This window comes from Pseudothermotoga sp., from assembly GCF_031962025.1.
Taxonomy (GTDB): domain Bacteria; phylum Thermotogota; class Thermotogae; order Thermotogales; family DSM-5069; genus Pseudothermotoga_B.
Genome location: NZ_JAVRKW010000005.1, coordinates 57,672 through 162,125, shown reverse-complemented (window position 1 = coordinate 162,125; position 104,454 = coordinate 57,672). Strand labels below are relative to the sequence as shown.

102 protein-coding genes and 1 tRNA gene (1 of these 103 cut by a window edge) are annotated in these 104,454 nt (G+C 41.0%); 69 read left to right on the top strand and 34 right to left on the bottom strand.

Annotated elements, in window-relative coordinates; translation table 11 throughout:
- From AC4E92_RS05980 to AC4E92_RS05970, 3 genes are all read right to left on the bottom strand, one after another.
- Positions 1-236 (bottom strand): hypothetical protein (locus AC4E92_RS05980; RefSeq protein ID WP_490239683.1); only part of this gene is annotated, 236 nt, incomplete at its 3' end.
- Positions 237-369: 133 nt separating this feature from the next.
- The gene (locus AC4E92_RS05975; RefSeq protein WP_490239682.1) at positions 370-1,359 is read right to left on the bottom strand and encodes a BMP family ABC transporter substrate-binding protein; all 990 of its coding nucleotides are present in this window, start codon (positions 1,357-1,359) and stop codon (positions 370-372) included.
- Between the two features lie 48 nt (positions 1,360-1,407).
- The gene (locus AC4E92_RS05970; RefSeq protein ID WP_490239681.1) at positions 1,408-2,142 is read right to left on the bottom strand and encodes an energy-coupling factor transporter transmembrane component T family protein; all 735 of its coding nucleotides are present in this window, start codon (positions 2,140-2,142) and stop codon (positions 1,408-1,410) included.
- A gap of 64 nt (positions 2,143-2,206) precedes the next feature.
- On the opposite strand from AC4E92_RS05970, the gene AC4E92_RS05965 reads away from it, so the two are divergent.
- The 20 genes from AC4E92_RS05965 (at position 2,207) to AC4E92_RS05870 (ending at position 19,238) form a co-directional block, all read left to right on the top strand.
- Positions 2,207-2,473 (top strand): flagellar biosynthesis anti-sigma factor FlgM, encoded by a 267-nt coding sequence (locus tag AC4E92_RS05965; RefSeq protein ID WP_490239680.1) that lies wholly within the window; start codon positions 2,207-2,209, stop codon positions 2,471-2,473.
- Between the two features lie 2 nt (positions 2,474-2,475).
- A complete protein-coding gene (flgN, locus tag AC4E92_RS05960; protein ID WP_490239679.1) occupies positions 2,476-2,937 on the top strand; it encodes a flagellar export chaperone FlgN in 462 nt (153 codons plus the stop codon).
- An 81-nt stretch (positions 2,938-3,018) separates the two neighbouring features.
- Positions 3,019-5,598 carry a flagellar hook-associated protein FlgK gene (gene flgK, locus AC4E92_RS05955; RefSeq protein ID WP_490239678.1) on the top strand — a complete coding sequence of 860 codons (2,580 nt, stop codon included), beginning with the start codon at positions 3,019-3,021 and terminating at the stop codon, positions 5,596-5,598.
- A 5-nt stretch (positions 5,599-5,603) separates the two neighbouring features.
- Positions 5,604-6,494 carry a flagellar hook-associated protein FlgL gene (gene flgL, locus AC4E92_RS05950; RefSeq protein WP_490239677.1) on the top strand — a complete coding sequence of 297 codons (891 nt, stop codon included), beginning with the start codon at positions 5,604-5,606 and terminating at the stop codon, positions 6,492-6,494.
- A gap of 15 nt (positions 6,495-6,509) precedes the next feature.
- On the top strand, positions 6,510-6,983 hold the full coding sequence (gene fliW / locus AC4E92_RS05945; RefSeq protein ID WP_490239676.1) for a flagellar assembly protein FliW: 474 nt from the start codon (positions 6,510-6,512) through the stop codon (positions 6,981-6,983).
- A 2-nt stretch (positions 6,984-6,985) separates the two neighbouring features.
- Positions 6,986-7,237 carry a carbon storage regulator CsrA gene (csrA, locus tag AC4E92_RS05940; RefSeq protein ID WP_490239675.1) on the top strand — a complete coding sequence of 84 codons (252 nt, stop codon included), beginning with the start codon at positions 6,986-6,988 and terminating at the stop codon, positions 7,235-7,237.
- Positions 7,200-7,490: an Asp-tRNA(Asn)/Glu-tRNA(Gln) amidotransferase subunit GatC gene (gene gatC / locus AC4E92_RS05935; protein WP_490239674.1), complete on the top strand. Its 291-nt coding sequence runs from the start codon at positions 7,200-7,202 to the stop codon at positions 7,488-7,490. Before csrA ends, gatC begins: the two co-directional genes overlap by 38 nt.
- Positions 7,487-7,810: a YraN family protein gene (locus AC4E92_RS05930; RefSeq protein WP_490239673.1), complete on the top strand. Its 324-nt coding sequence runs from the start codon at positions 7,487-7,489 to the stop codon at positions 7,808-7,810. Before gatC ends, AC4E92_RS05930 begins: the two co-directional genes overlap by 4 nt.
- Before the next feature lie 9 nt (positions 7,811-7,819).
- Positions 7,820-8,272, top strand: coding sequence for an SsrA-binding protein SmpB (gene smpB, locus AC4E92_RS05925; protein ID WP_490239688.1), 453 nt, complete (start codon positions 7,820-7,822; stop codon positions 8,270-8,272).
- Between the two features lie 4 nt (positions 8,273-8,276).
- Positions 8,277-9,149 carry an RluA family pseudouridine synthase gene (locus tag AC4E92_RS05920; RefSeq protein WP_490239672.1) on the top strand — a complete coding sequence of 291 codons (873 nt, stop codon included), beginning with the start codon at positions 8,277-8,279 and terminating at the stop codon, positions 9,147-9,149.
- Entirely contained in the window at positions 9,146-10,399 is a 1,254-nt protein-coding gene (locus AC4E92_RS05915; RefSeq protein WP_490239671.1) for a hypothetical protein, read from the top strand. Before AC4E92_RS05920 ends, AC4E92_RS05915 begins: the two co-directional genes overlap by 4 nt.
- Positions 10,368-11,654 (top strand): DUF5693 family protein, encoded by a 1,287-nt coding sequence (locus tag AC4E92_RS05910; protein WP_490239670.1) that lies wholly within the window; start codon positions 10,368-10,370, stop codon positions 11,652-11,654. Before AC4E92_RS05915 ends, AC4E92_RS05910 begins: the two co-directional genes overlap by 32 nt.
- A complete protein-coding gene (locus AC4E92_RS05905) occupies positions 11,651-12,604 on the top strand; it encodes a hypothetical protein (RefSeq protein WP_490239669.1) in 954 nt (317 codons plus the stop codon). Before AC4E92_RS05910 ends, AC4E92_RS05905 begins: the two co-directional genes overlap by 4 nt.
- Positions 12,601-13,590 carry a tRNA preQ1(34) S-adenosylmethionine ribosyltransferase-isomerase QueA gene (queA, locus tag AC4E92_RS05900; RefSeq protein WP_490239668.1) on the top strand — a complete coding sequence of 330 codons (990 nt, stop codon included), beginning with the start codon at positions 12,601-12,603 and terminating at the stop codon, positions 13,588-13,590. The genes AC4E92_RS05905 and queA overlap by 4 nt, the downstream gene beginning before the upstream one ends.
- A 9-nt stretch (positions 13,591-13,599) precedes the next feature.
- On the top strand, positions 13,600-14,547 hold the full coding sequence (locus tag AC4E92_RS05895) for an RNA polymerase factor sigma-54 (protein WP_490239667.1): 948 nt from the start codon (positions 13,600-13,602) through the stop codon (positions 14,545-14,547).
- Positions 14,540-15,181, top strand: a complete 642-nt coding sequence (locus tag AC4E92_RS05890; RefSeq protein ID WP_490239666.1) for a thiamine diphosphokinase — start codon at positions 14,540-14,542, stop codon at positions 15,179-15,181. The genes AC4E92_RS05895 and AC4E92_RS05890 overlap by 8 nt, the downstream gene beginning before the upstream one ends.
- Positions 15,160-16,239, top strand: a complete 1,080-nt coding sequence (locus AC4E92_RS05885) for a 1-deoxy-D-xylulose-5-phosphate reductoisomerase (protein WP_490239665.1) — start codon at positions 15,160-15,162, stop codon at positions 16,237-16,239. Before AC4E92_RS05890 ends, AC4E92_RS05885 begins: the two co-directional genes overlap by 22 nt.
- On the top strand, positions 16,230-17,717 hold the full coding sequence (locus tag AC4E92_RS05880; protein ID WP_490239664.1) for a M50 family metallopeptidase: 1,488 nt from the start codon (positions 16,230-16,232) through the stop codon (positions 17,715-17,717). The genes AC4E92_RS05885 and AC4E92_RS05880 overlap by 10 nt, the downstream gene beginning before the upstream one ends.
- Entirely contained in the window at positions 17,714-18,742 is a 1,029-nt protein-coding gene (gene ispG, locus AC4E92_RS05875) for a flavodoxin-dependent (E)-4-hydroxy-3-methylbut-2-enyl-diphosphate synthase (protein WP_490239663.1), read from the top strand. Before AC4E92_RS05880 ends, ispG begins: the two co-directional genes overlap by 4 nt.
- A gap of 58 nt (positions 18,743-18,800) precedes the next feature.
- The gene (locus AC4E92_RS05870; RefSeq protein ID WP_490239662.1) at positions 18,801-19,238 is read left to right on the top strand and encodes an OsmC family protein; all 438 of its coding nucleotides are present in this window, start codon (positions 18,801-18,803) and stop codon (positions 19,236-19,238) included.
- Between the two features lie 45 nt (positions 19,239-19,283).
- Here the strand turns inward: AC4E92_RS05870 and AC4E92_RS05865 are convergent, their stop codons facing one another.
- Positions 19,284-20,330, bottom strand: a complete 1,047-nt coding sequence (locus tag AC4E92_RS05865) for a hypothetical protein (RefSeq protein WP_490239661.1) — start codon at positions 20,328-20,330, stop codon at positions 19,284-19,286.
- A gap of 150 nt (positions 20,331-20,480) precedes the next feature.
- On the opposite strand from AC4E92_RS05865, the gene AC4E92_RS05860 reads away from it, so the two are divergent.
- The 5 genes from AC4E92_RS05860 (at position 20,481) to AC4E92_RS05840 (ending at position 25,974) form a co-directional block, all read left to right on the top strand.
- The gene (locus tag AC4E92_RS05860; RefSeq protein ID WP_490239660.1) at positions 20,481-22,055 is read left to right on the top strand and encodes an ABC transporter substrate-binding protein; all 1,575 of its coding nucleotides are present in this window, start codon (positions 20,481-20,483) and stop codon (positions 22,053-22,055) included.
- A gap of 74 nt (positions 22,056-22,129) precedes the next feature.
- Positions 22,130-23,140 carry an ABC transporter permease gene (locus AC4E92_RS05855; RefSeq protein WP_490239659.1) on the top strand — a complete coding sequence of 337 codons (1,011 nt, stop codon included), beginning with the start codon at positions 22,130-22,132 and terminating at the stop codon, positions 23,138-23,140.
- Between the two features lie 11 nt (positions 23,141-23,151).
- Complete coding sequence (gene nikC, locus AC4E92_RS05850) at positions 23,152-24,036, top strand: nickel transporter permease (RefSeq protein ID WP_490239658.1); 885 nt, start codon at positions 23,152-23,154, stop codon at positions 24,034-24,036.
- Between the two features lie 3 nt (positions 24,037-24,039).
- Entirely contained in the window at positions 24,040-25,002 is a 963-nt protein-coding gene (locus AC4E92_RS05845; RefSeq protein WP_490239657.1) for an ABC transporter ATP-binding protein, read from the top strand.
- A gap of 12 nt (positions 25,003-25,014) precedes the next feature.
- A complete protein-coding gene (locus tag AC4E92_RS05840; RefSeq protein WP_490239656.1) occupies positions 25,015-25,974 on the top strand; it encodes an ABC transporter ATP-binding protein in 960 nt (319 codons plus the stop codon).
- 4 nt (positions 25,975-25,978) lie between these two features.
- Here the strand turns inward: AC4E92_RS05840 and AC4E92_RS05835 are convergent, their stop codons facing one another.
- From AC4E92_RS05835 to AC4E92_RS05825, 3 genes are all read right to left on the bottom strand, one after another.
- Entirely contained in the window at positions 25,979-27,475 is a 1,497-nt protein-coding gene (locus AC4E92_RS05835) for a methyl-accepting chemotaxis protein (protein WP_490239655.1), read from the bottom strand.
- 70 nt (positions 27,476-27,545) lie between these two features.
- Positions 27,546-28,034 (bottom strand): FumA C-terminus/TtdB family hydratase beta subunit, encoded by a 489-nt coding sequence (locus AC4E92_RS05830; protein ID WP_490239654.1) that lies wholly within the window; start codon positions 28,032-28,034, stop codon positions 27,546-27,548.
- A complete protein-coding gene (locus AC4E92_RS05825; protein ID WP_490239653.1) occupies positions 28,003-28,845 on the bottom strand; it encodes a fumarate hydratase in 843 nt (280 codons plus the stop codon). Before AC4E92_RS05825 ends, AC4E92_RS05830 begins: the two co-directional genes overlap by 32 nt.
- Before the next feature lie 77 nt (positions 28,846-28,922).
- Between AC4E92_RS05825 and hutU the strand changes: the two genes are divergently transcribed.
- From hutU to AC4E92_RS05800, 5 genes are read left to right on the top strand one after another with little or no spacing between them, the layout of a single operon-like run.
- Positions 28,923-30,569, top strand: coding sequence for a urocanate hydratase (gene hutU, locus AC4E92_RS05820; RefSeq protein ID WP_490239652.1), 1,647 nt, complete (start codon positions 28,923-28,925; stop codon positions 30,567-30,569).
- Between the two features lie 15 nt (positions 30,570-30,584).
- A complete protein-coding gene (locus tag AC4E92_RS05815; protein ID WP_490239651.1) occupies positions 30,585-31,703 on the top strand; it encodes a sodium ion-translocating decarboxylase subunit beta in 1,119 nt (372 codons plus the stop codon).
- Positions 31,704-31,716: 13 nt separating this feature from the next.
- On the top strand, positions 31,717-31,944 hold the full coding sequence (locus AC4E92_RS05810; protein WP_490239650.1) for a 4Fe-4S dicluster domain-containing protein: 228 nt from the start codon (positions 31,717-31,719) through the stop codon (positions 31,942-31,944).
- Complete coding sequence (locus AC4E92_RS05805) at positions 31,937-33,097, top strand: 2-oxoacid:acceptor oxidoreductase subunit alpha (RefSeq protein WP_490239649.1); 1,161 nt, start codon at positions 31,937-31,939, stop codon at positions 33,095-33,097. Before AC4E92_RS05810 ends, AC4E92_RS05805 begins: the two co-directional genes overlap by 8 nt.
- A 17-nt stretch (positions 33,098-33,114) precedes the next feature.
- Positions 33,115-33,576 carry a ferritin-like domain-containing protein gene (locus AC4E92_RS05800; protein WP_490239648.1) on the top strand — a complete coding sequence of 154 codons (462 nt, stop codon included), beginning with the start codon at positions 33,115-33,117 and terminating at the stop codon, positions 33,574-33,576.
- Here AC4E92_RS05800 and AC4E92_RS05795 read toward each other — a convergent pair.
- The 4 genes from AC4E92_RS05795 to AC4E92_RS05780 all read right to left on the bottom strand — a co-directional run bounded on the left by AC4E92_RS05795 (position 33,554) and on the right by AC4E92_RS05780 (position 36,849).
- On the bottom strand, positions 33,554-33,961 hold the full coding sequence (locus AC4E92_RS05795; protein WP_490239647.1) for a SoxR reducing system RseC family protein: 408 nt from the start codon (positions 33,959-33,961) through the stop codon (positions 33,554-33,556). The two genes, AC4E92_RS05800 and AC4E92_RS05795, sit on opposite strands and share 23 nt — an antisense overlap.
- On the bottom strand, positions 33,937-35,304 hold the full coding sequence (locus AC4E92_RS05790; protein ID WP_490239646.1) for an MFS transporter: 1,368 nt from the start codon (positions 35,302-35,304) through the stop codon (positions 33,937-33,939). Before AC4E92_RS05790 ends, AC4E92_RS05795 begins: the two co-directional genes overlap by 25 nt.
- The gene (locus AC4E92_RS05785) at positions 35,301-36,695 is read right to left on the bottom strand and encodes an RtcB family protein (RefSeq protein ID WP_490239645.1); all 1,395 of its coding nucleotides are present in this window, start codon (positions 36,693-36,695) and stop codon (positions 35,301-35,303) included. The genes AC4E92_RS05790 and AC4E92_RS05785 overlap by 4 nt, the downstream gene beginning before the upstream one ends.
- Positions 36,696-36,773: 78 nt before the next feature.
- A tRNA-Cys gene (locus AC4E92_RS05780) sits at positions 36,774-36,849 on the bottom strand.
- 90 nt (positions 36,850-36,939) lie between these two features.
- On the opposite strand from AC4E92_RS05780, the gene asnS reads away from it, so the two are divergent.
- The 12 genes from asnS to mnmL are packed head-to-tail and all read left to right on the top strand — an operon-like array spanning position 36,940 to position 52,053.
- On the top strand, positions 36,940-38,238 hold the full coding sequence (asnS, locus tag AC4E92_RS05775; RefSeq protein WP_490239644.1) for an asparagine--tRNA ligase: 1,299 nt from the start codon (positions 36,940-36,942) through the stop codon (positions 38,236-38,238).
- Positions 38,222-39,277, top strand: coding sequence for a Holliday junction branch migration DNA helicase RuvB (ruvB, locus tag AC4E92_RS05770; protein ID WP_490239687.1), 1,056 nt, complete (start codon positions 38,222-38,224; stop codon positions 39,275-39,277). Before asnS ends, ruvB begins: the two co-directional genes overlap by 17 nt.
- Complete coding sequence (locus AC4E92_RS05765; RefSeq protein WP_490239643.1) at positions 39,234-39,905, top strand: YggS family pyridoxal phosphate-dependent enzyme; 672 nt, start codon at positions 39,234-39,236, stop codon at positions 39,903-39,905. The genes ruvB and AC4E92_RS05765 overlap by 44 nt, the downstream gene beginning before the upstream one ends.
- Before the next feature lie 5 nt (positions 39,906-39,910).
- Entirely contained in the window at positions 39,911-40,207 is a 297-nt protein-coding gene (locus AC4E92_RS05760) for a YggT family protein (protein WP_490239642.1), read from the top strand.
- Positions 40,204-40,998: an NAD(+) kinase gene (locus AC4E92_RS05755; protein WP_490239641.1), complete on the top strand. Its 795-nt coding sequence runs from the start codon at positions 40,204-40,206 to the stop codon at positions 40,996-40,998. Before AC4E92_RS05760 ends, AC4E92_RS05755 begins: the two co-directional genes overlap by 4 nt.
- Entirely contained in the window at positions 40,979-41,686 is a 708-nt protein-coding gene (gene phoU / locus AC4E92_RS05750) for a phosphate signaling complex protein PhoU (protein WP_490239640.1), read from the top strand. Before AC4E92_RS05755 ends, phoU begins: the two co-directional genes overlap by 20 nt.
- Positions 41,670-44,972: a YjgP/YjgQ family permease gene (locus tag AC4E92_RS05745; RefSeq protein WP_490239639.1), complete on the top strand. Its 3,303-nt coding sequence runs from the start codon at positions 41,670-41,672 to the stop codon at positions 44,970-44,972. Before phoU ends, AC4E92_RS05745 begins: the two co-directional genes overlap by 17 nt.
- A gap of 27 nt (positions 44,973-44,999) precedes the next feature.
- A complete protein-coding gene (locus AC4E92_RS05740; RefSeq protein ID WP_490239638.1) occupies positions 45,000-46,886 on the top strand; it encodes an ATP-dependent helicase in 1,887 nt (628 codons plus the stop codon).
- A gap of 11 nt (positions 46,887-46,897) precedes the next feature.
- Positions 46,898-48,448: an AAA family ATPase gene (locus AC4E92_RS05735; RefSeq protein ID WP_490239637.1), complete on the top strand. Its 1,551-nt coding sequence runs from the start codon at positions 46,898-46,900 to the stop codon at positions 48,446-48,448.
- Between the two features lie 5 nt (positions 48,449-48,453).
- The gene (locus AC4E92_RS05730; RefSeq protein WP_490239636.1) at positions 48,454-49,905 is read left to right on the top strand and encodes a phospho-sugar mutase; all 1,452 of its coding nucleotides are present in this window, start codon (positions 48,454-48,456) and stop codon (positions 49,903-49,905) included.
- Positions 49,889-51,139: an amidohydrolase gene (locus AC4E92_RS05725; protein WP_490239635.1), complete on the top strand. Its 1,251-nt coding sequence runs from the start codon at positions 49,889-49,891 to the stop codon at positions 51,137-51,139. Before AC4E92_RS05730 ends, AC4E92_RS05725 begins: the two co-directional genes overlap by 17 nt.
- Positions 51,140-51,171: 32 nt before the next feature.
- On the top strand, positions 51,172-52,053 hold the full coding sequence (mnmL, locus tag AC4E92_RS05720; RefSeq protein WP_490239634.1) for a tRNA modification radical SAM protein MnmL/YtqA: 882 nt from the start codon (positions 51,172-51,174) through the stop codon (positions 52,051-52,053).
- On the opposite strand, the gene AC4E92_RS05715 is transcribed toward mnmL, so the two are convergent.
- Positions 52,050-53,765 carry a hypothetical protein gene (locus AC4E92_RS05715; protein WP_490239633.1) on the bottom strand — a complete coding sequence of 572 codons (1,716 nt, stop codon included), beginning with the start codon at positions 53,763-53,765 and terminating at the stop codon, positions 52,050-52,052. The two genes, mnmL and AC4E92_RS05715, sit on opposite strands and share 4 nt — an antisense overlap.
- Before the next feature lie 206 nt (positions 53,766-53,971).
- On the opposite strand from AC4E92_RS05715, the gene panD reads away from it, so the two are divergent.
- The 7 genes from panD to AC4E92_RS05680 all read left to right on the top strand — a co-directional run bounded on the left by panD (position 53,972) and on the right by AC4E92_RS05680 (position 61,092).
- Positions 53,972-54,340 carry an aspartate 1-decarboxylase gene (panD, locus tag AC4E92_RS05710; RefSeq protein WP_490239632.1) on the top strand — a complete coding sequence of 123 codons (369 nt, stop codon included), beginning with the start codon at positions 53,972-53,974 and terminating at the stop codon, positions 54,338-54,340.
- A 283-nt stretch (positions 54,341-54,623) separates the two neighbouring features.
- On the top strand, positions 54,624-55,751 hold the full coding sequence (locus AC4E92_RS05705; RefSeq protein ID WP_490239631.1) for an ROK family transcriptional regulator: 1,128 nt from the start codon (positions 54,624-54,626) through the stop codon (positions 55,749-55,751).
- A gap of 12 nt (positions 55,752-55,763) precedes the next feature.
- Positions 55,764-57,008 carry a sugar ABC transporter substrate-binding protein gene (locus tag AC4E92_RS05700; protein WP_490239630.1) on the top strand — a complete coding sequence of 415 codons (1,245 nt, stop codon included), beginning with the start codon at positions 55,764-55,766 and terminating at the stop codon, positions 57,006-57,008.
- A gap of 42 nt (positions 57,009-57,050) precedes the next feature.
- A complete protein-coding gene (locus AC4E92_RS05695) occupies positions 57,051-57,938 on the top strand; it encodes a carbohydrate ABC transporter permease (RefSeq protein ID WP_490239629.1) in 888 nt (295 codons plus the stop codon).
- A gap of 9 nt (positions 57,939-57,947) precedes the next feature.
- Entirely contained in the window at positions 57,948-58,769 is an 822-nt protein-coding gene (locus tag AC4E92_RS05690; protein WP_490239628.1) for a carbohydrate ABC transporter permease, read from the top strand.
- 5 nt (positions 58,770-58,774) lie between these two features.
- Positions 58,775-59,653 carry an amidohydrolase family protein gene (locus AC4E92_RS05685; protein WP_490239627.1) on the top strand — a complete coding sequence of 293 codons (879 nt, stop codon included), beginning with the start codon at positions 58,775-58,777 and terminating at the stop codon, positions 59,651-59,653.
- Complete coding sequence (locus tag AC4E92_RS05680; RefSeq protein WP_490239626.1) at positions 59,650-61,092, top strand: argininosuccinate lyase; 1,443 nt, start codon at positions 59,650-59,652, stop codon at positions 61,090-61,092. The genes AC4E92_RS05685 and AC4E92_RS05680 overlap by 4 nt, the downstream gene beginning before the upstream one ends.
- Positions 61,093-61,170: 78 nt before the next feature.
- Here the strand turns inward: AC4E92_RS05680 and AC4E92_RS05675 are convergent, their stop codons facing one another.
- The 3 genes from AC4E92_RS05675 to AC4E92_RS05665 all read right to left on the bottom strand — a co-directional run bounded on the left by AC4E92_RS05675 (position 61,171) and on the right by AC4E92_RS05665 (position 63,537).
- A complete protein-coding gene (locus AC4E92_RS05675) occupies positions 61,171-61,575 on the bottom strand; it encodes a type II secretion system protein (RefSeq protein WP_490239625.1) in 405 nt (134 codons plus the stop codon).
- A 79-nt stretch (positions 61,576-61,654) separates the two neighbouring features.
- Entirely contained in the window at positions 61,655-62,509 is an 855-nt protein-coding gene (locus AC4E92_RS05670) for a glucosaminidase domain-containing protein (RefSeq protein ID WP_490239624.1), read from the bottom strand.
- A 23-nt stretch (positions 62,510-62,532) separates the two neighbouring features.
- Positions 62,533-63,537 carry a polysaccharide deacetylase family protein gene (locus tag AC4E92_RS05665; protein ID WP_490239623.1) on the bottom strand — a complete coding sequence of 335 codons (1,005 nt, stop codon included), beginning with the start codon at positions 63,535-63,537 and terminating at the stop codon, positions 62,533-62,535.
- A gap of 58 nt (positions 63,538-63,595) precedes the next feature.
- Here AC4E92_RS05665 and AC4E92_RS05660 point away from each other — a divergent pair, with 58 nt between their 5' ends.
- From AC4E92_RS05660 to lacZ, 9 genes are all read left to right on the top strand, one after another.
- On the top strand, positions 63,596-64,510 hold the full coding sequence (locus AC4E92_RS05660; protein ID WP_490239622.1) for a hypothetical protein: 915 nt from the start codon (positions 63,596-63,598) through the stop codon (positions 64,508-64,510).
- A 33-nt stretch (positions 64,511-64,543) separates the two neighbouring features.
- Positions 64,544-65,776, top strand: coding sequence for a PhoPQ-activated protein PqaA family protein (locus AC4E92_RS05655; RefSeq protein WP_490239621.1), 1,233 nt, complete (start codon positions 64,544-64,546; stop codon positions 65,774-65,776).
- 13 nt (positions 65,777-65,789) lie between these two features.
- Positions 65,790-66,464 carry a cysteate racemase gene (gene cuyB, locus AC4E92_RS05650; protein ID WP_490239620.1) on the top strand — a complete coding sequence of 225 codons (675 nt, stop codon included), beginning with the start codon at positions 65,790-65,792 and terminating at the stop codon, positions 66,462-66,464.
- 21 nt (positions 66,465-66,485) lie between these two features.
- Entirely contained in the window at positions 66,486-69,497 is a 3,012-nt protein-coding gene (locus AC4E92_RS05645; RefSeq protein ID WP_490239619.1) for an efflux RND transporter permease subunit, read from the top strand.
- 82 nt (positions 69,498-69,579) lie between these two features.
- Positions 69,580-70,755 (top strand): maltose/maltodextrin ABC transporter substrate-binding protein MalE, encoded by a 1,176-nt coding sequence (gene malE / locus AC4E92_RS05640; RefSeq protein ID WP_490239618.1) that lies wholly within the window; start codon positions 69,580-69,582, stop codon positions 70,753-70,755.
- 50 nt (positions 70,756-70,805) lie between these two features.
- Complete coding sequence (locus tag AC4E92_RS05635) at positions 70,806-72,539, top strand: DUF4896 domain-containing protein (RefSeq protein ID WP_490239617.1); 1,734 nt, start codon at positions 70,806-70,808, stop codon at positions 72,537-72,539.
- Positions 72,536-74,998: a sugar ABC transporter permease gene (locus tag AC4E92_RS05630; protein WP_490239616.1), complete on the top strand. Its 2,463-nt coding sequence runs from the start codon at positions 72,536-72,538 to the stop codon at positions 74,996-74,998. The genes AC4E92_RS05635 and AC4E92_RS05630 overlap by 4 nt, the downstream gene beginning before the upstream one ends.
- A 55-nt stretch (positions 74,999-75,053) precedes the next feature.
- Positions 75,054-75,317, top strand: a complete 264-nt coding sequence (locus AC4E92_RS05625) for a glycosyl hydrolase 53 family protein (RefSeq protein WP_490239615.1) — start codon at positions 75,054-75,056, stop codon at positions 75,315-75,317.
- Between the two features lie 32 nt (positions 75,318-75,349).
- A complete protein-coding gene (gene lacZ / locus AC4E92_RS05620; protein ID WP_490239614.1) occupies positions 75,350-78,622 on the top strand; it encodes a beta-galactosidase, LacZ type in 3,273 nt (1,090 codons plus the stop codon).
- A 3-nt stretch (positions 78,623-78,625) separates the two neighbouring features.
- Here the strand turns inward: lacZ and AC4E92_RS05615 are convergent, their stop codons facing one another.
- The 11 genes from AC4E92_RS05615 to minC all read right to left on the bottom strand — a co-directional run bounded on the left by AC4E92_RS05615 (position 78,626) and on the right by minC (position 87,464).
- Complete coding sequence (locus tag AC4E92_RS05615; RefSeq protein ID WP_490239613.1) at positions 78,626-79,327, bottom strand: hypothetical protein; 702 nt, start codon at positions 79,325-79,327, stop codon at positions 78,626-78,628.
- Positions 79,328-79,398: 71 nt separating this feature from the next.
- Positions 79,399-80,799, bottom strand: a complete 1,401-nt coding sequence (gene gltX / locus AC4E92_RS05610) for a glutamate--tRNA ligase (protein ID WP_490239612.1) — start codon at positions 80,797-80,799, stop codon at positions 79,399-79,401.
- Positions 80,796-81,320, bottom strand: coding sequence for a TIGR00725 family protein (locus tag AC4E92_RS05605; RefSeq protein ID WP_490239611.1), 525 nt, complete (start codon positions 81,318-81,320; stop codon positions 80,796-80,798). Before AC4E92_RS05605 ends, gltX begins: the two co-directional genes overlap by 4 nt.
- Positions 81,317-82,027, bottom strand: a complete 711-nt coding sequence (gene lptB / locus AC4E92_RS05600) for an LPS export ABC transporter ATP-binding protein (protein ID WP_490239610.1) — start codon at positions 82,025-82,027, stop codon at positions 81,317-81,319. Before lptB ends, AC4E92_RS05605 begins: the two co-directional genes overlap by 4 nt.
- A complete protein-coding gene (locus AC4E92_RS05595) occupies positions 82,024-82,500 on the bottom strand; it encodes an OmpH/Skp family outer membrane protein (protein ID WP_490239609.1) in 477 nt (158 codons plus the stop codon). Before AC4E92_RS05595 ends, lptB begins: the two co-directional genes overlap by 4 nt.
- 12 nt (positions 82,501-82,512) lie before the next feature.
- Complete coding sequence (locus AC4E92_RS05590; protein ID WP_490239608.1) at positions 82,513-83,058, bottom strand: ComEA family DNA-binding protein; 546 nt, start codon at positions 83,056-83,058, stop codon at positions 82,513-82,515.
- Positions 83,055-83,762 (bottom strand): SPOR domain-containing protein, encoded by a 708-nt coding sequence (locus AC4E92_RS05585; protein ID WP_490239607.1) that lies wholly within the window; start codon positions 83,760-83,762, stop codon positions 83,055-83,057. Before AC4E92_RS05585 ends, AC4E92_RS05590 begins: the two co-directional genes overlap by 4 nt.
- 2 nt (positions 83,763-83,764) lie before the next feature.
- Positions 83,765-84,769 carry a M42 family metallopeptidase gene (locus tag AC4E92_RS05580; protein WP_490239606.1) on the bottom strand — a complete coding sequence of 335 codons (1,005 nt, stop codon included), beginning with the start codon at positions 84,767-84,769 and terminating at the stop codon, positions 83,765-83,767.
- Positions 84,766-85,785 (bottom strand): M42 family metallopeptidase, encoded by a 1,020-nt coding sequence (locus AC4E92_RS05575; protein ID WP_490239605.1) that lies wholly within the window; start codon positions 85,783-85,785, stop codon positions 84,766-84,768. The genes AC4E92_RS05580 and AC4E92_RS05575 overlap by 4 nt, the downstream gene beginning before the upstream one ends.
- 13 nt (positions 85,786-85,798) lie before the next feature.
- Complete coding sequence (locus AC4E92_RS05570; protein WP_490239686.1) at positions 85,799-86,797, bottom strand: zinc-binding metallopeptidase family protein; 999 nt, start codon at positions 86,795-86,797, stop codon at positions 85,799-85,801.
- A gap of 19 nt (positions 86,798-86,816) precedes the next feature.
- A complete protein-coding gene (gene minC, locus AC4E92_RS05565; protein ID WP_490239604.1) occupies positions 86,817-87,464 on the bottom strand; it encodes a septum site-determining protein MinC in 648 nt (215 codons plus the stop codon).
- A gap of 109 nt (positions 87,465-87,573) precedes the next feature.
- Here minC and fliJ point away from each other — a divergent pair, with 109 nt between their 5' ends.
- From fliJ to AC4E92_RS05545, 4 genes are all read left to right on the top strand, one after another.
- The gene (fliJ, locus tag AC4E92_RS05560) at positions 87,574-88,023 is read left to right on the top strand and encodes a flagellar export protein FliJ (protein WP_490239603.1); all 450 of its coding nucleotides are present in this window, start codon (positions 87,574-87,576) and stop codon (positions 88,021-88,023) included.
- Positions 88,013-88,429: a Mini-ribonuclease 3 gene (locus AC4E92_RS05555; protein WP_490239685.1), complete on the top strand. Its 417-nt coding sequence runs from the start codon at positions 88,013-88,015 to the stop codon at positions 88,427-88,429. Before fliJ ends, AC4E92_RS05555 begins: the two co-directional genes overlap by 11 nt.
- A 263-nt stretch (positions 88,430-88,692) precedes the next feature.
- Positions 88,693-89,400 carry a 23S rRNA (guanosine(2251)-2'-O)-methyltransferase RlmB gene (gene rlmB / locus AC4E92_RS05550; protein WP_490239602.1) on the top strand — a complete coding sequence of 236 codons (708 nt, stop codon included), beginning with the start codon at positions 88,693-88,695 and terminating at the stop codon, positions 89,398-89,400.
- Positions 89,401-89,405: 5 nt separating this feature from the next.
- Positions 89,406-90,401 carry an alpha/beta hydrolase gene (locus AC4E92_RS05545; protein WP_490239601.1) on the top strand — a complete coding sequence of 332 codons (996 nt, stop codon included), beginning with the start codon at positions 89,406-89,408 and terminating at the stop codon, positions 90,399-90,401.
- A gap of 1 nt (position 90,402) precedes the next feature.
- Here AC4E92_RS05545 and AC4E92_RS05540 read toward each other — a convergent pair whose 3' ends face one another.
- The 7 genes from AC4E92_RS05540 to AC4E92_RS05510 are packed head-to-tail and all read right to left on the bottom strand — an operon-like array spanning position 90,403 to position 97,171.
- Positions 90,403-90,948 carry a hypothetical protein gene (locus AC4E92_RS05540; protein ID WP_490239600.1) on the bottom strand — a complete coding sequence of 182 codons (546 nt, stop codon included), beginning with the start codon at positions 90,946-90,948 and terminating at the stop codon, positions 90,403-90,405.
- A complete protein-coding gene (locus AC4E92_RS05535; RefSeq protein WP_490239599.1) occupies positions 90,938-92,812 on the bottom strand; it encodes an ATP-binding protein in 1,875 nt (624 codons plus the stop codon). Before AC4E92_RS05535 ends, AC4E92_RS05540 begins: the two co-directional genes overlap by 11 nt.
- Positions 92,809-93,552, bottom strand: coding sequence for a hypothetical protein (locus tag AC4E92_RS05530; protein WP_490239598.1), 744 nt, complete (start codon positions 93,550-93,552; stop codon positions 92,809-92,811). Before AC4E92_RS05530 ends, AC4E92_RS05535 begins: the two co-directional genes overlap by 4 nt.
- A gap of 2 nt (positions 93,553-93,554) precedes the next feature.
- Entirely contained in the window at positions 93,555-94,481 is a 927-nt protein-coding gene (gene truB, locus AC4E92_RS05525; RefSeq protein WP_490239597.1) for a tRNA pseudouridine(55) synthase TruB, read from the bottom strand.
- Positions 94,478-94,837 (bottom strand): 30S ribosome-binding factor RbfA, encoded by a 360-nt coding sequence (gene rbfA / locus AC4E92_RS05520; RefSeq protein ID WP_490239596.1) that lies wholly within the window; start codon positions 94,835-94,837, stop codon positions 94,478-94,480. The genes truB and rbfA overlap by 4 nt, the downstream gene beginning before the upstream one ends.
- A complete protein-coding gene (locus AC4E92_RS05515) occupies positions 94,838-95,701 on the bottom strand; it encodes an HDOD domain-containing protein (RefSeq protein WP_490239595.1) in 864 nt (287 codons plus the stop codon). It lies immediately after the preceding gene.
- Between the two features lie 3 nt (positions 95,702-95,704).
- Entirely contained in the window at positions 95,705-97,171 is a 1,467-nt protein-coding gene (locus tag AC4E92_RS05510) for a sensor histidine kinase (RefSeq protein ID WP_490239594.1), read from the bottom strand.
- Positions 97,172-97,280: 109 nt separating this feature from the next.
- Between AC4E92_RS05510 and AC4E92_RS05505 the strand changes: the two genes are divergently transcribed.
- The 7 genes from AC4E92_RS05505 to AC4E92_RS05475 are packed head-to-tail and all read left to right on the top strand — an operon-like array spanning position 97,281 to position 103,944.
- Positions 97,281-98,060 carry a mechanosensitive ion channel family protein gene (locus AC4E92_RS05505; RefSeq protein ID WP_490239593.1) on the top strand — a complete coding sequence of 260 codons (780 nt, stop codon included), beginning with the start codon at positions 97,281-97,283 and terminating at the stop codon, positions 98,058-98,060.
- Positions 98,061-98,062: 2 nt separating this feature from the next.
- Positions 98,063-98,629 carry a 3'-5' exonuclease gene (locus AC4E92_RS05500; protein ID WP_490239592.1) on the top strand — a complete coding sequence of 189 codons (567 nt, stop codon included), beginning with the start codon at positions 98,063-98,065 and terminating at the stop codon, positions 98,627-98,629.
- Entirely contained in the window at positions 98,623-99,861 is a 1,239-nt protein-coding gene (locus AC4E92_RS05495) for a PhoH family protein (RefSeq protein WP_490239591.1), read from the top strand. The genes AC4E92_RS05500 and AC4E92_RS05495 overlap by 7 nt, the downstream gene beginning before the upstream one ends.
- A gap of 10 nt (positions 99,862-99,871) precedes the next feature.
- Entirely contained in the window at positions 99,872-100,639 is a 768-nt protein-coding gene (locus tag AC4E92_RS05490; RefSeq protein WP_490239590.1) for an ABC transporter ATP-binding protein, read from the top strand.
- 3 nt (positions 100,640-100,642) lie between these two features.
- Positions 100,643-102,169, top strand: a complete 1,527-nt coding sequence (locus AC4E92_RS05485) for a hypothetical protein (protein WP_490239589.1) — start codon at positions 100,643-100,645, stop codon at positions 102,167-102,169.
- A 51-nt stretch (positions 102,170-102,220) separates the two neighbouring features.
- Entirely contained in the window at positions 102,221-103,207 is a 987-nt protein-coding gene (locus tag AC4E92_RS05480) for a M42 family metallopeptidase (RefSeq protein WP_490239588.1), read from the top strand.
- 8 nt (positions 103,208-103,215) lie between these two features.
- Positions 103,216-103,944, top strand: a complete 729-nt coding sequence (locus AC4E92_RS05475; protein WP_490239587.1) for a sulfite exporter TauE/SafE family protein — start codon at positions 103,216-103,218, stop codon at positions 103,942-103,944.
- Here AC4E92_RS05475 and AC4E92_RS05470 read toward each other — a convergent pair.
- Positions 103,928-104,454 carry the end of an MFS transporter gene (locus tag AC4E92_RS05470; protein ID WP_490239586.1) on the bottom strand. 703 nt of this gene lie beyond the right edge of the window, so 527 of the gene's 1,230 nt are visible here — the last part of the coding sequence; the start codon falls outside the window, past its right edge; it ends in the stop codon at positions 103,928-103,930. The two genes, AC4E92_RS05475 and AC4E92_RS05470, sit on opposite strands and share 17 nt — an antisense overlap.

Below are 104,454 nucleotides of genomic sequence, written 5' to 3'. Positions count from 1 at the left end.
TTCAACATGGTGTGACTTACCAGGATATAGGGATTGCCCCTAAATATCTTGGCAGTGGTTTCCCACTCCACGGGCTTTAATTCGGACCGGTCCAGCCCTACTGCTTTTAACATATTAATCGCAGAGTTTAAGTCTCTGTTGAGATTAATTTTTAGTTGATACACCACAGGTATTTGATTCTTTCTTTTTTCTTTAGTTTGCTGTAGTGTTTGTTTAATCTTTTCAGCTTTTGTCACCGTTTCAACTCCCGTATGAGACTTCTTGCTACTTTTATTATATACATTCATCACCAGACTAACTTAAGCCATTCATCACAATCCCATAAATGGGATGTGCTTTCTGGCTTGTTTTTTTGTAAACCTCCAAAGATCAGGGCATGTACGGCTTGACAGTTATTGTACCATTGGCTATCATTTCTTGCAATTTCAATATTTTTTCTACTGTTTCTGCAGGAAGAATCTTTCTGGTGTATTCATCAATAGCCAAGCCCACAGCACCTTCCTTGACACCAAAACTGTAGACCTTGCCCTTTTCAAAAGTTCCATCTAAGATCATCTTGAAGATTTTGTAGATTGATTTACCTACCTCTTTCAGATCACTTGTTATGACATGGCCGGGAACGAGTGGATTTTGATTTGAATCAACTCCAATGGCGTATTTACCAACTTCCTGCGCCGCCTGCAAAACACCAAAACCGGTTAAAGCTGCGATCTGGAAAACCACATCAGCACCCTGAGCGTACAGTTGCAATGCTGCCTGTTTACCCTTGGCTGGGTCATCCCAGGTTCCCACATATATGACCTTAACCTGAACTTCTGGGTCTATGTATTTTGCACCCTGCTCATAGCCATAGACGAATGATCTTATAACTATATCATCATCTCCACCAACGGCTCCTATGATCTTTTGCGGATTTATACCGGGCAGCTGCGTCATGACTGTCACCATTGCGGCTACAGCACCTGCAAGAAACGCACCTTCCTCTTCTCTGTAATCTACACTCGATATAATACCTTTTTCATCCTGAACGACTGTGTCGATATTGACCCATATCTTGTTTGGGAATTTCATAGCGATTTCTTTCAACTCTTCCTCAAAACCGTACGAGATGACAAATATCACATCTGCCCACTGAGCTGCCGTTGTCAGGCTTGGATAATACAGGGAAGGGTCAAAGTTACACTCAATTACCCTTGTCTGAACACCGAAATCCTCTTGTAGCTGTTTAATGCCAGCGTATCCAGAATCGTAAAAGGATTGATCACCGAGCGATCCATTGATGACATATGCCACTTTTTTTGGTGCCGCTAGGAGTGAGATTCCCACAACGATTAACAACACAAAAAGCAATTTTCGCATGATAACACCTCCCAGTATATTCTCTCACAACAAGAACAAACAGGTCAATCAAAGTAAAAAAGCAAGATACAGCAAAAGTATCGACAGGGCAATGATTGGCGCATCAGAAGGTCTGAATTTGATATCATAATAACTGCTCGTTTTTTGAAACAAACCATATCTTTTGGTTTCCATAGCTGTTGCAAGCTGTTCTGCTCGATTAATGGTTGAAATAACGGCTGGAATGATTATTGTTACCACTCCTGACAGTCTCTTTATGACTCCGCCTCTGGATAGATTTATTCCTCTTAATGTCTGTGAGATTCGAATTCTGTCGATTTCTTCAATCATCAGAGGGAAAAATCTCAGCACTAAGGTTATCGTGGTCGAAAAGTCTCGTGCCGTTGTGGCGCTCATTCCAAAGAATCTGAAAAGTTTTTCAAAAGAGCGAGCGATTTCAGTCGGTTTTGTCGATCTCATGAATATGGACGCGGTGAAAACAACCACAAGAATTCTGAGAATGCTCACAAAAGCGGAATTAACCTGATTGTTTATAATCTGTAATAAGAAAGCGAGTAGCATCAGAAACCAGATACTCGAGATATCTTTGAGATAGTCAACAAGAGACACTTTTGAAAAAAATGCCAGACACAACAGCGTGGTTAAAAGTATGGTAAAATAAAAGTAGTTGTTGGTGATGAATGTACCCAAAATTATGCAAATGGTTAATACGAACTTTGAGATGAAATTGGCTTTGTGAAGCAGAGAATCACGCATAACGTATTTACCGATATTTTTGTGCAACGAGACGATACCTCCATTAAAGTTTTTTCTTACATTGACGATTATACAAAAGGAGGGTTTGACGATGCAGGAGATAGGAAAGATTGGTGGACCAGTTCCCTTCCAGCAACCCGGTAGTGTTGAAAAAACAGAGAAAAAAACCAGATCTGAACCACCGGTTTCAGCTGAAAGATCGAGCACATATATAAACATCGCAGAATTGATAAAGAATGCCAAAGAAACACCTGAAGTGAGAGAAAAACTGGTTGAAGAGATCAAAAAGGCTATCGAGCAAAATATTTACAACGTAGATCCAGAACGCGTCTCAAAACATATACTCAGAGAGTTGTGAATATGGACGAGTTAATAGATCTCCTCTCCCAAGAGGAGAGTTTGCTTGTGCAAATAAACAACCTATTGAAAAAACAGGAACAAGCCATAGTGTCAAAGGACATTTCACAGCTGTCTTTGACGATAAATGAACTGGAAGAAATGCTGCATGCGTTTGAAAGTCTTGATGAAAAAAGAAAAAGTTGTTTTCAAAATTTGAAAACCATCATGAGCCTGCCTGAAAACTTATCTTTTTATGATTTTGCAAGAACCTGCGGTGGATTACTTCTTGAAAGACTTTTCAAGGTAATAGAGCAGCTCAACATCATGGCACTTGAAATCGAAAAACTCCAACAACTATCGGATTTTCAACTTCGTTATATCGACGTGCTCATCAGACTATTGAACCCCAAAGAGTCTTCTACCTATGATCAAAAAGCCTCTTTAAAAAAGGGTATCTTCCATCGATTTGAGATGGAAAGTTAATCCCATCTTTATTCCTGACGATAATTATTTAGGACAACATGGTTTTTCAATAGAAAAATCATATCAGAAGGAGGAATACGGTTGGCACACCTCAGTCTTTTTGGTTCTCTGAACACAGCCCTTTTAGGTGTTTACACGCATAAGCTGGCGATGAATGTCGTGGGACACAATATAGCAAACTCCAGCACAGAAGGATACTCAAGACAGAGACCTGTCGTTGTCACAACTCACCCTTTGACTGTTTATTTCTCCAATCCCCTGACTCTCGGTACGGGCTCTCAGGTCAAGGATATACAGAGAATGAGAGATCTTTTTCTGGATTTGCAGTACAGACAGGTCAGTAACAGATACAGCTATTTCGATGCTATATACTCAAACCTTCACTACATTGAACAACTGATCAGTGGAACGAGCGATTCTTCAATCAACGCCCTTTACGACAATTTCCTTTCCTCAGTTGAAGAGGTCATCACTGATCCGACAAATGTAGCTGCAAAAAGAGAGCTTGTCACTTCAGCCGATCGGCTTGTCACCAATATAAAAGATCTTTATTCAAGGCTTCAGCAGCTCAGAGAGGACATAAATGTTCAGATAGGACAGATGGTACAGGATATAAATTCAAAAGTTGCAAATCTTGCAAAAATAAATGAACAGATCAGAATAGCAGTTGCTTTGAAATCGACGCCGAATGATCTGATGGACGAGCGTGATCGCATAATCGACGAACTTTCAAAGTACGGTAATATTTCATACTATGAAACACAGGACGGTCAAACAGTCCTCATGTTTGGTGATCAGGTTATCCTTTCTGGTTCAGTCCAGACCCAAATCAGAGCACTTGAAAGACCGTATGCAAAAGGATTTTACGAACTATTCGCTGGTAATTCGAAAATAACCGTCGCCGATGGAAAAATGAAAGCATTATTTGATCTCAGAGATGCCGTGGTAGTTAAATACATGAGTTATCTGGATGAATTTGCACTCAATCTGACAGACAAGTTGAACCTGATCCATCGAGAAGGATTCGACTCATCCGGAAAAATAACCGGGTTGAATTTTTTTAATACTATAACAGCCGCGTATTCAAAAAATGACGTAGCGATTTACAGAGTGCTTGGTTCAAGAAAGATCATAAACGGACCAGTTCATTATGCAACTGGTCTGACTGGTTATTCAGATCAATCTAAACTTGAAAATATCACATTTACATCAAAAGGAGAGCTTGTGTTATTTGATGGTTCAAACAGCACTTCTATTTCTATTGACAGTGGAAGCACAGTGAATGATCTGATTTCTCAATTATCAGCTACCTGGCTTTCTTTGAATACAGGTCAGCACAGTCCGGATGGTACTAACACCAGCTACAGGCTGTACTTTTCCAGTTCGCATAATCTGAATGACACGCTGGTTTTTGATGCGGGAAATGTTCTTTCAAGAATGGGTTTTAGCACAAAGCAACTTGAATTACTGACAATTTCAGATCTTTCAAAGGTTGAGTCTGGAAATTACACACTCTCTTTCAAAGAGACATTACTTGATGGTACTCAGACCACAGAAACTCTTAATCTGTCGATAGATTCGTCCACAACACTGAACGATTTAGCAGTACAGATAAACTCTCAAATGAGCAATGTTCGCGCATCGATAGTCAACAATTCCTTGGTCTTGATTCCAAACAGCGCTCTTGGTTTTGATACCACAAGAGTTGACATCACCGACCAGGGGGGTTTTCTGGTTCAGGCTGGCGCTATCAGCAATACATACACCGTTTTGAATCCATCAAACACACTGGAAAATGTGTTTGCGTCAGCGACAAATTTTGATCAAAAAACAGGTTTTGATATAACCATCAATAACACTAAAATTCACATAGATCCAACAGTCGATACCATTCAGAACTTGGTAGACAAGATAAACAAAGCCAGCACAGGTGTGATTGCCGATCTCACACCTCATGGTAGTTTTGTTTTAAGAGCAGGCAGAAGCTATGAATTTGACTTGAAATCATTCAACATAGCTGGACCTCAGGGATTATTTGAGGGGCTTGGACTTATCGACACAAACAATGATCCAAATAATTTCGACGCCGACTGGGCTGTTACCTACACACTGTTTTCCAAAGGCGAAGACTTTGAAACAGTGAGAAATAGACTTTCTTTGAGTGAACTGCTCACAGTCGATAAGCGTGAAAGTTATGAGCCTTATTTCTTTGTTAATCAATGGAATGTTTCAAGTGCACTTTTGACAAATGCAGAATCACTCGCAGTTGATGTTGGCATAGCTTTGCCTAATACCACCTGGAATGCTTTGAAATTCCTGCCGACGGGAAGAAGCAATATCCAGATAATGGATTTGATATCTCAGTCCAGATACAGCTATCTTCTGGCTGATGGTAAAGAAAATTTCTATGAATTCATGACAGGCATCATCGCAGAACTTGGTGTCGAGGCTCAGGATTCTTCAAATATGAAAACCAACGCAGAACTTCTCAGAAATGAAATAGACCAAGCCAGAGAAAGTGTCAAGGGTGTGTCATTGGATGAAGAAATGACGAATATGATAAAGTATCAGCACGCATTCAATGCTGCTGCAAGGGTGATAACTGCAATAGATGAGATGATCGGCAGAGTGATCGACAATCTCGGTGTGGTGGGAAGGTGATCTGAATGAGAGTTACAGACAGGATGATAAGTGAAAGGGTTTTGAGCAATATTCAGAGCAACATCAATAAGATAGCAAAGCTCCATGATCAACTGTCATCAGGAACGCTTGTGAGGTATCCGAGTGATGACGCAATAGTCGCAACAAGAGCCGCTAAAACAGATACTCGTCTCAGAGAGCTTGAACAATACAAAAGGAATATAAACCATGCTCAGAGCATTCTCCAGTCTTACGACACCTCTCTTCAGGAAGTCAGCACTGTCTATCAAAGACTGAGAGAACTTTTAGTTCAAAGTGCCAATGGCGTATTGACCGCCGATCAAAGGCAGGCTATTTCAAGGGAAATACAACAGATCAAACAGCATCTTGTTCAAATTGCCAATACTCAGATTGGAACAGATTATGTTTTTGGCGGATATGTAAGTGATAAGCCACCAGTCGATGAACAGGGGAACATAGTACTCGATCCTGCCGCGTCAAAACCGAGGTTTGTCAATGCGCTTGGATATGAAATAAATTACGGTCTGACTGTCAACGACGTGTTCATGACCAAAGGCGGTGTGAGTGTTTTCAAGTTGATCGATACGGCAATAGATGCACTTGAAAAGAACGATCAGAGTGCGCTCAGCAAGGTTTCTCTTATGAGTTTGGACTATCTTGAAGACTCGGTGGCAAAGAGCCTTGCAAAAGTCGGAGCAAACCAAAGGATGGTTGAAATGGTATCTTCCAGGATTGAGGATTTGAACATTTTCATGACCGAGCAAATTTCCAAGGAGAAAGACACCGATCTGGCAAAGGTTATAACAGATTTATCGACAAAACAGGCTGCTCTAACGGCTGCTCTGAAATCGGCGGCAAATGTTTTGACCGCAACTTTGGTTGATTTTATCAAATGAAGAGGTGTATTTGCGATGATCTACAGTACAAAACTGGGTGAAGTAGATATCACAGATGAACAGATCTTAAACTTTCAAAATGGCATACCTGGTTTTCCAAATCTCAGAAAATTTGCCCTTATAGCGCAGGATAACGATCAGCCAATTCACTGGCTTGTATCTCTCGAAGATAGATTTGTGGCACTTCCAGTTGTAAATCCATGGCTGGTGTGTGTTGATTATTCTCTGAACCTGTCCCAAACAGATGTGCAGGAACTGGGCATCGAAAATCAGGCTGATTTGAGTATCTGGGCTGTTCTAACCATTCCAAAAGACAATCCGGGCGAGACGACGATAAATTTGCTCGCACCGATCGTGATAAACTTGAAAAACAGGAAGGCAAAACAGATCATACAGGAAGAGAGCAACTACTCGGTGAAGCATTCTCTAAGAGAAGAAATAGAAAGGAGCAAGAAAATTCTAGCAAACAGCAAAACAGGGAGTGGTTGATCTTGTTAGTCATTTCAAGAAAAGTCGGAGAGAGTTTCATGGTTGGAGACGAGATAGAGATAAAGATCTTGAAGATAGAAGGCGGCGAAGTCAAGGTTGGTATTTCTGCACCTTTACGTGTTAAAATATACAGGACGGAAATATATCAAAAGATAGTTGAAGCAAATCTATTGGCTGCTCAATCCAGTATCGAAAATATCAAAGAGGTGATAGAAGTTGATCAAAATAAACTCCGATCTGATAAGACATCTTGAGAATTTATCAGCTCTGGAATTGACACAGGAGCAAAGAGAATCGATAGAAAAAGATATGCATGAAATCCTCGGATATATGGAACTTTTGAACGAGGTAGATGTGAATTCAGTGGAACCAATGTACACGCCGATAGAAAATCCAGTTGATTTGCGCGAAGATACTGTTAGAGAATCAGACTGCGCCGATCTAATCAGATCTAATTTTCCCAAAGAGCGTTCGGGACACATAGTTGTTCCGGGGATACACGCTTGAACTGGAAGCAAGCAGAAAAAAAGGCAGCAGCGTACCTGCGTCGCAAAGGATTCAAGATACTGGAGCGCAATTACAGAACGAAATTCGGTGAAATAGATATAATAGCGAGGTATGGGAAATACCTCGTTTTTATTGAGGTTAAAAGCGGTTTGAGCGACTTTTTGCCAAGAACAAGGGTGGATCTCAAAAAAATGCAACACATTCAACTTGCTGCGAATGACTACATCATGAGAAATCCTCAGGAATGTTCAGGGTATAGAATAGATGTAATAGAGGTAACTGAAAAGGGCATAGAACACTTTGAAGGTGTACAACCATAAGGAGGAATTATTCTGCAAATAGTGGCTGTGAATAAAAAAGCGAAAGATTACGAGATACTTGAAAAATACGAAGCCGGCATAGAACTAAAAGGTACAGAAGTGAAATCTCTGCGTGAGAAGAACGTGTCCTTCAAGGACTCTTTTTGTCGTGCCAAAAACGGCGAGATCTACCTTCTCAATTTGCATATCAGTCCTTACAGATTCGCAAACAGGTTCAACCACGATCCAGAAAGACCAAGAAGGCTTTTGTTGCACAAAAAGGAAATCAGAAAACTGACCGGTAAACTAAGTACAGCCGGCTTGACACTGATACCTACCAAGATCTACTTTAACGATAGAGGCATCGCCAAAGTTGAGATAGCACTGGTAAGAGGAAAAAAACAATATGATAAGCGCGAGGAAATCAAAAAGAAGGAAATAGACAAAAAGATCAAAATTCTCATGAAACATGGAGGAAGATAGAAAATTGGAATTTGTCGTGAAAGAAAACAACCAGTACAGAAGAATAGACAAGTTTCTCAGAAATCAATTGAAAATCGTACCACTTTCCGAGATATACAAATTAATACGCACCGGGAAAGTTCTGGTCAACGACAAGACCGTCAAAAAACCACATTACGAGATTGAAACAGGCGACAGAATAGATGTGCTTGTGGATATATCTGTTTACAACAGAAAGAAAGACGCGGTCACTCCTGTCCCATTGAAGCTCGATATCCTTTATGAAGATGAAAACATACTGGTTTTGAACAAAAAAGCAGGTATAGCTCTACATCCTGCCCAGAGGACTAAAGGTTCAACACTGATCCAGGGTTTGATCTTTTATGGAAACAAAGCTGGCTTTCAACCACATCTTGTCCACAGACTCGATAGGGATACATCTGGTGCACTCATAGTGGCAAAAAACTTACCAACAGCCAGGGTTTTGAGTCGAATGTTTAAGGAGAGACTTGTCCAGAAAGAGTACATATCTTTAGTCTATGGAAAACCAAAGAGTTCTGGAGTGATAGATATCGCTCTGGATGATTCAGAAGCAATTACCGAGTACAGGACTCTTAAAAACTTTCAGGACTCAACACTTGTGAGTGTGATTTTGCACACAGGTCGTACTCACCAGATAAGAAGACATTTTGCTTTAATTGGCAATCCTGTTATTGGAGATACGCTTTATGGAGACAGAGCGGTGAACAATATGTACAAAGAAAGATACGGTCTTAGAAGACAGTTTCTGCACTGTATCCGTTTGACTCTGGCACATCCATCTGAGCCGGGAAAATTGCAGATCAAAGCCCCACTCACCCAGGATCTGAAAGAGGTCCTAAGGAGGCTCAACAGTTGAAAATCTTTCCGTTTTTGCTCATCGCATCTCTGTACTTTTCTCAGCAGTTGCTCTTGAATACCTACGATAAGACCGGTTATCTTTTTTACGATGACAGAGTACAAGCAATATTCAATTTTCAAGTCAGCAACCAAATCAGTTTCACAGATTACATCATAGAACACTACATACCCCCAAAGGTCTCTGTTGAATACATCCCGCTTCCAAAAAGAGAGTTTCTCATCCTAAACTGCGGTAAGACCATCGGCACCATGATGACCGATATAGTGATACCACAGTCGATATATGAAAAACTCGTTGAGTTGTTCAATTCAAATGTTCCGGTGCTGGTGACGATTGATAGGTATCCAATAGAGATCTACCCTGATCATATCCTTGTCCTTGAATTTGACAGCGAAAAAATAAAGGAATTTTTGCCGCATTTTGTCAACTATGACCTGTCAAAGATCACCAGACCCGGAAAGTATCCGCTAAAGGCACCTGATCTGGGTGTAGACTGGATTGTTACGAGTTATCCTGGTTTTGGAGGTGCGATCATCCCAATTTTCAAAAATGGAACTGATAAGATTGAATGGACTGTTGATGGAATAAACCACAGTGGCATCTGTGCCGTTTTTTCAACCGGTGAACATTCGATCAATGCGCAAATTGCTGGTAAACTCTATAATTTTAACGTATCTGTTTTAGATCAAAGAGATTTCAGTATTGAGAAAAATTTTGAAATAGGAGATCGTTTGGATGAAAATTTTATCTCTTTGAGCGGGTTTGACTGTTCGACTCTGACAGCTGTGGGTAAGTTTGTTTTCTTGCAGATGCAGGCAGGTCAGTTAAAACTCATCAAAGCGACTGTCACAGACAGCACCAGTCCATTACTTGAACTTCACATCTCTCCAAAGGCACCGGGTATTTTTGAACTGTCCACTTTTGTTCAGGATATGACAGCCTATACTGTTAATGTCTTTCTTGATGGTCAAAAGCTTGAAATTACAAAAGGTATACTGACTCTTACAAAAGCAAATCATACGATCGTTGCCATAGCAGAAGATAGCTTTTCAAACAAATCATACGTCATTAAACAGATCAGCAATACAGATCTGGCTAAGGATGGAATACTCGTAGAACGGGAAGAAGTCCACTTTGATGTTTTGGGATTCAACTTCATTTCACCGTACATAAAGTGGTGGCTGGCAAAGGACGTATCTGCCGAGGTGGTTAAAGATGGACAAAGGTATGAGATTGAGATACATTAGTGGCTGGCTGTTTTTATTTGTTTGCGCTGGCTATCTTGCGTTTTTCATACCTGCAAGAATCGAGTCTGACAGAAAAGCCCTGAGTTACTGTGTGGGTTTCACTCTGGATGACAAGAGGATTGTTTTAAAAAACGGTGAAATAGTCTGGGTTATTGAACCTGGCGAGAAATTGCAACCCCAGATGAAGTACGTCATCTTTAAGGGTGATTTCAGCAATGTCGATCCAGTGAATTACATCCAAGATGCTGATAGATACCAGATCCATGTTGGTATACTTGAGTTCAACGAAAGTCTTCCCTTTGCAAAAAAAATAGCAAGTCAGAGATCCTCAAAAGAGCTCATCTTCCGTGTCCATACGATCAGACAGGAAGAGGTCGAGAAACTGGGCTTGGACGAAACGATGATATATTACAGACTGCGAAGGGCAATCTTGGAGAGAAGTATTGATCTGCTCTGGATACAACCTCTGAATGGAATAGATATGCAAAAAATACTGGAAAAACTTGAAAAGCAGTTGGGGAAACCTTCTTCTTTTCCGGCACCTCAAAAAGACTTTTTAGCATTGCGCGTTATCCCGTTTATCGCAATCCTATTTGCACTGGCATCTTACAAAATACTGGCTGTACTGCTTCCCATACTGGCATTGCCGTTTGGTTTTCCCATCTCTGTTTCGGTGGCTTCAATAACAGCGACGATAACTTTGTATTTCTCCGTTCGCAGAAAAGAACTGCTTGCTCTGGTTTATCTACTTTTGGGCTTATTGACATACTCGGCATTATCGGATTTCAGTCACATGAACGATTTGGATCAGTTTAGAGGGGTCAAACTGTCTCTTTTAGCTTTACCAGTTGTTTTGGTGATAATAGCCCTTGTCAAGCAATGGAATTGGCTCAAAAAGTATCTGCCATACTTTGCGATATTGGCAGGTTTGTTTGGATTTTATTACATTTCCAGATCAGGAAACATTGCCTTTGTTCCGGATGCAGAAAGAAAACTGAGAGATTTTATCGAAGGAGTTTTCTGGATCAGGCCAAGGTTCAAAGAAGTGGTTCTCTATCCGGTGTATTTCATTTCTCTTGAAGTGAAAAACTTCAAATGGAACTTTTTACTGGAAATACTTGGCTCCATAGCGCTTGTATCAACTTTTAACACATTTTGTCACATAAAGACGCCTCTTGTTGTTTCACTTTATAGATCGATTTTCTCGATTTTGTTGGGATATCTCACTTACTATGTTGTGAGGCGCTTAAAATGACTTTAAACATCTATGATCCAGATTACCTGCTCAGAGTACACAGGTTGCAGATGAAGAGAAATAATATAATCCGTTTAATTGCAAAGCTTGGAAGCTGGTCAAATGACGATGTAAAATCTTTTGCAGATAATTTAATAGGGCCAGTCAAAAATGTAGTGATGGAAAAGAGAGCGGATTTTTTGCAAAAGTGTCTTTCTGGGTTGTTTGACAAAGGTATCCCGTTGGTCAAAAGACTGTATAATCTGTCTGAAGAACTTTCCGTACCAGCTTTGCATTGTCTTGAATTTTTGTTCTGGCTCAGACCTTCTTCATACCCGCCACCCACCAATGAGATGTCTTCTTTGATAGGTTCAGATGATCTGATTTCTTTTGTTGCCAATGCTCGAAAGGTTCTAAGAAAATCCATGCTCAAAGATTTCATCGAACTTCAAGCCGCATTGATGAAATCAGATGAAAGTGATATCGACTGGTTTGTCAATCAGATCAACAGTATAACCCTGCAGGATTGTTCAAAGATAGAACCTTACAGGCAGCTCTATTTTGACCTCAACACCTTTGAGCGCGCTGAAGTAAGGTCAAAATTGAGATGTCATGCTTATATTCAGGCGGCACTGACGCGCAAAGCCGAAAGAGGTATGGTTCTGGATGGGAACAACATATTCATGCTCAGAAAAAAACTGTCGGACCTGGAATTTGTGCTGGAGAAAATAGCACAAAGTGATGGTTTTTACTACCCATTCTGGATAGTCTTTGACAAAAATATCGTTCATCTTGTAGACAAGAAAGACGAAAATTGGCTTGAAAGCCCATCGGTTTTTTTATACTCACCGGCTGATGAACTCATTTTGCAGCTTGCTATGGAGAAAAACGCCGTTGTTGTGAGCAGTGACAGGTTCAGGCAATGGGATACAATGGTACAGAGAATCGATCCGAGGAGGTTTTTCGAGTGAAGTTGTCAGATTTCGATTATGAACTGCCCGAACAGTTGATAGCACAGACGCCCGTTGAACCAAGAGATACTTCAAGGTTGATGGTCCTGCACAGAAAGACAGGAACGATAGAACACAGAATTTTTCGCCAGATTGTGGACTATTTACAGCCAGAGGATCTTTTGGTGATCAACAATACACGTGTTATACCAGCCAGATTGTTTGCCAAGAAAAATCAGTCCAATGTAGAAATTTTCCTGCTCAACAGAATTGACGATTCTGTGTGGAACTGCATGGTAAAACCTGGTAAGAAAGTCAAACCCGGTGATGTACTGTCTTTCGGTGATTTTACGGCGGTCTGTCTTCAAAGAACTCAAGATGGCACGAGAATTCTCAAATTTGATACCACCGATGAAAAGATCCTCAGTGCAGGAAATGTTCCATTGCCACCTTATATCCACAGTACAGTTTCCCCTGACAGATATCAGACAGTTTACGCAAAGGTGGACGGTGCCGTTGCGGCACCAACAGCAGGTCTTCATTTCACCGAAGAGCTCATGGTGAAAATAAAAAACCTTGGGGTGAACATAGCCGAGATCACCCTGCACGTTGGAGCGGGAACATTCAGACCGGTTAAAGAGCAGGACATAACTCAGCACAGGATGCATCCAGAGATCTATCACATACCATCTGAAACTCTGGATTTGATAAAATATACTAAGTCGATGGGTAAAAGAGTTATAGCAGTTGGGACTACCGTAGTCCGAACACTTGAACAATATGCAATAGATGGTAAAACCGAAGGGGAAACATCTTTGTACATATATCCTCCTTTTGAGTTTAAATTAGTCGACGCGTTGATAACCAATTTTCATCTTCCCAAATCAACCCTGTTGATGCTTGTGAGTGCGTTTGCTGGCTATGATTTCACGATGAAGGCTTATCAGCAGGCGATCAAGGAAAGGTACCGCTTTTATTCTTTTGGTGATGCGATGTTGATACTGTAAGGTGATTCAATGAGACAGGAACTGGTTCTGAGAACATCTGTTTTGAAGTATCGCACGACATTTTTTCGTATCGTCGAGCTTCCTTTTTCAGCTCTAAGGGATTACTTAAAAGAGAGCCCGCTTGGTTTGAGCTTGGATGTACAATTGCCTGATGAAAATGAGACGATGATTGAATTGATCGCAGACAATGATAAAAGCCTGAGCGAGGAGATAGTTGAAAATCTTGCCTTTGCCAGACTTGACGATGAAACTGAAAAAATAGCCGAGTACATAGCTTACAATTTGGATCAACGCGGACGCATGAATATCACGGTGCAGGAGATCTGCGAAAAGTACAAAGTCGATGCATCCGTTGTGTATAGGGCAATGGAGGCTATTAAAGAAGTAGCACCAGAGGGTGTTTTTGAAGGTAAAGTGAGAGGTTATGGTGAAAAATCGTTTTATGTTGAACCGGACATGATAATTAACAACGATCTGAGCGTGTCACTCAAAGAAATTCACTTAAGAGCGCCGAGAAATGCAAGCAAGCTCGAGATGAAAATATTCCTTTTTTTGACGGAAGCGATCAACTGTAGAAAACAACTACTTTTGTCTCTTGGACAAATCCTGGTGAGAGAAAACACCTTGTTTTTTGCCAGAAAGATCAACTATCCGCAGAAGATCAGGATGACAGATGCAGCAAAATCTCTGGATGTGAGCATCTCTACAATTTCCCGTGCCATCTCAGGTAAATACGTGAAAACTCCTATCGGGATATTTCCACTCAGGATCTTTTTCGGAAGAAATGTTGAAAAAGAATATCTGATGGCAGAGATTGCAAAAATTCTGAGTGAATTTGAAAAAATCACCGACGCAGAAATTGCACAAAAGCTCAAAATGAATGGTATTTTCATCAGCCGACGAACGGTGAACAAATACAGACAGCTTGTCGAAAAATTTTTGAAGGGGAATGGTTGAGTTGAGAGCAATTATCTTTCTCAATGGCGATTATTCAAAACAGAGCCTTAGCCAGTTTCAGAGTGATGATATGATATTCGCCGTGGATGGCGGAACAAAGTACCTGCTCAGTAACAAAACAGTGCCTGACATATTCGTTGGAGACGCTGATTCCGTAGATGAAAACACACTGAAAAACCTTACAGCTTTGGGATGTAGAATCTATCTTTACCCTGAGGACAAAGACAAAATCGATGCACAGCTTGCAATTGAAAAAGCCATAGAATTTGGAGCTCGTGAGATAGTAATAAAAGGATGGCAGGGAGAACGTATAGACATGGTGCTTGCACTTATATACCTGATGTGCAAGTATTCAGATATCAGTGTGATCGCCAAAGATGATAACCTTGAAATGGGTGTGGTACGATCTGAAATAGAACTCGATTCAGTTACCGGCGAGAAGTGGTCGATCCTGCCGATCTGTGGTGATGCCACCGGGGTGACCTTGGAAGGTTTCAAATACACATTGAAAGAAAAAGATATGCCATGTACTGAGCCATTTGGTGTCAGTAACATAGCCACATCAGAGAAAGTAAAAATAACAGTTAAAGAAGGGATGGTGGTTTATTTCAGATGGATAAAACAACCATTGTAATACTTGGAATCACTGGATCTATTGGTGTTCAGGCGCTTGAAGTGATCCAAAAGATGAATAATTTTCAGATACTGGCTGGAACATACCATTCCAACCAAAAACTGGCTGAAGAACTCTCTATGAAGTTTAAGATAGGCAAGTTGATAAGAACGGCTGATGGATACGATGAGATTTTGGCTGAACTTGACCGAACCAGACCGGATTTCACAATTGTTGCTGTACCGGGTTTTGTGAGTCTTTTACTCACATTGAAGACAATTGAGACCTCTAAAAGAGTTCTTCTTGCCAGCAAAGAAGCACTCGTCTGCGGTGGCTGGATGGTGAAAAATGCATTGAGAAACACATCAACTCAGCTGTTACCGGTGGACAGCGAACACAGTGCTCTGATGCAACTCTACGAGAACGGGGTAGAAAAAGTTCTTTTAACATCCTCTGGTGGGGCATTGAGGGACTGGGATATACAGAAGTTAGACAAAGCCAAGCCGAGCGATGTTTTGAACCACCCAGTCTGGCACATGGGCAAAAGAATCACTGTTGATTCTGCCACAATGGTTAATAAAGGTTTTGAAGTCCTTGAAGCTCATGAGCTTTTTGATATAGATATTTCAAAGATCGAAGTGCTGTTGCACAAAGAAGGTATTGTCCATGCAGGCGTATTTCTCAAAGATGGAACTGTGAAATTGCACATGGGTTTCCCGGACATGAAGATACCGATAGCCTATGCCCTTACCTACCCAGAAAGGAATTATCAGAAAAAAGAATGGCCAGATCTTCTGAAAAATAATTTGTCCTTCTATCCAGTTGATGCACGAAGATATCCCGCATTTTACCTTGCATATGATATCGCAAATGATTATGCCAAAAGGACGGCTTATAATGCTTCAGATGAGGTGGCTGTGGAATTCTTTCTGTCTGAAAAGATCAAATTTACTGATATAAGCAAGGTTATCGAAAAAGTGGTGCAAAAAGTCGAAGGCAATGTGAGAGATCTGAACGACCTTGTCGAGGTAGATAAATTATCCAGGCGTTTGACGATAGAGGTGATCGAATGTCTGTAATTTACTTCATAATCATACTCATCGGGATAATCAGTGTTCACGAGTTTGGTCATTTCATTTTCGCCAGAATTTTTGGTGTTGATGTTCTTGAATTCGCAATTGGTTTTGGACCAAAATTGTATGAAAAAAGAGGAAGAAAAACATCTTTTAGAGTCAATGCGATCCCAATAGGTGGATACGTGAAACTCGCCGGAGAGGATCCAACTGAAGAACAGAAAGAAGGAATAGTTGGTTTGTACAGTAAACCGGCATGGCAGAGACTTTTAATCTTCTTTGCCGGACCACTTTTTTCTGTACTCGCAGGTTATTTGCTCTTCACACTGATAGTCGTTTTTTGGGGTGTACCTTCAGTTTCTATCGCACTCGTTGAGAAAAACTCTCCTGCTTTCGAGGCTGGCTTGAGATCAGATGACGTTATACTCTCGATCAACAATAAACGTGTTTACGATACTTACACGGTGAGTCAGATCATCAGACAGGGAAAGCCTTTGAAGCTTTTAATTTCAAGAGAAGGAAAAAGACTGAATATTCTTGCCAAGCCACAGCTTTTCGAAGGAAGTCATTTTTTTGTGCTGCGCGATGTATCGGGTGAGGTTGGTCAGAAGGTAGAATCGATTTCTGGTAAACAGCTCGAAGCCAATACCGTCAACTCGATGTTGAATCAGTATGTTTCTATCCAGTTCGATTCCGCAACTTTGAAAGGTCTTCTCAAGCAGTATCAGTATGATCAACCGCGATATGCTCTGGGATTTTATTTTGCGACTGTGTCAAATGTTTTCAGAAAAAATGTCGGACCATTTTTGAAAAAAGATCGGTTGATCCAAGTTGGAGATCTTCATATTCAGAGCAACGTAGATCTTTCGAGGGTATACCAACTGATAATTGCCGGTGACAGCGGAATCTATATCGAAGTATCCGGTGATCGAGTGATCTGGTATCATTCAGGTTTTCCAGAGCAGATACAGGTGGTAGTGGAAAGAGATGGTCAGGAATTTTCCATGAATGTGCAGAGTGTCTTACTAAAACAGATCATGGAAAGCGCAGGTGTGTTTGAACCCAGGGCAAAGAATATCAAGTTCAACAGTATATGGGAAACCATTTATGTTGCATTCGACAGATGCAATAACTTACTTTTCATGATGTACAGATCTCTGTTTGGTATTTTCAGATCGTCTGAACCAACTGGCGTGGTTGGACCAGTGGGATTGGTTGGACTGGTTGGTGAAGCGGCACAGGCTGGTCTTGAGCAAGTTTTAACGCTTGTTGCTTTTATCACGATGAGTATCGGTCTGTTCAATTTACTGCCATTACCTGCGCTCGACGGTGGAAGAATCGTTTTTTCACTTTTGGAAATTGTCCTTAGAAAGAGGATTGATCCAAAGATAGAAGGTCTAATACATCTGATAGGCTTTGTAATACTGATTATCTTCATGATTTTTGTGACTTTTTCAGATGTTGGAAGGTTGATAGGTAGATGAGCAAAGCTGTAAAAATCGGGAATATTTTCATAGGTGGTGGCAATCCGATAACCATTCAATCCATGACAAATACGAAAACCGTTGAAATCGAACAAACAGTCGCACAGATCAGGATGCTGCAACAAGCCGGTTGTGACATAGTAAGGGTTGCGGTTCCAGATCTTGACAGTGCAAAAGCAATCAGAGAAATAAAAAAGCAAATCAGTATACCACTCGTAGCCGATGTTCATTTTGATCACCGTTTGGCAATTGAAGCAATTAAAAATGGAGCCGATAAAGTCAGAATAAATCCTGGAAATATACAGCAGGACTGGAAGATAAGAGAGCTCGCACATATAGCTAAACAATTTCAGATACCAATCAGAGTTGGTTCCAATATTGGTTCATTGAAAAAAGAGTTTGAGTCCAGATATGACCGTGCGACCGCATTGGCTGAATCGGCACTGTACGAAGTCTATTTACTCGAAAAATTCGAATTCCACGACATTGTTGTTTCGGTAAAAAGCAGTGATGTACTTGAGACGATCAAGGCAAATGAATATATCGCACAAAGAGTCGATTATCCTATTCATGTTGGTATTACCGAAGCAGGTACATATGAAACATCCATCGTTAAATCTTCTGCGGGTATAGGTTATCTTTTATTGCGGCATATTGGTGACACCATCAGGATATCCATTGCAGGAGATCCAGTTAAAGAAGTCTACATCGCTCATAAATTACTCGTGTCTTTGCACCTCAGAAAGGGTGGACAGGTTATAGCGTGTCCAACTTGCGCAAGAAGTGAGTTTGATGTGGAACAGGTGGCAAAATCGATAGAACCACTCGTTGAAAAGACAGATTTGATTGTGGCTGTTATGGGATGTGTTGTGAATGGTATTGGTGAAGGAAAACATGCGGATATCGGAGTGGCTGGTACGAAAGAAGGTGCTGTTATCTTCAAAAAAGGGCAAATAGTAAAAACAGTGAAAAGAGAAGATATACACGATGAACTGCTGAAATTGATAAAAAAATCACATCTGTAAAATTAGATTAATTGTATCGGAATAAACAGATGCTATCATCTTGTTGAGGTGATGAAAGATGGATGTCAAATTCTCTGTGAGTGCCAAAGCCGAAACTGAAACAAGAGTAGTGGTGAAAGCCAGGAATTTCACGATGTATGTGGACGAGCCACCACAACTCGGTGGAGAGGATAAAGGTGCAAATCCTGTAGAGTATGTTCTTGCAGCTCTGGCAGGATGCTTGAATGTTGTGGGACATCTTGTGGCAAAGGAAATGGGAATAAAACTGCACGAACTATCCATAGAGATTGAAGGTACGTTGAACCCGGCAAAATTTCAGGGACGATCCAATCAAGAAAGAGCAGGGTATAAACAAATCAACGTATTTTTGAATGTCAAAACAGATGCAGATGAAAAAACTCTTGATAAATGGTTGAAAGCAGTCGAGGATAGATGCCCTGTTTCGGACAACCTTGCAAACCCAACTCCTTTGAAGATCAACCTCAAAAAGATATGAAATAAAATGCCCCGAAAGGGGCATTTTTTATACCTCTAACGGCAATCAAAAGAATATAAGACCAGTTATACCGTCATTCTCATTGTAGAAGAAAAGACCAGTTTTGTCGTATCTGTTTACAAATATCAGACTCGGTGTGTAGTGTTTCAGATCGAAAGACTGCTTTGGCGCTCTGTACTCATCTTTTGCCCAGCCGTTGACTTCCCACTGCCAGCAGGTGTTGTCGAAACCAAAGTGTGTAATCTCAACTGGATCAGAGGACACAGCTTCTACGATGAAATTATTTCTGCTTACAGTCAGTGTGCAGAGCTCATCGACGACATGGGTTTTTTCTGGCTGCCCGTACAATACAATGGTGCCCAATCTCCCGTCGTTTTCATTTCCTATTATCAGTGCTATCTTATCGTAGCGTCCAACCATCATCATGAACATTCCGTAATGTGGTATGTCGTATTGTTTTGTCTTTTGTAGATAAGCGGCACTTGCCCATCCACCAACTTCATCGTGCATGTAATTACCCTTTGCCCACAGCCCAACTTCAACAGGCTGACCGAGAGACGTCACCACAAACTTCGATTTTTCTCTTGTAACACGCACAACAGATGGTATCTCAACCGGTGTGAAAGATCCTCCCTGTAAAACCTTGTAAGAGATCTGCCTGTCATTTTCTCTTATGATGACAAGGTATATTTTCTCATAGCGTGCGAGCATCAGGATGCACGTTCTGTAGTGTGGCAACGGCAAATATTTTGGGTTTTGCTGAAATTCGATCGATCCCCATCCACCAACTTCTGTTTGAAAGAAAGAGGTTTCATCCCATCCTTCGATAAAATTACCACCTCTGATGTGAATACCTGAGGATGGTTTTAAAGGTACACCAGATCCATCGAGTATCAGATAGCAAACTTCTACGGGTTTGCTGCGATCGAGTGCTTGAATTTCAAGGACATAATCTGTTGACCACCACAGATTGTGTGAAAAGTTCTCTATGACGCTTAATTTTACAAAATCCACATCATCAATCAGTACTGTGTCTGCAAGCATACATAGTGCTGCAAACAATATCATGAAGGATATAATCAGAATTCTCACAAAAATCCCTCCCCCGGATATCTGTTGTTCTGTATTGTGTGTTTTTTGTATTAGAAAATTATTAAAACCAAAAGCCATTCTTTTTAACTCTTGCAAAGGTTCAGTTTTTGTGGTATAATTACATTAAACTTCAAGCAGGGGGGAAGATATATGTGGAAAAAAGTTCTGGTGGCTTTGTTAGTGTTAGTTGCTCTTGCGGGTTTTGCAAAAACTCCAAAGGATACACTCGTTATAGCAGCCAACACAGAAATATTCATTACGCTTGATCCAGCCGTGTGTTATGAGACCTTCGCAGCTGCTGTGGTTACTTCCGCCTATGCAGGACTCACAAAGATCGAACCAGTTAATGGTGTGCTTACACCAGTTCCCGATCTTGCAGAAAGCTGGGAAGTTCAGCAGGAAGGAGAGTATACCGTCTGGACTTTTCATTTGAGAAAAGGACTTGTTTTTGCCAACGGGGATCCACTCACTGCAGAGGATGTGGTTTTCTCCTTTAAGAGAGTACTAATGATCAACAAATCGCCGACATGGCTGTTCAATGAACTGGGGCTCACCAAAGATAACATGGAAGAAACAATTGTTGCAAAGGACCCGTTGACGGTTGTCCTTAAAACCAAACCTCTGGCTAGAAACATCGTGCTCTCGATCATTGCTCCACCATGGGGTGGCGTCGTCAACAAGAAAGTAGTCCTGGCGAACCAAGTTAACGACGATCTTGGACAGGCTTATCTCACAGACAAATCAGCAGGCGCTGGTCCATTCATAATAGTTGAATGGAAACGCAAAGAGCAAGTAATCCTCCAGTCCAATCCCAAATACTGGGCTGGTGAACCACCTTTGAAGAAAATCATAATCAAAGATGTACCTGAGGAAACAACCCAATTCCTGCTTGTCCAAAAAGGAGATGTCGATGTGGCATGGAATATAACTACAGAACAGGCAGCGCAGTTGAGAGAAGCAAAAGGTGGAAACATTCGCCTTGTTACTACTCCAGAACAGTCGAATGAATACGTCGCAATGAACGTCGGTTGGGGTCCATTCAAAGATGAGAGAGTCAGGCTGGCAGTCAAGTATGCCATTGACTATGATGCAATCATCAATTCTGTCATGAGAGGTTTTGCAATACTCAATCAGAATTTCATGCCCATAGGGTATTTTGGCTACATAGAACTGAATCCATTTAAGAGAGATGTCCAGAAAGCAAAAGAGCTTTTGGCACAGGCAGGTTATCCAAATGGCTTTGAAGTAGAAATAATAACAAGTACGACGGATATAAGAAGAAATGAAGCTATAATCGTGCAATCAAATCTTGCCGATATAGGTATCAAAGCAAACATAGTACAGATGCCATCCTCAGAAATGTATGCAAAGTATCGTCAGCAGGGTCATCAAATGATCATAGCTGGTTGGGGTATAGACTATCCCGATCCAGATGCGCTTGCAAAGCCTTTTGCCAACTACAGAGTCAAACAGCTCGCCTGGAGAAACATGTGGTATGATGATTACGCTGCAGATTTAGCTGAGAAAGCCGGCGTTGAACTGAATGATGAAAAACGTGCCCAGATGTATAAAGAACTTCAGGAATACTGGATAGGGAAGAGTCCTTTTGCAATGTTGTATCAACCAGTTGGCTTCTGGGCGGTTAGTAATGATGTGATTGGTTTTGAAAGGGCTGTTGAAGGCTATACATTGACCTTCGATTTTACAAAAATATCCAAAAAGTGAAATTTCTGCGTGGGTGGTTGGTTTTTCCAACCACCCTTTTAATAATCTGTGTTCAAGGGAGGATGTTATACTAAATGAAGCTTGGTTCTTTCATAATACGTAGACTTCTTTTGATGTTGCTTGTTCTGTTCGGTGTATCGGTACTGGTTTTTGTGATAGCGAAAGTCATACCAGCAGATCCAGTTGGGGCGATACTCGGAGGGAATGCTCCGATTGACCTTGTAGAAGATATGAAAAGGCGTCTTGGACTTGACAAACCGTTGATGAATCAATTTATCGATTACATGCTTGGATTGCTGAAAGGTGATCTGGGTATTTCACTCAAGAGTAATAGACCTGTTGTAAAAGATATTGCCAATTTCTTTCCCGCCACATTAGAGCTTGCCATCTGTGCAACCATTTTGTCTGTGGCTCTGGGAATTTTCCTTGGAATTCTATCGGCAGTTCATAGAAATAAATTCATAGATCATTTTGCAAGAGTTTTTTCAATACTTGGTGTGTCAATGCCTGTTTTCTGGACCGGTTTGCTTTTGTTATTGCTTTTCTATTTTCGCTTAGGTTGGTTACCAGGAACCGGAAGACTCGGGCTTTTCATCACTCCGCCGACAAAGTATACAGGTTTATATCTAATAGATTCACTCCTATCATTCAATTTTGAGGCTTTCAAAGATGCCTTAGCGCATTTAGTCTTACCTTCGATAGTTCTGGGTTATTCAGCAGCCGCGTCAATAGCAAGGATCACGCGCTCGAGTATGTTAGATGTTCTAAGGCAGGATTTCATAAGAACTGCAAAAGCAAAAGGCATTGGCAGGCGGCTGGTGATATACCGTCATGCACTCAGAAATGCACTCATACCTGTGGTGACAATAATAGGTTTGACATTTGGAGGTTTGCTCGAGGGTGCAGTTCTAACAGAGACAATTTTTGGTTGGCCTGGTCTTGGCAGATATATCGTCAATTCTCTATTGCTACTGGACTACCCTGCAATCATGGGTGGTACTCTGTTCATCGCTGTGGTTTATTCCCTTGTCAATCTGATTGTTGACATCATTTATGCGGCACTTGACCCAAGAATGCGCATTTAGGGGTGAGTTTCTTGGCAGAGAAGACTCAGAGTGCAATCTCTCGCTGGAAGCCAATTGTAGAGGACTGGAAGCACACTTTTTATTTGTGGAAAAGAACAAAACTCGCAATGGTAGGTACGTTCATTGTCATTGGCTTTATCCTGATGGCTATCTTTGCGCCACTTCTGGCACCATACGACCCGGTAAAAACCAATCTGCCAGAAAGATTGAAAGCACCGAGCAGGCAACATCTGTTTGGTACAGATCAATTTGGCAGAGACATTTTCAGCAGAGTAATCTACGGTGCAAGAATAGAAGTTTGGATAATATTTCTTGTAACAGTTATCAGTGGTACCATAGGTGTCGCAGTTGGAATAACTGCTGGATATTTTGGTGGTGTAGTTGACGAGATTCTAATGCGTATTACTGATATTTTTCTCGCATTTCCCAGATTAATTCTCGCAATGGCTCTATCGGCGATGCTTGGAAGAGGTTTAACCAACGCTATTTTGGCTATTTCTCTGGTTGAATGGACGGTCATAGCGAGATTAGCACGTGCAGAGGCTATGAAAGTAAAATCACAGCCGTATATAGAAGCCATAAAAGCAGTTGGTGCTGGTAACTTTAGAATACTGCTTTTCCACGTACTTCCAATGTGCTTATCGCCGGTACTTGTTCAATTGACGCTCAGAATGGGAACGATCATTTTGACTGCTGCCGGGCTTGGTTTTCTGGGACTTGGAGCACAACCACCAACACCGGAATGGGGTGCAATTGTCAGTGATGGGAGAAGTTATTTAGTTCAGCAATGGTGGATTTCAACCTTTCCAGGTTTGTTTATAGCGGTGGTTGTTCTTGGTTTTAATTTACTTGGGGATGGCATTCGAGACATACTCGATCCCAGACTCAGGAGGTAAATTATGAACCGTGGGTCTCTTCTAAACATCAGCAAGCTTCGCGTGATTTTTCACACTTATAGAGGAACTATAAAAGCTCTGAACGGTGTAGAGCTCTGGCTGAACGAAGAAGAACGTTTGGGAATAGTAGGTGAAACAGGCTGCGGGAAGTCTGTTACCGCCCTGTCTATCATGAGACTCATCGAACAGCCAGGGGAAATAATCGATGGGTCGATTTTGTTCGGCGATAAAGACCTTTTAAAGCTCAGTGAGGATGAGATGGACAAAATCAGAGGCAAGCAGATTTCCATGATTTTTCAAGAACCAGTGGCAGCTTTGAATCCTGTATTCAAAGTTGGTTTTCAGATAGCCGAAACAATCGCACATAGTCAGGGAATAGCGGTAAAAGATGCACACGCGCAGGTCAGGGAAGCACTTGAAATGGTAGGGTTGGACTGGCAGAGAACAGAAGATCTGTATGCACACGAATTGAGCGGTGGAATGGCTCAGAGAGTCATGATAGCCATGGCGCTCGCCGTAAAACCAAAGTTGTTGATAGCTGATGAGCCAACTTCTGCTCTTGATGTGACTATTCAGGCTCAGATACTTGAATTACTCGATAAACTGGTGACGGTGGGAAAAAATGCCGTGATTCTCATTACCCACGATCTTGGGATCGCTTCGGAATTCTGTGATAGAGTTGCAGTGATGTATGCCGGTAATGTCATAGAAGTTGCATCCAGTGGTGAAATATTCGATAAACCTCTACACCCTTATACGAAAGGGTTAATTGAATCTATTCCAATCATAGGTAAGAGCAAAGAACTTGTCGGAATACCAGGAGTTGTTCCAGATTTAGTTGATCCACCATCTGGTTGTCGTTTCCATCCAAGATGTAAACACGCCTTCGATAAATGTTACGCTGAACTTCCAGGGCTTTTTGAGGTGAAAGCAAATCATTATGTGGCTTGTCATCTATATCATTAGGAGGCTTTCGCTATGGAAGTGCTTATAGATGTAAAAAATCTCAAAAAATATTTTGAAATAAGAAAATCGATGTTCTCCAGACCTGTTTATGTCAAAGCCGTTGATGATGTCACCTTTCAAATTCCAAAAGGTTCTATCTATGCCGTGGTAGGAGAATCTGGATCCGGTAAAAGTACACTTGGTCGAACTCTTCTCAAATTGATCGAACCAACCTCTGGTAGTTTATTCTACGACGGCAAAGACATAACCAGATTGTCCGGCAAGGAAATGCTTCAATATCGTAGACAGATGCAGATAGTTCAGCAAGATCCATACAACTCACTTCATCCAAGAAAACTTGTGAAAGATATAATAGGTGAGGGCTTGAAAATACACTTGAAACTGAGATCAGATGAAATATATCTGAGAATAAAAGAAATCTTAGAAATGGTCGGGCTCAGAGAAGAACATATGTTCAGATACCCCCACGAGTTTTCTGGTGGTCAGAGGCAGAGAATTGCCATAGCACGTGCACTTGTTTTGAGACCAAAGTTCGTGGTTCTGGATGAACCAACCTCGGCTCTGGATGTTTCTGTCCAGGCGAGAGTACTGGCGTTACTCAAAGAGTTGAGAGAAAAATTTTCGCTCACCTATTTGTTTATCACACACAATTTAGCTGTAGTTGACTATATGGCTACGCACGTTGCAGTGATGTACCTTGGCAAAATCATGGAACTTGGTACAAAGGATGATATCTTTCAAAAAGCATCTCACCCTTACACGATGGCTTTGCTCGATTGCGTGCCGAGTGTTGGAACAGGACGAAAGATTCGCTCTGTGCCACGCGGTGAAATACCCAATCCTGCCAAACCACCGAGTGGATGTGTTTTTCATACAAGATGTCCAAAGGCACAGAAGATCTGTCAGCAAAAAGAACCGGATCTGATTGAGATTTCACCAGGACATTATTGCAAATGCCACTTCTGCAGTTGAACTGTCAGATTTTCTCGTGCTCTATCTGCCGTTCAAGCCGATTCAAAATTAGATTGGCACCGGCTACGCCCTTGAAAACCTCTCCATCTCTTATTGCAAAGGCTACAGTCAACACCATGTTGCCGGTTGCTCTAGATTGGATAGGGTCAGAAATCGTCCAGTCGACTCTGTTCTGTTTTATATATTTGAAATACGCTCTATCAGATATGGTGCCCTTTGTGCCTGTGGTGGTTATGAAATTTCCCTCAGAATCTGCTATAAACAGTGCTTCATAGACATCGCCCTTTGTTTTTAGAAATTCTTTTGCGTATGGTTCAAATCCCTGCCAGTCCAGCCTTTGACATTCGGGAAGTGATATCAATCTGGCTAAATCATTGAGCTGTTCAGTCAGCCATTTTCTTGCACCGGTTAGACTGCTCAGCTTCAGTGATTTTATTAGCAAAATCTGCCCACTTTTCAGAAGATCCTGAGAGATGCTGTTGAGCGATCGAATGGTTTTATCTGTCTCTTCTGCAAAATTGAGAATATCACTAGCTGTATTTGCATTGGCATTTACGGCTGACTCTATCTCCTGCGTTGAATGTATCTGAGAGTTTATAGAAGAAATGATATCGTCGATCACTTTTTTGAAATGACCTACTGTATCTTTCAGTGAAACAAGATTGTTTGCAAAATCCTCGTTTGATTTGATGGTTTTCTGAACAGATTCCGCTACTGCTGCACTCTTTTCTATGGAATCTCTGATAGCGGACTCAATGGTTGAGATCTGAACAGAAATTTGCTGTGCTGAGATCTGTGACTGCTCGGCAAGCTTTCTCACCTCATCTGCAACTACGGCAAAACCTCTTCCGTGTTCGCCAGCACGCGCCGCTTCTATTGCGGCATTCAAAGCTAAGAGATTTGTTTGTTCGGATATCTGCTGGATGGTCTGAATCATCTGTCTAATACCACTTGATACCTCTGACAAGTTGTTCATAGTCTGCACTAAATCGGATAACCTGTTTTTCGCAAAGAGATTTTCATTCGACAGGGCATTCATTCGTTCTCTCAATTCCGATACGTCCTTTTCTATTTGTTCGAACTTTTCCCGCATTTTCTCGGAATTCTGCCCTATAACTCTGGCAAAATTCGCTATCTCACTTGTACTGGAAGAAGTCTCTTCAAGAGCCGCGGTTAAGGACTGGATCAACTCGGAAATTTTCTTGACTCTATTTGTGGTTAATTCAGACATTTCATTCATCTGTTTGGATATATTCGTCAGATTTTCTGCATCATCGCGAAGACCACGAGAAGATACAAAAAGTTCCCTGAAAAAGTTGACAGTATCTTTATCCTCGCTGGTACTCTGAACTGTTGATGTATTTTTGGCAGAAAATATCTTCAATGTGAGTACCATTAGCATGAAAATCATCGACAAGGGAGTAACGATGTGCCAATAAGGTAATTTCCCAAACCAGAAAACAAGAGCACAGATTCCTGTGAAAATTCCTGCGTAGGTCATTACCACATCCTCCTTGTAAAAAAATGAATAGAGTTGTTCACTACAAAAATATATTCCTACAAGATAAATTTCACGTGAACAGACTATTACCGTGTGAATCTATTGCCACTATCAATGGAAAATCTACAACTTCTAATCTGTAAACTGCTTCAGGACCGAGATCTTCAAAAGCCAGTAGCTCTATTTTACTTATATGTTCAGATAGTGCAGCTGCCGCACCACTTGGAGCAACAAAGTACACCCTCTGGTATTGTTGACAGAGATTTTTTGCAAGCTCACTCCTTTTACCCTTGCCAACAGTTGCAAGCACTCCCAGTTCAAAGAGCATCTTTAAATAGCGATCCATTCTCTCACTGGTTGTTGGACCAATCGCGACTTTTTCATTCAGTGGTTTTGTTGGACCTGCATAGAAAACTATTTGATTTGATAACTCAAAAGGCAGGGGTTTTTTCTGTTCAACCAGATTCTGAATTCTTTTTTGTGCGGCGTCTCTCATGATCAAAAACGTACCTGAGTAATTGATTCTTTCAGATATCCTCAATTCTTTTAGGTTCAACATCTATAACTCCTCTCCTGCACAGATAGCAATCAAAGGAAACCGCAACGGGTAGATTTGCTATATGCGTTGGAGCATGCTCTATGTGTACTGAGTAAGCTGTAATTCCTTGGGACAATCCCTGAAAGCCTATCTTCAGTTGGTTGAGTTTCTCAAGAATTGTTCTTTCAAGCTCTGCATAACGTGGATCATGGTTTTGTTCGACTCTGGTTAGAGCCAGTTTTGATAGAACCATGGCTTTGTCAGAACTTCCTCCGACTCCTATTCCTACATTCAAAGGTGGACAACCCTTGGCACCGTGTTCTTTCACGTGGTTCACAACTAAGTCGACTATTTCATCAACTCTGGTAGATGGATTGAGCATGAATAATCTTGTCAGATTTTCACTTCCACCACCTTTTACAAGAAAACGTACCTGGACATTTTCTCTTTTTGTTATAAAGGTGTGCACGACAACTGGAGTGTTGTCGAAGGTATTCTTTCTTTCAAAGACAGGGTCTTTCACAACAGAATACCTAAAAGGATGTTCCATGTAAGTCTGTTTCACAGCTTCATTGAGGATTTCTTCAACAGGCTGTGTGAATACAATGTTATGCGCCGTAAAAACAAAAAACTCGACCATACCGGTATCCTGACAAAGTGGTAAGCCTGTTTTTTGAGCAACTATGATGTTTTTCTTTAAGACATCGCTGAACGGTCCTTCGTATTGCTCGATCTGTTTTTTGACAAAATCATCAGCGACTGTGTTTGCAATGAATAGCTGTTCGACCAGCTTTTTTTTGATATCATCTGAATCTACCAGTAATATTTTCATCTTTCTCCTCCCATACAAAAAAATACCATGAAAATGATACAATAATCCTGGGAGAAAAGAAAGGAGGTTCAACCTTTATGAGAACGATCAGGGCTCCAAGAGGTACGGTTTTAACATGCAAAAGCTGGCAAACTGAGGCGGCGATGAGAATGCTCATGAATAACCTGGACCCTGAAGTCGCAAGAGATCCGGCTAATCTCATTGTCTATGGGGGAACGGGAAAGGCTGCGAGAAATTGGGAGTGTTTTGATAAAATCGTCCAAACGCTGAAAGAACTCGAGTGCGATGAAACACTGCTTGTTCAAAGTGGAAAACCCGTGGCGGTCTTCAAAACTCACGAATGGGCTCCAAGGGTATTAATAGCAAATTCATTGTTGGTGCCCAAATGGGCAAACTGGGAATACTTCAGGGAGCTTGAACAACGTGGATTGATCATGTTCGGGCAGATGACCGCAGGAAGCTGGATTTACATAGGCACTCAAGGGATTCTTCAGGGTACCTACGAAACATTCTATGCGGTTGCGAAAAAATATTTCAACGGAACTCTGGCTGGCAAATTTGTTCTGACCGCTGGACTTGGCGAAATGGGTGGAGCTCAACCGCTTGCAGTTACAATGAACGATGGTGTTGTGCTTGCAGTGGAAGTAGATAAGAGAATGATCGACCGAAGATTGGAAAAAGGGTATCTTGATACCTGGACAGATGATCTGTCAGAGGCACTGAATCTGGTTGAACAGGCAAAGAAATCGAAAAAGCCGCTTTCTGTGGCTCTGCTTGCCAATGCTGCAGAAGTTCATCCAAAACTCGTTGAGATGGGAATCATACCCGATGTTGTCACAGATCAAACCGCAGCCCATGATCCCCTCAATGGTTATATACCAAAGGGGCTTACTGTCGATGAAGCTGCCCAACTCAGAAAAGAAAATCCCCAAGAATACCTTCAAAGAGTTTACGACTCGGTCACTGAACATGTCAATGCCATTTTAGAGATGAAAAAACAAGGTGCAAAAGTTTTTGAGTATGGAAACAACATTCGCAGGTTGGCATACGACCATGGTGTTCAAAATGCTTTTGAGATACCTGGATATGTTCCAGAGTACATCAGGTATCTTTTTGCAAAAGGAAGTGGTCCGTTCAGATGGGTGGCACTCTCTGGAGATCCACAGGATATTTATGAAACAGACAAAAAGGTGATTGAGCTGTTTGGCAAGGACGATCATCTGAGAAAATGGATTGAAATGGCTCAGAAAAAGGTTCACTGGCAGGGTTTACCTGCACGAATCTGCTGGCTTGGTCAGGGTGAAAGAACTTTAATGGGGCTTGCCATGAATGATATGGTTAAGAAGGGTGTGTTAAAAGCGCCCATTGTGATAGGTAGAGATCATCACGATACAGGATCTGTCGCATCACCTTATAGAGAAACGGAAGCCATGAAAGACGGTAGCGATGCCATAGCTGATTGGCCCATATTGAACGCTTTGCTGAACACCTCAAGTGGTGCTACATGGGTATCTGTTCACCACGGGGGAGGTGTTGGAATAGGTTATTCGATCCACGCAGGTATGGTAGTAGTTGCCGATGGCACTGATCTGGCACATCGAAAACTTGAGAGGGTTTTGACGAACGATTCTGGCATAGGAGTCATCAGACATCTGGATGCCGGTTATGAAATTGCACTTGAAACAGCCAGGGAAAAAAATTTACGCTATCCTATGATAGATTGAGCAGGAGGTCATAGAATGTTGGAAGGTTTGACGGCTTTTTTCAAACAATCGGCATTTGGTTATATCACCATGGGAAATATCATTATGTACTTTGTCGCACTTGCATTGCTGTATGTAGGAATAAAAAAAGATGCAGAACCGTTGCTGCTGATTCCGATCGCTTTTGGGATAATACTCGGTAATATTCCACCGCAACTTACCTGCTTACTCGACGAAGGAGGATTGCTCTGGTACCTGAACATAGGAGTCATAAAAGGTATATATCCTCCTCTGATATTCCTTGGTATAGGCGCTCTTACAGATTTTTCATTCATGATTTCCTATCCAATAACTATATTTCTGGGCGGCGCCGCTCAAATTGGAATTTTCATAACATTCGTTCTTGCAAGGTTTTTTGGCTTTAGCATGAAGCAGGCAGCATCGATAGGAGTTATTGGAGGAGCAGATGGCCCCACTTCCATATACATATCGAGCCGCTTTTCTCCGGAACTTCTTTCGGCGATCGCGATTGCTGCATATTCTTATATTGCATTGATACCCATCCTGCAACCGATTGTGTCAAAGATCCTCACAACGAAAGAAGAAAGAAAAATAAGAATGGGTCCACCGAGAAAAGTTTCCAAAACAGAACGAATACTCTTTCCGATAATTGTCACGGTAGTTTCTGCTATTCTTGTGCCACAATCGCTATCGCTGGTTGGTATGCTGATGCTTGGCAACATTTTAAGAGAGGCTGGAAATGTGAAAAGGCTTGTTGAGGCAGCGAGTAGATACATACTCGACACAGTGACGATTATTCTCATGGTTTGTGTTGGTGCTTCTGCACGTGCAGATGTTTTCCTAAGACCACAGAGCTTGATGATCTTCGGTCTTGGTGCGTTTGCTTTTATATGTTCCTTAGCTGGTGGTATTCTCTTTGCCAAATTCATGAATCTGTTTTTGAAGCAAAAAATAAATCCATTGATTGGAGCAGCCGGGGTTTCAGCCGTACCAGATTCTGCAAGAGTTGCACAAAAACTGGCACAGGAAGTTGATCCAACCAATTTCATACTCATGCATGCAATGAGTCCGAATGTTGCAGGTGTTGTTGGTTCGGCCGTTGCAGCCGGTGTGTTCCTGTCTTTGATTAAATAGGGAGGTTTTAACGATGAAAAAACAGTACGACGTGAAGATAAATTATTCATGGTGCAAAAAATGTGGTATATGCTATCACTTTTGTCCAACGGGAGCAATTGGAAAAGGTGAATTGTTAAAACCCGTTGTTGTAGACGCATCTAAGTGTATTGGTTGTTTGATGTGTGAAAATCTCTGTCCGGATTTTGCCATCGTCATAGAGGAAAAACAACCTGTACGGGAGAGTGTCGAAAATGGGTGAGAGAGTTTTGATGCAGGGAAATGAAGCATGTGCACTTGGAGCTATAAGAGGTGGATGTAGATTCTATGCAGGTTACCCGATAACTCCTTCTTCGGAAATAGCCGAAACAATGGCAAGAGAACTACCAAAAGTAGGTGGAGTGTTCATTCAAATGGAGGATGAAATAGCTAGTGCCGCGGCTATTATAGGTGCTTCCCTTGCCGGAGCCAAGTCGATGACGGCAACAAGCGGACCGGGATTCAGCTTGATGCAGGAAGCGATCGGTTATGCTGTTATGACAGAAACGCCCTGTGTTTTTGTAAATGTTATGCGAGGAGGACCTTCCACAGGACTGCCCACCCAGCCAGCTCAGGGCGACATAATGCAGGCAAAATGGGGTACGCATGGAGATCATGAGATCATAGCTCTGTATCCATGGAGTGTCGGTGAAACTTACAGACTCATCATAAAGGCTTTCAATTACGCAGAGTATTACCGTACTCCGGTCATCTTTCTGATGGATGAAGTCCTGGGACACATGAGAGAAACCTTCGAATTACCCGATGACAAGGAAGTGAAAATAGTCCCGAGGTTGACAGAAAGTGATTTGTCAGAGGAAGATATTTACACACCGTTTTCCGAGCAGGACTTTGCGGAACCAACTCCGACTCCACTCGTTGAAATGGGAAAAGCTCGTTTTCACGTTTCGGGTCTTGTACATGACGAATCTGGTTTCCCACAGGCGAGCTTTGAGATCAGCGATAAACTGGTTCGGCGTCTGTCAAACAAGATACGAGTCCATGCCGATCAAATAGCTATGTACGATGAATACATGACAGATGATGCTGAGATTTTGGTTGTGGCATATGGTTCGGTTGCAAGAAGTGCTATGAAAGCTGTCAAGATAGCAAGGCAGGACAAGATCAAAGTTGGACTTTTCAGGCCCATAACAATCTGGCCTGTCGCCGCCGTTAGACTGAAAAAACTTCTGGCGCAGGTTGATGGAGTGGTCTTCGCAGAAATGAATCTGGGTCAATATGCAAAAGAGGTACTGTCATTGACAAAAAAGAATTTGAGAGTCAAGGTTGTGACAAAAGTCGGTGGAAGGTTGATTACTCCAGAAGAAATTTTAGAAGGTATCAGCTCATTGCAAACAGAAATGATAGAATTCTAAATACAGGAGGTGGCTAAATGGTATCTATAGGCGATCTTGTTTCAATCGCTGTTCAGATCGAGGCAAATGGTTATGTGTTCTACAACAATCTTGCAAAAGATCAGAAAAATTCAGAACTAAAGGAATTCTTCAATCGGATGGCAGAACAGGAAAGAGTTCATCAAGAGACTTTCAAGAATTTGGCAGAACAAACCAGGCATTCTGCTTCAGTTTCCAGCTGGATTGAAGATGAAGTCGGTGGTTATCTGAAAAGCCTCGCAGAAGTTTCCATCTTTCCTGCCATGAAAAAAACAAAGCAAGACCTAACCCTGAAGCAGGCACTTGAGGTGGCAATAAACATCGAAAAAGACAGCATTATTTTCTATTCTGAGCTTTTGCGATATGCCGGTGATGAGAAAAAAACCATTGAAACTATTATAAATGAAGAGAAAAAACATTTAACAGATCTGTTCAATCTCAATCGCGAACGATTTGGATGATCTGCGGACGGAATTTTTTTCTGAATTTTTTATCGTAGAATCTGAGTAAAAAATAATAGCCCGTGACGGCGGAAAGTGATATCACTAAAGATGCGATCTCCGAAAAAAAGCGCGTTGCTATTAAAAGACAAGCGATGAATATAACAGTTGGTACCGTGTAAACTAAAAAAGCGACTTTCATACCGCTCGTTGCGGGTGTTCTAACCAGTACCTGGTCTCCTATTTTGAGATCGAATTGTGCTTTATCTACCTCTAAATTTATCGTCTGTTTTTCTCCCGTACAGAACATATTGGCTGGACACTTGCCGCACATTGATGTTCTTTCTCTGCTGAGTATCACAGTTGAATCTTTTATCTGTGTTACCACCATCTTTTCACTCGCCATTTTTTCCCCTCCTCTGATTGTATTTCCTCAACCTTTCGCTTTATCATTCTGTTCAAATCATAGATATCTGCACCGTTTATCCTTGGCATTTCACTGCGAGAGACATGAGACAGGGCATTGACTATGAGTCGTCTGACCGGCACATATCTTTTTGTTTTCACTTTCAATATGAATCTCAAAGTGGAAGCTCTCATAAAACTTGCCATGAAGAACATTATCTGTATTCCAACTATGGGGATCCCTAAAATTGAAAATTTCACCGAAGATAATGCTTTAGCAGTTGCTCCGCCTATTATTGCTCCGATCAGCCCGCCAACACCGCCAAACATCGAGTACATGGCAAAGTATGCCGGAGAAGAACTGCGGGCTACCTCCATTGGCAGTGTCAGAAAAGTGAGGTTTATGGCAGACCAGGCAATACCAGACATGACAACATCGACGATCATCATATATCTCCAAGTGAACTGATTCATAAAGATCCATAGAGGTGAAACATAACAAGCCATGATTATTCCAAGGACAGCCACTGTTTTATGACCGTATTTGTCTGAAAGTTTACCCCAAATGTTGTAGAAAGCCATTGCGACAAGACTGTTAATAACCGTTGTGATACCTATGTACGAAAAAGGTACATTTAAATTTTTCAGCAGATGATAGCTGTAAAAAGGAGAAGTAAATGCTATCACTGCATTCCATATCAGATAGAACAAACACAGTCTCATGAAATTGTAATCTTGAAATACTACTTTTGTTTCTATCAGGGCACCAGAACTTTTAAGAGGGACTTCCGGCACTTTTTTCAAAGCCCAGAGAGATAGAAGCATCCCGATCATGCCAATACCGATGACGATTTCATAACCCAGCGGATCCTGGAATTTCTCAATGAGCAGGGAGTAGCCATAGAAAGCGACCAGTGTCACAAGAGAGATGTAGATATTTCTTCTGCCAAAAAATGTGCCTCTTTCTTCTTCTGGTATCAAATCACGAACCAGCGATGTCCAGGCGTTTCCAGCAAGAGTCCCAAAAATCTGGGAAAAGGCAAAAACTGTTACAAAGACGGCTGGACTTCTGTTTGGAACGAGCAAAAGTATCATGAGCAATATCCATGGAGATCTCGAAAGAAGGTTAAAAAGATTGGTCAAAAACCTGCGCTTTGGAAATTTTCTCATTATCAAAGGTGAAACTATCTGAAATGCCTGAGCGATCATTGGAAAAGCGGCACTCACACCAATGAGAAACTCATCAAGTCCAAATGCCAAAGCAAGACCTGTGAAAACTGCGCCCTGTGTGAGAAGAATATATAATGTGGATGCTACACCTTCAAAATTCAGATAAAATTTCATCCCTTTACCACACCCAGTGGTATTAAACGTGCAACTTTTTTCGATATGCCAACCTGATCCACGATCTCAACAACTCTCTCCACATCTTTGTAAGTTTCAGGAGCTTCTTCGATCAATGTCTTTTTCTCTTTGCTCAGAGTCAGTATGCCCTTCTGAGCAAGTTGCTTTAAAACCTGTTCATAACTCAGATTTCTCAGTGCCGCCCTTCTGCCAAGGACTCTTCCGGCACCGTGGGCTGTACTTGCAAACGAAATCTGCTCTGCTCTTTCAGTTCCAACAAGAACATAAGATGCGCTTCCCATACTTCCGGGTATCAAAACAGGCTGTCCCACTTTCACAAATTCTTCAGGCAGTAAAGTATTTCCAGGACCAAGGGATCTTGTGGCTCCTTTACGATGAACTATAACCTTTCGTCCATAATTTTCGAGTTTTGCTATATTGTGCGCCACATCGTACAGAAGCCAGATGTCATGTTCTGGCAAAACCTTTTCAAAGCTTCTTTTTATCATTTCAGATATCATCTGCCTGTTGGCAAAGGCGTAATTTGCTGCACAGTTCATCGCGTTAAAGTACTGCTGTCCGATTGTATGGTTGAATGGGGCGTTTATCAACTGCTTATCGGGTAGATTTTTGTTGTGATCAGATAGTTTATCACGCATGATTTGAATGTAATCTGTGGCAATCTGGTGTCCAAATCCACGACTACCACAGTGTATACAGATCGCAATCTGATCTTTGAAAATTCCAAATTTCTGCGCAAAATCTTGGTTGAAAATTCGATCGACCTTTTGTATCTCTATGAAATGATTACCCGCACCGAGTGTGCTTAGCTCGTCAAGTCCTCTTTCAAAAGCCTTTTTTGATACACAGTTTGGATCAGCCGGGCTTAACCTTCCTGAATCTTCAATCCTGTTCAGGTCCTGTTTGGTTCCAAACCCCTTTTCTACAGCCCAGTGAGCACCCTGTACACAAATCTGCCGCAGTGTTTTCTCGTCCACTTTGATAGCTCCACTTGCTCCCACACCCACCGGAACAGTTTTGTAAATCTGTTCAAGCAATTTGTTTATAACTGGTCTGACTTCGTTCTCACTCGCAGAAGTCAGCAAAAGTCTCACACCGCAGTTTATGTCAAATCCTATACCACCAGGTGAGATAACTCCATCTTCAGCTGAAAAAACTCCAACTCCTCCTATTGGAAAACCATAACCCCAGTGAATGTCTGGCATAGCAATTGCGGCAATTATGCCGGGCATGTATGTTACATTCACTATCTGTTGTAAGGCTTCCCTGAATTCTGGATCATTAATCGTCTGATCATCTGTATAAACAGTCGCGTCAACGTTGAACCCTTTTATCTGAAAAATAAAGCGATCGAGGCGCCTGATATCCATAAAATCACCTCTAAGATGATTATGCAACTGTTGGATGAATAGTCAAGTGGGAAAGAAAAAAGGGGAAGTACTTCCCCCTGGAGGCGACGGTGGGATTCGAACCCACGCATAGGGATTTTGCAGACCCCCGCCTTAACCGCTTGGCTACGTCGCCTTGCAATTGTATTATACCATGATGTCCACAATGTTCAAGTGACATGTGAAGTGTTATTATAAAAAGGAAAGCGGTGAGGAGGGATCTGTCGTGAGATGGCTCTATGTTGAAGAGCTGAAGAACCACATAGGTGAAGAGGTTGAACTGCGTGGCTGGGTGTGGAACATGCGATCCAGCGGGAAGATTCATTTCATTCAATTCAGAGATGGCACCGGTTTTGTTCAGGTTGTAGTTGAAAGTTCTTCAACAGATCCAGAAATCTTTGAAAAAGCTTCTAAATTGAGAATCGAGTCGAGTGTTATCATCAGGGGCAAAGTGATCGAAGACAATAGATCACCTTACAAAGTTGAGATCCATGCATCTGAAGTGGTGCCAGTTCAGATACCAGAAGAACCATATCCAATATCAAAGAAAGACCACGGTATAGATTTTCTGATGTCTTACAGACATTTGTGGTTGAGATCAAGAAGGCAGTTTCACATCCTAAAGGTAAGAGATGCCATTTTAACAGCTATAAGACAGTTTTATAAAGCCAGAAATTTCACTTTGATCGACACACCAATTTTCACCGGATCTATTGGTGAAACAGCCGGCAATTTGTTCGAACTCGATTATTTTGATTACGGGAAGGTTTATCTGACTCAGACAGGACAGCTTTATCTTGAGGCTGCCTGTATGGCTTTTGGTAAAGTCTATAACCTTGGACCAACTTTCAGGGCTGAGAAATCAAAAACACGGCGGCATCTAATAGAATTCTGGATGCACGAAGCCGAAGTTGCATATTATGAACATGAAGACAACCTGAAACTGCAAGAAGAACTTGTTTCTTACATAGTGAAGTATGTCCTTGAACATGCAAAAGACCATTTGATAGCTCTGAATAGAGATATAACAAAACTCGAAAAAGTAGAGCCACCTTTTGAAAGAATCACTTACGACGAAGCGATCAAGTTGTTACAGAAAAATGGCTTGAATATCCAGTGGGGTGATGATTTCGGCGGCGATGAAGAAACTATTATAGCTTCGAATTTCGAAAAACCGGTTTTTGTCACGCACTATCCACGAAAGGTCAAGGCTTTTTACATGCAGCCAGATCCAGAACGACCAGAAGTCGTTCGATGTGCCGATCTGTTAGCACCCGAAGGTTATGGAGAAATCATAGGTGGTTCGCAAAGGATACATGATTATCAACTGTTGCTGGAAAGACTTGAAGAATTCAATTTGCCCAAGGAAAAATACCAGTGGTACTTGGATTTGAGAAGATGGGGAAGCGTTCCTCACAGTGGTTTTGGTCTTGGAATTGAAAGAACAGTTGCATGGATTTGCGGACTTGAGCACATAAGAGAGGCTATACCATTTGCCAGAACTCTATATAGGATTTATCCATGAAAGGAGCAAAACGGTGAGCACGAATGGGGATATTCTTTCTTCTCTAAGACCACAGTCCTTGGATGATTACATAGGACAGACTGAGGTAAAGCGAAAACTCAAGATAGCCATTCAGGCTGCCAAGATGAGAAATGAGCCGCTCGATCATATTCTTTTTGCAGGTCCACCTGGTCTTGGCAAAACGACCCTTGCCTTTGTGGTTGCAAAAGAAATGGGAACGAATATATACGTTACGAGCGGACCAGTACTGGAAAAACAGGGTGATATTGCGGCAATACTTTCAAGCTTGAACGACGGCGATGTTTTGTTCATAGATGAGATTCACAGAATCAACAAGGCAGTCGAAGAGATTTTCTACTCGGCGCTCGAAGATTACAAGGTGGACATAATGATAGGTAAAGGTCCAACAGCCCGTTCGATCCGCATTGGTCTTAGACCATTCACACTTATTGGAGCTACAACCAGAAGTGGATTGTTGAGTTCTCCACTGCGGAGCCGTTTTGGCATGACCCTTGAATTGCAGTTCTATGATGTTGATGAACTGGTTCAAATAATCAAGAGAGCTTGCAATATCCTTGGTATCCAAATAGAAGAATCTGCAGCAAGATTGATCGCCGAGCGATCGAGATGTACTCCAAGAGTTGCTCTGAGATTGCTCAGAAGAACACGGGATGTGGCTACAGTGAAAGGAAAAACCAGTATTGACGTTGGTCTGGTGGAAAAGACCATGGATATTCTCGAAATCGATGAGCTTGGACTGGATGAGATCGACAGAAGGATACTGAGAACCATAATTGAGGTTTACGATGGTGGTCCTGTTGGTTTGGAATCACTTGCTGCCACTTTGAACCTTGAAACCGATACATTGAGAGAGGTCCATGAACCATATCTTCTGCAGAAAGGTCTGATAATTCGCACTTCAAGGGGAAGAGTTGCGACGGATTTTGCATATTCGCATCTTGGATACTCACCAAGGATAAAAGGAGGTTTGTTCGATGGATCTCTCGCAGAATCTCAGGAACGTAAAAGCCAAAATTGAGAATGCTGCAAAACGTGTCGGGAGAGACCCTGAATCGGTGAAGTTGATTGCGGTGACAAAACAGGCTGATATAGAAGAAGTTAAACAGATAGTTGAGCTTGGCGTTCAAGATCTGGCAGAAAATTACGCACAACAACTGGTTGAAAAATCTGGGATAATCAAGAACATTAACTGGCATTTTATCGGAAGAATACAGACCAATAAAATCAAATACATAGTACCTATCTGTGAATACATCCACTCAGTTTGCAGAACAGAAGAACTCATACAAATAGATAAAATAGCGAGTAGGTGCAAAAAGATCCAAAAAGTTCTCATCGAAGTGAATATCTCTCATGAGCAGACAAAATCTGGTATTGATCAGTCTCAATTGGAACAAATACTTGAATTCGGTTCTCGGCTCAAAAATGTTCAGATGGTGGGGCTCATGACTATGGCTCCATTCACAGACGATTTTGAACAGATCCGGTCTATTTTCAGAGAATTGAGAAAGCTCAGGGATCTTTATCGTAAGCACTATCCTGAACTGGAACATCTGTCAATGGGTATGACGAATGATTTTGAGATTGCCATAGAAGAAGGCGCAACAATGGTGAGAATTGGTAGAGCGCTTTTCAAAGGAGAGTGAGTACTGTGTTTGTCCTTTCAAATTTATTCATGGCTATTGCCAAGGTCTTACAGGTTTTTATATATTTTGAATTGACCTGCGTTGTTATCTCAGCTATTCTAAGCTGGATAACGCCTTATCATTACTATCCATTCAGGCAGTTTGTGGATGGTGTATCTGCGATCGTGCTCAGACCACTCAGACGGATTATACCTCCTATTGGACCGGTGGATATCACTCCAATGATAGCAATATTGATCTTGACTTTTCTGGATGTTTTTGTAGTACGGACCTTGATTGATCTGGCGGTGGTGTTGCGTTGAATTACTCAGCCGCGATAATCTTCAGAAGTGATAAAGCAAGAGAAGCACAGTTACTTGCCGAAAAAATCAGTGCACATATTGAAGTTAAGCAAATATGCGAGGCGAAGAACGAGAAAGTCAGTCAGGAATGTGATTTTGCAATCATCATCGGTGGAGATGGTACGGTTTTAAAAGCCGTGAAACTTTTGAATATTCCCATCGTGGGATTCAAGGCAGGAAGGGTTGGATTTTTAGCATATTACAGACTCGAAGAAGTGGATCGATTCTTAGATGATCTGCACAAAGGTAAGCTGATCGAAGAAAAAAGATGGATGCTGAAAACCCAGATACAAGACGTACAATTTCATGCTGTTAATGACATCGTATTTCATACACCATCTGGTCAGATGAGTGAGTTTGACATTTTCTTTGATGGTTGCTCTGTTCTTTCTTTCTTTGCAGATGGGATTTTAGTTTCAACTCCAACTGGTTCAACGGCGTACAACCTTTCTCTTGGCGGAGCAATCGTTGTCCCAAGTTGTGATGTTATTCAAATTTTGCCCATTGCGCCTTATTATTTGCAAAACAGAAGCATAATTTTACAGAGCCAGCGAAAAACTGTCATTCGCACTTCAAATGAGTCTGAGGTCTTGGTTGATGGTGTTGCGGTCGGTAAAACAACACAGATAGAGATAACAAAATCCGAAAGGTATTTCACGCTTTTGAGACCCGACTATTATGATTTTTTCACCGTGCTTAAAGAAAAGGTAGGTTATGGAAGAGGTGTTCAAAATGAAATGGATAATCGATGAGAAAAGTGAGATGTTCAAGAAAGCGTTAATGAAAATGGGATGGTATATGGAAAAGATGTTCTTGCGTTCACTTGAAGCTATTGAAAATAGGGACATAAAGCTGGCAAAGCAGGTGATAGAAGACGATAATATCCTGGATCAGATGGAAATAGAACTGAGAGAAGAAGCTGCTGCAATGCTTGGTATTCACAATCTCACCGGTGCTCAGTTGCGGTTCATCGTCAGCAGCATACAGCTTGCAAATATCTTTGAAAGAATAGGGGACAACGCCAGAAGAATTTCTCAGATAACCATAACTATTCTCAGAGAACAGCAGATTACCTTCATTCCGGGTCTTCTCAAGCTTGGCAGATTGACATCATGGATGTTGAAGGAAAGTCTCAGATTGCTTGCAGATCTTCAAACAGAAGGGGCTTTTGAAATCTGCTCAAAGGACGCCGAGATAGATGAGCTTTATATGGAACTCAGGAATGAACTTTTGAATTTTACAAAGCAAGACCAGAAGAACATCGATCGTGATGTTTTGATACTCGAACTTGCTCAAAAAATAGAAGAGATTGCAGATCTTTCAACAAACATAGTCGAAACGGTTCTTTACGTGGTGACTTCTGAGTCTTACAAGTGTTTTAGAGATGAAATGAAACTGTTCAGGCAAAGTGAAGGTGTTCTGTTTGACAATACTGACTAAGTACATTTTAAAACTCTCAACAGGTCCAATATTGATAGGTCTGGCTGGTTTTGTCATCTTTGTCAGCGTCGAGGTTCTCTATCAACTCTCTGATCTGATAGTCCGTCACAGAGTTGGCATTATCGTTCTGCTGAGAGTTCTGTACTATTATCTTCCATACTTTGTGGCACTTGGAATACCTGTTGGTGTTTTGCTTGCGATATTCTGGGTTCTGTCACAACTTTCAACGGATCATGAGCTGATGGCTTTGCAGGTTCATGGAATATCTCTAAAAGTTCTCATCGTTCCCTTTCTGATACTCTCGATTCTTTTGAGTTTTTTGACTTACTGGCTGAGCGATCGTGTAGTGCCGGATTATAATCAAAAAGCAAATGAAGCACTTTCGAAATACGTTTACAGAAGACCAGAGGTCTTCATCAGTGAGAATATTCTCACCAAAATCGATGAAAGTCAGTATTTCTATGTAAAAAAGTACGACCGTCAAAACGGCATTTTGCAGGATGTCGTGCTTTTCAGAAATGAACCCAACGAAGAAGAGATCATCACAGCCAAGAAAGTTGTCAGAGAAGAAGAAAAGTGGTACATGTACGATGGCAGGCTTTACAGAGTCGATAAGGATGGTATGCTCAGGTTCGATGTGAAATTCAACAAAGTGGAACTGGATCTGAAGCAGGATTTGGAATCGATCATGCGCTTTGGTAAAACACCAAAGGACATGAAAAGTGAAGAACTCAGAGACAGAATAACGACCTTTAAAAAGCTCGGTATAGATCCATCACCATGGATTGTGGAACTGCACAGCCGTTATTCGATTTCACTGGGACCTTTGATAATCGTTCTGGTCGGCATACCTTTATCTCTCATGTTCAACCTAAAAAGTAAATCCTGGGGGGTTATTCTGACCTTTGTGATAATCGTTCTTTACCAGGGTTCAGGCGCATGGCTTGGTGCCATGGGGAAAGAAAGACTCATCGATCCTGTGCTTTCGGCGTGGTTACCGGACATATCTTTTGCGGCAACCGGAGCTATCCTGTTCCTGCTTCTGGATACTCCTTTGAGTTACAGGTTGAGAGAAAGACTCTCCAGACTTTTTTTGATTTTACTGTTATTCATGGTCACAAATGTTATGGGCACAGAAAAGCTAACTGTTAACGCGAGTTCTGTCACTTACGATGCAACATCGGTTGTTTTCAGTGGAAATGTCGAGGCGCTTTTTCAAGATTCAAAGGTTGAATGTCAAAAACTCACAGTTTTTCTGAATGAGTCTAAGAACGCACAAAAGATCATTGCAGAAGAATCTGTATCTTACACAAAGAAAGATACAGCGATAAGATGCCAGCAATTCACATATGTTTTTTCTGAACAGTACAGTATGATGGCAAACATTCGCGGTAAGACCATTTACACAGATGAAGAGAAAACCAAACACACTGTGTATTTTTCCGGTGAAGTTCTTGAAGGGCAACACGACAAATCTTTGATTCAGAAAGGTTATTTGACAACTTGCGAACTGGATCAACCTCATTATCGAATGCAAGCTTTGAAGGTCGAGGTAAAGGAGAATGAATATCTGGCAGCCTATGACGTGGTGATCTTCATACTGAATGTTCCAACTGTCTATCTGCCAGTTTATTTTGTTTCATTAAAAGAAGGTCCACAGCCTTTTGCTGTCAAATTGGGATATTCGAAATCAGATGGTTTTTCCTTTGAAAGTTCATACAACGTAAGCTTCAAAGATGGGTCTATTGGTGCAAAGATAGGCTGGCAGGAATCTGGCGATACACCTGGCAGTTATGCGCAGTTTGATTTGAAAAGAGAATGGTCCATTTTTAAGATTCAGTCCAGTTATTACGTTCGTCAACCGCCTAAAGCACAGGATAACGTTTATCAATTTGATGGTTCTTTATCTTTGAGTGAACCTGTATCGATGAAATTCAGAACTTTTTTCAAAAATAACAGCAATTATTTTGAATATCAACTCTTTCCGATCAAAGAACTCTCTGTTCAGTTCTCAAGATCACAGAACTTTGACAAAGTGACCTGGGTTTTGCCATACGTGTATTTGAAAAAAATCACTTTACCATTTGATCTTTTCACACTCACAGTGAATTCTTTCTACCATCGCTCAACAGTCAGTTATAATCAGGGTTCGCTTTTGGATCATTTTGACGAGCTTGATACAACCGGAAGATTAAGCTCAACGCTATCTGTAAAAATGCCTTCTATTTTCAAAAATCTGCAGGTTGATTTTTCAGGTTTCTACGAACTGACAGATTTTCAACCAACCAGCAGAACATATTTTGTGCTGGATTCAAACCTTCCTTTCAAAACGGTGAGAGCCAATTTCGGTTTACTGGAATGGACAGTTGATAACTCCCTGATGGCAGGTATCTGGACAGGTGTTAACAACGAAAAAATAGGTTATAGATTTGCCCAGTTATTCAATAACAAACTCACATTCAAGCCATTTGACTTTCTCAGTTTCTCTGCTGGCTATTCGAGAACCGGGGTGATCACAAACAACGTATATTCATTCAGCAACAGCTCAGAAGTATCAAAAATCAACCTGCTTGCAAAGTTGAATGTACCAACAACGCTTTTTGAAGTTTCTACAGCCTATGATCTTTTGACTTCAACGTGGGATGATCTGACTATCAAAACCAGTACCGCTTTTAAGATGTGGCAGATGGGGGTTGCAGTCTACACAAATACTGTATACCAGATCGAAAAAGAGCAGTTTTACAAAACAGATTTTGACATCGATTTATCATACAGCACATTTAGGCACGTGACGGAGTTTACGTACTTCTACAATCAGGAAAAGCCAATCGACATAATCACAAATACCCTCACAGTAAAAGGCACCGATTTTTTGTTCATGACCAATCCAGACATAAAGCTTGTTTATAAACTCAACGCTTATCCGTTTGATCTTCTGTCAGTCGAAGCCAAAGGTATCTTCTATACGGGTAAGGCAAAACACGAGTTCTCGGGCTATTACATCAAAGGATCATCCAGACTCCGTTTTTCGTACAATTTATCCGGGTTCGATCCTGCCATTGGTTTGTACATAAATATGAACACCGAAACATTTGCCATCAGTGATTTAAAGTTCACACTGGAAAAGGACCTTCATTGCTGGGGTCTCATCTTCGAAGGTCAGTTTTCTGTGGATCGGGCTTTTTCTGTGCAGAAACTTTCTTTCAAATTCTACATAAAAGAGTTCCCAAAAAAGACCTTCACAGTTGATCCTTTAACCGGTACCTTTGATACGAATGTCTTTTAATGATAAAATTCAAACGAGGTGTGTTTTTTGGTAGATTATCTTTCCGAACTGGATGAAGAACAAAGACAAGCTGTTTTGAGTTCTTCTGGTAGATCAATAGTCATAGCCGGTCCTGGTTCAGGGAAAACAAGGGTTATCACCTACAAACTCTTACATTTAATCAGATGCGGAGTAAAACCTTCGGAAATCCTGCTTGTCACTTTCACGAGGGCTGCGGCAAATGAAATGATAGAGCGTGCAAAACTTCTCACAGGTATGGATCTTGAGGACATCACCGCCGGCACCTTTCATCATGTTTGCAATCTGATACTCAGAAAATATGCTTCAAGAGTGGGACTGTCACCGAATTTCTCCATTCTCGATGAAGAAGATTCAAAAACTCTCATCAAACACGTAAGAACAATCGTACTGGAAAAAGAAGGTGAGATCAAACATTTTCCAGCTCACAGCGTGCTCCAGAAGATCTTTTCGTACTGTGCAAACACTTTGACACCGTTACATGAAGCGATTTTAAAACTCAATCCCAAGTACATAGAGTTCGAGCCTGTTATTGAGCGTGTATACACAGAGTACACCGTTGAAAAAAGAAATCAGAATTGCGTTGATTACGATGATCTTTTGATTTTTGCAGTTCAAGTTTTACAGCAAGATGTCTCTGCACGGACTAAAGAAGCTTCAAAGTACAAGTGGATTCTAGTAGACGAATTTCAGGATACAAATATCTTGCAGCTTCAGTTGATAGAATTGCTCTCAACAGTACACGGCAATGTGGTAGTCGTGGCAGATGATTCTCAGAGCATCTATTCTTTTCGAGGTGCAAGGTATGAAAATGTCAGAGATTTCATGAATGTGAAAAACACAAAATTGTTCAAAATCCAGACAAACTACCGAAGCGATGAAACAATAGTCAATCTTGTAAATAGACTGATTCCGAAAAAGTCCGTTCCAAAGACTTTGAGAGCCGTGAAGACCGGTGGGAAAAAACCTGTAGTGGTTGAAACAAATGACAAAGAAGAAGAAGCGCGCTTTGTTGCCCGTGAAATACTGCGATTGATTGAAAAAGGTTTTGAGCCCGGTGAAATTGCCGTGTTGTACAGAAGCCATGCTCATTCACTTGATCTTCAGATTGAGCTTTCAAAATCACAGATTGATTTCAAAATACTCTCCGGGATTCGATTCACCGAAACAGCACATGTCAAAGACATCTTGGCTTTTTTGAAGATCTTTCACAACGCACGTGACAAAATATCCTGGAGCAGAGTCGCAAGGCTTTTTCCGGGTGTTGGAGCAAAGACAGCGTCGAATCTCGCTGAATACGCTTTTGAATTTTCAAGTACAAAGACTGTAACTCAGATAGTTCAGGAATTTTTTGCCAAAAAGACTCAAGTCAAAGATTTCATCGATTTGGTGCGTAAGGTTTCTGAAAAAGAAACTGCGAGTGAGAAGATAAAAGTGATCTATGAAGATTTCTATTCTCGATATCTTCAGGACAATTATCCAGATTTTCATGATAGACAGATGGATATCGAAAGATTGATCCAGATCGCCGAAAGGTATAAATCCTTGGAGAGATTTTTGTCAGATCTCACACTGAACCAGGACGAAGAAAATGACAACCGTTCAAAGGGCAAAGTGATCCTGACGACGATCCATCAGGCAAAGGGCCTTGAGTGGGATGTTGTCTTTATTCTCAGTGTGAATCCCGGTGATTTTCCAAGTTACTACGCACTGATCGATGGTAATCTGGATGAAGAAGAGAGAATTTTCTATGTTGCGCTGACGCGACCCAGGAAATTGTTGTATATTTTAAAGCAGAGATTCTCATCTGTACCTTACATGTACTGGACAAATGGTGCAGATTTCGTGAAAAAGATACCACCAAATCTGGTTGAGCACTTAGACATTCGTTTTTAGGAAGTGTTTGTGTGCTTGTACACTTTGCTGGGAAGAATTTGCTGTACTTTGACCAGTTTGAATTTTCCTTTTCTGAAGGTTTGAACGTGATAACCGGTGAAACTGGTGCCGGTAAATCGATTTTGTTGAGAGCGTTGCAGGCAGTTCTTGGCAGGAAAGTCGATCTCCCAGCAAACGATAATTGCTATCTGGAAGCCTTAATAACTGTTCCAGATCAAAAACTGGCTGAATTTGGAATAGATGAAGACGAGGTCGTGATAAGCCTTTCTTTGGGTAAACGGTGGGTTTACAGGTTAAATGGAAAAATGTGCACTCAGAGCACCGTTGAACTTTTGTTTGAGGACTTGGTATACTTCCACCAGCAGAATTCTCAAACTGGTTTGCTCAAACCAAAAAACCAGCAGATTTTCCTTGATGCCTTTCTTGAAGATCAGCACATAGTTGAGGAATATTCTCAGTTATACCGGACTGTGAAGGAACTTGAAAAATTTCTCGATGAAATTGACCTTCAGACATTACAAAAACAGATAGAAAACCTTCGCTCAGAGATCGAGTATTTTGATCGAGTAAAACCGTCAGAAGAAGAAGAAATTTCACTCAAAGAGAAATATGAGCGAATCTTAAAACGCCAGCAGATAGCAGAAATTCTCTCAAAGGTCACATCTGTCATTGAAAATGATTCACCTGATGGTTTTGCAACACTCTGGGATGTGCTTCAAAGATCCGAAAAACTTTCCCGCATCTTTCCAGCAGGATTCGTCGATCTTTTGAAAGAAGTTCTGGAAAAATCGCAGGAACTCAATAGATTTGCAAAATCAAATCTTCAGGAACTGGAAATAGAAGATATCAAAGAAATCGAGCAAAGAATCTGGGATTACAATGATATAAAACGCAGGTATGGTCCGGAAATCAAGGATGTAATTGAATACTTTATCAAGGCAAAGTCCAGATACGATGAACTGAACAGCAAATTGCAAAAATTTTCACAGGCGAAAGAACAGATAAAACAGCTCAGAAACCGTGCTTTTGAATTGGCAAATGAAATTCACGATCAGCGCGTTCAAGCCGCACAGGACATAACAGAGCAGGTGAAAAAACACCTGAAAGATCTGGCGATGAACATGAATTTTTTGGTGAAAATTGAAAAGTTGCAGGATCTGAATGCGGCTGGAATTGATCAGGTTGAGTTCACGGTGGTTTTGCCAAACCAGGATCAGTTGCCTATAAAGAATATCCTTTCTGGAGGAGAACTTTCAAGGTTATTGCTCTGCTTGGAGCTCGTTTATGCTTCCAAGTTTTCTTCACAAACTCTTGTTTTCGACGAAGTCGATGCCGGTATAGGTGGTATGGTAGGTAATGTGCTTGGCAGAAAACTGAAAGATGTCTCCAAAAACCTTCAAACGATCGTTGTAACGCACTTACCGCAGATAGCCGTTCAAGCCGACAGACATTTTGTTGTGGAACGATCTATGGATAAGATGGTTTTAAAAACTTTGAACGAGAATGAGAAAAAGAAAGAGTTACTTAGAATGATCGGTGGCGAAGAAATTTTTCAGAGGTGATCGTTTTGATACTCTTCGGTACAGGCGGTATCAGGGGCGTCATGAAAAAAGGTGAATTTGATCATGATCTGGTTGAAAAAGCAAGCAGAGCAGTTGCAAGTTGGATGCTGAGTGAATCTCACCAAGGTATAGTCATTGCCTATGACACGAGAAAAAATTCAGAAGAATTTGCGAAACTCGCCGCAGAAACTGTGTCATCGTACGGTATTGAAACTCATCTATTTCAAAGACCCGTACCAACACCGATTTTATCTTTTGCGATCAGGTTTATGAAGGCTTCGGCTGGCATTGTGATCACCGCAAGCCATAATCCTCCACAGTACAACGGCTTTAAAGTTTACACATGTGACGGCGTTCAAGCCATACCGGTACACACCGAGAAAATTTCGTCTTTTATGGATAAACCACTTCCTGCCTGCCGTGAGCCTTTGGTTCATCCCGTGCCGGAAGAAGTCATAAAAGAATACATCGATCGTGTCGTTGGGTTGATCAAACCATACGTTCTGGATTCCTCAAAGGTGAGCTTGGTTTATTCGCCGCTTCACGGTACGGGAGCGGAGTTTGTACCAGTTGTTCTTGAATCGTTGGGAATAGATTTAGTTTGTGTGGAAAGTCAAATGCATCCAGATCCAATGTTCTCAACTGTCAAATTGCCTAATCCCGAAGAAGAGAGTGCCTTTGAGCAAATAATAAAATACGCTGACGAGCGAAAAATCCATTTTGGAATTGCTACAGATCCAGATTGCGATAGAGTGGGTTTTATAGCTTACGGTCGTAGATTGACAGGCAATCAGGTGGGCATTTTGCTCAGCGATATGCTCAGCAAAGAATTTCAATCTGGCAGTTATTTGTTTAAAACCATTGTCACCACCGATATGGTCAACCACATTTGCAAAGATCGCAATCATCTGGTTGTGGAAACCCCGACTGGTTTTAAGTTCATCGGCAGTGAAATAGAAAAAAGAAGCACAGATCCAGATTTTAGATATTTTCTGGCTTTTGAAGAAAGCTGTGGTTATCTGACCGGAGATTTTGTCAGAGACAAAGACGGTGTGATCGGATCTGCACTCATAGCAGCCATGTGTACAAGGTTCAATCCCATCGATCAGTTGAATTACCTGTACGACAAATACGGTTATCATCTCGAGAAACTCATTTCCTTTGAAGTAGAAAGTTCTGAGCGCGCGAAGCGTCTCTATGAACATCTGTCCAGTATGCCACCACAGAAGATAGGTCACTTCAAGGTGGAAGAATTATACGATTATTCGCTGGATAAACTCATACCAAACCAGACTCTATTGATCAGGGTCAATGGAGCAAAGATATACATAAGACCTTCGGGCACCGAACCGAAGTTGAAAGTGTACATCAAAGTTGAAGAACAAAACAAAGAAAAGGCTGAAAGGAAAATGACGGAACTGGAAAAGGGGTTGAGAGAACTTGAAAATTCTGCTTGAGAATGCTCTGGTTTTGAAAGACGCATTTTCTCATCCGGCAGTTTTGAAGATTTTAATAGAAGATGGGAAGATCTCGCAACTGGGAGATATTGTTGATGAGAATGTCGATGAGAGATATGATTTTTCAGGTAAATTGATAATGCCCGGTCTGGTGAATTCTCACACGCACGCTGCCATGACATTGATGCGGAGTACTGCCGAGGACATGTACCTGGAGGACTGGCTTTTTAAAAAGATCTTTCCCATAGAAGAAAGGTTAACACAAGAAGATGTTTATTATGGCACCATGCTGGCTCAGATGGAAATGGCGCGAAAAGGCGTTGTGGCTTATGTGGATATGTATTTTCACTGTGACGCAGTTGCACAGGCTGCGGTTGACTTTGGTATGAAGGCTTTGATAACCCGTGGTCTTACAAACAAAGGCACCCCTGGTTCTGATGGCGGCAGATTGCGCGAGAATGTGCAGTATTTTGAACGCTGGAACGGAAAAGATGGTTTGATACTCGTCGGCTTTGGTCCTCATGCACCTTACAGTTGTTCCTTGGATTATATAGATCAAGTATGCAAAGCTGCGCGCGATCTGAAGGCAAAAGTGACTATTCATCTGTACGAATCAAAAAAAGAAAATTATTCCTTGGTGGAATTACTCAAAACGAGTCTTTTTGAGTGTGATGTCATTTTTGCACATTGTGTTCATGTCAAAGATCAGGAGATTGACCTTTTAGCAAGAAAGAACTTTTTTATAGCACACAATCCAACGAGTAATCTGAAGCTGGCAAATGGTATTGCACCGATTCATAAGATGCTGAGCAAAAATGTTCAGGTATGCCTTGGTACCGATGGTGCAGCAAGCAATAACACGCTGGACATCTGGCATGAAATGAGGCTTGCAGCTCTTTTACAGAAGATGGATGATCCGACAAATGTAACCGTTGAACAGGCTTTAGCCATGGCAACGATCATGGGAGCCAAGGCGAGCGGTCTTGCGGCTGGGGCAATTGAGATTGGCGCAGATGCCGACTTGATAGTTATCGACATACAAAAACCATGGTATTTGCCGTCCAAAAACTTAAAAGCACATCTTGTTCACTCGGCAAATTCGACCGATGTCTTTGCAACGATGATAAAGGGCAAATGGGTTTACATGAACGGTGTTTATCCTACGATCGATGAGTCTGAAATAAGAAGAAAATCCATAGAGGTGATGAGAAGATTAATAGATACCGAAAACTGAGTGAATATCTCAAGCAAAGATATGGTACAAAGGTGCACAGGCTTATCATAGATGCGGGCTTTAGCTGTCCAAATCGTGAAAAATCCAGCCCATGTATATTCTGCGATCCAACTGGTAGCGGTTTTAATGCCTTTCACAATCTTTCCATAAAAGAACAGGTGCTGAGACAAAAGCAATGGGCAATATCCAAGTATGGGTCCGAGAAATTCATTGTCTATTTTCAAGCTTTCACAAACACATATGCACCTGTCGATCTTTTAAAGAGAAAATATCAGGAAGCTATTGTGGATGAAAGTATTGTACAACTTGCTGTATCAACAAGACCAGACTGCCTTCAAGAGCCAGTTCTTGATGTTCTTGAAAGTTTCAAAGAAAGAGTGGATGTTTCTGTTGAACTTGGACTTCAAACTATAAACCCAAAGACCCTTAGAATTATCAAAAGAGGACATGGCTTAGCAGAGTTCATAGATGCTGTTTTGAGGGCAAAAAAACACCAGCTTGAAATCGTTGTTCATGTCATCGTAGATCTGCCATGGGACGAGATTGAAGATGTCATAGACACAGCAAGAACTATTTCATCACTTGGTGTGGATGGAGTGAAATTACATTCGCTCTATGTCGTGAGGGGAACTGAACTGGAAGAAATGGTCAGTAAAGGACAGATTCAATTACTGAGTTTTGATCAATACAAAGATCGCGTAATCGCTTTTTTGGAAAATCTTTCAGACAGCATCGTGATTCATCGGCTTGCCTCAGACCCTCCAAAAGATATGACAGTATATGGAAACTGGGGTATGTCAAAGCTGGAAATCGTCAACCAGATAGAAAAAGAACTCGTATCAAGAGACACCTATCAGGGTAAAATTTTTAGAAAATGGCTTGAGTCAACTTGCGGCAAAGATACCATCCTTTAATCTACAAAAAGTGCCAAAACCGAATTTTCAAAGCCATATGAACATCTTTGAACGGGAACTGCTGGATCTGTGATGTCATACACCTTCAGGTATTTATCGTGTACAACGAATAACTGATTTTTACAAACCATGAGATTTTTTGTCAAATTCAGATTTGTTTTCTGCCCGGTCATGGTGTTTAAATCAATCACGTAAAAACCATCATCGACAGCCACGTAGATATACTGTTGATACACATCCACAGCCTTTGGTGTACCAGAGATTGGTACTGAACCTCTGTAGTTCAGATTGCTATTATTGATCGTATAATACTCTAAATTGCCGTTGTTGTAAACAAAGATCTTATCATCCTCAGTAAAGGCATAGCTGCCGGCTGTCTGAGTTATTATGTTCCCATTCAGGTCACGAACCTGCACCTGATTTTGAGCAACTGTACACAGATAGTCATCTACAGACAAGAAGTTGACATATTGAATGCTGTATTGATCATATTCAAAGCTGGAAAGATTTAACCTATATACCTTATTTGCTCCTATCAAAAAAAGATAATCTTCTGTGAAGTCTGCAGGCGACATTATGAAAACAGATTTGCTCCTGAGAATTTCAAAGGTTGTTGAATCAAATTCCACCACGCCGCTGTTTGTTGCAGCATACAGAAGGTTACCTTTTGTGTGTACATGAAAGGGACTTTGTGCTAAACTGACGGTTTTTACTATCTCAAAACCAGAATCTGTTCTTTTCAAACTGTAGAGTTTACTGCCAGCTCCCACAAAAACTCTGTTTGTGTCTCTTGTTATACTGAAAGGTTGACAGAATCCACTCTGAAGACCCGACGATGATTTTGCATTGATGACGTAATAGTAAGTCTCACACTCTATGACATTACTGTCTGTGAAATTACACTGTTCAAGTGGAGTTGAATTCAATTTAAGCCATAAAAAACCTTCTTTTCTGTACAAATCATATGAATCAGCGCCTTCAACAGGATCCCATTCTATCTTAATCCCGTCCTGAAGGTTTGTGAGTGTTGCATTGCGTACCACATCCAGATGCTCAATTAAAACCTCAACCGATAGATTTCCAAATCGATCGATTGTCACGTTGAAAATATTGGTTCTTCCCGGCTGAAGTTCTAAGCCGTATGAACCTGTCTGCGGCACAGTCATGATAACATTCTGTTCAGAAAAAAGAGTTATTTTCATATCCCAAACGGCGCTTTTCAGGCTGTTAAAAGAAAAAACCGCTGTTCTATTTTCAACAGGTTTCTTTTCGTTAATATTTTCAGCACCACAGCAAAGATCCACACTGATACTATCTGGCTGGTCTGATTGTACATTTACATTCAAAACAAGATCAGCGGTATTCAGCGAAAGATTCAATGAACAGTAATTAGTCTGATTGGCGATGACCTTAACCTGTTCAAAAGCCGTGTACAGTATGTGGTTATTCTGGTCCAATATCTGTACGCTGATATTCCAGAGTCCTTCCTCGATTGAGTCAAACGTCACCTGAGAAATGGGAAAATCGAAAGTTTTTTGTAAAACCCTGCCATTTTTATCTATTCTGATTATTCCTGTAGTTGCCTGCGAATCTGGTATAGCTTTGAGCTGGTTGAAGTTGACGATCAATTTACCTTTATTGTTGTTGAGTTTCAAACATCCAGAAATTAAAAGAGTAATCACAAGTACTGCCAGCAAAGTCGCTTTTTTCATCTAATAACCCCCCAAAAATTGTATTTGTATTTTGTCTTTATTATATACCAGACAGGTATTGAAAACAAACACTTTATAAAGCAATAGTGGTTAAGATAACAGGATTGAGCTTATATTCAAAAGGAATATTAATTCTCAATGTCTGTATTTGAAAATCTTTGTTCCGTTCTGTGAGAGTTGTTATAATCAATTTTGGAGGGATTAGCGTGATGAGATTCATGCTCAAGTCAAAACTTCACATGGCTACAGTGACAGATAAAAATATGGCATACGAAGGAAGTATTGAGATAGATGAAGAACTGATGAAAGCCGTTGATCTAAAAGAAAACGAAAAAGTACTTGTGGCAGATGTGAACAACGGTGAAAGGTTTGAAACCTATGTCATAAAAGGAAAGCCAAACAGTGGAGTCATAGCACTGAATGGTGCTGCGGCGCGCCTTGTCGAAAAAGGAGACAAGGTTATAATAATGAGCTTTGCCCTTTTCAGCGATGACGAATATAAAGGACCAAAAGTGGCGATACTGAACGACAAAAACCAGATCGTTCAAATAAAAAACAAAACAGACTGTTGCTGAAAAAACACGTAGTTTGTGTTAACTTGAGTTAACCACTAATGTTTTTTATTCAAAATACCCAGAAAAACCCAGAAAAGCGATGCATGGAATAGAAAACCACACCTTAATGCAAAACCATTCCACAAAGCGGTGTGAATTCATCTTCAACCAGCCATAACCGCAAATTCAGCGATTTGACAGCAACGGAAAAAGTGATACTCTGTTGTTAGTAAGATATATTAACTAACTAACAACATTTGAGTGAGATGAGTTAAAGGCAAGAGCTTTGAAAGGAGAGAGACAGTTGCACTTATTCAAGAATTCTGAAGCCCGTGTACTGGAGTTTATTCGAAGAAATTCACCTGTATCAAGGGCACGCATAGCCTCGCAGATTGGAATGAGCAAACCGATGGTTTCTGAAGCGGTTCAGAAGCTTGTTGAACTTGGTATAGTGAAGGAAACAAGCAAGGGCAGGAGTACATCCAGGGGAGGGAAAAAACCTATTCTTCTTTCTTTTAACCCTCAATACCGTCAAATAATCGGTATCGATGTGGGTGGTAGCAAAATCAAGGCAGTTGTGACTGATTTGAATGGTGAAATTCTACTTGCGAAGAATTTTTCTTCAAAAACTGTCAGATCAAAAAGTGATCTATACGGTCTAATAAGAAATATCGTTGAGTCGATGAAACAAGATACTCAAAAACTTTTGGGAATAGGTATAGGTGTTCCGGGCACTGTGGATTCAAAAACAGGTTTTGTGAGTTACATGCCGGCATTTGATCTGAAAGATATACCACTCAAGCAGGACCTGCAAAGTATCACGGGAGTGCCAGTTTTTGTGGGAAACGATGTGACACTGAATGCTCTTGGTGAGATGTGGAAAGGAGCAGCAAAGGGTTATAAAAACGTTTTGATGATCTCACTCGGTACGGGAACTGGCGCCGGGATAATAATAAATGGCAAACTCTATGAAGGCAGTAGTGGAATGGCTGGTGAAATTGGTTACATGATAACAGACTGGTCCAAAGAAAAAGATCACGATTTACCATTCGGCAGGTTAGAAAGGTGGTTTTCGGGTTATTATTTTGAAAAAATACTCAAAGACAACCGTGTGCAAACAACTGTGAAAGAGTTTTTCGAGCTGAGCGACTTTGATCCCAATTTTGGAAAAATCGTTGATGAAGCCTGTGAACATCTTGCTTTTGCCATATCAAATGCCGTGTGTCTTCTCAATCCGGATGTTGTTGTGATAGGGGGTGGGATAGGGTACAATCAGTATGAAAGGATCATCAAAAGAATCCTGCCTGTGCTTGAAAATATCACTCCCAGAGAGATTCTAAAAGATATCATTTTCACAAAAGCCAGTCTCGCAGACTTAGGAGTTGTCTTAGGTGCAATCTACATGGTGCAGGAAAATATTTTCATCATATGAGGAGGTGTTACTGTGAAGAGGTATTTGCTGGTTGTTTTGGCTGTTCTTTTAATTGTCTCTGTCTCTATCTTTGCAAAAGTCAAGATAGTTTACTGGCAGTACTATTTTGAAACAAAGGTCAAGGCAATCGACGAACTGATCAAGGAATTTCAGAAACTCTATCCGGATATCGAAGTCGAACATGTGACCTTTCCTTATGAAACTTTCAACGAAAAAGTTGCAGCATCTATACCTGCCGGAACTGGACCGGATGTGGTAAACCTGTACTATGGATGGATACCAAAATACGTCACTTCCGGCTATCTGCAACCTCTTCCAAAGAGTGAATTTTCAGATGAGTATTTCGCAAATAACTTCTTCTCTTTTGTCCCAAAGGGTGTTGAATTCATGAATGAACGTTATGCTCTGCCGATAGCCGTAAGAAGTCTTGCTCTGTTCTGGAATAAAGATCTTTTCAAAGAAGCCGGTCTGGATCCACAAAAGCCTCCAAGGACACTTCAGGAACTTGTCGAAATGGCAAAAAAACTCACAAAGTATGATAAACAGGGCAATATAGTTCAGGCAGGTTTGGCAACACAGCCATCTGGACAAGGTCACCACTGGATAAGAGAAGTCCTGACCAGACAGTTTGGAGGAGCACCGTACAGCGATGATTATACGAAGGTAACCTATCAGAATGTTCCTGAGGCGCTCAAATTTTACACAGATCTTATAACAGTTCACAAGGTTGGCTATCCAGGTTTTATGAACGACGATATCACTGCTTTCACATCTCAGGCAGCTGCAATGAACATCGATGGATCCTTCAGAATCGCTTCATTGAAAAAGGCTGGTATAAACTTTGGTGTTGCCGAACTGCCAGAATACAATGGGATTAAATCCAATTTTGCTTCTTTCTGGGCAAATGGAATTACAAAGAATGCAACTGGAGAAAAATTAGACGCTGCGATCAAGTTTATAAAATTCCTCTCCAGCGACAGAGTGATGGAAATCTGGCTCGAAAAAGTTGGAGAACTACCTGCAAATCCTGCTGTGGCACAGAAATATTACAACGATCCGGTTTACGGTCCGTTCTTAAAAGGTCTTGAGTATGCACACGCAACGATGTTTGTGGATGAAACAGCACAAAGGCAGGTCATGATGGATGCCGTTGACAAGGTCTGGCTCAAGGGGATTTCACCTGAACAGGCTTTCAAAGAAGCTGCACAGACTGAGCAGAGTATTTTGGACAAATTCTGGAAATCGGTGGGCAAATGAAATACGGGCGCGACTGAAGTCGCGCCCTTTTGAGGTGAAAATATGAAGCTCAGACAAAAAAAGATTTTGACTGCATATCTTTTTCTTTTGATACCGCTCACTTTTTTCGCTTTTATACGTTTTTATCCAATGATATCTGCCTTTTATATCAGCTTCACAGACTGGAACATAATATCTCCTGTGAAAAATTTTGTTGGTCTTTCAAATTATGTGACTATCTTCAAAGATCCTGTTTTCAGAATATCTTTATTCAATACGCTGAAATATGTGGTATATGGTGTACCGAGCGTGATAATCCTTTCACTGATACTTGCACTTTTACTGAACAACATCACAAGATTTCAGGGATTTTACAGGTTGATCTACGTCATGCCTTATATCACACCGCTTGTAGCCACGAGCTGGGTCTGGAGATGGATGTACCAGAAACCGCCAACCGGTGTTATAAACAATTTTTTGGGTCTTTTTGGCATACCTGCCAGAAGTTTTTTAATGAGCACGACCGAAGCTTTGCCTTCAATAGTTGCAACGACGGTCTGGATTGAAGTTGGCTACTGTGTGATCATTTTTCTTGCAGGCCTTCAGAGTATACCAAAAGAGTACCTTGAGGCTGCGAAGGTGGACGGTGCAAATCGAAGGCAGTTGCTGTTCAAAATAACCATTCCATTGCTCAATCCCGTGATCGTCTTTTTATCGGTGATGGAGACAATAATGTTTCTGAGAATATTCACTCAGGTTTACAACATGAGCGACCAGGGATCAGGAGGTCCTTTGAATTCCACCAAACCACTGGTGCTCTACATATACCAGAAGGCATTCAAATCATTCGACATGGGAACGGCTGCTGCTGCAACTGTTATTCTGTTTCTCATCATACTTGGAATAACCATAGTTCAGCTCAAGGTTTTGAACAGAAAGATCCAGTACTGAGGTGATAAAATGACAAGATCAGATAAAGTCATCAAGTTCATGAGTTACGTCATTTTAACTGCTTTGATAATCGTCATGACCTTTCCATTTTTCTGGATGGTTCTATCATCCTTAAAACCTTTCAGGGAGATATACAGACCCTATTTGTTTCCCAAAACCCCAACGCTTGACAATTACAGGCAGATAATGAGTTCTTCGCTTTTTCCAAACTGGTTTTTGAACAGTGTACTTGTAGCTCTATCAACTACCTTTTCCGTTTTATTCTTTGATTCTCTTGTGGGGTACACGATAGCCAAATATCGTTTTCCAGGAAGAAATATCATCTTCATTTTCATTTTGAGCACTCTGATGATTCCCACAGAGATGCTCATAATACCATGGTACATAATGTCCTCAAAGCTCGGGTGGATTGACACATACTGGGGAATAATGTTTCCCGGCATGATAACTGCTTTTGGAATTTTTCTGATGAGACAGTTCATGGAGACGATACCAGACGATCTTTTAGATGCGGCAAGGATCGACGGAGTGTCTGAATTTGGAATATTCTACAAAATAGCACTGCCTCTTGTTAAACCCGCATTAGCCTCGCTGGCGATTTTGAACTTCATAGGCAACTGGAACGCTTTTCTCTGGCCATTGATAGTTTCTTCAAAGCCGAAGATGTACACCTTGCCAGTGGGATTGGCTTATTTTTCAAGTGAAAATTTAATGCACTGGGAGCTCATCATGACCGGAGCGACCATCTCAACAATTCCGCTGATAGTTGTTTTTCTGATATTCCAAAAACAGATTATAAGGGGAATAATGCTTTCTGGATTGAAAGGATGATTTGTGTGAAATTGATCGATTCACATGTTCATTTTCCGACTGGTTTTTTCAAAAAAGAATCAGAAACAGATCCATGGATGAAAAAAGAAAAGGAAAGATGGTTCAGGGCATGGGATTTTCCTAAACCGGTGCAGATAGATGACTTTGATGAACTTTCTGAGCTGTGGTACAGAGAAACTGTCGAATATTCCATTGACAGAGTGATTTTTGTAACCGCAAACGGCAACCAGAATATGTTGAAACTGGTTTTGAAACATCCAGATAAATTCATTGGATATGCACACCATGATCCGTCCTGTGAAAATGCGGCGCAGGAACTTGAAGATTTTCTCAAAAAAGGTCTTAAAGGATACAAAATCTTGGGACCGGCGGTTAGCACACCCTTGAACGACAGGTCACTCTATCCGGTGTGGGAGGTCGCAAATTCATACCAGATACCGGTTTTGATACATTTTGGTATTATGGGTGCTGCCGGGGGTATCGCGTACCATGTGAATATAAATCCTCTGGTCATTCACGATGTGGCTAAGCAGTTCAAAAAGATAAAATTCATCGTTCCACATTTTGGTTGTGGATATGTCTTTGAAACACTCAATCTGTGCTGGGCATGTTCGAATGTCTACATTGACACGAGTGGTTCAAATCAATGGACAAGATGGATGCCGTATGAACTCAATCTTGAGATGCTGTTCAGAAAATACAAAGAGACAATAGGACCAGAAAGGATCATCTTTGGCACGGACTCAAGCTGGTTCCCTCGTGGTTTTTGCAAAGCATACCTTGATGAACAGTTAAGGGCGATGATAAATGTGGGTTACACTGATGATGAGATCGACCGCGTACTCTACAAAAACATCGCTGAGATACTGGGGCTGATTGTATGAGTTTTTCACAGATTTACAAAAAAATCGTGTTGGACAGTTCTTTCGAAAACTGGAAAAAATTCCTTAAGTACTACATGCAGATAAACAAAGCGCATCTATTGATGCTAACAAAAACAAAGGTGCTTTCACAAGACATCTCTGTTCAAATAGCACGTGGTTTGAAAAAAATGGAAAGTGAGAAGATCGATGACAGCTTACCGGAGCAGACGGAGGATCTTGTCTTTCTGGTAGAAAAAAGGCTTTCTGAACTGATAGGTGCTGAAAAAGCCGGCTTTCTTCATACGGCAAGGAGCAGAAATGACATCGACACAACTGTTTTTCGGATGTGCGTTCGCGATGAATTGATAGATTTCTCATATCAGTTGGTTGATTTGGTAGACACGGTGATTGAAAAAGCAAAAGGTAACCTTGAAACTGTTGTATTACTCTACACACACGGTCAGCCTGCTCAGGTATCGAGTTTTTCACATTATTTACTCGCTTATGGATTCGATTTTCTTGAGATTCTGAACAGTTTGATTCAATCACTGCAAATTGTGAACCTATGCCCGATGGGCTCTGGTGCTATAACCACGACAGGTTTTGAAATAGACAGAAAAATGGTGAGCGACTATCTTGGCTTTTCAGAACCCGTAGAAAACTCTTACAGGGCGATTGTAACATCACATTGGGTCGGTTTTCCTTCATCCTGTCTGAAAATGTTGATGAGTGATCTCACAAGACTGTCTCAGGAATTTATTCACAAGTCTTCCTGCGAAATTGGAATTTTTCAATTTCCAGATGAACTTGTTCAGATAAGCAGTATAATGCCGCAGAAGAGAAATCCTGTGATACTTGAACACATCAGAATAAGAGCAAATATCGCATACGGTCTTTTCGAAACAGTTGAAAGGGTTTTTGTGAACACAGCATATCAGGACGTAAATGAAAATGGCGATTTTGTGCTTTTCAAATTTCTTGATGGTGTGAAAACAGCAAAAGAAGCTTTGATACTATCAAAAGAAGTTCTACAAAAAGTAGATGTTGACCAGCAAAAAGTCAAAGATCTTGCGCTGAAAACGGGTGCAACAACCACAGAACTTGCGGACGAACTGGTAAGAAGGTTCAAAATCAGCTTCCGCCAGGCGCACACTCTTGTTTCTGATTATGTGAGATCTGGTATGAACTATGAAAGATTGTGTAGGAAATTTGAGCAACTTTGTTCAAAGAAGTTTACTATAACGCCTGATCAGCTGAATGAAATACTATCAATAGAAAATTTTGTAAAAGTGAGAAAGATATCAGGGGGACCACACAAAGATAAGGTTTTAGAGATGGTACAAAAAGCGGAAGAATCAAAAGATCTTTTAAGCGAAAAAATTGATAAAATCCAAAAACAGATCAATCAATCTATCATTTTACTTGAGAATGACTTTAACGTGTATTTTGAAACAAGATAAAAAATTCATGTTGGATTGAGACTCAAAACATAAACCAGCAGGCGCCAGCCTGCTGGTGCTTTTAGGTCAAAAATTAGGTTACCACCATTTTCTTAGAGTTAAGTTAAGCTGTTTGTTTGTAGTGATTTCCGGATAGATATTGCGTAACTTATTGGTATCGACAGCTCCTGTGAAAGAAATTGTCACTGTTGCCGAACCGCTTGTATCCCAGGCAGAACCCGCAATTGTATATTCTGTTCCTGGATTACTTGATAAATATCCGCTACTTACCAAATCATTCACAGTCAAACTAGCCAGATTCGTTGGTCTTTCAATGTTCACATAACTTTCAATAGCACTCTTGATGTTTCTCATGTTGCTTGCCACCTGTGTAGCTTTTGCCTGTGCTACGGCATTCATTGCGATAGGGGTTACGATAGCCATCAATGCGGCTATCACTGCCAGCACGATTAACAACTCAATCAGGGTAAAACCTTTTATCATAAAAATCCCTCCTTTTTGGGTTTTTACTATATTATACTCTTTTTTTCAAAAATCAACATTTTGTTTTGGTCTAATTACATTATTTCACCAAATTTGCACCTGATATCAATGCAATTTGAATTGGACATGATCTTTGTTCATCAAGCTGTGCAAAGTTATTTTTTGCGATTATAATCTTGATTTCTTGAATATAGTTCTCACGTCTCTGAGAATAATATAGCAGACCTTCTTCGATTGGTTTTTTGATTTTGCCAGATCTGATGGCTCTGAACTCTTTGTAGAACGGTGATACATTCAGGTTGTAAGCATAACTTTTTACAGAACTGAGCAGATCTGTGAATTGTCTCACTTCGTATATTTCACCGTCCGGGCGTTCCCTTGGTACGACTCCATTGCCCGGGCTGAAGGTCCATTCCCCAAAGATGTTGTTTGCTTCTATGGCAAACCTTGAAGTTCCCCATGCCGATTCTATTGCTGCCTGAGCTAGTGCGATTTCCACAGGTATCACATCGACTTTTTCAAGAAGTTCCTGTTTTGTTTTTGCTCTGTATTTTGTCAGATAGTGTTTCAATTCCTGACTGTCATTTGACAGTTTCGCAATACATTCTCTTTCCTGTCTGATCTGCTGGTTTACTTCTAATATTATCGGCAGCATTATCTTGACGAACAGATCTTTTTTCAGTTGAACATCTTTTATCTGGTCCATATCCTTTGGCAATCTCTTCAAGATGACTGCCGGGACCTCTTTCTTGCTCAGATCATATCCTATCTTTTCAAAGAACTCCAAGACATCTCTGTAACTTTCAAATTCAAGTTCAACAACCTGTGCTTCTTGTACTTGAAAGCTTTCAAAATAACTAACAAGCTCAAAGGTGAATTTCGGTACAGTCGCAAAAAGAACGGTGAGTATCAAAACCATGGCGGTCTTTTTCAAACTCATCACCTCTGTTTATAAATTCACTCACCCTGTGCGTTGAATACAAGATAGTACTTTACGTACTCTTTTTTACCGTCATTTGCACTGATCATGAGCCTGTTGTACATCTTTGTCAAAACAGCTTCACCGAAAATTGTGCTGTCTTGAAGGCGGCTTTTAATTATACCTTTCTCGGACACGTACAGGGTCGCGTATTTCACCTCCTTTGGAATGACGATCTTTGACTTTATTGATAATATACCACTTTGTAAAGTAAATGGCAAATTTTCTGTAACAAGTGGTTCTCTGTTCAAAATATACCTTACGTGTTTTTCAACTGCCCAATCTTCAAGCAGTGGTTCTCTTGGTATTTCAAAAGCTCCATAGCTCAGATCGTAGGGACCAGGGTTTTGAGTAAAACCGAGCACGAAGCCTTCCTGCTTTAACGCATCGATCATTTTTTGAGTATAATGCCCGTAAGGGTATGCGTAGTATATCATGGTTTTACCTGTTTTTTCTCTGAAAACTTGCTGAGCTTTTTCAAGATCTTTTTTGAAGTACTCAACCATCTGCTCTTCATTCATTTTTGATAAAAGCGAAGGAAAATCCAGATGGCTGAAAGAGTGGTTTGCAAATTCCACACCGTCTTTGATCATTTCAGCGATCATTTCCCATGTCAAATAGTCTGGATATCCCACAGCACCCACCTGAATGAATACACAGAAAGGAATATTGTGCTTTTTGAAGATTTTGTAAGCGCTATCGTAAACCGAACGGTATCCGTCGTCCACTGTGAAAACAACAGCGTCTTTTAGCGGTTTTTTCCTTCCATATACATAGTCTTCAAGGTCTTTCACTGTCCAGATTTCAAAGCCAGATTCTTTTACTATTTGAATGTGTTTTTCAAGCTCATAACTCCAGGTGTTCGTCGAAGGATAACGGGCATCATCAAAACGGTGGTATAAAAAGATCACCACCTTTGCCTGAACCATTGTCGATAAGAACACCAGTAAAACATATACGATCATCTTTTTAGATATTTTCATATTGATTATTATACACTATTGGCGATATTGTGTATAATGATATAAGGACGGTGATTTGATGAGGCTTTTGACCGTGTTGATGGTCCTTTTTTCTCTTTCTTTGTTTAGTCAAATACTTTATTTTTCTCCAAATGGTGATCTTGCCTTAACAGTCTATGATCCTTTTGTCATGGTCAAGCCGGTCAATCCAAACGAAATAGGATTGTTCAAGGTTATAGCGAGTAGTTCTGTACTTCAGATACTGTCTGTCAATCTCGCTCAGTCCACAGACCTGATTACTTTTTCAAAATTGATAGGAATGCAATTTGTCGGATCAGAAGAATCAGCCGCAGGATTTGTTATGATAGATGATCTAAATGCCTTTTTCAGAAGATTTTCGCTCAACCTTTCTGGCACAAAATCAGAAGCCTTTCAGTTGATCTTTATCAGGTTTCAAAAAGGATATGTCATGACTTACTATTCCACGCAGGAAGATTTTTACAGATATCTTGTTCCTGCTTTACTGTCGATGGGCAGTGTGAAAACCACCTTTGTTGAACAGGAATATCTGAACGAAGAATTCAGATACTCGGTGAATTTGATCAAGCCATTCCAAGCCATTAAACCAGTTCAAGGAGAAATAGGTTCATTCATAGCCCTTGAAGATGCAAAAGCAGGATATATTCAAATAGTCAAAGAAGAGTTGTCAAGAAAACTGGATGTCAAAGAATATGCCCAACTGGTTAAGAAGAATTCTCTCACTAACCTTTCAGATTACGTCGAACTCTCAAGCGGCACAAACCTGATTCAGGCAAATGAGTTTTACTGGAGGATCTTTCAATTTTCTTCAAAAGGTTTTTCATATAGGTGTTTACAGACATATATTCTTTTGAACAACACCGCTTTTACTCTGACGTATATGGCAAAGATGGAAGATTTTGATCAATTCATCTTTCCTGCCGTATGCACCATTTTTTCTTTTAGACAAAGGTAGTTTTGTGTGATAATTTATAAAGGAGGTGGTGATATGAAAAAAACTTTTGTGTTTTTCCTTGCTGTGATTTCAATGCTCTCTTTTTCTCAAGAATTAGAAAACTACGTGATAAACCACAAAGATATTGACTATAAAATCGCTTATCAGAAAACAACAGATAAGGGAATTGAGATCACCCATGTGATATTCAAAAGTCAGAACTGGCAGGGCATCGACTGGGTTCACGATCTTTTGATTGTTCAGCCAAGTGAACTGTCATTCAAAGATGTGGCTGTTTTGTTTATCACAGGAGACTTTGATCCAGGAAAATTAGAGGATGTTGAAGAATACCTGTGGATTGCAGAAAAATTCTCCTGTCTTTTTGCCGTTCTTGGAGATGTACCAAATCAACCCATTTACGGCTTGAAAGAAGATGATCTGATAGCTCACACATTCTTGCAGTACACGCAAACAAAAGATCCCACTCTGCCACTTTTGTTTCCAATGACAACAGCGGCTGTCGGAGCAATGGATGTAATAGAGCAATTGTTCGATGTAAAAAAGTTTTTCGTAACAGGCGCTTCCAAAAGAGGATGGACTACGTGGTTAACTGCCGCGGTTGACAGCCGTGTTTTTGCAATAGCACCGATAGTCTTTGACAATTTGAATTTTCCAAAGCAATTTGAGCAGCAGTTGAAGATGTATGGAAATTACAGCGAGAGTATAGGACCTTATGTCAGACGAGGTCTGCCACAGATGGTGCAGACAGAGGAAGGTCAAAAACTTTTGAGAATGGTCGATCCTTACACTTACAGAGAAAAACTCACCATGCCAAAATACATAATAAATGCCACAAATGATGAGTACTGGACCATATATTCGAGCAATCTGTACTTTTTTGATCTACCAGCAAAGAACTACATACTGTACGTTCCAAACAACAAGCACGGCATCAAGAACGTGCCATACGTCGTTGAAAATGCGGCTGTTTTCCTTAGACTCGTGTTAAGTGATAAACTGCCAGACTTTGAGTTTTCCATAGAAGATGGCAGGATAATCATCAAAGGCAATGATCAAATCAAAGAAGTGTATATCAACAGAGCTGTTTCAGACACAACCGACTTTAGGGGTTCACTCTGGATAAGATTGCCGGTCTTGCCAGAGAATGGTATATACTCAATCTGGGTTGAACCACCGCAATCAAGGCATGTTGCTTACTATGCACAGGCGGTTTTTGAGATCGAGGGATACACAATCAATTTCTGTACACCGGCGGTCTACAGATAAAAGAGGTGAAAAGATGAAAATAGCAGGAATTGTTGGCGGCATGGGCTCGCTATCAACGGTGGATTTTCTTCAGAAGGTGGTTGAACACACAAAAGCCCAGAAAGATCAAGATCACATAAGAATGATTGTCGATTTCAACACAACTGTGCCTGACAGAACAGCAGCGCTTCTTTACGGCGGTGAAGATCCAACACCTTACCTTGTTGAATCTGTCAAAAAACTCGAACTGGCTGGAGCAGACTTTGCCGTTTTTATATGTAACACAGCCCACGCATTCCTTGAAAAAGTGAGAGAGCAGAGTAATATACCAGTACTGAGTCTACCGGAGCTTGCCGTGGAAAAGCTCAAAAAAGATGGAGTTGACGAAGCCTGGCTTACAGGAACCAAAGGTTTAATAAAAAGCGGTGTTTATCAAAAGGCAGCACAAAAGGCGGGAATGATCTTGCACATCCCAAATTCGAAAATACAGGACCACCTGATGCAGATAATCTATTCTGTAAAAGCCGGCGAACTTTCCAGAGCAGAGAAAATCTGGTATGAAGATGTGGAGCCTGCTCTTGGTGGAAATGTGCTTTTAGGATGTACAGAGCTCCCGGTGGTTGCAAAAAGCCACAGACTCAATGTGATTGATCTGAATACAGTCTGGGCACAAATAGTCATACAATTGTGTGGTGGGACTTTGAAATAGTCGTAGCAGGGAGGCGGGAAAGTGAATATTGCCGGACAATCTGCAAGAAGACCCATTGCAATATTCATGCTTCTTTTAGCTGTTCTGGTGATAGGAATCATTGCACTCAGAAAACTGCACGTGGAGCTTTTGCCACAACTTGAGTATCCCTATGCGGCTGTTTTCGCGACGTGTATGGGAATGGGAACTGAAGAGATGGAACAATTGATAACAGAACCGCTTGAAAAAGTCATAGCAACCGTACCTGGCGTGAAAAATTTCACCTCTGTTTCCCAGCCTGGTCTATCTTTGATTCTCGTAGAGTATGAATGGGGTGTGGATGTCCTGACGGCTTCTTCAAGGCTTGAGAGATATCTGAACATAGCTCAGGCAGATTTATCACAACAGGTCAGACCGACGGTTGTTGAATTTGATCCGTCGATAATTCCGGTCTTTGTTTTCGCAACAACTTTCGATCCTGATCAGTTCATTGACAGCATAAAGAGACTGCCCGATGTGGCGGGGGTCGAGAATCTTGGAAAACCCAGAAAAATCGTAAAAGTAACCGTAGATCAACAAAAGGCAAAAGATTTTGGTCTGGATCTCACCTTACTGGATACCTTTCTGGCAGGTAACGCTGTCTATCCAATGGGACAGCTTAAAGATGAAAAAGGAAGTGTTTATACAGTCACGGTTGATGGAAGGTTTAAAGACATAGACGATCTGAAAAATGCGATAGTGGGTTTTCGCGGGCTTTCTTATCAGATGGCAATGAGTGGGCAAATGCCCAGACTCCTTGTACCGGTGAGATTGGGACAGATCGCACAGATACAGACTGTCGACGAACAGGTAAGGGGATTGGTGAGAGTTGATGGCGAAAGATCAAGTGTCATATCGATCAGAAAAAGAGCCGGAGCAAACACTGTAAACACTGTCAGACAGGTGAAAAAACTCCTTGATGAATTGAAGATACCTTATTCTGTACTGATAGATCAGTCTATGTACACTGAGAAAGCCATCAACAATTTGCTGAAAAACCTGGTACTTGGACTGATTGGTGCCGCGATAGTCGTTATGGTGTTTTTGCTGGACATAAAAAGTACGGTGATTGTCTCTTTAAGTATTCCGATCTCACTGATAGTTGCAATCGTACTTATGTATCTGTTCAAAATAAATATTGATCTTTTAACACTTGGTGGATTGACAATGGCTGTTGGTATGTTGGTGGACAATGCGATCGTTGTTTTTGAAAACATATACAGACACAAATCAAATGGTGTACCATACGACGAGGCAGCATCAAAGGGTACGAAAGAGGTTTTCGGAGCCATCTTTGCATCTACCGCAACAACAGTTGTAGTTTTTGTTCCGTTGCTTTTCACCGAGAGCTTTGCGGCAACTATGTTCAAGTATTTTGCAGCAACACTTTCACTGTCTCTTGGAGCATCTCTTCTGGTAGCATCAATACTGATTCCAGCAGGATCAAGATGGATAGAAAGTAAGAGAATACAGGGCTTTGAGCGCATAAGAGAGCGTTACAAAGTGGTTTTAAGCAGAGCCTTGGACAGAAAATGGATAATTTTCACGGTGGTAGTAATTTGCGTGGTGTTTTCAGTCTATTATCTGTTGAACAGTCCAAGGAGCTTTATTCCGGATTTTGCAACCAATACCCTGACAATAACCGTGAAAGCGAAGAACCAGGCTGGATATGAAAAAACCGCAGAGATTGCAAAACAGGTAGAAGAGTTCATTCTCAGTAAAAAGAATGAATACAAGATTCAAACTGTCTATTCTGATGTGGGTATCACCAGCGAATTTTCACAGATAATAGGCGGTGCAAGCGAGGACAAAGCCACGATAAATATCTGGTTCAACGGCAAAAGAACAGAATACATTGAAAACAAGGAAAGATTGCTCAAGGACATCTTTGCTTTGAAGATAGAGGAAGCTGAGATTGAAGCTGGTCAAACAGATTTTCTTTCAGAGATTTTTGGTTATCCTCTCACCATTGAACTGACGGGAAAAGATATAGATAAACTGATGGACGCAGCACATAAATTGAAAGAAGAACTTTTGCGACAGAAAGTCGGTGAAGTCGCTATAAGAGGTGAAGCTACTGTTGAAACCCTTTTGGTTGATATAGACAGGTCCAGGTCGATTTTCTCTGGCTTGGTACCTGCACAGTTGTTCATGGACCTTCAATATTACACAGTCGGAAAACAATTTGGCACATTGAACACAGACTATGGAATACTTCCTATTTATGTGAATACGGGAAAAGTCGAAACAGTTGATGAAATCAACCAGATTCTTTTCAAAAATATCAGCGGACAGGAGCTACCATTGAGCGTGCTTAGCCAGATTGGCAAGAGAACAACACTCGGTTCAATCGCACACAAGAATGGTCAGAGAGTGGTCTATGTGGATGTTGTCAAATCGTCTTACACTGTTTCACAGCTTACGGATCTGGTACAGAAAACAATTGAAAAATTACCGTCAAATGGTGTGAATTACTCTTTTGGTGGTCAAAAGAACTCCCTGGACGTTTTACTAAAGGAATTCAAAACGATTATAATCATAGCTGCATTACTCGTTTATATGATTTTAAGTGCTCAGTTTGAATCATTCACAGTACCGTTCATAATTTTCACAACGGTTCCTGTGGCGATAATAGCACTTGCTCTGGTTATGATGATCTTTGGTTATGTTCTGAATCTACCTGTTTTGGTTGGCACTCTGACACTGGTAGGAGTTGTCGTGAACAATGCAATAGTTATGATATCATTCATCAGGCAGAGATTGGATAGAGAAAGATCTTTACGTCAAACGATAGTCGAAGCTGCTGCTTTGAGATTAAGACCCATACTCATGACAACCCTGACAACTGTGATTGCCTTGCTACCAGTTGCTCTGAGTAAAAACGAGGGTTCAGAGCTTGAGTCACCAATATCGTGGGTTATTGCCTTTGGCTTGATAATAACAACACTGTTCACACTCTTTGTTGTACCTGCTCTTGCAGAAGTCTTTGGTTCTACAACAAAACGCAAAAATTAGTGCTTCATGTATGTACATTGGATAATTCGCTTTTGACTTAAAAAATTTGTGATAATCTTTAATTTGGGGAGGTGAACAGGTTATGAGGAAATTTCTCTTGCTGATCCTGGTTTTTAGTACGATTTTTGTTTTTGCACAATCTAAACTGGTTATCTGGTGTTCGGAAAAACAGGTGGATATTCTGCAGAAGCTTGCTGAAGAATTCAAAGCAAAGTACGGCGTTGACGTCGAGGTTCAGTATGTGAACTTTTCAGACATCAAACCCAAATTTCTGACTGCTGCTCCACAAGGTCAGGGTGCGGATATCATCGTCGGTGCACATGACTGGGTAGGAGAATTAGTGGTAAATGGCTTGATCGAACCTATTCAAAAGTTTCCAGAACTCAACCAGTTCTATGAAACAGGGCTAAACGCATTTTCTTACGGTGGGGAACTGTACGGGTTGCCTTACGCGCTCGAAGCGATTGCTCTCATCTACAACAAAGACTTCGTACCAAATCCACCAAAGACAGTAGATGAGATGATTCAGATTGCAAAACAAATTGACCAGGAATTTGGCAAAGAAGTGAGGGGACTTATCACTTCTACAACTGAATTTTATTACGCAGTGCCATTCATTCTCGGAGCGGGTGGATATGTCTTTAAAGAAACACCAAAGGGATTAGATCCCAAGGATATTGGTCTTGCAAACCAGGGAGCGATCAGAGGGGTCAGTATCATCAAAAGATTGGTCGATGAGAAAATACTCGATCCAAGCGATAACTACCAGATAATGGATTCCATGTTCAAAGAAGGAAAGGCAGCGATGATAATCAATGGTCCGTGGGCTGTTAAAGATTACAAAGATGCCGGGATCGATTACGGTGTCGCGGTCATTCCAAATATCGACGCAAATCTTGTTGCAAAACCATTTGTGGGCGTTCAGGGATTCATGGTAAATGCAAAATCACCCAACAAACTCCTTGCAAAAGAATTTTTGACCAATTTCATAGCAAGAACAGACACCATGTACAGACTGTATCTGGGAGATCCAAGATTGCCGGCAAGAAAAGATGTATTGGAACTTGTGAAGGACAATCCAGATGTTGTTGCTTTCACTCAGAGTGCCGCAAATGGTGTACCAATGCCAAATATTCCGCAGATGGCAGCAGTCTGGGGTGCTATGAACGATGCACTGAACCTGGTTGTTAATGGAAAAGCAACTGTCGAAGAAGCACTCAAAACAGCGGTTGAAAGAATAAAATCACAGATACAATAGCCTGTGCCCGGCTCGTGCCGGGCTTTAATTCTCTATGGAGGGAAGAACCTGTGAAGTACCTGTTCAAGTTCTTTCTGTGGTGTTTATTTGTATTGATGAACATCTTTTTCTTCTGGGGGGCAAGCTTTTTAATTCAAAATGCATATTACGAAATGGGTGTAATGTTTTTCATACTGCTGTTTCTAATTGATTTTTTCATTTTCAATCCGCGTGCCTATCCGTACAGATATATTGCGCCTGCTCTTGTGTTGCTTTTCATCTTGGTTTTGTATCCAATATATTTCACTGTGAAAGTGGCTTTCACCAATTACGGTACTGGGCATTACATGCCGCGTCAAGAAGCGATAGAGAGGCTTTTGTACGATCCAAACTACACCTACGAAGTACAGGAAGATTACACTAATGAATACAAAGTTTTCGTGGTTTACGATGGGATGACACCAACGGAAGATTTTCTCATTCTGTTCAAATTGAATGGAAAATTATTTTTGGGTGAAAGACCAAAACCGGTAAGAAAAAAAGGCAAAGAAGTGCTTTTGAGTGAATCTGTTTTATATCCACTGGATGGCGAGTATGTTCAAACAGCTGATCGAACTTACCATCTTGTTCCGTACGGTGAATTACAGGATGTGAGAATAATAACTGTTGAAGATAAAATCTATAAAGCATTTTACTCTCCACAAGATCAGCTTTTACAAGCCAACTCACCATACTTTAAAAGCAAAATAGCACAGCTTTATCTTTACAGGGCAGATTTTGTCGATCAGCAGGACAGAAGGTATGCCCTCAGGGTGAATTCTCTTGGAGAATGGCAGTTTGTGAGAATTGAAAGGCTATATCAATTGGGATATGATGAGAGTTTTGAAGATGGAAAGATGAAGATGAGAATGACGATTTACAACAACAAAACCAATAACAGAGTGATAGAAAAAGAAGGTGCTTTCTACGACAAAAATGAAAAAGGTGAAGAAGTCTTTCTCATTGGATTCATAGACTATGTGGGTTTTAAGAATTTTCTCAGAATTGTGAAGGATCCGAAGGTCTCTGGACCGTTTTTGCAGATATTTATCTGGACCTTTGTCTGGGCACTTTTAAGTGTTGTTTTATCTCTCGCTGTTGGACTGCCTTTTGCACTAATTCTCAACGACAAAAATCTCAGAGCAAGGAATATCTATCGCACATTGCTCATAATACCGTGGGCTATACCAGTTTTTATATCGGCGCTTGTGTGGAAAAATGGTCTTTTGAATGAAAGTTATGGGGTGATAAACAAGTTTTTGCTTCCGTTATTCGGCATAAGTCCAATCAGGTGGATGAACGATGCACTCTGGGCAAGGATAGGGGTTCTGCTTGTGAATATATGGCTCACTTTCCCTTACATGATGACGATTTCCTTGGGGGCATTGCAGGGGATACCTTTTGAAATGTATGAAGCTGCAATGATAGACGGTGCAGGAAAATTCAAAAGGTTCACTGCCATCACACTTCCTTTCATAATGGCTGTGATTGCACCTTTGCTTGTTAGCAGTTTTGCTTTCAGTTTCAACAACTTCACTGTAATTTATCTCATAACCGCAGGAGGTCCACCTATCCCCGGCTCGACCACTCCGACTGGTTATACGGATATACTCATTTCATACGTTTATAAACTCGCCTTTGAAGGTGGTAGGGGTCAGGATTTTGGTTTTGCCAGCGCGATTTCTATAATGATATTTTTCCTCGTTGGCGGGATAAGTTTTCTCAATTTCAAATTTTCAGGTGCTTTTGAAGAGGTGGGAAGATGAAAAAGATCATTGTCCATGCCGTTTTGATTTTTTTGATTGCTGTGATTCTATTTCCCACCGTGTGGGTAGTGACGACTTCATTTAGAAGAGACGAAGCGGCGTTCTCGAGTGAACTTTTTTCAAGCCGTTTGACTTTACAAAATTACATAGATCTTGTCCTACCAGAACGAAATATACCCGTTCTTGTGCAGGAAATGCAGAATATACTCTCAAGAGCCAAGCCATTCAACCAGCTGACTTTTGATCAGGCTCAGAAAAGAATGGAAGACTCCTTGGGAAAATTTGAGCAATATCTTCAACAAACAACCTCAAAATACAGTGTGGCTAAGGAAACTTACCAGAGAATCGATGATTTTTTAAAGAAAAACAGCGAAAAAACCAAAGAACTTGTTCTGAACAACCTTGAAGAATTGAAAAAAACAATCTCTGGCGAGATCAAAGACAGCTTTGATGATCAATACAAAGTAGTGCTGTACGAGTATCTATCGAAAGAGAACTTTAATTCACCGATTTTCATGGTGTTCAAAGAAGATTTGCAAAAAATAGTCGGTTTTTCTGTGAATGATGTATCTGATTACAACAATGCACTTGAGATACTCAGGCAAAGTTACGAGCTTTACATGAAAGATCATCTGAAAAATCTGGCTGAGCTTTCACAGAAATTGGATCAACTTGATAAAGCTTCTACAGATATTAAAAAACAAATCCAGCCGTTACAGGATCAGGTTATGAAAACCGATGTGATTTTGAAAAACGACCTTCTGCCGGAGTTGAATGCCCTGTCCAATTCCTTGGAAAATCTGAAAAATCTGAAAGATTCCATCAAAGACAGCCTTATGAAAACTGATTTTCCGCTGGACGATACATTTTTCTTGCAAAGTGTTTCTGCATCGATAGAGCAACTTGAAGGAATTGAACAGAAATTGGAAAACCTGGTCGATTATGCGGATCTAAAAAGACCGCTACAGAAAATAACGGATATTTTGAAGGATATCACAAATATTGATAGTTCTGCCAAATTCAAGATGGCATATTCGGATTTTATCAAAGCCTACAGAGAGATTCAGCCAAAATTGGAAAGAGCCTTGAATGAAACACAGACTGCACTTTCTAACATAGAAGAAAAGGCAATTATCCTGCATGATTTGAATGAAAAACTCACAGAGATCAAACGGCAAATGAATTTACTTGAGCAGGAAAAACTCATCGTACAGCAAAAGATTGATCTGCTCGAAAGCCAGACCAAGGATGCCAGAAGAACAGCCCAGTTGAAGATCTTTTTATTTGAACTCGATGGCAGGATTGCAACTGTTAAAGCCATTACGTCTTTTGGAAAAACCGATCTTTTGAAGTATTCATCTCTCATGACCTGGTTGAGGAATTTCATGAACCTTTACACATCAAAAGATGAAGTTTACACCAAACTGCGCAAGACCATCGATGATTTGAAATGGATAGAAGAATACAGGACATTTTCAACCAGATTTGAGAATACCACCAAGAACCTTGAAGATTTGTTGAAAAAGACCAGAAATCTGCTGGATGATTTTGAAAAAAGCTGGCGCGAGCTTTTGGCTGTCTCATATTCCGGTGTTTTTGTGACATCGGAGCACCTGAGTAAGCTCGATGACATAGCAAGATCGGAATTTTTTAGCAAGGTGAGATCTGATTTAGCTGTTGTAATGAGAAAAGCCGGCGTTTTGATGAGTCTCATACCTTTCTCAAATCTGAGAAGCGACTTCAAAGAAATTGACAAAGAATATTACAGGATAGACCAGATATGGAAGCAAAAGACAAAACATTACTTTCTCAGATGGGTATTGAATTCTGTGATCATTTCCTTAATTGTTGCGTTGATAACAACAGGTGTTTGTGCAACAGCAGCATATCCATTCAGCAGAATGAGATTTTCAGGGAGAAAGTATGGAATAATGAGTTTTTTGTTGATTCAGATGTTCCCTGGAGTTATCTTCATGGTTGCAATCTACAACCTTTTGAATTTCCTTGGCAAGTACATTGGATTTTTAGGAGTGGATACTCCCGGTGGTTTGATCTTCGCTTATCTGACGAACATAGCTTACAATGTGTACCTGATAAAGGGATTTTACGACCTTATTCCAAGTTCTCTTGAGGAAGCTGCAATAGTAGACGGTGCAACAAGGTTTCAGAGTTTCTATAAGATCGTTTTACCACTTGCAAAACCTATTTTGACCGTTGTCTTTTTGCTGGTTTTCATAGGCACTTTCAACGAGTATGTGGTGGCAAGAATAATCCTTCAGAATGTTCAGAATTATACATACGCACTCGGACTTCAGGCTTTTGCAGTTGGACCATACGAAACAGAATGGGGATTATTCACAGCTGCGGCATTGCTTGGCATGCTCCCGATGGTGATACTGTTCCTGTCTCTGCAAAGGTATTTAGTCAGCGGTTTAACAAGAGGGGCAGTCAAGGAATGAATGGGGGCGTTGATCAATGAGAATAATTACTGTCTTTATGTTTTTGGGGTCCCTTATGTGCTTTGGTATCATGAAGCCGGTTGAAGATTTTATAATCGGGGTCGATCTGTCTATGTTGTATGAAATCGAAAAACTGGGTGGTAAATTTTACGAAAACGGAGAACAAAAAGATTGTATTGAAATTCTCAGAGACAATGGTTTCAACTGGATAAGGCTTAGAATCTGGAATGATCCAACAGATGAAAATGGAAAACCACTTGGTGGAGGGAACTGCAACTACATTAATATGACGCAGATTGCACAGAGGGCTAAAGCATAATGAATGTCTTTAGAAACTTGGGAGGTAAGAAAATGCTCGAGTGGGAAAATCCAGAACTTGTACATGAAGGTTTAGAAAAGCCTCACAGTTCATTTATCCCTTATTTTGACCCGTTTACAGTAGATTGGGTGTATCCAGAAGACTTTCTGACACTAAATGGAAAATGGAAATTCTACTTTTGTACATCACCTTTGAGACTTTCTGATGCGTTTTATCTACGGGAATTTGACGATTCTCTCTGGGATGAAATAGAAGTGCCAAGCAATTGGGAGTTTGCCGGCTATGATAAACCCATATATACCAATATCATATACCCTTTCAACAACGACCCTCCTCACCCACCAGTGGAATACAATCCAACTGGAATTTATAGAAAAAAGGTGCAGATACCTGAATCCTGGTCTGACAAAGAGATATTTTTACACTTTGAAGGTGTTCGCTCCTTTTTTTATCTTTGGATAAATGGGACCAGAGTTGGTTTCAACAAGGACAGTTGTACCCCCGCCGAGTTCAGGGTAACAGATTATGTGAAGCCCGGTGAGAACACAATAGTCGTTGAAGTTCTCAAGTGGTGTGATGCGAGCTATCTGGAAGATCAGGATATGTGGTGGTTTGCTGGCATATACCGCAGTGTTTATTTGTATGCCCTACCCAAATTACATATAAGAGATATCTTTGTGAGAACAGAACTGGATGATGACTGCAAAGATGCAAGATTGTTTATCGATGTAGATCTGAGAAATTTTCATAGCGAAAAATACACAGATTTTTTGACCATATCTTTGATAAATCCACGCGGTGAAAAACAAATCCTGGAAAAAACACGTATCGATATTGAGAAAGAAGAAAAACTATCTTTTGAATTTCTCATAAAAGATCCGTTGAAATGGTCCTGGGAAACCCCGTGGCTATATGTACTGTGTGTGGAATTGAAAGAAGATAAGAAGAGAGTCAACTTTGGATTTAGAAAGATTGAAGTGAAGGATGGAAGGTTGTTTTTTAACGGCAAGGTGTTTTACATAAAAGGTGTGAACAGGCATGAATTTGATCCAAGAAAAGGTCATGCAGTGACCGTTGATAGAATGATTCAGGACATAAAGCTTATGAAACAGCACAACATAAACACAGTCAGAACATCGCATTATCCAAATCAGACGAAATGGTACGATTTGTGTGATTACTATGGTCTTTTTGTCATAGACGAGGCAAATATCGAATCACATGGTGTTGGATGGGATGAAAAGATCACTCTGGCAAACAAGCCGGAATGGGAAAAAGCACATCTTGACAGGGTCCAGCGTATGGTGGAAAGAGACAAAAATCACGCCTGCGTGATCTTCTGGTCCCTTGGAAATGAGGCAGGCACCGGTAAAAACTTTGAAAAGGCTGCAAGCTGGATAAAATCAAGGGATAACAGCAGGTTAATTCACTATGCTCCACTTGGTGCGGACAAACCCGGTGATGGTTTTTATCTCGATGTTGTCTCTGTCATGTACCCTTCATTTGACAAACTGCTTGAATACTCTTCTCAAGAGCAAAAAAGACCACTTGTAATGTGTGAATATGCGCATGCGATGGGTAACAGCGTAGGAAATCTGAAAGATTACTGGGATTTGATCGAAAACAATCCATATCTGCACGGTGGATGTATCTGGGACTGGGTAGATCAGGGAATAGAAAAAATAGATGAAAGCGGCAAAAGATTCTGGGCGTACGGTGGAGATTTCAACGATAAGCCCAACGATGGGAATTTTTGTTGTAATGGTGTTGTCTTGCCTGACAGGACACCCGAACCAGAACTTTACGAGGTGAAAAAAGTATATCAGTACATCAAGATGAAATTGGTGAAAGATTCTATCCAGATCGAGAACAATTACATGTTCACTGATCTTGAAAAGTTCAAAGGGATCCTGATTTTGAAAAAAGATGGTTTGGAGATCTACACGGATGAGTTCAAAATACCACTTAAAGCCGGTCAAACAACTCGTTATCAGATGAAACTTCCTGAAATTCAAGACGATGGTGAGTATTTTCTTCAAATCATGTTCGTGCTTGACAAAGACGAACCATGGGCGCAAAAAGGTCATGTTGTCGCCTGTGAACAGTTCAGGCTGAAACCACCTGTTTACCAGAAAATATACGTCAAAGAAAAAGCAGAACTTGATCAGACGACAAATGAGTACATCATAAAAACAGATGATATGATTTTGAAGTTTTCTAAGATGACAGGTCTCCTTGAGAGTATCAATTTCAAAGGTGAAGAAATGCTCTATGAACCGGTGAAACCCAATTTCTGGAGAGCACCCACAGACAACGATATTGGGAACAACATGCCTCAAAGGCTTGCAATATGGAAAAAAGCAAGTTACTCAAGAAGGCTCCATAAGATACTCTGTCAGAAAAAACAGAACAAGGTGGTTGTTTCAACAGTTTATCATTTACCAGAAGATAGCTGGTTATACCTGACATACACAGTTTTTGGCAGTAACGATATTTTGGTGGATTATGCGCTTTTTGCAAATCCTCAATTGAGTGAGATACCAAGAATAGGTCTTCAGTTCAAAATGCCGCAGACTTTTTCTAAGGTTACATGGTATGGAAGAGGTCCTCATGAGACATACCAGGACAGAAAAGAAAGCGGTGTTTTTGGTATTTACACCAAGACAGTAGATGAGATGTTCCACAGATATGTCAAACCACAGGAGACGGGAAACAGAAGTGATGTGAGATGGTTTTCTATCACAGACGGCAAGGTCACCCTCTTTGTTTCAGGATTGCCCACAGTAGATTTCAGCGTCTTACCATTTTCAATCGAGGATATTGAGCAAGCCAGACATTTGAATGAATTGCCAGCTCGAGATTTTGTAACTGTGAATATAGATCATAAACAAATGGGAGTTGGTGGTGACAATAGCTGGGGAGCACTGCCACACAAAGAGTACATACTGCCCGCAAAGCCGTATCACTATGCTTTTAGAATCAAGCCGGGTCTTTCAGATGAAAGCGAAAGATACAAAGTTCTACCGGCTTTTGAACAGGATGTGGATTTTTCAATGGCGCTGTCCAGAGAGCTGTTGAAAGTCGGGGAAAAGTTGACAGTTTCATTGATGGCAGATAATCAAAGTATACTCACATATCAAGATGATGTTGTTCTGTACCTTGATGAGAAACCGGTTGAAGTCAAGCCGCTGATAGTTCCACCATTTGAAAAACAAGAAATTGAATTCACCGTGTACATCTCAAAACCAGGGGATTTTCTGGTGTCAACCAGTGCCGGCACAAGAAAGACTGTGTATGTGAGATGAACATTACCATTCAGTGATTGTATACCAGTCCACGATGTTGTCTATGGTCCAGATCTCACCTTCTTCGTAGTGCTCAACACCGATGATTATCGGCAGATCAACTTGTATGTCGACAACACCGACATCATCTTTCACATGATCCAACAGATCAAGAAAGACAGCCGCAAATGGTTCTATGCTTCCTGAAAACTCATCAACTGTTTCACCATTTGAGTTACATATCCAGATTGAAATACTAACTTCGTCCTTATTCGGGTTCATCATAACTAACCCAATGGAAGAGTTGTCTTTCACCAGATATCCTGCTGCGTACCAGTAGTATTTTGCATCTTCTGAGCTCTGAACGGGTTCGATCACATGATCAACATTGAGCAAGCCAAAGCTTTCGTCCTGATACAGAACACTGATGTGCAACAGTTGATCGCACTCAATTAACAAAAGTCCCCAGTTTTCATCGGCACTCGGTATGAATTCTGCAAGGTCGATAGATACCGTCGAATAAGCCTGTGCACTGTAGGTGTCCTGCCATAGTTTTTTCCCATAGCAATTAAATGCTAAGACCCTAAAATAAGCTTTTTCTTCGCTCATATTCGATACCAGTACACTGGTTTTGTAACCAACTGTTGACAGATGATAAGCAGCATAACTTTCTGCAAAGATCAAAGTAATTACTACGAGCAACGTAAAACTCAAGATCTTTCTCATGACTATCCCTCCCAAGGATGTGTGTTTTGATCATTATACCACCAGTGCGTAAAAAAGCTGAGCCTGATGGCTCAGCTTTGGTATGATATGGCTTTTTCGATGCGCGAGATAACGCGTTCTTTACCCAGCAAAGAGAGAGTTTCAAAAAGACCTGGAGTGACGAGTTTACCAGTCACCGCACCTCTAAGCAGTTGAAATACCTTGCTCTTAGATGCTATTTGAAGATCTGAAAGTGATCTGCAGACCTTTTCAGTGCCCTGAACAGACCAGTCTTGTAGCTGGGCAAAAGATTCAAGTGCTCTGTTCAGAAGATCTTTTGCATAAGGAGCTTTGAGATACTCTTCAATGAATTTTTCTTCATAAATGTAATCATCGAAGAAAAATGGATAAGCAAGATCGTACAGCTGTGACAACGTATTGACTTTTTCCCTGCAGATCGATATCACTTTGAGTGCGTATTCTTGTTCACTTTGCGGCATTTTCCTTTCAGTAGAGCGAATCCATTCGACAAACTCATTCCAAAGCTGTTCGATGTTCATCATTCTCATGTGCTTGCCATTTACCCACTCGAGTTTCTCTGGGTCGAAAACAACACCTTTATTGGATATGCTCGATGGATCAAAGCTCTTGAGCTTTTCTTTTACATCGAAGATTTCTTCCTCTGCCACACTCCAGCCAAGCAGGGCAAGATAATTCATCAGTCCTTTGCTCAGTATCCCAATGTTTTTGAAATATTCAACGGAAGTGGCACCGTGCCTTTTGCTCAATGGAGTTCTGTCAAAACCGAGTATCAACGGTATGTGCATGAACTGCGGAGTTTCCCATTCAAGAGCGTTGTATATCATTATCTGTTTTGGTGTGTTGGAAAGATGGTCTTCCCCTCTAAAAACATGGGTGATTTTCATTAGATGATCATCAATCACAACTGCGTAGTTATAAGTTGGAAAGCCATCAGATTTTATGATCACGAAATCTTCTATCGTTGAATTTTGAAATTCCATGTCTTTTTTCAAAAGATCGTAAAATCTGGTGGTCCCATCCGGTACCTTGAAAGAAATCGTTATATCGTGACCTTGCTGAATGTATTCTTTTGGATAATCGTATGTGTTCAGGATGGGTTTTTTTCTGTCTGTTTTATCATAAACTGTGTAATAAGCCATCTGTTTTTCAATCAGAACTCGAGCATACTGGTCGTATATCCCTTTAAGAACACGTTCGCTCTGTCTGTATGGACCAAATTCTCCACCGACATCTGGACCTTCATCCCAGTCGATACCACACCATTTCAAAGATTCGATGATCGCTTTTTCAGATTCCTTTGTTGACCTTTGAAGATCTGTATCTTCTATCCTGAGAATGAATTTTCCATTCATCTTTCTGGCATATAGCCAGTTAAAGAGTGCGGTTCTTGCTCCGCCAACATGAAGATAACCCGTTGGACTTGGCGCAAATCTGAGTCTCACTTCGCTCATTTTATCTGCCTCCTGATTTCCTCAATCATATTGATGGTTTCTTCAACGGTGTTTGCTCTCATAACAACGGTATTTTTCCTTGAATCGAGATATTTACCTTCGATGAGAATCTGTGAGAATCGATCGGTCCAGCCGCCTGTGCCAGTTAAGAGTATTATCGGTTTGGACTTTGCGTAAGCGACAAGCACTTCTATGGCGGTCCCGATCTCTCCACCAATTGAAATAATCACATCGCAGTTTTCGACAAGTATCAAAGAACGGGTTATGTTGTCAAAAGGCGTCTTGAATCTCAGAGAAAGGTGATCATTTCCCATCTCACCGTATGGAAGTACACCGACAACCGTACCATTCGCGCTTTTAACACCCTTTGAAACGAGTTCCATTACGCCGTCCCTGCCACCACAAAAGACCGTATGACCTTTCCTGGCAAGGGATTGACCCAGATCAACACAGATCTGCTCGATTCTTTTGATAAATGGCAAGTCAACAGAGCCTGAATATCCAACAACGCCGACGTTCATATGCCAAGGTAAACCTCCTTGACTGTGCTGTTTTCAAGTACTTCATGCGGTTCTCCCTGGGCTATTATCCTGCCTTTGTGGATGATATAAAGGCGATCAACGACCTCTGACAAAGCGCTGACCGTATGATCTGTCACTATTATCCCTATGTTTCTTTTTTTGAGAGATCTAATCATTTGCTGTATATCTTTCACGGTTTTTGGATCTATGCCAACAAAAGGTTCGTCGAGCAACAAAAACGACGGGTTGAGTGCCATCATTCTTGCCAGCTCCAGTCTTCTTTTTTCTCCTCCTGACAGATCACCTGCGTATTGATCTCTCAGTTCCCATATACCAAACTCTTTGAGTAACTCTTCAACTTTCGATTTTCTTTTGTGTTTATCTTTTTCGTAGAACCTCAGAACCAGCTCGATATTCTCAAAAACTTTTATGCCACCGAAAACCGATGTCTCCTGTTGAAGATACGTTATGCCAAATCTTGCTCTGTGGCTTATTGGGACCTTGGTGATATCCATACCTGAAAACATTATTTTACCGCTCGTGGGAATGACAACTCCCAGAACCATGTTGAAGATCGTTGTCTTACCAGCACCATTTGGTCCCAAAAGACCTACAACCTCACCCTGATCAACATAGAGGTCCACATGATCGACAACGACTTTTCTTTTGAACTTTTTTACAAGTCCATGGCATTCGATCCTGTTCATTGCGCTTTCAAATATTTTATGAGTTGATCAGTGACATCATACGCGTCATCACCATAAACGAGTACCTGTTTGTTGAGAATGTAATCATAACCCATCATCTTTGCGTATTTATCTATCTTGCCGGCTATCTCATCGATCACCTGCTGCATCTTCGGTTGATACTCATTTTGAAGAAGCTGTTCGTATTGCTGTTTTCTTGTAAGTATCTCTTGCTGTTTCTTTTCCAGATCTGCCTGGGATGCTCCCGATTTTTGCATGTTTTCGTACTCTTTTGTCATTTCATTGAGTTTGTTCTGATAGTACTGAAAATCTGCTTTGTAGCGTTCGTTGAGCTCAACCATTTTTGGATATTCCTGAGTTACCCTGTTCACATCAACGAAGACTATCTTCGCATTTTGCTGAGTGGCTCCATAGAGTAATAACAGCATCATCATGAGAACTAAAGCTGCCAAAAGCACAGTTGTGTTTTTCACACAAGCACCTCCTCAGAATACAATCATATCTCTTATTTTCTCGATTGTCTTTGGACCGATTCCCGGTACTTTGAGAAGATCTTCTGCTTTTTTAAAAGCTCCGTTTTTCTCTCTAAATTTTATGATCTCACTGGCTTTGACTTCTCCTATACCTGGAAGTTCCGAGAGTTCATCAAGGTCAGCTGTGTTTACATTGATTTTCTTAACATTCACAGCAGGAGAATTTTCAAGCTTCAAAAAGCTTGAGATTCTCTGAGCCGTGGATATACCTATTCCAGATACCTTTACCAGGTCGTTGATCGTTCTGAATGGACCGTTCTGCTCTCTGAATTGAATTATGGCTCTTGCCTTCGCCGGACCGATTCCGGGTATCTCAAGCAGCTCTTCGTATGAAGCCGTGTTGATGTCTATGGGAAACTCAATGGTTTTTCTTTGAGTTGCTTGATCTGTACTTTTTTCTTCCTTTTTGTAACTGTTTTCAAGTGCAAAGCCCAGAAGAATTATCAAGCCGACGAAAGACAGAAAAATCAATCTTTTCTCACTCACAGAGAATTTCAAGGTGTTATCCTCCCTACATATCCCGGTCGCTGAGTACCTGCAATTTTCATGACCTCTGTCCAGTTCAGCTTTTTGTTGAAATCCTCAGCACTGTTGACATCACTGAAGGCTCCGATGACAAGAGAATACCAGTCGCGTCCTTCACGCAAAAAATGCATCAAATAGGCAGGATAACCCGCACTCCTGAAAGCCAACATCTTTTCCAGAGCGCTTTCTTTGTTTACAACAGACAACACGAGTACTCCGTAAAGAGTGCGCATAGGTGTTAAATTCCCAAAGGTGTAATCACCAACAACTCCAACTGTATAAGTGTCTTTTGTGTACTGGCAAATCACAAACCCAAGATTGGAACCTTTGATGATCTTCAAAGCATCATCTGATTGTAGAATGTAAACCGACAGGTTTGCACCTTTCTCAATCACTTCTGTCGCTTGAGTTATGAGTTTTTTGTAATCGAATTCTTCTATCCTGTAGATAGAAGGAGTTACATATTCTACCGTGGACTCAGTCGATGTACTTGCACTGACCGGCACTTCGATTTTTGGTGGAGGCACTTCGACTATCTCTACTTGAATATTGGACCGGCTTTTCAGGATGAAGAATGTCGCGAGTGTAAAACTGACAAAACCGATACTCAATGCGATTATCAATATTGCGAGTATTCGAGCCTGATTTTCGGTCAATCTTATTTGACCTTTCGGCACTTTTACACTCCCTTCCCCGCATAATTTACGAGTAGTTCCACGGTGTTCTCAACATCTTTCAGGGAAACAATTTCACTTGGAGAATGCACATACCTTGTGGCGATCGATACTGTGGCAGAAGGTATACCAGACCTGGTTTTTTGGAGTACAGCGGCATTTGTTCCACCAAATGTGAGTACCTCCATCTGATATGGAATCTTCTCCTGCTCGGCGATCTGTACGAGTTTTTCCACGATACTTCTGTTGCTGATTGAAGCTCTGTCTTTGATCTTAATTGCTGGTCCTTTTCCAAGCGCCATCGAGTGTCTTTTGAAAGATTTTGGATAATCCGATGAGTCAGTGACGTCAATTGCAATACAAACATCCGGTACCAGAGAATAAGCGGCAACCGATGCTCCTACAAGACCCGTTTCCTCTTGCACGGTGAACGATCCTATGATCGTGTTATGAGGCTTTTTGATTCTCTTGAAGATCTCAACAATGACGGCACAACCTATTCGGTCATCCATGGCTTTGCTGATCAACAGGTCGCCGTTTTTGTAAAAATAAGAATCGTAAACACCAAAAGATCCTATGGGTACCAGCTTCATTGCCTCATCTTTGCTTTTTGCACCAATATCAACGAACATATTGTCCAGACTCAGATTCGTGAAATTCTTTTTTCGCTCTTCCTCCGTTTCTCCCTCAACATAAACAACACCTATGGCATTTAAAAACCTCACTCTGTGTCCAACATAAGCATGGGGTGGAACCCCTCCAACACTTTCAACTCTCAAAAAACCCCTTTCATCTATATTCGTGACGACAAGTCCTATTTCATCGGCATGCGCATCGAATAGAACCTTCTTTCCACTCGTACCTGTTTTCCATACAAGAAGGTTTCCAACGTTGTCGAATTTGTAACCGTCTATATACCCTTCTAACTCATGAAGAATTAAATTGTGTACCTCTTCTTCTCTACCACTCGGTCCATACGCCTCTGTCAATTTCTTGATGAGATCTATCATTTTGCAAATGCCTCCCCTTCTTCAAGAATTTTTTGTAAAAGAAGAACTGTGTTATTGTAATCGTTCAGATCAATCATAGAAACTGGACTGTGAATGTACCGTGAAGGGACAGACACAACACCGGCTGCAGTACCTGCGCCAGTTCTCGCAAAACGCGCTGCGTCCGTTCCTCCAGCCGTTCTTCTTTTCGCCTGATGAGCGATTGAATACTTCTGAGCCACTTTTATTATTGATTCATAGATTTTTTTGTTCACAACATATCCTCTGTGCATGAAAGTAATCGCTGGACCTTCACCGAGATGTGTTGCCCATTGATACTCTGGTAATTCTGGATCGTCACCGGCAGTAGTTCCCTCTATTACTATTGCTATATCTGGATGTATCTGCTGGTTCACAACGGCACTGCCTCTGAGCCCAACTTCCTCCTGAACAACAAAGGCAAAGTACACATCATCTTCATAGCGATCATTTTTTTCAACAAGATCGATCAAAACAGAACATCCAGCTCGATCGTCAAAAGCTTTGCCTATTGCCCTTCCATTCTCCTGTTCATAACTGGTGGTGAAGGCAACATAATCACCCAGTTTGACCTGTTTTGATGCTTCGTCTTTTGATTTTGCTCCGATATAAATGCGCAGTTGCTCCATCGATGGTGGTTTGAGTATTTGCTCTTTATCCTGTACGTGAATGGCTTTGTATCCGATTGCACCAAGCACCTTGCCGTTGATACGAACAATCTTACCTGGCATGACCTGCGTTTCAACACCACCGACTGGAGCGAAAGCCAGGGTTCCATCATCTTCGATGTTTGTCACCATGAAACCAACCTCATCCATATGTGCCGCCAGAACAATTTTTCTTCTGCCTTTTGTTCCTTTTTTATATGCTATCAAATTACCAAGCACATCCACTTTTATTTCATCGACTTTGTCCTTTATCTTCTGATATATGAATTCCCTTACCTGGTGCTCATTACCTGACACTCCATCGAGTTCTGTCAATTCTTTCAGGTACAAAGTCATCCCTCCTTCATGCGATCGTTGTTGCCAAAGCCAGAAGCCTTGATGTTTCCTGGACATCTTTTGGATCAACAACCTCAACAGGTGTGTGCATGTACAACAGAGGAATAGACACAAGGGTTGTGCGTATGCCACTGCCTGCAAGCTGTACCTCGTCTGTGTCTGTCCCGGATCTATTGGGAGCTGGTTCGATCTGTGTTCTAACGTTGTTCTTTTGAGCAATTTCAGACAATAATGATTGAAATTCCCTGTCGATTACCGGTCCTATACAAAGAGCAGGTCCTTCACCGAGCTTGATCTGCACAAATTGGGGGATTTTTACATCGCCATGAGTTACATCCACCACTATTGCTCTATCGAGCATGAGTTCATACGCAATCGACACAGCACCAGGACCGGAAACTTCTTCCTGACTTGAGAAGATAAAATAAACATCCTGATAATTTTTTATGGTTTGTAATAAACTGGCTGCGAGAATCAGAGAGGCACAGCCTGCTCTGTTATCCATCGCCTTTCCACACAACTTGCCGTTGAGTTCAACGGGTTTCATATCAACAACACATATATCTCCAACTGATACGTACTCACCGAGCTCACTGCAGGACAGATCCACGAAAATTTTGTCAAAGTCTGGCACTTTGTTTCTGTGTTCTTCTTTTTGAAGATGAGGAGGAAGAACACCGATGACTCCCCTTGCAATTCCTTTTTTTGTGTAGATCTTCACTTTTTGCGCAAACATGATCTTTGGATCTACTCCGCCGATCGTTTCCAACCTCGCAAAAAGCCCATTTTCTATCTTGGTTATAACATGCCCAATTTCATCTGCATGGGCAAAAATGCCAAGCTTACCCCTGCCAGTTCCTTTTTTTTCTGCGATCAACGTGCCAACCTTGTTGTAAAAGACTCTGTCGACAAAAGGTTCGATCTTTTTTTCTATAACTTTCAAAACGGCTTCTTCATAACCAGAAGGACCGTCCAGAGCTGAAAGTTCTTTTATCAACTCTTTCACATCCAATTTCACCACTCCCTTATTGAAATTTTACATCTTTTGCTTTTTGCACGACAATCTTATTGTCTTTCACGTGTATCACAACAGGTTCATCAAATGGTTCTATTTCCCTGAGTATATAACCTGAGATCTGGATCAGCGATGGGTGTATGGATAATGCCGCTATCACTGCCTGTTCACCTTCGTTTAGCCCTGCACGCAGGACGCCTTTTACATCACCAAAGACGGCTATCGAACCACCTGCCATGATTTCAGCACCGGAATGAACATTTCCTATTACAATGACATCACCAGAATGAATCAACGCCTGTCCGGATCTAAGATTTTTTTTGACAACCTTTGTACCAGATTTTGTTTCACCTTCCTCGACCATCTTCATTCTTCCATGCACATTTATATTTTCACCCGAAGTGGCACCCATCAATATCTGGGAAACCTCCAGCCCCATTTTTTTCAAAGCAGAAATTATCTTTGGCATATCCTGAGAGTGTTTCTCGTTGTTTTCAATCATCAACATGATCTTATCGCCGGTGGCAAAAAAACCGCTCATCTGGGATATACGCGAACCGAGTTGGTGAATGACTGTTTCAATGTCCTGGTAGTCTTTTATCACCAAAACAAGTCCTTCTTTTGTCATCTTGAAATCCACAAAGTCAAAAGACAACATAGATCACCCCCGATGTATCAGTAAAATTCTATCACACAAACGGTGTATCATTTATTCTCAAAAACAACATGGTCAGAAGATTGAACAAGTGGCGTTATAATATCAGAGGGTGATCTGGCTGTTTAAATTCAGGCTGGATAAATTATTGAAATTGAAGATATCACAGGAAAATCAAATAAAAATGGAGCTCTCATCTGTCAGAATGAAAATTAAAGATCTGCAAAATCAGATCGATTCTGCTGAAAATCTTCTGCACGGTCTTTACAAATCAATGCTTCAAAATTCATCAAAAGGTATATCAGGCGCTCAGATCAGCCAGTGGTTCACATACATAGACATGGAAAAGATTTACATAAAAAAACTGTACGAGCAACTTGATCAGCTCAAAAAACAGGAAGAAGATCTCAAACAGCAGTATCTTATTGCAAGAAGAGAAACGAAAGTTTTGCAAAATTTGAAAGAAAGAAGATTCAAAAGGTATGTTTTTGAACAGGATAGATTAAACAGACTGTACTTAGACGAAGTGGCTTTGAGAAAGGTGATTGAAAGTGGAAGATAATACACTGAAGATATCACAGTTACCTATTTCAACGATTGCTTATATTGGCGATGCAGTGTATTCTTTATACTGCAGAACCAGGTACCTGAATTTGGGAAGAGTTGACAAAATTCACAGCAAAGTGAACCAGATAGTCTCAAAAAATGGACAGGCAAAAAGCCTTGATAAATTGATGGGATTACTCAACGAAACGGAATTATCCTTGGTGAAAAGGGCAATCAACAGTAAAGCCGCAAAAAAACACGGTAATGATCCTTTATACAGAAAGAGTACCGCATTTGAAGCCCTTTTGGGATTTCTCTATCTGTCCCAGGATCACGATAGACTGGCAGAACTGATTCAGATCACACTGGAGAATGACAGAAAAACCAACCCCGCAAGCCCTTCTTCTTTAGGGGAAGGGTAATGGGTCGGTTAATTATTTAAACTGTGCTACCATTGTATATGGAGAGTAGAACATACTATGTAGATTCGGCATGAACTGTTTCAGAAGAAACCATCAGGATATCCTGGGAATTCCCAGGTAGTAGCGGGCTTGGCACCCGCCAGAGGTGTGAGATTCACCCCACACCTCCGTGGTCATGGAGCATCTACTGCTCCATGGAAGGCAGCCTGAACGAGCTGCTAAGAATCCCATTCCCTTTAGGGGATTGGGAGGAGGTCAAGAGAATGATTGTGTACGGTAAAAGCGTTTTGGATGAAATAATAAGAACACATTATCCTGTTAAGAAGGTCTATCTTAAAGACAGCGATGATGGTAAATTCAGGCTCATCGAGCAGTTGCTCAGGGAAAATGGTTATCCATATACATACACGACATCGAAACATCTGGAGAAACTCTGCGGAGAAGAAAAAAACCAGGGTATTGTGATAGATCTGGATTTTCAGTACAGCGATGAGACTGCTCTTGATGGAGATCTGATAGTTTTACTCGACCACGTTGTTGATCCGCACAATCTTGGTGCAATCATCAGGACATCCGTTGGTGCCGGTGCGAGTGCTGTTGTGATCACAAAAGACCGCTCAGCCAAGGTAACAGCAGCCGTTGTAAAAGTCTCTGCTGGTACAGTTTTTCGAATACCGATTGTTGTTGTGACTAATTTGGTCAGCACGATTGAAAAATTGCAAAAGCGCGGATACTGGGTTTACGGTGCAGATATGCAGGGTAAGAATCTCTTTGAGGAAAAATTCGTGCCGCCAGTTGCTGTGGTTTTTGGGAATGAAGGAGAGGGTTTGAGCAGGCTTGTCAAAGAAAGGTGCGATCAATTGATCAGTATACCAATGTTTTCGTCGATAGATTCATTGAATGTTTCTGTAAGTGCTGGAATAGTGCTGTTCGAAATAGCAAGAAAGTGCTCTTTTAAAAAGAAAGGGTAATTTCGATGGTCAGTTTTGACTTTGAATACAGATCACCTAAGATTTCAAGTGGGTATATAATGAAAGGAAAGAGTTTTAGAGTATCACTGATCAAATTTCAAACGCTCTACGAACACCCCTTGCCTGGTACAGAGACGGTGGAGGTTTACCATGTTGAGCCCAAAGAAAACCCCGTCGGTTCTTTGATGCTTCTTCATGGACTTGGAACGATGAATATCCCTTTTTTGTTGTGGATGGGCATACACATAGCGAATGCCGGTGTCAGGGTCTTTCTTCCCATCCTGCCGGGTAATCTCACACGAACTGCCGATGGTTCGGTTAGCGGTAGAGAATACTTTTCCACAGACGTAGAGAAAATGGTTCATTTCTGGGAACATGCCATTGTCGATGTGCTCACCACACTTCGTATCGCAGAGGAAAAAGGCTTGTGGCATGAAAATAACTGTCTTGTTGGTTACTGTTTGGGTGGTATGATCTCGGTGATTCTCAGTGCACTGAGGAATGATTTTCGCAAAACGATCGTCATAACTTCGGGAGGAGACATAGCCACGTTGATGTGGTACTCACCAACGCTTGCGTATTTTCGAAGAGATATCAGCAAGGGACTTGGCAGGGAATATAGGATGAACGACAAGAACTGGTTTTTGGAAGTCTTTGAAAAAGATATCAAAAGGCTCGATTCTTTTGAAAATATACAGGATATGATAAATTCATCAATCCACCCGATATTGAAAGTTGATCCCATCGCTTATGCAAAATTCGTGCAAACAGAAAGAATAACCTTCATCGAAGCTTTATTTGACAGAGCACTACCATTGAGAACCAGAAAAATCCTCTGGAACGCTCTTGGAAAACCCAAAAGATACATCATCCCCACAGGACATGTTACCTGGTTACCATTTCAATATTTTCTTGGAAGTTTGATATTGAAAGAGATGAACATAAAAGAATTCAAGAGAAAGGTGAAGTTGATCGAGAAACCAAAGATAGAGGAAAAATAATTCATTTGTCTTTCACCTCGATCAATTTGGGAAGAAGAAAATCCGGCGTTCTCACCTGATTGCCGTAGAGTTTACTCATCAGTTCTGTTGGAGTGGCATTGACCATCTCGAACTGAAAACCTTCAAGATGTATTGCCCATATATTTTGAACCGGCTCAGAAAAAAATATGGCATTTTTTGATTTGTAGATGACATTGACCCCATCGTTGGCAACCCTTTTGAGCTGATACAGATCACCAGTTTTTTCCACGATATAGCTCACCTTTTTCTCAACTTGACCTATCTTTTCTTTGAAAGTAAATGCGGTACCATCTTTGGAGACAGTACCGATTGAAATTGAATGAAACCAGAAGTCTCTTCTGACAAAATCAATAGCCATGAAAAAATCTATTTCCTTGTCTATTCTTTCAACGGTCGTTCTGGCGTGTGTTATGACAGTTTCCAAAATAACAGCCGCTATAGAGATGAATATCAGGGAAACAATTAAATATATCAGGACCTGAATGCTCGTAGATCCCATTACCAATTGCATCTTTTTACCGACCATAAAGTCTATCTTCTATCTGCTTTGTTTTTTCTTCGTCAAAAGTATAGTACCCATCTTCTCTTGTACACCAGGCTGGTAGAGGAAAACTGACGGTTATCGGTATTCTCATGAACGGCTGGTCGACGATTACTTCTCCCTGCTGCAACAAAGCCGCGCGTTCTTTTTGTTCGGCAGTCAAATGCGAATATTCGGGTTTTTCCAGTTCTGCACCCTTTTGTCTTCCAACAACGGTCGTCGATGATTGAGTTATTATTCTGTAATCAACTTCGGAAGCGGTTTGTTCCGCACCAATCATTATCACCCTGAAAGATCGACCGCGTTCTGCTATATCTCTGAACAGATTTCCAAGCGGTCCTCCACCGTGTCTTGGAGCGTATTTGTTCAGTTCATCGAGGAATATGAAAACAGGATCCTGATCAGTTTTTTCCTCACGAGAGCGCATCACTTCAACGAGTACAGCACCAACGACGAAAGATTGAATCCTTGGTCTGAGTTTTGAAATATCAATCACGGTGATCTGACCGGGATGATCCCAGTTTATTTTATGCTGTTCACTGATACCGGTTTTCGCCGATAGAAAACTCGTCGGAATCCAGATCAGGTCCATACCGATGTTTTTAACGGATTTCAATCTTCTCAGCATTGCCATAACAGTGGATTTTCCTCTCAATTCCTCTTCGATTTTTTTTGAAAATTCTTCATCCGATGAAAACATTTTTATTAAGTCATCTATCTGTTCAGGAAGACCAGCCTGTACCTTGATATCAAAACCATTTGCAATTGCGGTTCTGAGTATTATCTCACCATCATTTGTAGAAGGAAGACAGGAATTCTTTTCACAGAATTTAGCAGCCACTTCAACGGCTTTTTCAAACCTTTCGTAGAAAAATTCCTGCACAGTGGTTACTGCCAACTGAAGATTTTGATTGACCTCAAGTTCTTCAGGATCGAACATGAGCTCAAAAAGTCCCATTTTAAAGATATCTATGCAGTCCCAGCCGTATGAAAAGACATTATCATATCTTTTGTTTGACCACGGCGCTGTGCTTTTTTTCGATCTTCTTGGTGCATAAAATGATACTTTTTCAAAAGGCTCTGGTCGAATACCCATTGACTCGTACATTTTCTTCCAGTGCCTTCCCTGCTCTTCTTTTTCGAGGTTTTTCCAGTCCTTAGACCACCTGTCTAAAAAGAGCAATCCTTCACCTTTGACGTTGAAAATGATGAACCTTGAGCGTGACAAATATCCCATGAGTTCATTTTTATCTTTCAACTTCCTGCCCGTATCAAGAAATGACCTGACCAGGAAGGTTGCATAGGAAGTTTTTGAAGCCACACCGGACTGACCTGAAATATTTATGTGCGCACCGTTTTCTCCAAGTATATATCTCACATCCGCATAAGCTGGTCTCCCGTTTCTGAAAGTACCTATCGGCACAGCCACATTCTGTTTGATCAACTCGTCAAATCCAAGAGCGATGTTGGTTTCATCACCTTCGGCTATCATGACCTCTGTACCCGGTGGTGGTGGAACCTGCGGAGCGTCTGAGGTCATCTTACCTTTTTCAACGCGAAGCATGCGTGTCGTTGTCACCGTGGCAATGTATATGGGAAAGGCCGGTAACAAACCTTTAAGTGCTATCTCTTCTTCATATCCTGAAACAAGTCCAAAATCCCATCGAGCATTTATTTCCGTCACTACACCATAATAGATTATTTCACCGTATGGTTTGTACGAAAAAACGACCTTCACTATATCGTCTATCTGCAGCATGTGTACGGGACGGTTATTCTCCTGATAAAGCCTGACAAAGAAATTGTAAGGGCTCGAACTATTTGTGCCAGTTACAACACCAACTCTCATCTTTCATCCCCCTCTTGCCTTTCAGACAAGACTATCTCCAGTGCGGTATGAGAAGCAGCACGAAAATTTTCACAGACAAAGGCAATCCTGTCATTGAATCTCACAATACCGTTCATCTTGAAATTTTTTTCAAACGCTTGAAAAACTCCCTTGGCTGGTCTGACGATCCTATCGTCGATGTTTACAAAAACAACTCTTTCGGCTGTTTCTTGAGTAAATCCATAGATCGAAAAATCCCTACCCAGAAGTTTTGAAGCTTCCAGTAAATCACCGTTTTTGATGAGCTTTCTTATCAAAGAACTACTTATCCTTCTATTTTTCGAATCGAGTACTTGTGGAAAAACTTCAAAATTGATCGCATTTATGTCACACATTTGCTTTAATCTTGCAACATCCGCTGATGCGCCTTTTCCGAATCTGAAATCTTCTCCCACGATTAAAAAAGAACAATCTTGGACTATGTATCTGTCGAAAAACTCCTCTGCAGTCATGTCTTTAATCTCAAGAAGATCGAGTACTTCAACTTCGTCGACGAATTTGGATATCTGCAGAACCCTTGCAGTTAAAGGCATGATGAGACCGTCAAAATCATCGGAAAAGTATTCAAAAGGATAGGAAATGACATAAGCTTTGCTTTTGTATCCGTATTTCACCGAATTTTGCTTGACGGTGTTGAGTAATTGCTGATGTCCCATGTGAACACCGTCAAATACACCTATTGTCATCACGTATTTTGTCATTCTCAATTCTCCTTCAGGACCTTTATTGGTTTGAACAGCGGTTCATTTCGATTCTGTTCAATCAGAGTTCTTACAAATGTCGAAGCGCGTTCAGATTTCGCTATACTGATGAGCTGATTTTTGTATATTATCTGTACCAAACAATTCTTGGGGAATTCTTCGAATTCTTCCACATCATTCACTCTCAGTGCATTACCGTTGAGTATTTTTTCATAGCCGCACTCTTTCACACGAACCTTGGGCATACTGAGTACATCTGACAGGTTCAGCAAATGATCGAGTATCTCTGATTGATCGACTTTGAAGATATCAATAGCTTCATCGACTTTGAACGGACCTATAGAAACTCTTCTGAGTTTCAGCGTTGTCGCACCACAACCCAGCAAATAACCTATGTCCATGCACAGTGAACGTATATACGTGCCGGCGCTGACTTCAGTTGTGAAAAAGATGTCGTTTTTATCGATCACGATATCTTCTATTCTGTACACAGTTACCTGCTTTGGCGGCAGTCTTATTATTTTGCCCTGTCTTGCAAGTTCATAAAGTTTCTCGCCTTTGTATTTCCTGGCAGAATAGGCTGGAGGAATCTGAGTATACGTTCCGATAAAAGATTTAAGTGCTGCCAGTATCTGATCTGTTGAGCAGTTAACAGGTCTTTGTTCCACGACTTTTCCGGTGATATCAAAGGTATCTGTGATGATACCAAGTCGCATTTTGACCTGATAGACTTTGTTGTGATTCATCAAATATTCAAGGATTCTGGTCCCATTACCGATCCCCAATATCAACAATCCACTCGCAAAAGGATCGAGAGTTCCTGCGTGCCCGATCCTTCTCATCTTCAGTATTTTCCTGAGTTGATTGACGACATCGTGTGAAGTTGGTCCTTCTGGTTTATCAACCAGCAGAACTCCTGATTTGCTCACCGATCTTTTTCCTCCTTGATCTTATCGAGAAGTTCCTGTATTCTCACACTCGCTTCTATTCCTGGATCCTCTTTGAACCTCACCTGTGGTGCTGTGTAAAGATCCAAGTTGTTAGCCAGATATGTTCTGAAATATCCCTTGATCTTGTTCAAATACTCAACGATTCTGGCTCTCTCTTCTCTATCTCCCATGACGCTCACGTAGATATCGACAAATCTTTTGTCATTTGAAAGTTCCGAACGAGAAATAGTTATCAATAGATCTTTCAATCTTGGATCTTTTGCCTCACGCAATGCCTCGGTAATTAATTTTGTGATCTCAGATTCAATCATGGCTTTTCTGTAATCAGGTCTCATTTAAGACACCTCCTGTTCTATTTTCAAGAAATCTTCAGCCTCCGCAAGACGAATCTTCAATTTGTCTGCAAGGTTTTTCAAAAAACTCGGTTTTATACCAAGCACATTCAAAGCAAAAGATGATAAGGTCAGACCGCCGTATGTGTAAGAATCACCATACCTCATTAAGTTTACAAGAAAATCGACTATGTGAACGATAGCCACCACGTCTGAATAAACTGATTCTGAAAAATTGTTTGGTGCATGATGGCCACTTGCAGAGTGAACGACAATCTCAGGAAGATTCCACCTTTCTATCATCTTTCCACTCACAATGGCGTGATTTGGTAGGTTCAACCTGTCTTCTGCTTGCAAAAAAGAGATTTGCAGGTTTTTTGTGAGCTTTGTAACGGCGCTGAAAGCCTCAGGGAATATGTAATCGAGTGCTACTTTTCCTATATCGTGCAGCAATCCAGATATAAACAACTCTTCCTTGTTGGGATATCCCACCATCTGAGCGAGCAGTTCACAACCAACCGCTGTACCCAGAAAATGTTTCCACAGTTGGTAATGATCAATACCAGACGTTTTTTTGTTTTTCAAAACAGAACTGTACGTGAAAATACTCAAAGCTATGTTTCTCACAGTTTTAAAACCAAGGATCATTATAGCTTCGTTCAGTGCCACTATTTTGCGCGGAAGACCATAATAGGCTGAATTTACAAGCCTCAATATGCGAACAGATAAACTCGCATCCAGCCTGATGACATCTGCAAGTTCTTTTGCAGATGCATCGGGATCCGATGCAACAGATACGATCTTTTGAACAATTGGATCAGGTGTTGGAAGTTCATCTATCTTTATCAAAATATCCTGTAACTCCATACTTCACTCTCCTGCTGGCAGTTGGACATAGAATGTACTTCCTTGGTTAACTTTGCTCTCTAACCAGATCTTACCCCCGTGCAGTTCAACAATTTCTTTTGTTATGGTCAGACCTATTCCAGCGCCTTCCGTTCTATAATCGAGTGCAGAACCAACCCTGAAGAATTTCTCAAAGACTTTTTGCTGATATTCCTCTGGTATACCTATTCCGTTGTCACGGACAGATATCAAAACAAATTTTCCGTTGTTTTTTGCTGAGATATTCACGAACTTATCATTTGAGTTTTCTTTGCTGTACTTCACACCGTTGCTCACAAGATTTATCAGTACCTGTCTGATTCTTTTCTTGTCCGCTGATATGAAAATAGGTTCATTTACATCACATTCAAGCCTCACATTTTTGCCCTTCGCAAATTCCATCATTGACTGTACAACCTCTTTAATGAGCTCTGTTAAATCAAATTTCGTCTTTTCAAGGGTCATGGCTTTTTGTTCAATCTTCGCAAAGTCAAGCAGTTCGTCCAGCAAGCTCTCTAAATGGAGACTCTCTTTGTACACAACCTGGATAAAGTCATTTAGAGTGTCTTTGTCAAGATCATTCAAACTCGAAAGTATAGTTTCCGAATAAGCTTTAATTGCTGCAAGCGGTGTCCTGAGTTCATGAGAAACACTCGCAACAAAATCCGTTTTGAGCTTGTCGATCGCTTTGAGTTTTTCCAGTTCTTTGGTGTTTGTCACATCTGTTATGGATATCAATACCTGTGCTTCACCTTCGTATTCGATTTTTTCCGCTATTATTGAATAAAAAGCTCCGTGAGACTCTACCTCGCTCACCTGCCGAGAACCCGTTGTCAGCACATTATTTGCAATTTTTTTGATCGCCTCAGTCAGTTTCAAATCCTGTTCACGTTCCAGGTACTGGATATTTGAAAAGACAGGATTTAGCTGTGAGTTGAAAACGACAATCATCTGTGGAAAGGAATTGAATATCTGCTGCATATAGTTCATGGTCTCCTCTACGATCTGATGCTGTTTTTCGAGTGACTTGTACAGATCGAGATTTTCAAGTACCACAGCTGAAAGAAAGGCAAGAGTGCGAATAAGCTCGAATATCTCGAAAACCGGCTCTTCACTCGCTGCTATGATCAGAACACCCAAAACCCTGTCGGTCTTCATCAGTGGGAATATCAGAATAGTCGATTGATCTTTTATAAAAGAAGTCGGCGACATTTTCTCAATAGACCATTTGATCATATCGAGTAAATCCTGCTCGATCGATATACCGTTCACATCTGACTTTCTCAGTTTTAAGCCTTTGTCCAGTACGGCAACCCACTGGCAGTTGATGAATTTCTGAACGATTCTTATGAGAGAAAGAAGAAGCGATTCCGGGTCCTTCGCATTGCTCGATTCTCTTATGAAGCTTGAAATGAACGTGTAAATTCTATTTGAGGATATCTGAAGCGCCATGCGGGTTGTTCATCCTCCTTGTATGATAATGAGCCTCAACTGCTATTATAACGCAAAATTGTGATCAGATGTGATATGTAGTACAATTGAATACAGGGAGTGGTTTTAAGTGTCCAAACAACTTTTTTTGCAAATCATTCAATCAATAGTACTGGTCGCGGTTAGCTACACCATTTATCGCTTGCTGTGCAGACTAATAATCAAAAGTATGGAAAGACTCGGTAAAGAATTCAAAATGAAGAATACCGCCAAACTTTTGATTGGAACGATCATATCATTGATCAGCTTGATGGTTTTTTTGAATATCTGGCGAATAAGTTTGATACCATACTTGACGGCTTTTGGCGTGAGTGGTTTCATAGTGGGTTTGGCTTTTCAGGAACCGTTGTCAAATCTCATGTCTGGTATCCTGGTACTCCTTACAGGAAAGTTGAGAGAAGGAGATGTCATTGAAATCGATGGCACGGTTGGAACTGTCGAGATAGTCAATTACAATCATACGATTTTAAGAACCTTTGATGGAAAAAATGTTGTCATACCAAACAAGCAGGTCTGGAATCAGAAGGTGATAAACTACTGGCCAGGACCGGTCAGAAGGTTATCCATGAAAGTCTCTGTATCATACAATTCAGATCTGTCAAAAGTACTTGAAATACTCAAAAAATGCATTGACGAAGAACCACTTGTCGAAAAACAAAATGTCAGTAATTCAATAGTATTCAGTGGATTTGGTAGTTCCTCAATTGATTTTGAAGTGCTCTTTTGGGTCAGAAGGGAAAATTACTTTGACGCCATCAATGCACTTTCGAAAAGAATAAAAGAACAATTCGATGCGCAGAAAATAACTATTCCATTCCCACAAATCGACGTACATGTGAAAGGAAGATAATCTTGAGCCTACAGGATAAACTATTCTGTGTGATGGACACAGAAACAACTGGTACAGATCCTTTTGGTGGAGATAGAATTGTTGAAATCGCCGTGGTTCCCGTGTACAAACAGAAGATCTTGTACAGATCTATTTACAGCTCACTCGTCAATCCGAAAATAAAAATACCAGCGACTGTCGAGAGAATACATAAGATAAGCAATCAGGACATTGAGACAGCGCCGATGATCGACGAAGTGTTTGAAAAGATCAGATCCTTCATGAGAAAATCCATCATGGTATTTCATCGTGCTGAATTCGATTTGACTTTCATAGATATATCAGCCAAGGAAATAGGTGTTTTCCCTCCCACGATAAACTACATCGACACTCGTGAGATGTCAAAAATTTTGTTCGGTGAGAAAAAAACTTTGAGCTGGCTTGCACAGAGATTTGGATACCAGAAACCATCACATCGAGCCTTGGACGATGCACTTGTAACCGCAAAAGTTTTTATAAAGATGATGCAGCAACTCAGTGAACCACAAATTCTGGAGATTCTTCACAACTGGAGGGGACAGGAATGGTGAAGAACTACGTTCTTGACACCAATGTTCTGATTCACGATCCTCACGCCATTTATTCCTTTGAAGATAACAACATCGTACTGCCACTGCCGGTACTGGAAGAACTGGACAAACTCAAGAGAAGATCTGACTCTGTTGGTAGATCTGCAAGAGAGGTTATAAGAGAACTGGATAAGCTCAGAACGATAGGTGATCTGTCCAAAGGTGTAAGATTACCGGACGGTGGATCTATAAGTGTGATGACCATAACTGATGGTCGCAGAGAAGCACCGGAGTTTCTATTTGAAAAATACCTGGACAACTGGATTTTGGCTTATGTTTTAAGATTGGGACGGACTTCCTCCGTACCGACCATTCTCGTCAGCAAGGATATAAGCCTCAGAGTAAAGGCATCTGCGCTTGGCATCATAGCCCAGGACTATTTAACTGACAGATCAAATCTTTCCTCTCTGACAACGGGATACAGTGAACTGGCTCAGCAGATTGAGGAAGGTCAGATGATCGATGCAAGAGAAAATGAATACATCAAAGCAATCAACGGTTATTTCAAGATCAAAAACAAATCTGCGAGAAAACTTTTGATAAATCAGACCAGCGTCGTGTGGGGAATAAACCCGTTAAACGAGCAACAATTATTTGCGATGGACGCTCTGCTTGACGATGAAGTGAACCTGGTGACACTCGTTGGTGTTGCAGGCACCGGTAAGACCCTGATAGCACTTGCATGCGCACTTGAAAAAACTCTGAAAGAGAAAAAATTCAAAAAAATCATAGCCACACGCGCACTGGTCACGATGGGAAAGGATGTCGGGTATCTTCCAGGTTCGCTGGAAGAAAAACTCCAGCCATGGATGCAACCAATAATGGACAACCTCGAGTTTCTTTTTGACCGTGTTCAAATGAGTCTGAAAGAATTCTTAAAAAAGGAAATAATGGAATTGAGCGCATTGAGTTTTATCAGAGGAAGAAGCATACCAGATCAGTACATAATCGTTGATGAAGCACAAAATCTAACGCCACATGAGGTGAAAACAATTCTCACAAGAGCTGGACAAAACACAAAGATAGTACTTCTTGGCGATCCATATCAGATCGATACGCCTTATCTGGATAAAGACAGCAACGGGCTTGTTTATGCTGCCTCGAGAATGATCGGAGATCCCCTGGTTGCACACATCACCCTGACCAAAGGAGAAAGATCAAAACTCGCGGCTTTAGCGGCAGAAAAACTATAGTCGGGAGGTTATGAAAATGAATGTCACTGTTGAAGCAAAAAATCTGGTCAAAGAGTTCGGCACTTTCAGAGCGGTTAATGGCATTAACTTATCGATAAATGAAGGAGAGATCTATGGCTTTCTTGGACCGAACGGTGCTGGAAAAACGACAACTATAAGGATGCTGACAGGAACACTGAAACCAACCAGTGGTCAGGTGAAAATACTCGGTCTTGATCTTGACAGAAAAGAGCTGGAGATAAAAAAGAGAATTGGCGTTGTTCCCGATGAACCAAGGATATATCCCAATTTGAAAGGTTTTGAGTTTTTGGATTTCATAATTGAGATTTACAGACTGGATAGAAAAAAAACAAAAGAACGAATCGAAGAACTGTGTCAAGCTTTTGAGGTGAATTACCTTGAAAAAACGATCTCTGATATGTCACACGGTATGAAACAAAAACTCTATCTTGTGAGTGTTTTAATGAGAAGACCGCAGATTCTATTCTTAGACGAGCCAACGGTAGGACTGGACGCCAAATCGGCAAAGATTCTGAAAATGCTTTTACAGAAATATTCCTCCGAAGGCTGCACCGTTTTTATGACCACTCATGTTCTTGAGATTGCAGAAAAGATGTGTACAAGAATAGGGATAATCAACAAGGGCATACTCATTGCAGAAGGAACACTTGCAGAATTGAGAAGTGCATCGAACAAAACACAGGCAAGTCTCGAAGATATTTTCCTTCAACTGACTGCCGATGAAAAGGACATCGAAGCCATAGTAAAGGAGCTTTAGAAGATGAGAGAGTTAATAATACTGCTCAAATACGGTCTGAAAGGTTCTTCAAGTAAATCTTCAACCAAAACCAGAAAATCCATATCCGGTTTGCTTTTGCCGCTGATAGCCGTGATTGGATACGGAGTTCCCATTGGAGTTCTATTTGCTGATCTTTTCAAAGTGTACAAAGATGTCAATATCAACGGTATAAACTTTGCGACTATTTTTGTCGCAGACTGGTCTGTTATGATGGCGGGTGTGTTCATTCTTTCTTTTGTACCGAGTCTGGTGAATTCTTTTGTCAGAAATGAAGAGATACAGCTTCTTTTAACAATGCCCGTGAGACGATCAACGATAGTTTTTTACCAGGCGGTTCTCACATTGATCTTTCAATCTTTTGCTGTGGTGATGTATCTTTTCATCATGCCAGCGTATGCCATAGGTGTTGGGAAAAATCTGTTCATCTCAGTTATTTCAGCTCTTCTCATGTGCTTTGCTCTTATTTTTCTTTCAATCCTCATTGCAGCTGTCGTGGGTATTTGGATGAACAGATCAACAGCGCGAAGGATGAATTTCTTTTCCATTTTAATTGCGGTGGTTTTGTTCCTTGTTGCAACACAGTTATTACCGCAAAAGATCGGCGCCACTACTTTTTCATTTTTGACCAGAACAGGGCAAAAAGTGCTGTCAGAATACAACCCGCTTGTATGGCCCGTACTTTCCCTTGACAATCCTGTGTACATCATTTTGCTTTTTGTCATAACCTTTGCACTCTGGTCTTTATCGTTGAAAGTATCAGAAAAAATCTCTTTTGAGGACAAAGCGGTGATAAAAAAACATGAGAAGGGTCTCTCTCATACTGGAGTTTATTCGAAAGATTTGAGACTTCTTTTCAGATATGAGCAAGGAGTATTCATGATTATTTATCCAATAGCTATAGGTTTGATCTTCTCATTTACAACAAAATCTTTCATGAGCCCTCTTTTCATATTGATATTCATAAGTACGATGTATGTTTCGATGAGCTCGGCAATGCTTATGAAACAGGAATTTCTTGCCTGGCCGCTTGCAAAAATCATGCCATTGACCATCTCCCAGATCCTTGTGCCAAAGATGATCATCCCTGCCGGTCTTTATTCATTAGTGACGATGATTCTCTCTATCTTTTTGCAGATCTATTTCAAACTTTCCTGGACTTTTTATTTCATCATTCCTGTGGTATTCGTCATGTTTGCATTTGCGGCAGTTCTTGGCATACACTTTTTCATAAAAGAAAGAGAAAAGAATATCATAAATAATCCGTCCAGGATACTGAATACCTTGCATGTCTTTGCCGTTGAAGGTATCGTTTTTGCACTGACCATAGGTTCTGTTTTACCATTGGTCATGTACATGTACAGTAAACACTCGCTTCTGTCATTCTTTAAAAAAGAACTGCTGGTTGATCTGATTGGACTTGGCTTACCGATTGTATTAACCGCCACTCTGATCTTTCTAATCAGAAGGTACTTCAAACAGCTTCTTTCTATGATTGAAAAAGTCGAATGAAAATGTTCTTTTAGCGAACAAACTGGTATAATATCTCTTGAGGTGATCTGTGTGCAGCAAGACGATCTTGTGAAAGATCTTGTTGAGTTTTGCACGGCAAGAGGTGTTTCTGGTAGAGAAGAAAAAGTGAGAGAACTCATCATTTCACACCTTCCCGTTGACTACACCGTGGACAACATAGGAAACCTGATCGTTGAGATCGGGCACAAAGATGAATCGATTGCCTTGATGGCACACATGGATGAAATCGGTTTGATGATAACGAGCATTACACCTGATGGTTCACTCACCTTCAGAAAAATGGGTGGATTTGACGACAGACTGCTTCTTGGAGCACATCTTGATGTAGTAACAGAAAAAGGTATCATCGACGGAGTGATTGGAATAGCACCACCACATCTTGGAACAAATCAGTCAGTGGAAAATCTACGCATAGATATCGGAGCACACGATAAGCACGAAGCAGAAGAACTTGGTGTTAAAGTGATGGACTTTGCCGTCTTTAAAAAACACGTGAGTGTTTTAAACAACAGATACCTATCGATCAGATCCCTAGATGATAGATTTGGTTGCTTAGCCTGTTTGTACGTGCTCCGAAATGTTTTGAATCAAAATCTCAAAAAAAGAGTTTTCTTTGTATGGACCGTTCAGGAAGAGATAGGTCTGAAAGGTGCGAGGGCTTTTCTGTCAAGACACAATATAAATCTGTGTTATGCAATAGATTCCTTTGCCTGCTGTTCTTCTCTTACAGGCGATGTCGCGTGCGGGAAAGGACCTGTTCTCAGAATGGTTGACAACAGCGCTGTAGCAAGTTATGACCATATGAAGAAAATTTTGAGTATAGCTCAAGCGCACAAAATACCTGTTCAGGTAGGCATAACAGGTGGCGGCACAGATGGATCTGTGGCGATTGAAAGTGGAGCGAAGATGGTACCCATCACTTTGGCGGTGAAATATCTGCATTCCCAAGCAGAGTACATTTCACTGGAAGATTTTCAAAATCTTGTGAAACTCCTTGATGCTCTTGTAACAGAGTAGGTGGTCGTGTGCTGTACTTTGTGATCTTTCTGTCTGGTATTGCCTCTGGTTTTTTAAATGTGGTTGCCGGTGGTGGGAGTCTTTTAACATTACCGCTTCTCACTCTTGCGGGAATGGGTATAGATGTCGCCAACGGTACAAATAGAATAGCAATTCTTCTTCAGAACATTGTGGCAGTTAGAAATTTTCAAAAAGGAAAAGTGCTGCCAGTAAAACTTTCTCTTCTGTGCGGAATACCGGCTGCTATAGGTTCAGTTGTTGGCACCATGATTGTGATCGATCTGGATCAAAATCTGCTCAAAAAAATAGTTGGAGTTCTGCTTTTGATAATGGGACTGTTTTTCTTCGTCAAGCCAAAAATGTGGAGTGGGGAACAGAATAAGAAAATCAATCCCGTACTGGTATCAATTGCGTTTTTTGGCATAGGTGTTTATGGAGGTTTTATACAGGCTGGTGTGGGATTTTTTTTCATATTTTTCACGGCGGCACTCCTTGGTCTTGATTTAGTAAAAAACAACGCTCTGAAAGTTTTCATAGTTCTTCTGTACACACCTATATCTTTGATAATCTTCTTGCTTAACGGGAAAGTCATGTTTCTGGCAGGTTTGATCCTCGGTCTTGGCAGTATGGTGGGAGCGTATCTTGGAGTGAAGTTCTCGCTGAAAAAAGGTGCTGGCTGGTTGAGGTATATCGTTTTTGCCACTGTTATTGCAAGTGGCATCAGTTACTTGATTTGAGCTTTTCAGGCTGACTGGTCAGGTATCTTTTGAAAACGAAGTAGGTTATCATAGCGCTGCCAAGTATGGTGTATGAACTTTTTATACCTATGATATTCCCGACAAGTCCAAAAACGAACGCACCTGTTGGAGATCCACCGTTATTTATGAGTGCGTACAGAGACATTGTCCTGCCACGCATGTTTGATGGTGAAAGAAACTGAGTTCTGCTGTTGGTGATGTTGAAAAATATAGTCTGACCGGCACCGTTGATGAAAGACATCACATATGCGGCAGGAGGATACACAGAACTGATCAATGTGCTAACACCGATCATCAGTATAAAATATTCCTCTTTGAAAGATATGACATGTTCTGGCTCCATTCCACCAGCAATCAGAGCTCCAACAAGAGCTCCAAGCCCCATAGAACCCATCATCAAACCATAGCCAACCAGTCCTGTTTTCACAGCGCTCTTTGCAAAAGCCTGCATCAGCATGCTGTAAGGCATACCAAAAAAAGCGTAAACAA

Excerpts from the sequence above, each read along its gene's own strand:
- AC4E92_RS05975 (WP_490239682.1), bottom strand. The coding sequence starts at position 1,359 with ATGCGAAAATTGCTTTTTGTGTTGTTAATCGTTGTGGGAATCTCACTC.
- AC4E92_RS05965 (WP_490239680.1), top strand. The coding sequence starts at position 2,207 with ATGCAGGAGATAGGAAAGATTGGTGGACCAGTTCCCTTCCAGCAACCC.
- flgN (WP_490239679.1), top strand. The coding sequence starts at position 2,476 with ATGGACGAGTTAATAGATCTCCTCTCCCAAGAGGAGAGTTTGCTTGTG.
- flgL (WP_490239677.1), top strand. The coding sequence starts at position 5,604 with ATGAGAGTTACAGACAGGATGATAAGTGAAAGGGTTTTGAGCAATATT.
- fliW (WP_490239676.1), top strand. The coding sequence starts at position 6,510 with ATGATCTACAGTACAAAACTGGGTGAAGTAGATATCACAGATGAACAG.
- AC4E92_RS05910 (WP_490239670.1), top strand. The coding sequence starts at position 10,368 with ATGGACAAAGGTATGAGATTGAGATACATTAGTGGCTGGCTGTTTTTA.
- AC4E92_RS05905 (WP_490239669.1), top strand. The coding sequence starts at position 11,651 with ATGACTTTAAACATCTATGATCCAGATTACCTGCTCAGAGTACACAGG.
- AC4E92_RS05895 (WP_490239667.1), top strand. The coding sequence starts at position 13,600 with ATGAGACAGGAACTGGTTCTGAGAACATCTGTTTTGAAGTATCGCACG.
- AC4E92_RS05890 (WP_490239666.1), top strand. The coding sequence starts at position 14,540 with ATGGTTGAGTTGAGAGCAATTATCTTTCTCAATGGCGATTATTCAAAA.
- AC4E92_RS05885 (WP_490239665.1), top strand. The coding sequence starts at position 15,160 with ATGGATAAAACAACCATTGTAATACTTGGAATCACTGGATCTATTGGT.
- AC4E92_RS05880 (WP_490239664.1), top strand. The coding sequence starts at position 16,230 with ATGTCTGTAATTTACTTCATAATCATACTCATCGGGATAATCAGTGTT.
- ispG (WP_490239663.1), top strand. The coding sequence starts at position 17,714 with ATGAGCAAAGCTGTAAAAATCGGGAATATTTTCATAGGTGGTGGCAAT.
- AC4E92_RS05870 (WP_490239662.1), top strand. The coding sequence starts at position 18,801 with ATGGATGTCAAATTCTCTGTGAGTGCCAAAGCCGAAACTGAAACAAGA.
- AC4E92_RS05860 (WP_490239660.1), top strand. The coding sequence starts at position 20,481 with ATGTGGAAAAAAGTTCTGGTGGCTTTGTTAGTGTTAGTTGCTCTTGCG.
- AC4E92_RS05855 (WP_490239659.1), top strand. The coding sequence starts at position 22,130 with ATGAAGCTTGGTTCTTTCATAATACGTAGACTTCTTTTGATGTTGCTT.
- AC4E92_RS05845 (WP_490239657.1), top strand. The coding sequence starts at position 24,040 with ATGAACCGTGGGTCTCTTCTAAACATCAGCAAGCTTCGCGTGATTTTT.
- AC4E92_RS05840 (WP_490239656.1), top strand. The coding sequence starts at position 25,015 with ATGGAAGTGCTTATAGATGTAAAAAATCTCAAAAAATATTTTGAAATA.
- AC4E92_RS05835 (WP_490239655.1), bottom strand. The coding sequence starts at position 27,475 with ATGACCTACGCAGGAATTTTCACAGGAATCTGTGCTCTTGTTTTCTGG.
- AC4E92_RS05830 (WP_490239654.1), bottom strand. The coding sequence starts at position 28,034 with ATGTTGAACCTAAAAGAATTGAGGATATCTGAAAGAATCAATTACTCA.
- AC4E92_RS05825 (WP_490239653.1), bottom strand. The coding sequence starts at position 28,845 with ATGAAAATATTACTGGTAGATTCAGATGATATCAAAAAAAAGCTGGTC.
- hutU (WP_490239652.1), top strand. The coding sequence starts at position 28,923 with ATGAGAACGATCAGGGCTCCAAGAGGTACGGTTTTAACATGCAAAAGC.
- AC4E92_RS05815 (WP_490239651.1), top strand. The coding sequence starts at position 30,585 with ATGTTGGAAGGTTTGACGGCTTTTTTCAAACAATCGGCATTTGGTTAT.
- AC4E92_RS05810 (WP_490239650.1), top strand. The coding sequence starts at position 31,717 with ATGAAAAAACAGTACGACGTGAAGATAAATTATTCATGGTGCAAAAAA.
- AC4E92_RS05805 (WP_490239649.1), top strand. The coding sequence starts at position 31,937 with ATGGGTGAGAGAGTTTTGATGCAGGGAAATGAAGCATGTGCACTTGGA.
- AC4E92_RS05800 (WP_490239648.1), top strand. The coding sequence starts at position 33,115 with ATGGTATCTATAGGCGATCTTGTTTCAATCGCTGTTCAGATCGAGGCA.
- AC4E92_RS05795 (WP_490239647.1), bottom strand. The coding sequence starts at position 33,961 with ATGGCGAGTGAAAAGATGGTGGTAACACAGATAAAAGATTCAACTGTG.
- AC4E92_RS05790 (WP_490239646.1), bottom strand. The coding sequence starts at position 35,304 with ATGAAATTTTATCTGAATTTTGAAGGTGTAGCATCCACATTATATATT.
- AC4E92_RS05785 (WP_490239645.1), bottom strand. The coding sequence starts at position 36,695 with ATGGATATCAGGCGCCTCGATCGCTTTATTTTTCAGATAAAAGGGTTC.
- AC4E92_RS05765 (WP_490239643.1), top strand. The coding sequence starts at position 39,234 with ATGGATCTCTCGCAGAATCTCAGGAACGTAAAAGCCAAAATTGAGAAT.
- phoU (WP_490239640.1), top strand. The coding sequence starts at position 40,979 with ATGAAATGGATAATCGATGAGAAAAGTGAGATGTTCAAGAAAGCGTTA.
- AC4E92_RS05715 (WP_490239633.1), bottom strand. The coding sequence starts at position 53,765 with ATGAAAAAAGCGACTTTGCTGGCAGTACTTGTGATTACTCTTTTAATT.
- AC4E92_RS05695 (WP_490239629.1), top strand. The coding sequence starts at position 57,051 with ATGAAGCTCAGACAAAAAAAGATTTTGACTGCATATCTTTTTCTTTTG.
- AC4E92_RS05690 (WP_490239628.1), top strand. The coding sequence starts at position 57,948 with ATGACAAGATCAGATAAAGTCATCAAGTTCATGAGTTACGTCATTTTA.
- AC4E92_RS05680 (WP_490239626.1), top strand. The coding sequence starts at position 59,650 with ATGAGTTTTTCACAGATTTACAAAAAAATCGTGTTGGACAGTTCTTTC.
- AC4E92_RS05675 (WP_490239625.1), bottom strand. The coding sequence starts at position 61,575 with ATGATAAAAGGTTTTACCCTGATTGAGTTGTTAATCGTGCTGGCAGTG.
- AC4E92_RS05665 (WP_490239623.1), bottom strand. The coding sequence starts at position 63,537 with ATGAAAATATCTAAAAAGATGATCGTATATGTTTTACTGGTGTTCTTA.
- AC4E92_RS05660 (WP_490239622.1), top strand. The coding sequence starts at position 63,596 with ATGAGGCTTTTGACCGTGTTGATGGTCCTTTTTTCTCTTTCTTTGTTT.
- AC4E92_RS05655 (WP_490239621.1), top strand. The coding sequence starts at position 64,544 with ATGAAAAAAACTTTTGTGTTTTTCCTTGCTGTGATTTCAATGCTCTCT.
- cuyB (WP_490239620.1), top strand. The coding sequence starts at position 65,790 with ATGAAAATAGCAGGAATTGTTGGCGGCATGGGCTCGCTATCAACGGTG.
- malE (WP_490239618.1), top strand. The coding sequence starts at position 69,580 with ATGAGGAAATTTCTCTTGCTGATCCTGGTTTTTAGTACGATTTTTGTT.
- AC4E92_RS05630 (WP_490239616.1), top strand. The coding sequence starts at position 72,536 with ATGAAAAAGATCATTGTCCATGCCGTTTTGATTTTTTTGATTGCTGTG.
- AC4E92_RS05625 (WP_490239615.1), top strand. The coding sequence starts at position 75,054 with ATGTGCTTTGGTATCATGAAGCCGGTTGAAGATTTTATAATCGGGGTC.
- lacZ (WP_490239614.1), top strand. The coding sequence starts at position 75,350 with ATGCTCGAGTGGGAAAATCCAGAACTTGTACATGAAGGTTTAGAAAAG.
- AC4E92_RS05615 (WP_490239613.1), bottom strand. The coding sequence starts at position 79,327 with ATGAGAAAGATCTTGAGTTTTACGTTGCTCGTAGTAATTACTTTGATC.
- gltX (WP_490239612.1), bottom strand. The coding sequence starts at position 80,799 with ATGAGCGAAGTGAGACTCAGATTTGCGCCAAGTCCAACGGGTTATCTT.
- AC4E92_RS05605 (WP_490239611.1), bottom strand. The coding sequence starts at position 81,320 with ATGAACGTCGGCGTTGTTGGATATTCAGGCTCTGTTGACTTGCCATTT.
- lptB (WP_490239610.1), bottom strand. The coding sequence starts at position 82,027 with ATGAACAGGATCGAATGCCATGGACTTGTAAAAAAGTTCAAAAGAAAA.
- AC4E92_RS05580 (WP_490239606.1), bottom strand. The coding sequence starts at position 84,769 with ATGATAGATCTCATCAAGAAATTGACAGAGGCGTATGGACCGAGTGGT.
- minC (WP_490239604.1), bottom strand. The coding sequence starts at position 87,464 with ATGTTGTCTTTTGACTTTGTGGATTTCAAGATGACAAAAGAAGGACTT.
- rlmB (WP_490239602.1), top strand. The coding sequence starts at position 88,693 with ATGATTGTGTACGGTAAAAGCGTTTTGGATGAAATAATAAGAACACAT.
- AC4E92_RS05545 (WP_490239601.1), top strand. The coding sequence starts at position 89,406 with ATGGTCAGTTTTGACTTTGAATACAGATCACCTAAGATTTCAAGTGGG.
- AC4E92_RS05540 (WP_490239600.1), bottom strand. The coding sequence starts at position 90,948 with ATGGTCGGTAAAAAGATGCAATTGGTAATGGGATCTACGAGCATTCAG.
- AC4E92_RS05535 (WP_490239599.1), bottom strand. The coding sequence starts at position 92,812 with ATGAGAGTTGGTGTTGTAACTGGCACAAATAGTTCGAGCCCTTACAAT.
- AC4E92_RS05530 (WP_490239598.1), bottom strand. The coding sequence starts at position 93,552 with ATGACAAAATACGTGATGACAATAGGTGTATTTGACGGTGTTCACATG.
- rbfA (WP_490239596.1), bottom strand. The coding sequence starts at position 94,837 with ATGAGACCTGATTACAGAAAAGCCATGATTGAATCTGAGATCACAAAA.
- AC4E92_RS05515 (WP_490239595.1), bottom strand. The coding sequence starts at position 95,701 with ATGGAGTTACAGGATATTTTGATAAAGATAGATGAACTTCCAACACCT.
- AC4E92_RS05510 (WP_490239594.1), bottom strand. The coding sequence starts at position 97,171 with ATGGCGCTTCAGATATCCTCAAATAGAATTTACACGTTCATTTCAAGC.
- AC4E92_RS05495 (WP_490239591.1), top strand. The coding sequence starts at position 98,623 with ATGGTGAAGAACTACGTTCTTGACACCAATGTTCTGATTCACGATCCT.
- AC4E92_RS05490 (WP_490239590.1), top strand. The coding sequence starts at position 99,872 with ATGAAAATGAATGTCACTGTTGAAGCAAAAAATCTGGTCAAAGAGTTC.
- AC4E92_RS05485 (WP_490239589.1), top strand. The coding sequence starts at position 100,643 with ATGAGAGAGTTAATAATACTGCTCAAATACGGTCTGAAAGGTTCTTCA.